Raw genomic sequence first — 114,086 nt, 5'->3', positions numbered from 1 at the left:
CAGAACAACCTGCTGGAGGCACTGGTACAGGTACTCGTTAGGGGATTGGATGTCACGGCGTTCGGGGTGACCGGGTCGCAGATCCTGATTCGTATCTCCGGCGTGGCGGGGGCCTGTGTGGTGGCCATGGTCCCGCTCGCGCTGCTCATCATTGCTGTGACTCGCAGGTCGGGCAATGCGCAGAAGGCCAGACCAGCGATAGTGACGCTGTGTGTTGCAGGCGGCGCGCTCCTCATGGGCACGCTTTTCTTCGCCGACATGCAGGCGATCGCGATCACCGACTGGTGGACGCCGGCTGAACCATCTCGATACTCCGTGCCATTTGCCCTACTCGTGACACCAGCCCTGATCCTTGCCGCCTGGGCGCTGGGAAATCGGTTGGTGACCTACCTCCTCGCTGCGGTACTGCTGATGGGCATCGCAGCAGATTTTCGCGGCGACCCATGGAATACGGCAGGCCCGGTCTGGTCTGACTCGGTCTCGGAGGCGCGTCTGGCGTGTGCTGACGGCGCGAATGGGGATCCCGTGGTGGTACAGATCACGCCGGAAGGTGTCGCAATGTCCTGGACAGCCACAATTCCATGTGCGGCAGTGAGGTGACCAGCGGATAGGCGTTGCTGAGCAGGGACGAGGAACGTCAGAAAAGGACGGTCGCGAGTCGGCGGCGTGCCTTGAGCACGACCTGCTCCGTGCGCCCGACCACCTCGAACAGCTCCAGCAGGCGGACCCTGATGGTGTCCTTCTCGTCGGGGCCGACCTCGGCCGCCAGCCCGAGCAGCCGGTCGAAGGCCTCCTCGTAGCGGCCGTTGATGACCTCGAGGTCGGCGGCGTCGAGCTGCGCGGGCACGTCGCCCGGCCCGGCGGCGGCCTTCTCGACGATGCCCTGCGCGTCGAAGCCAAGGCTGCGGTTCAGGAGCGCCGCCTGCGCCCGGCCCGCGATGACCTCGGCGTCGTGCGGGGTCTGGGCCAGCAGCGTGTCGAACTCCGCCAGCGCCGCCGCAAAGTCGCCGGCCTCGAGGGCCGCATCCGCCTTCGCGAAGCGCGGGTCTGCCACCGGAGCAGCTTCGCCCTCGGGCCCGGCCGGGCCGTCGACCGGCGTCGCCCGCCCTGTCAGGCCGTTCCCGACGGCCACCTGCGCGACCTGGTCCAGCACCTGGGCGATCTCCTCGCGGGTCTTGGTGCCCTGGAACAGCGGCGCCAGCTGGCCCCCGATGACGGCGACGACCGTCGGGACGGCCTGCACCCCGAATCCCTGGGCCAGGCGCGGCTCCGCGTCGACGTCGACGCGGCCGAGCAGGAAGCGGCCGTCGGCCGCGTTGACCAGCTCCGCGAGCGCGGCCGACGTGGCCTGCCCCGCCTGGTCACGCGACGAGTGGAACTCGACGAGCACGGGATGCTGCATCGAGCGCGCCGCGACTGCCTGGAACTCGGCCTCCGTCAGCGGCATCACGTAGTTGGCGCCGGAGTGCTGCCCCGCGGCGGTGGAGAGCGTGGAAAGGTCGACGGCCCCGGGACGTGAGAAGTTGGCTTGCGTCATGGTCCCTATTCTGGCCGCCGCGTCGGCACCCTTCAAGCACGGGCCGTTACCTTCCCGCGCGAGGAAGGGCGCCACTAGGATTGCTGCATGGCACATGAGCGCGCCGGGCTTCCGGCTCAGGAATCCGATCTGATCGACGTCGACGAGGTCATCGCCGCCTACTACGATCGCGTCCCCGATCCCGCCAACCCGGACCAGCAGGTCACCTTCGGCACCTCCGGCCACCGCGGCTCTTCGCTGGACACCGCCTTCAACGAGGCGCACATCGCCGCCACCACCCAGGCGATCGTCGAGTACCGCGCGGCGCAGAACACCACAGGCCCGCTGTTCATCGGCAAGGACACCCACGCGCTGAGCTACCCGGCCTGGAAGACGGCGATCGAGGTGCTGCACGCGCACGGCGTCGAGGTGCTCGCCGAGCGTGACGACGAGTACACGCCCACCCCGGCCGTGTCGCGGGCCATCATCCGACACAACCTCGGCGCCGGTCCCCGCGCCGACGGCATCGTCGTCACCCCGTCCCACAACCCCCCGCGCGACGGCGGCTTCAAGTACAACCCGCCGAACGGCGGACCGGCCGACACCGACGCGACGAAGGTGATCGCCGCCCGCGCCAACGAGCTGCTCGGCGACTACCGCTCCATCCGCCGCACGCCGTACGAGCGGGCCGCCTCCGAGATCACCCGCTACGACTACCGCACGCCGTACTGCAATGAGCTGTCGCAGGTGCTGAACCTCGACGCGATCAAGGCGTCCGGGCTGGTCCACGGCGCGGATCCGCTCGGCGGCGCCTCGGTGCAGTACTGGCAGTTCCTAGCAGAGCAGGGGCTCCCGATCGAGGTCGTCAACCCGACGGTCGACCCCACCTGGCGGTTCATGACGCTCGACACCGACGGCAAGATCCGCATGGACTGCAGCTCCCCCGACGCCATGGCGTCTCTCGTCCAGCAGAGGGACCGCTACACGGTGGCCACCGGCAACGACGCGGACTCCGACCGGCACGGCATCGTGACCCCCGACGCCGGCCTGATGAACCCCAACGCCTACCTGGCGGTGGCGATCAACTACCTGTTCTCGCACCGCCCCGGCTGGTCGCCCGAGGCCGGCGTGGGCAAGACGCTGGTCTCCAGCTCGCTGATCGACAAGGTCGCGGCCAAGCTGGGGCGGCGCCGGGCCGAGGTGCCCGTCGGCTTCAAGTGGTTCGTGCCGGGGCTCAGCGACGGGTCCATCGGCTTCGGCGGCGAGGAGTCGGCGGGCGCCTCGTTCCTGACGCTGGCCGGCTCCACCTGGACGACCGACAAGGACGGCATCCTGCTCGCGCTGCTCGCCAGCGAGATCATCGCCGTCACCGGCCGCACGCCCTCGCAGCACTACGCGGACCTCGAGTCCGAGTTCGGCCGCTCCTACTACGCCCGCGTGGACGCCGACGCCGACCGCGCGCAGAAGGCCCGGCTGGCGCGGCTGAGCTCGGCGGACGTCACCGTCACGGAGCTGGCGGGCGAGCCGATCACCGCGGTCCTGTCGCACGCGCCCGGCAACGACGCGGCCATCGGCGGCATCAAGGTGACCACCGAGAACGCCTGGTTCGCGGCGCGCCCGTCCGGCACCGAGGACAAGTACAAGATCTACGCCGAGTCCCTGAAGGGCGCCGACCACCTGGCCGAGGTGCAGAGCGCCGCCAGGGAACTCGTGGACCGGGCCCTGGCCTGACCCTGTGCCCGGCGGCGCCTCTAGGTGCCGTCGGGCGAGGACGTGTCACGGACCCAGGACTCGACCTTCATGGTCTGCCTGAGGCCCGACAGCTGGATCACCCGCTGGATCGTCAGGTCGCGACGCTCCGGGTCGCCGACGAACCGGATGTCGCGGAGCCCCTGGTCCTGCGCCGCGGACTCGAACACGAAGTGGCCGTAGCCGAGCAGGTGTCCCCACAGCGTGCGCATCATCGAGATGTCGAGGATCCGGGTCATCGGCATGGTGGCCAGGTGCGTGGTGAAGACCCCGTGCACCCGGAAGACCCGCATGTTCGTGATGACGAACCGGTCCATGTGGGCGACGTGCACCTTCCAGGCCCCGACGGAGACTGCGGCGAGCCCGAGCAACATCGGCGCCCAGAACAGTCCGCGGGCGAAGACCATCGACACGAACAGGGGGATGCTCAGCAGCATCAGGGCGTACCACCAGATGGTGGCCGCCCAGTGCTTGCGCACCTCGTCGATGACCACCTCCCCCTCGACATCGAGGAGGTGGGCCTCGATGTTCGGATCGAGGAAGCGCCCGAGGACGCCCACGGGACTTATCCTGCCAGCGTCGTGAAGAAGCGGACGAAGGATTCGAAGGCCCCGAAGAAGGCACGCACCGCCTCGGCGGCGGCCTCCGGCCTGGTGACGAGGTACCAGATGACGAACGCCGCCACGAGCAGGAGCAAGAGCTTCTTGATCCAGTTGAGCACGATTGCCCTCCTCAGGGTGTCGACGCTCAATTCTGCCTGAGAGCACCCCCGGCGGCGAGTGGACGCGCCGGTGTGGGAAGCTTGGATACATGGAGAATTCGGATCTTTTCATCTGCATTGATCACGTCGGCCTTGCCGTCCCGGACCTCGACGAAGCCGTCAAGTTCCACACTGAAGTCCTCGGCTGGCGCGAGCTGCACCGCGAGGTCAACGAGGAGCAGGGCGTGGCCGAGGCCATGATGGGCACGGGCGACCAGCTCGCCGAGAACGCGCGCATCCAGCTGATCGCACCGCTGAACGAGGACTCCACCATCGCGAAGTTCCTCGCGAAGAACGGACAGGGCATCCAGCAGATGGCCTACCGCGTCGCGGACCTCGACCACGTCAGCGCCGTCCTCAGGGAGCGCGGCATGCGCCTGCTGTACCCGGAGGCCCGCCGCGGCACCTCGGGCTCGCGCATCAACTTCGTCCACCCGAAGGACGCCCGCGGCGTCCTGCTCGAGCTGGTCGAGCTGCCCAAGGAGACCGAGGAGCACTGAGTCTGGCGACTCCCGGGAACATGACGGGGCGCCGCGGTGAAAGCCGCGGCGCCCCGCCTGTTATCTCTGGCTTTACTGTTCCCACCGACTACCCTCGGAGGTGGACTCATCCCTGAAGGAGCTGGACTGGTGACTGATTCGCAGCGCGACCTCGAGACCGAGGAGACGGGCCTCAACCTGTTCGACGAGAGCGCCTCGGCGGCGGGTAGCTTCCCGCACGCCATGCTCGGCTACGACAAGCACACCGTCGACAGCTACGTGCGTGAGGTCGAGATGAAGGTCAGCCAGCTTCGTGTGCAGCTGCGCGAGGCCAACCGTGAGCTGCAGTTCACCAGGGCGGAGAAGGGCACCACCGACTTCACCCGGCTGGGCGCCCACGCCACCGGGCTGCTGAAGGCCGCGGAGGCACAGGCTGCGAGCCTCGTCGACCACGCCAAGCGCGAGGCTGAGCGCATCAAGGCTGAGGGCCGACGCTCGGCCGCAGCCCTACGCTCCGCAGCCCAGCAGGAGGCCGACGACGTCAGGCTCACCGGGCTCAACGCCCTGCGCCAGCTCCGCCAGGAGCAGGCGGAGGTCGGCAGGTCGACGCTCGAGACGGCCAGGCGCGACGGCGAGCTCATCGTCGCCGACGCCCGCAGCCGCGCGACCAGCATCGAGGAGGCGGCCGGAGCCCGAGCCGAGGCCCTGCTCGCCAGCGCGCGTGCCGAGGCCGATCGCGTCGTGCAGGACGCCACCTCGCGGGCCACCGCCCTGACGCAGGAGGCCTCGGCCAAGGCCGCCGAGACCGTCCGGGCGGCGGAGCAGGCCGCCACGGAGTCTGCGACGAAGACCGCCACAACAGCCAAGGCCGCTGAGGAGTCCATCGCCGCCCGGCTCGCGCGCGCGGACCAGGATGCCGCCGAGGCCGCCTCGCGGGCTGCCCAGGCACGCGAGGAGGCGGCCGCGATCCGCGCCGAGGCCGTGCATGCCGCGGAGGAGATCCGCGTCTCGGCCACCCGGCTGAGCGAGGACACGCTCACCACCATGCGCGAGCGCGCCCGCGACGCGGAGAACGAGCTCGAGGAGAAGCTGGCCTGGCGCCGCGAGCAGCTCGAGCGCGACATCGCCTCGCTGGAGACCCGTCGCTCGCAGGCGCTCGCCCAGCTCGGGAACCTCCGGGATCTAGCAGAGCAGTCCGGCGCGGAGTTCTCCGACGACGACACCACCGTCATCCGCACGCCCGATTCCCGTCAGTGAGCGATCTCCCCGAGCCGGAGCCCCCCGAGGAGCCCGCGCCGCGCCGAAGGCGCATCGGCCTGCCCCGGCGCAGCCGGCTCGGCCAGCGGGTCAGGGGGCTGCTGGCTCCGCAGCCCATCGAGATCGTCGCCCCGGTTCCCCCGGATCCTCCCTCCCAGGACACGTTCCGGCGCGCCCCCTTCGTGATCGGCTTTCTCGGGGCGCTGGGTGTCCTGGTCGCCATCGGGCTCGCCCAGGCCGTGCTGGCGGTCCAGAGCGTCCTGATCCTCGTCGTGCTGTCGCTGTTCCTGGCCCTGGGACTGAATCCGCTCGTCGAGTTCCTCACGCGCCGCCGGGTGCGCCGTGGGCTGGCGGTCACCATCGTCACCGTGCTGCTGCTCGGCGTCATCGCGCTCGGCTTCACGGCGCTCGTGCCGGTGTTGACGCAACAGACGACGACGCTGACGCGCAACCTCCCCGGCCTCCTGCAGAACCTCGCCGAGCAGCCGCAACTCAAGGCCGTCGAGGAGCGCTACCAGGTCTTCGACAAGATCGAGTCCTTCATCACGTCCGGGGACCTGCTCAACAACCTCTTCGGCGGCATTCTTGGCGCGGGCCGCGCGGTGGCGGGGCTGGTGTTCTCGGTCATCATCACGCTCGTGCTGACCATCTACTTCATGGCCTCGCTGCCGACGATCAAGGAGACGATCTACGCGTTGGCCCCCGCGAGCCGGCGGGCACGGGCACGGTACCTCGCCGATGAGATCTTCCGAGGAGTCAGCGGCTACATCACCGGCATGTTCGTCATCGTCACCGTCGCCTCCGTGTGCGCCTTCGTGTTCATGAACATCGCCGGGCTCGGCGCCTACTCGCTCGCGCTCGGCTTCGTCGTGGCCATGTTCTGCTTCATCCCGCTGGTCGGCTCGTCGCTGGCGATGGTCACGGTCGCGCTCGTCGGCTTCGCCGTCAACCCGCCCATCGGCGTCGCCACGATCATCTACTTCCTGATCTACCAGCAGTTCGACGCCTACCTCCTCTATCCGACGGTGATGAGGCGGACCGTGAAGGTGCCCGGCGCTCTCGTCGTGCTGTGCGCCATCATCGGCGGCATGCTCTTCGGCGTGATCGGGGCCGTGATCGCGATCCCCACCACGGCGGCCGTGCTGCTGCTCTACCGCGAGATCGTGCAGCCCGCGTTGGACGCCTCCTGAGACTCGGGTAGATTGGCACGGTGCGTTTGGTCATTGCCCGCTGCCAGGTTGACTACGTGGGCCGGTTGACCGCCCACCTCCCCATGGCCACCCGTCTGATCCTCGTGAAGGCCGACGGTTCCGTTTCCGTGCACGCGGACGACCGGGCCTACAAGCCCCTGAACTGGATGAGCCCGCCCTGCACCATGCAGGTGAGCGTCCCCGAGCCCGAGGTGGCGGAGCACGGCGTCACGCAGGTGTGGCAGGTCAGGTCCAAGGACGGCGACACGCTGCGCATCCTGCTCGCCGACGTCGTGCACGACTCCGACCACGAGCTGGGCATCGACCCCGGGCTGCAGAAGGATGGCGTCGAGGCACACCTGCAGGCCCTGCTGGCTGAGCATCCCACGACCCTGGGCGACGGGCTGAAGCTGGTCACCCGCGAGCACCTGACGCCCATCGGCCCCGTCGACCTGCTCCTGCGCGACGACGCAGGTCGGCTGGTCGCCGTCGAGGTGAAACGACGCGGCGAGATCGACGGCGTCGAGCAGCTGACCCGCTACCTCGACCTGATGAACCGCGACCCTCTCCTGGCACCCGTGCGGGGGATCTTCGCCGCCCAGCAGATCAAGCCGCAGGCCCGCACGCTGGCCACCGACCGGGGCATCGAATGCCGCCTGGTGGACTACGACGCCCTGCGAGGCCTCGACAACGCCGAGGACCGGCTCTTCTGATGGCCAGGCGACGCCCCTCCAAGCACACGCGGCCGCCGAGGCCGCTGCTCTCGGGCGGGTATCAGCGCCGCGAGGCGCGGCGTGGAGCCACCTTCATCGTCCGCGATGTGCCGGAGCACCGCTCAACCAAGACCTACGTGTGCCCGGGCTGCCGGCACGACATCCCGCCGGGCACGGCCCACATCGTCGCCTGGCCGGAGTCCGCGCCCTACGGCGCCGACCTCGGCCTGGAGGCGCGCCGGCACTGGCACCAGCACTGTTGGGGACTCGCATGAAGCTGAACTCGCTCACCGTCGGCTCGGGCTCCCGCGAGGTCGTGTTCCTGCACGGCCTCTTCGGGCAGGGCAAGAACTTCGGCACCGTCGCGGCTCCGCTCGGCGACCTCGCGACCTGCCACCTGGTCGACCTGCCCAACCACGGCCTCTCCCCCTGGACCCGCACGTTCGACCTCGACGAACAGGCCGAGATCGTGGCCGACTGGATCTCCGACGTGATCGTGATGCCGGTGACCCTCATCGGCCACTCCCTGGGAGGCAAGGTGGCTATGCGGCTCGCGCTGCGCCGCCCCGAGCTCGTCGACCGGCTGATGGTCGTCGACATCTCCCCCGCCCGCAACAATGCGGCCTCGCAGTTCGACTCGCTGGTCGGCGCGCTGCGGTCGCTGAACCTGGACACCCTGACGAGCCGCACGGAGGCCGACCGTCTCCTGACCGAGCAGATCCCCGATACGACGGTGCGCCAGTTCCTCCTGCAGAACCTGCGTCACAAGGGTGACAGCTGGTTCTGGTGCGCGAACCTCGACCTGCTCGGCGACTCGCTGCACCAGATCGGCGGGTGGCCGCCGATCCAGAGCGAGTACGACGGGCCGGTTCTGTGGGTCGCGGGAGGTCAGTCCCCCTACATCCTCCCCGGGCACACGGAACCCATGCGCGAGCTGTTCCCCCGCATGACGCAGGTGACGCTCAAACGGGCCGGCCACTGGGTGCACGCCGACGAGCCCGCGGCCTTCGTGGAACTCTGCCGGGCCTTCCTCGGCCGCGTCTTCTGAGGCCCCGCTCAGCCCAGCGTGATCGACGTGATCTTCGCCTCCGCGATGGGCGAGGTCTGGTCCACGGCGTCGACGCCCTGCGAGGCGATCGACCCGACGACGTCGATCCCGGCCTGGTCCATGGTGCCGAGCACGGTGTAGTCGGCCGGCAGGTCGGTGTCGGCGTAGACGAGGAAGAACTGCGAGCCACCCGTGTTCTTCGCGCCGCGGTTGGCCATCGCGACCGTCCCGGCAGGGTACGTGGTGTCCGCGGTCACCTCGTCGGGAATCGTGTAGCCGGGGCCGCCCGTCCCCGTGGCCGTCGGGTCGCCGCACTGCAGGATGAAGATCCCCGTGTCGACGAGCCGGTGGCAGACCGTGTCGTCGTAGAAGCCCTGCTCCGCCAGCGAGACGAAGGAGTTCACCGTGCACGGGGCCGTCGCGCGGTCCATCGTCACGTCGATGTCACCCGCCGTGAGCCCGATCGTGGCGACCATGGTGCCCGTCGCCGGCACGTTCGTGGTCTCCGGCGGGTCGACAGCCCGCGCCGGCTCGCCGTCGCCCGGATAGCTGCACGTCGTCAGCCCCTCCGAGGCGACCGCGCCGGCCGACTCGTTGGCGTCCGTGCATCCGCCCAGGGCGAAGGCGGCTGCGGCGGTCAGGACTGCGGCGAGGCGTAGCGTGTGCACGCCGCCCACTCTGGCATAGATTGACCCTATGGTCACTTTGTCGAAGATCTACACGAAGACCGGCGACGGCGGCACGACCCGCCTCGTCGACAACTCCGAAGTCCGCAAGACGGATGTGCGCGTCGAGGCGTACGGGCACGTGGACGAGGCCAACTCGGCCATCGGACTCGCCCTGGCCCTCGGCGGTCTGCCGCCCCGCCTCGTCGAGATGCTGCGGCTCATCCAGAACGAGCTGTTCGACGTCGGCTCGGACCTGGCGAACCCCTTGGATCCCGAGCCGAAGTGGCAGCCGCTGCGCATCGAGGAGCACTCGGTCGAGCGGCTCGAGGGATACATCGACGAGCTGCAGGAGGGTCTCGAGGTGCTGCGCAGCTTCATCCTGCCCACCGGCACCCCCGCCGGCGCACAGCTGCACGTGGCCCGCTCCATTGCACGCCGGGCGGAACGCGCCGCCTGGCGGGCCCGCGAGGAGCACGGCGTCGAGGAGGTCGGCGGGATCAACCCGCTGGCGGTCCGCTACCTGAACCGCCTGTCGGACCTGCTGTTCGTGATGAGCCGGGTCGCCAACGGCACCGAGCATGAGGTGCTGTGGGTGCCGGGCACCGACCGGGAGAAGCCCGCCAGCGGCCGCCACTGAGGCGTCAGCGGGGAGAGCTCGCGCTGCCCGGCAGGTAATGGCTGCCGGGTGGTGCGGACTCCAGCCAGCTCATCAGGGCGAGCACCTCGTCGGGCGACATGGACAGCGAGCTGACCTTGTCACTGACCCGGTTGCGCACAGACACGACGACGGAGTCCTCGAACAGCGCGATCGCCTCCAGCCCGGCCGGTTGTCGCTGGTGGACATACGCGGTCACGGCGCGGCCGAAGAGCGCCTTGGGCCGGAGGCTCAGTGAGAACGAGCGGAACCACTCGAGGTTCTCCCCCCGGTAACGGGCCACGCCGAGGACCCAGCCGGCCCCGGCGGGGTCCTCCCGCATCCGGTAGGCGCAGTCAAAAAGGCCGCCCTGGCCTGTGAGCCAGCGGCGGCGGAGATAGAGGAGCACGAACGGGAGGAGCACCACGAGCGCGCAGATCAGCGTGACGATCACGATCTGCCAGCCCATCGGGGCCCTCCCTTCAATGTGCCTCAGGGCAGCCCGTCGAAGCGGGCCGCCCTGAGTGGTGGTGTGAGCCTAGTGCTCCGACGTGTGTGAAGCGTACGCCTCGCCGGCGACGATCTGCGCCTGGAGGATCCTCAGGTGGTGCAGCTCGTCGTCATCGGCACGGCCCTGCAGCGCCTTGGCCTCGAGGGTCGCGGCCTGCTGCTGGGCCTCGTCGAGACCCACCTCGTGTCCGAGGTGCGCCCGCTCGGCGAGGATGGACACGCGGCCATGGGCGACGGAGATGTACCCGCCGTCGACTGCGATGGTCTCGCTTCGCCCGTCGTCGGTCACGATCTCGACCGCGCAGGGCACGAGCAGGGCCATCAACGGCTCATGGCCCGGCAGGATGCCCACGTCACCCTCGACCGTGCGCGCGATGACGTTGACGGAGTCCCCCGACCAGACCAGCCGGTCGGCTGAGACCACCTCGACGTGCAGCGGAGGACGCTCCACGGCTCAGCCTTCCTTCTGGATCTTGGCCCAGTTGGCCATGACGTCATCCATGTTGCCGACATTGAAGAACGCCTGCTCCGCGATGTTGTCGACCTCGCCGTTGCAGATCATCTGGAACGACTCGATGGTCTCGGCCAGCGGCACCGTCGAGCCCGGGATGTTGGTGAACTTCTCCGCCATGTAGGTGTTCTGCGACAGGAACTGCTGGATGCGGCGCGCACGGTTGACGACGATCTTGTCCTCCTCGGACAGCTCGTCGACGCCGAGGATCGCGATGATGTCCTGCAGCTCCTTGTTGCGCTGCAGAATCTGCTTGACGCGCACCGCGGTGTCGTAGTGGTCCTGGCCGATGTACTGCGGGTCGAGGATGCGGCTGGTGGAGCTCAGCGGGTCCACGGCCGGGTACAGACCACGCGAGGCGATCTCACGCGACAGCTCGGTCGTCGCGTCGAGGTGCGCGAACGTCGTGGCCGGGGCCGGGTCGGTGTAGTCGTCGGCGGGCACGTAGATCGCCTGCATCGAGGTGATCGAGTGGCCGCGCGTCGAGGTGATGCGCTCCTGCAGCTGGCCCATCTCGTCGGCCAGGTTCGGCTGGTAGCCCACGGCTGAGGGCATGCGGCCGAGCAGCGTGGAGACCTCGGAGCCGGCCTGCGTGAAGCGGAAGATGTTGTCGATGAAGAGCAGCACGTCCTGGTTCTGCACATCGCGGAAGTACTCCGCCATGGTCAGGGCGGACAGCGCCACGCGGAGACGGGTGCCCGGGGGCTCGTCCATCTGGCCGAACACGAGCGCGGTGTCCTTGAGGACGCCGGCCTCCTCCATCTCGTTGATGAGGTCGTTGCCCTCACGGGTGCGCTCCCCCACGCCGGCGAACACCGAGGTGCCGCCGAAGTTGTGGGCGATGCGGTAGATCATCTCCTGGATCAGGACGGTCTTGCCGACGCCGGCGCCGCCGAACAGGCCGATCTTGCCACCCTTGACGTAGGGCGTCAGCAGGTCGAGCACCTTGATGCCCGTCTCCAGCATCTCGGTGCGGGGCTCGAGCTCGTCGAACTTCGGGGCTGGGCGGTGGATGGGCCAACGCTCCGTGACCTCGATGCTCGACGGGTCGACGTTCAGGACGTCGCCGGTCACGTTCCACACGTGACCCTTGGTGACGTCGCCGACGGGCACGGAGATCGGGGCACCGGTGTCGCGGACCTCGGCGCCACGGCGCATCCCGTCGGTCGGCTTCAGGGCGATGGCGCGAACCAGGGAGTCACCCACGTGCAGGGCGACCTCCATGGTCATGGTGCGCTGCTCGCCCATGACCTCGGTGTCGACGAGCAGCGCGTTGCCGATCTCGGGGATCTGGTCACCCGCGAACTCGACGTCGACGACGGGGCCGATGACGCGGGCGACGCGGCCGATGCCACCGGTGGTGGCCGGCTGCGTCTCGCTCACAGTGGCAGTCATTTCGGTGTTCCTCACTCGTTTCAGGCGGTTTCGGACAGCGCCGAGGCGCCGCCCACGATTTCAGTGATTTCCTGCGTGATCTCGGCCTGGCGCGCCTGGTTGGACTCGCGCGTCAGCTTCTCGATCAGGGTGTCGGCGTTGTCGGTGGCGGACTTCATGGCCCGCTGTCGGCTCGCCAGCTCGGAGGCCGCGGACATCAGCAGCGCCGTGTGGATGCGGTTCGCGATGAACAGTGGCAGCAGCTTGTCGAGCACCTCCTTGGCGTTGGGCTCGAAGTGGTAGAACGGGTGGATATCGTCCACGGTCCCGTCCTGGTCGATGTCCCTCAGCTCGGGCGCGTCGGCCTCCTCCACCACCAGCGGCAGCAGACGCCTTGTCACGACGGTCTGCGTCAGCATCGACACGAAGCGGGTGGTCACGATGTGGATCTGGTCCACCCCGCCCTCCTCGGTCGGGGTGAGGAACTTCTCCAGCAGCACGTCGGCGATCTCGCGGGAGTGCCGGTACTCGGGCCGGTCGGAGAAGCCCGTCCAGCTCTGCTCGATCTTCCGGCGCCGGAAGTCGAAGTACGCCAGCCCCTTGTTGCCGGTGATGTACTGGACGACCTCCTGGCCCTCCCCGATCAGCTTGGCGTGCAGCTGCTCGGCCTCCTTGATGGCATTGGCGGAGTAGGCGCCGGCCAGGCCACGGTCGGAGGTGATGAGCAGCATGGCGGAGCGCTTCGGCTTCTCGACGTCCACCAGCAGCGGGTGGTCGATGTCATGGTGCGCGGAGGCCAGGGCCGAGACGGCCCTGGTCAACTCCTGCGTGTAGGGAACGGCGGCCCTCGCCGTCGCCTGCGCCTTGACGATGCGCGAGGCGGCGATGAGTTCCATGGCGCGCGTGATCTTGCGCGTCGTCTGGACTGACCGACGACGCTCCCTCAGTTCGCGCAGACTGCTCGCCATGGCGTCAGCTCCGCTTCTGACGGACGATCGTCTCCTGGCCGATCTCCTCGTCGGTGAGAGGCTTGTGCTCTTCCTTGCCGGGCAGCAGCTTGCCCTCCGACGTGCGGAAGATCTGGCGGAAGTCGACGATCGCCTTCCTGACGGCGTCCTTGCGGTCGTCGCCGAACAGGAAATCGTCCGCGATTCCGGTCAGAGTGTCGCTGTTGTGGCGCAGGTAGTCCAGGAACTCCTGCTCGAACCGCAGCACGTCGTCGACGGGGACGTCGTCGAACAGGCCCTCGGTGCCGGCCCAGACGCTGATGACCTGGTCTTCGACCGGGTACGGCGCGTACTGGCCCTGGCGGAGCAGCTCGGTGAGACGGGCGCCCCGGTCGAGCTGGCGACGGGTGGCGGCGTCCAGGTCGGAGGCGAACATGGCGAAGGCCTGCATGTCGCGGTACTGCGCCAGCGAGATCTTCAGCGAGCCTGCGACCTGCTTCATCGCCTTGACCTGCGCGGCGCCGCCGACGCGGGACACGGAGACGCCGACGTCCACGGCGGGACGCTGGTTGGCGTTGAACAGGTCGGACTGCAGGAAGATCTGGCCGTCCGTGATGGAGATGACGTTGGTCGGGATGTAGGCCGAGACGTCGTTCGCCTTGGTCTCGATGATCGGCAGGCCCGTCATCGATCCCGCGCCCAGCTCGTCGGAGAGCTTGGCGCAGCGCTCCAGCAGGCGGGAGTGGAGGTAGAACACGTCGCCGGGGTAGGCCTCACGGCCCGGCGGGCGGCGCAGCAGCAGCGACATGGCGCGGTAGGCCTCGGCCTGCTTGGTCAGGTCGTCGAAGACGATGAGGACGTGCTTGCCCTGGTACATCCAGTGCTGACCGATCGCGGAACCGGAGTAGGGGGCGATGTACTTGAAGCCCGCGGGATCGGACGCCGGGGCGTGCACGATCGTCGTGTACTCCAGCGCACCCGCGGCCTCCAGCGTCGAGCGGACCTCGGCGATGGTGGAGCCCTTCTGGCCGATGGCGACGTAGATGCAGCGGACCTGCTTCTTCGGGTCACCGGAGGCCCAGTTGGTCTTCTGGTTGATGATCGTGTCGAGCGCGATGGCCGTCTTGCCGGTCTTGCGGTCGCCGATGATCAGCTGACGCTGACCGCGGCCGATCGGGATCATGGCGTCGATCGCCTTGAGGCCCGTCTGCAGGGGCTCGCGCACCTCCTGGCGGTCCATGACGCCGGCGGCCTGCAGCTCGAGCGCGCGGCGTCCCTCGATGCCGCTGATGTCGCCGAGGCCGTCGATCGGGTTGCCCATCGCGTCGACCACGCGGCCGAGGTAGCCCTCGCCGACGGGGACGGAGAGGACCTCGCCGGTGCCGTGCACGGTCGACCCCTCGTCGATGCCCTCGGACTCGCCGAGCACGACGACGCCGATCTCACGCTCGTCCAGGTTCAGGGCGATGCCCAGCGTGCCGTTGGCGAAGCGCAGCAGCTCGTTGGCCATCGCCGAGGGCAGGCCCTCGACGCGGGCGATGCCGTCGCCGGAGGTGACGACGGTGCCGACCTCGGTCTTCGAGGCGGAAGCCGGCTCATACGACTTGACGAAGTCGTCGAGAGCGCTGCGGATCTCGTCCGGACTGATGGTGAGTTCAGCCATTGCGTTCTACTTTCTTGGGTGTCACAGGTTGACGAGTTGCCGGCGGGCGTCTTCGAGCCGGGCAGCAACAGTGGATTCGATGACGTCGTCGCCGATGACCACGTTCACCCCGCCGATGACGGAGGGGTCGACGTGTACCTGCAGCGACAGGGGCTTGCCGGCGGACTTCTCGAGTGCGGCCTTCAGGCGGGCCGTTCGGGACTCGTCGAGCGGGCGGGCGACGGTGACGCGGGCGATGGTGAGACCGGCGAGTTCGGCCGCCGCGCGGAGGAACCCGCGTACGGTGGGCACGAAGGCCGCCAGGTTCGGCCGGACCGCCCGGTCGAGGATGGCCTGGGCCACGGGGCTGATCCTCCCGCCGTAGAGGCGTTCGAGCAGCTCACGCTTCTCGGCCGCGCCGTACGACGGGTTGCGCAGCGCCACCGCGAGCTCCGGGTGGTCACGCACCACGCTCAGCGCCTGGAACAGGTCGCTGGTCACGGTGTCGAGCGTCCCGTCGCTCCTGGCGGCCTTCAGCTTCAGCCGGACCCCCTCGCGCTCGAGCGCCTCGGCGAACGCCGCGCCGCTCTCGAACTCTGCGGCCGAGAAGGCGCTGAGCACCTCGAGGGTGGCCGGGGCGACCTTCCCGCGGAAGATCCGCGAGGCCAGCTCGACGCGCGAGCTCTCCGCGGCGGACGGGTCCGACAGCGACCGACGCAGCATCACGTTGGCGTCGAGCAGGTCGACGACCGCGAACAGCTCGTCCGAGGTGGCGGCATCGGTGTCGATGCCGTCGACCTGAGCGTCAAGCTGTGCGATGACAGCGTCGCCGGCCCTCATCGGGCCTGACCTGCCGACTCGAGATCAGCGAGGAACCGGTCGATGGTGCGCTGGGCGCGCTCGTCGTCGCTGAGCGACTCGCCGACGATCTTGCCGGCCAGCGTGGTGGCCATGGTGCCCACCTCGCCGCGGAGCTCCCCCACCAGGTGCAGGCGCTCGGCCTCGAGCTGGACCCGGCCCGCCTCGAGGATCCGCTGGGACTCCTTCGTGGCCTTGTCGCGTGCCTCGGCGAGGATCGTGGCGGACTGGTTCTTCGCGTCCTCGCGGATGCGGGCGGCCTCCTCCCGGGCAGCCTTGAGCTGCTCGGTGTAGTCGGCCAGCGCTGCCTCGGCCTTCGCCTCGGCCCGCGCGGCGCGCTGCATCCCGCCCTCGATCTTGTCGGAGCGCTCCTGGTACATCTTCTCGAAGGCAGGAACGACGACCTTCCACATGATGACGAAGATGATCAGCATCAAGACGATGCCGACGATCACCTCCGACATGTGATGGGGCGCAAGAGGACCGAGATTGATGCCGGTCTCCTGCAGCACCCCAAGGTTCGGGGACATCAGGCGACTCAGAGGACGAAGGCGAGCGCGATGGCGATGATGGCCAGGGCCTCAACCACGGCGAAGCCGATGAACGCGGTGCTCATCATCGCGCCCCGGGCCTCGGGCTGACGGGCGGTGCCGTTGATGACGGAGGCGAAGATCCAGGCAACACCCAGCGCCGGGGCGATGGTCGCGATCGCGTAGCCGATCATGTTCAGGTTGCCGGTGATTTCGAGGAGGGACATTGTTTTCCTTTCGGATGGCTCGCCCGGCCACTTCGCTGACCGGGGAAGTCGGGTTGATCAGTGCGCCTCGGCGATCGAGGTCGACACGTACTGGGCGGTGAGAACCGTGAAGATGTAGGCCTGCAGCGCGCCGATGAACAGTTCGAGCAGGAGGATGATGAGGCTGAAGGCGAGGGAGACTCCGCCGGCCACGTTGTAGAACGTGTTGTCGGCGTAGGTCAGCAGGAACCCGCCGCCCACGACGAACACCATGACGACCAGGTGGCCGGCGAACAGGTTGGCGAAGAGACGCAGGGCCAGCGTGACGGGCCGCGTGATGAACGTCGCCAGGAACTCCAGCGGGATCACCATGATCAGCAGCGGGGCGGGCACGCCCTCGGGGATGAGCGCCTTCTTGAGGAAGCCGGGGCCCCACTTCTTGAACCCGGCGCCGACGTAGACCAGCCACGACAGGATCGCGAGCCCGTAGGCGTATCCGACGTTCGAGAACGTCGGATACATGAAGAGGAAGAACTCGCCGAACCAGTTGTTGATCAGCAGGAACGAGAACAGGCCGAGCAGGTAGGGCAGGAACCGGCGGAAGTCCTCGTGGAGGATGTCGCGCGCCACGCCGTTGCGGATGAACTCGTAGATGTACTCGGCCGCGAACTGCGCCTTCGACGGCTGCGTCTTCAGGCGTCGCGAGGCGATCCACCAGAGGATGATGACCAGCGCCGCGCCGATGACGGCCTGGAAGAAGGGCTTGTTCATCCAGTCGGGCAGCACGCCCGGCAGGACTGAGTCCCAGAGGAAGTCCTCGACACCGGGTGGCGTGTAACCGCCGCCGTCGGTCTCCATCGGAAGTAGCCCAAGGCTCACGTACCGCTCCCGTATCGCTTGATGATCAGGTACACGCTGAATCCGAGGCCCACGATGAGGCCGATCGGCAACAGCCAGTTTGTCTTCAGGAAGTAGTCACCCAGCCAGCCGAGCCCACCATAGAAGATGAGTCCGGCGAGGATGTAGCTGAGCGCAACCATGCCGTCTTCCTTGCCGTCCGGACCGCTCGGTCCGGGCTGCGTGTCAGGCGTCTTCGGCGTGGTCCCCATGTCGTGGCTGAGCCTAGCGGAATCGGCGGGCTCTTACACGTCGAATCATCAGTTTGAACGCGGCGGGGTGTACTCGGTGTCGTAGACGGGAACGCGTTGCCTTGACGCGATGACCACCACTCCGCTAACCCAGGCCAGCACTGTGCCGGCGACGCTCAGCAGCAGCCAACCGTCGCGCACGTGAGGCGCGACGGCGTCGAGGTTGAGCACGCCCCACAGGCCGGCCGCGATACCGATTACGCGCACCGCGTAACTGACCATCACGAGCCCGAGCCCCTGGAACGGCTCGAGCTCGGAGGCCACGACCTCGAGGGCCTGACCGATGCTGTAGAAGATGACGACGGCGGCGAATCCGAGGGCGGCGGTCAGGGCGGCGGAGGCACCGTCGAGCGCGAGGGCGAGCCCGATGATGGTCAGCCCGACGACGTGACCGGCGACGAGCCCGCCGATCATCATCTCCCGGGCCCGGCGGGTGGCGGCCGAGACGCGTCGCTCAGCCATCGTGGCCGACATGGGCTGGCTGGTCGATGACGTCGGCCTCCGCCCCGCCGATGGTCGGGGGCGCGGTGCGCACCGGCATGATGGTGAGTCCGACCACGACGACGATGGCGAGCGCCACCACCCAGGCGACCGTGGACTGATGGATCAGCGCGATGGCCACGAGGCCGACCGAGAAGACGGCTGCCCAGGCGTACATCAGGAGCACGGCGCCCCAGTGGGAGTGGCCTCGCGCCAGGAGCCGGTGGTGGAGGTGCAGCTTGTCGGCGGCGAACGGACTCTGGCCGTTCCAGGCGCGCCGCACCCAGGCGAGGACGAGGTCGATCAGCGGCAGCGCCAGCGCCGCCACGGGAAGCAGGATCGGCAGCAGGGCGGGGACGACGTCGCCGACCGGGCTGAGAGCGCTGGGATCCAGCTGGCCCGAGTAGGAGATGGCGCTCATGGCCATGAGCAGCCCGATCAGCATGGACCCGGAGTCGCCCATGAACATCTTCGCCGGGTGCCAGTTGTGGAAGAGGAAGCCGAGGCAGATGCCGCACGTGGCCACGGTGATGAGGCTCGCGGTGGTCGCCCGCACGAGTTCCTGCTCGTAGGCCAGCACATACGTGTAGCTGAAGAACGCCCCGGAACCGATGGCGACGATGCCGGCGGCGAGCCCGTCGAGTCCGTCGACGAAGTTCACGGCGTTGACGCACACCGCGATGATGAGCAGGGTCAGCAGGATGGAGGTGGTGTCGTCGAGCGAGACGATGCGGTCCGGCAGCGGGATCCAGTAGATCCTGACCCCCATCAGCACCGCGACGCCCGCGGACACGCCCTGCCCGCCGAGCTTGACCCACCAGGGCATGTCGTACTTGTCGTCGAGCACGCCGACGAAGCAGATGATGACGCCGGCCAGCAGCACCGCCGTGGCGTCGTGGGCGACCGCGGCGTAGCGGCCGAGGAACGGCAACTGCAGCGCGAGCAGGAAGGCCATCGCCAGGCCGCCGAGCATCGCGAGGCCCCCGTAGTACGGGATCGGTTGCGTGTGGACGTCGCGGCTGCGGACCTTCGCCATCGCCCCGGTGCGCAGCGCGATGCTCCGGCAGAGGCCGGCCAGCAGGTAGGTCGTGCCCGCCGCCACGAGGAGGACGAGGAGGTACTCGCGCACCGGTCAGCCGGCCGGCTCGGCGTCGGCAGGGTCCTGGCCGCCCGCGACCTGGGGAGCGTGGCGGCGCAGCTCGTCCAGCCCGATGGCGCCGGCCCGCAGCACGACCCCGTCGGGGGTGGAGGCGAAGTCGACGATCGTGGAGGCGACTCCCCCGGCCGCCGGGCCGCCGTCGAGGTAGACGGCGACGCGGTCGCCGAGCTGGTCGTGGGCCTCCTGGGCGGTGGTGGCCGCGGGCCGGCCCGAGACATTGGCGGAGCTGACGGCGAGCGGGCCGGTGACCCGCAGCAGGGCACGCGCGCTCTCGTCGTCGGGGACGCGCACGGCGATGGTGCCGCGGGTCTCGCCGAGGTCCATGCCGGTGCGGGGCTGGGCGTTCAGGATCAGCGTCAGGGCCCCGGGCCACAGCGCGGTGGCGAGCGCCCGGGCCGCGTCGGGCACCTCGTCGACGATCGCGCGCAGCATGGAGGGTTCGGCGATCAGCACGGGCGGGGGCATGTCACGGCCGCGTTCCTTGGCGTCCAGGAGCCGCTGCACGGCCTCAGCGTTGAAGGCGTCCGCACCGATGCCGTAGACGGTGTCGGTCGGCAGCACGATGCACTCGCCGGCCGTGACGGCGGCCGCCGCCTCCGAGAGGGCGGATGCGCGGTCGCTCGCGAGGTCGAGTACCCGGGCCTGATCTGTCACGCATCCCATCCTATTACGGCGCTCGTGAACCGGTCGCGCCCGGCGAGGTCCGGATGCGTCGCGGCCTCGGAAAAGCCGGCCGCCGCGAGGACGGCTCGCACCCCGGCGGCGTGGGACTCGTCGTGCTCGGTGACGACCAGTCCGCCGGCCCGCACGAGTCGCCGGGCCACCGCCGCCACCGTGCGGATGGCGTCGAGCCCGTCGGCTCCCGAGAACAGTGCGAGCTCCGGGTCGTGCTCGACGACATCGGTGGGCAGGAAGGCCCGGTGGCCGGTGGGGATGTAGGGCGGGTTCGCGATCACCAGGTCGACGGTGCCGTCCAGGTCGCGGAAGGCGTCGGCCATGTCGCCCAGCCGCACGTCGACACTGCGGCCGGCGAGGTTGTGCTCGAGATAGGGCCACGCGTCGGCGGAGAGCTCGACGGCGTGCAGCTCGCAGCCGCCCAGCTCGGAGGAGATGGCTGCGGTGATCGCCCCGGAGCCGGCGCACAGCTCGACGACGCGGCGCGACCCGGCGGGCCGGGCGGCCAACTGTCCGAGAGCCCAGCCGACCATCTCCTCGGTCTCCGGCCGCGGAATGAACACGCCCGGCCCGACGGCCAGCTCCTCGTAGCGGAAGTACGCGACCCCGGTCAGGTGTTGCAGAGGCTCGCCGGAGGCCCGGCGCGCGACCAGCTCCCCGACGCGGGCGCGCTGCTCGTCGGTGACGTCGTCCACGGTCATGAGGAGCGACGCGTCGACGCCGAGCACGTGGGCAACCAGCTGGCGAGCCTCCGGGCCGGGACTCGGTGACCCGGAGCCGGTCAGGGCGAGGGCGACCTCGTGGGCCAGCTGGCTCACGCGCCCACCTCGGCCAGCCGCTCGGCGAGGTCCTGCTCGGCCAGCGCGTCGAGCAGCGTCCCGATCGACCCGTCGAGGACCTGGTCGAGATTGTGCGCCTTGTAGCCGATGCGGTGGTCGGTGATGCGGTTCTCGGGGAAGTTGTAGGTGCGGATGCGCTCCGAGCGGTCCACGGTGCGGACCTGCGACTTGCGGGCGTCCGAGGCCGCGGCCGCGGCCTCGGCCTCGGCGAGCTGGATCAGACGTGCTCGGAGCATGCGCATGGCCGACTCGCGGTTCTGGAGCTGCGAACGCTCGTTCTGGCAGCTGACCACCGTGCCGGTCGGCAGGTGCGTGATGCGGACGGCGGAGTCGGTGGTGTTGACGCCCTGCCCGCCCGGCCCGGAGGAGCGGTAGACATCGATGCGGAGGTCGTCGTCGTTGATCTCGACCTCATCCGCCTCGACGTCGGGCATGACGAGCACGCCGGCGGCCGACGTGTGAATGCGGCCCTGCGACTCGGTGACTGGCACCCGCTGCACGCGGTGCACGCCGCCCTCGAACTTCAGGCGCCCGTAGGGTGCGAACTCGGCTCCGGAGCCGGCCTTCACTGCGACGGTGACTGACTTGTAACCGCCGAGGTCCGTGTCCTGCGAGTCGAGGACCTCGACCTTCCAGCCGACATGTTCCGCGTAGCGGGTGTACATCTTCAGCAGGTCGCCGGCGAACAGCGCGGACTCCTCTCCACCCTCGCCCGACTTGATCTCCACCAGCGCGTCGGCGTCGTCGTTGGGGTCGCGCGGCGCGAGCAGCCGGGTGAGCTTCTCCGTCGCACGCTCCAGCTGGGTGTCGAGGTCGACCAGCTCGTCGGCGAAGGAGGAGTCGTCGGCGGCCAGTTCGGCGGCGGCCTCGCGGTCGTCGCTCAGCCTGCGGAACTCCTCGATCCCCTCGACGATCGGACGCAGCGCGGCGTATCTCCGCCCCACCCTGCGCGAGCGCGCGAGGTCCGCGTGCAGCTGCGGGTCCGCGAGCTGGGTCTCCAGGTCGCGGAACTCGTCGATCAGAGGCTGGGCGTTGTCGAACATGGGGTTCCTCGGTGCGGGGGCAGAAAACAGACGAACGCCGGGTGGGTCAGTGACCCTGCCCCGGCGTTCGCCTCGACGTGAGTTGTCAGTCCTTCTTCGCGTAACGACGCTGGAAGCGGGCGACGCGGCCTCCGGTGTCGAGAATCTTCTGCTTGCCCGTGTAGAACGGGTGGCACGCGGCGCAGACGTCGGCGTTCATGACGCCCTTCGTCAGGGTGCTGCGGGTGGTGAACGTGTTGCCACAGGTGCAGGTCACCTGGGTCTCCACGTATTCAGGGTGAATGCCCTGCTTCATGATGGTTTCTCCTTCAGTGAGGCGGCCGGGTCGCTACGCCCCCTCGGGGGACGTACATGGGTGCGTGAACCGGCACACCTGACAACTATGCCGGGTGGGGGCTTTATTCCCAAATCCAGCCGGCGGTCAGCCTTCCTGCGCCGGGGTGGTCTTGAGGACGCTGAGCAGGAAGTCGTGGTTGTTGTGCGTCTTGGTCATGCGCGACTTCAGCGTCTCTAGGGCCGCCTGGTCGTCGAGGCCGGACAGGGCGCGCCGCAGCTTCCAGATGATGTTCAGCTCGTCGCGTCCCAGCAGCAGGTCCTCACGGCGGGTGCCGGAGGCGTCGACGTCGATCGCCGGGAAGATGCGCTTGTCGGCGAGCTCGCGGCGGAGCCTCAGCTCCATGTTGCCCGTGCCCTTGAACTCCTCGAAGATCACCTCGTCCATCTTCGATCCGGTCTCGATGAGCGCGGTGGCCAGGATGGTCAGCGAGCCACCGTTCTCGATGTTGCGCGCGGCGCCGAAGAACTTCTTCGGCGGGTACAGGGCCGCGGAGTCGACGCCACCCGAGAGGATGCGACCGGACGCGGGCGCCGCGAGGTTGTAGGCGCGGCCCAGCCGCGTGATGCCGTCGAGGAGGACGACGACGTCGTGACCGAGCTCGACCAGCCGCTTCGCCCGCTCGATGGCCAGCTCGGAGACCGTCGTGTGGTCCTCGGCCGGGCGGTCGAACGTGGACGCGATGACCTCGCCGGAGACCGTGCGCTGGAAGTCGGTGACCTCCTCGGGTCGCTCGTCGACCAGGACGACCATCAGGTGGACCTCGGGGTTGTTGGCCGCGATCGCGTTGGCGATCGCCTGCATGATCATGGTCTTTCCGGCCTTGGGCGGGGAGACGATCAGTCCGCGCTGGCCCTTGCCGATGGGCGAGACCAGGTCGATGATCCGGCCCGTAAGGTTCGTCTGGACCGTCTCGAGGCGGAGCCGCTCCTGCGGGTACAGCGGCGTCAGCTTGGCGAACTCCGGGCGGCCCTTGGCCTTCTCGGGGGCGTCACCGTTGACGGTGTCGAGGCGCACCATCGGGCTGAACTTCTCCTTGCGCTCCCCCTCCTTGGGTGTGCGGATGGCGCCGGTGACCACGTCGCCGCGGCGCAGGCCGTAGCGGCGCACCGTCGACATGGAGAGGTAGGCGTCCGCCGGGCCGGGCAGGTAGCCGGTGGTGCGGACGAAGGCGTAGTTGTCGAGGATGTCGACGATGCCGGAGATGGCTGCGAGCACGTCGTCCTCGGCGATCGTCGGCTCGGCCTCCATCCGGTCGAAGCCCTGGCCGGAGCGCGAGCGGCGGTTGTTGTTACCGCCGCGGTCGTTGCGGTCCCGGTTGCGGCGTCGCCGGCTGCGGCGCGAACCACCCTGGTCGTCGTCGTAGGCGATGGGCTCGGGCGCCGACTGGCGCTGCTCGGGGGCCGGCTGCGCAGCCGCCTTCGGCTGGGACCCGCCGAGCGCCGCGTCGAGCAGCTCGCCGACCTCCTCGTTCGTCTCGGCCTGAGCCTGGCGGTCACGGTTGCGGCGACGACGGTTGTTGTTGCGGCTGCCGCCGCCGTCGGTCTGCTGCTGGTCGCCCTGGGGGCGCTTCTCCTGCGGGCGGTCACCCTGCTGCTGGCGCCTGTCCTGCTGCTCGCGGGGCTCGCGCTCCTGGCGCTTCTCCTGCTGCTCGGCCTGCTGGCGCTTCTGGGGCGCCTCCGCCTGCGGAGCGCGTTCGCTCACCAGCTCGGCCTGCTGGGGCTCCGGCCGGGACGCGCGGCGCTGATGCTCCGCCCCGCCCTTGCCCGCGGCCTGGATCGCGCCGACGAGGTCGCCCTTGCGCATACCCGAGACGCCCTTGATGCCCATCGAGGAGGCGACGGACTTCAGCTCGACCAGCTTCATGCTGGTGAGTTCGACAGATTCGCTCAAGACGAATCTCCTTCCATGGAGCCGGCTCGCTGTGGACTGTCCATGCATGGACAGGGCGCGCCACCGGCATCAGAAAAACGGATGATCTCCGACCTGCGGCCAACTATTCGGGCGTCTCGCCACCAGCGGCGCATCGGGGGAACACGGAAAGACTACCGTGCCGGGCGCCGCGCGCAAAGCGCCACGCCCGAAGTCCGGCCTCAGGCCAGCAGCTGGACCCCGCCGCCGGGGGCCAGCCTGTGCACCGCGAACCCGTCCGCGGCAACGCCCTCGGCCGCCGCGAGCTGGTCGGGCAGGCCGACGGCGATCACCGTCGGCCCGGCCCCCGAGATGGCGGCGGGCACGCCCACGGCACGCAGGCCGGTCATGAGGTCGAACGACTGAGGCATCAGCGGCGCGCGGTACTGCTGGTGCAGCCGGTCGAACGTCGCATCGAAGAGCAGGTCGGGCCGCACGGTCAGCGCAAGGGGCAGCGCGGCAGCGGTGATGGCCTGGGCGACGGCGTCGCCACGCGACACCGTTGCGGGCAGGACGGCGCGCGCCTCGCTGGTGCCGCACTCGAAGTCCGGCACGTACACGATCGCACGGAAGCCCTCTGGGAGGGGAAGCTGCACGAGCGAGACCCTGTCGTCGCGTGCCCAGGCGAGGATCGCCCCTCCCCAGGCCGCGGCCCCGACGTTGTCGGGGTGTCCCTCGACCTCGGTGCCCAGGCGGGTGATGGCGGCCCGGTCAAGGTCGGCGCCGGGGCGGGCGATGCCCCAGGCCGCCGCCAGCCCAGCGACGATCGCGGAGGCAGACGAGCCGAGTCCGCGGGAGTGCGGGATCGTGTTGTGGCAGGTCAGCCGGAGGCCAGGCCGCGCGGCGCCGAACGCCTCGAGCCCGCGGAGGATCGACGAGACCACCAGGTGCCGCTCGTCGAGCGGCACGTCCCCCGCGCCCTCCCCCGTGACGACCACCTCGAGGCGGCCGTCGTCGAAGGTCTCGAGCGTGAGCTCGTCGCACCAGTCGAAGGCCATCCCGACGCAGTCGAAGCCGGAGCCGAGGTTTGCGGTTGTGGCGGGGACCCGGACGCGCAGCCGCACGTCAGAAGCCCTCGACCCGCATCATCCGCACCTGGGACCCGACGAAGTCGGCCTCGCGCAGCTCGGACAGCACCTGGCTCAGACGCGCCTCCTGCGTGGCGTGCGTCATGATGCCGAGCCGGGCGGGGTGCTCCTCGGCCGACGACTCGTCGTCGAGGTAGCTCTGCTGGACGACGCGCAGCGACACGCCGTGCGAGCCGAACACCGCGGCGCAGCGGGCGAGCACGCCGGGCCGGTCGACGACCTCGAAGGAGACGTAGAACTGCGCGGTCGACTCGCCGATGGGCGCGACGGGGCGGTGCGTGTACGCGGCGCCGACGTGCCCTGCGGTGCCGCGTCGGCGGTTGCGCGCCACGGTCACCACGTCGCCCATCACGGCGCTGGCCGTCGGAGCCCCGCCCGCGCCGGCGCCGACGAACATCAGCTCCCCGGCCTCCCGGGAGTTGACGAAGATGGCGTTGCGGGCACCGGAGACGGCTGCGAGCGGGTGCTTGCGGGAGACCATCGCGGGGTGCACCTTGACGATCACGCTGCCGGCGTCGGACGTCAGCTTCGCGGTCGCCAGCAGCTTGACCGTGCAGCCCAGCTGGTCAGCCGCGGCGATCTCCGCCTCGGTGATGCCGGTGATGCCTTCGCAGAACACCTCGTCCCGGGTCACCTCGGTGTGGAACGCCAGCCCGGCGAGGATCGCGGCCTTGGCCGCCGCGTCGTGACCCTCGACGTCGGCGGTCGGGTCGGCCTCGGCGTACCCGAGCGCCTGGGCCTCGGCAAGGGCCGCGTCGAAGCTGAGGTGGTCCGTGACCATCTTGTCGAGGATGTAGTTCGTCGTGCCGTTGACGATGCCCATCACCTCGGTGATCTCGTCGCCGACCAGCGACTCGCGCAGCGGCCGGATGATGGGGATGGCTCCGGCCACGGCGGCCTCGTAGTAGAGGTCGACGCCCTTCTCCTGCGCGGCGCGCGACAGCGGGCCGAGTTCGTCGGCCAGCAGGGCCTTGTTGGCGGTGACGACGGATGCACCGTGCTCGATGGCTGTCTGGACGAGCGCGTGCGCAGGCTCGATGCCGCCGATCAGTTCGACGACGACGTCGAGGTCGCCGCGGCTCACAAGGCCGTCCAGGTCGGTGGTCAGTAGAGCGGGGTCGATGCCCTCGCGGGGCACATCGAGGTTGCGCACCCCGATGCCGACGAGCTCCAGCCTGCGACCGATGCGCTGCTCCAGCGTGTCCGGCTCGTTGAGGATGATGCGGGCCACCTGCGACCCGACGACGCCGGCTCCGAGGAGGGCGACCTTGAGGGGCTTGCTCACTGACCCACGTCCAATCTCATCAGGTCGTCCAGGGTCTCGCGGCGCAGCATCGTGGTCACGACACCGTCCTTCGCGCTGACGACCGGGGGCTTCGTGACCTGATTGTAGTTACTTGCCATGGAGCGCGAGTACGCTCCGGAGCCCGGAACGGCGATGAGGTCGCCGATCGCGACGTCCCCGGGCAGGAAGACGTCGCGGATGAGGATGTCGCCGCCCTCGCAGTGCTTGCCGACGACACGGCTGAGCACCGGCTCGGCCGACGACCTGCGGTTGGCAATCGCCCCCGAGTACTCGGCGGCGTAGAGCGACGGGCGGATGTTGTCGCTCATGCCCCCGTCGACGCTCACGTAGACGCGCGATCTGCCGCCCTCCAGCTCGACGGTCTTCACCGTCCCGACGCGGTACAGCGCGACGCCCGAGGGGCCGCAGATGGCGCGGCCGGGCTCGATGCTCAGCGTGGGGCGCGCCATGTCGAAGGCGCGGCACTCGTGCTCGACCATCTCCTCGAAGGCCGCGGCAAGCTCAGTCGTCGGGCGCGGCTGGTCGGCGCTCGTGTAGGCGATGCCGAAGCCGCCGCCGAGGTCCAGCTCGGGCAACTCCACGCCGGTGGCGGTCCGGAACTGCGACGCCAGTTTGCACGTGCGGCGGATGGCCACCTCGAAGCCGAGCGTCTCGAAGATCTGGGATCCGATGTGCGAGTGGATGCCGCGCAGGTCCAGGTACTGCGACGAGTGGCAGCGCACCAGTGCCGTGAGCGCCTGGCCCCCCATAATGCTCAGCCCGAACTTCTGGTCCTCGTGCGCCGTGGCGATGTACTCGTGCGTGTGGGCCTCGACCCCGGTGGTGACACGAACCAGGACCGTGGCCTTCACCCCGAGGTCGGCGCAGGCCCGCTCGAGCCGCTCGATCTCGTCGAACGAGTCCACGACGATGCGGCCGACGCCCTCCGCCAGCGCGAAGCGGATCTCCTCGTCGGACTTGTTGTTGCCATGCAACGCGAGCCGGGCCGCGGGCATGCCGCCGGCCAGCGCGATGCGCATCTCCCCCATGGTCGTGACGTCGAGCTTGAGCCCCTCCTCGGCTGCCCAGCGCGCGACGGTCCTCGTGAGGAGGGCCTTGCCCGCGTAGTAGATCTGCCACCCGGAGAAGGCCTCGCGGAAGTCGCGGGCACGGGAGCGGAAGTCGGCCTCGTCGATGAGGTACGTCGGGGTGCCCTGCTGCTCGGCGAGCTCGGTCAGCGGCACGCCCGCGACGACGACGCGCCCGGCCTCGTCCCGGAAGGTGCCGCGCGGCCACAGTCGCAGATCCAGCGCGTTGAGGTCCTCGGGCAGCTGGAGCCACGTCGGCCCGCCCTGGACCGCGTCGGCGTGGATCGAGCCGGCGATGTGCATGTGCGTCATAAGGAGCAAGATTGCCAGAAGGCCCCGCGTAACGCCCCATCGGCGCCGGGTCCGTCCACCGCCCGTGCGACAGCCCCTGCGACTTGGTGCTAACCTTTCCTGCGTCGCCCGCAGCGGTGACGGCAGGCCCCCGTAGCTCAGGGGATAGAGCACCGCCCTCCGGAGGCGGGAGCCGAGGTTCGAATCCTCGCGGGGGCGCCAGCCGACGGCCGGCCATGAGGAGGAAGAACTCGTGACCCATGCGCCACGGCGCCCAGCCTCGTCCGATCTGCCGATGATCGTGGCTCTGGTCAGCACATTCCTCGCCACCAGGATCCTGATCGTCGCGTCGCTGCGTCTCGAACAGGTGGCCTTCGTAGCCAACGACGTCTCGTACTACGGCTACTACCTCTGGAAGCTCCTCGAACAGGGCGACACGTCCGTCATGGTCGAGTATCCGGTGCCGGCCGTGTGGATCCTGCAGGGGCTTTACACGCTCGGTGGTGGCTGGCAGACCTGGACGCCCGTCTACGCCGTGTTCTTCCTCCTTCTCGACGCCGTCGTCGCCGTCACGTTCTACCGGCGCGGCAACGCAGGCGGGGCCTGGTTCTGGATCCTGTTCACGGGGGCCCAGGGCGGCATCCTGTGGTACCGCTTCGACCTCATCCCGGCCGCCCTTGTCGCGTGGGCCTGCCTGCTGGTCGCGAAGCGACCGGCGGTGGCGGGCGGGCTCGTCGGGCTCGGAGCCGCGATCAAGCTGTGGCCTGCGCTCCTGATCGGCCCCATGCTCGCCCCCGACCCGCGGCGCGGCTCCGCGCGGCGACGGCTGGTCGGCTTCCTGGTCGTCGGCGGGGCGCTGGCGGCAGCGTCGCTCATCACCAGCGGCTGGGCCAGGTCGGCATCGCCGATCACGTGGCAGTCCGAGCGTGGCCTGCAGATCGAGTCGGTCCCCGCGATGCCGCTGATGATCCTGCGGACATTCACCGACAACCCGTCGTGGAACGTGTTCCTCTCCGACTACAACGCTCTGGAACTCGAGGGTCCGGGGGTCGGCCTGATGCTGAAGGTGGCCACTGCGCTGACCGCGGCCACGATCCTGGCAACGGTGCTGCTGACCGTTCGCCTGGTCCGCAACCTGCGGCGGGCTCCGCAGGCGGTGGTCGTCGAGGCGGTCCTGCTGGCGGTGCTGACGGTCGTGCTGGCCACGGTCATCTCGAACAAGACCCTCTCGCCGCAGTACATCTGCTGGCTCGGCGGGCCCGTCGCCGCGCTCCTGGTGCTGCGCACCAGCGGCTGGCTGCGCCGCCACGTCCTGGTGCTGGCCGTGTCGTTCGTGCTGGTGGGGGCCCTGACGCAGTTCACGTATCCGTGGGGCGCCTACGGGATCATGGCCATCCCGCTGGGCTCCGGCCCGGAGACCTCGGTGCTGGTCCTGCGGAATCTCGCCCTGATTTCTCTTACCGCGTACACCGCGGGCTTGACGTGGCGGGCAAGCCGTTCACACGCTCCCGACCCGTCGGATTGTGGGTAAGCTGCCCGGGAAGCAGTCGCAGGAGCCTGCGTCTGAGAATACGTAGAGGGGTTTGTGGCGTTTCCCATGTCAGCACCTGAGTCCAATGACGAGTTCGGGGCCAACTCCTGGCTGATCGACGAGATGCGTGAGGCGTACCAGAGCGATCCGCAGTCCGTGGACGCCTCCTGGCGTGACTTCTTCGCCGCGGAGGCGGGCCAGGGTTCCGAGTCGACGCAGAAGGCCGCAACATCCCCTCCGACGACCGCTCCGAAGCCGACGCCCGCTCCGAAGCCGACGGCTGCCGTGAAGGCGGCCGAGCCGGCCACCTCAGCGGCCCCGACCGCCACCCCGGAGACGAAGCCCGAGCCGACCCGACCGTCAGTCGAGCCGGTACTCAAGGGCGGCGAAGGCACCCCGACGAACCCCGGCAGCGGCGCCAACCTCTCCGCCAATGCTCCGAATCCGGCGCTGCGCCCCGAACCCGGCGACGCCACACCGCGCCACACCGTCATGCGCGGCGCCCCGATGCGCACCGCGAAGAACATGGACGCCTCCCTGAGCGTCCCGACCGCGACCTCGGTGCGCGCCGTCCCGATGAAACTCGTCATCGACCAGCGCACCCTCATCAACAACTTCCTGCGCACATCCAAGGGCGGCAAGGTCTCCTTCACCCACCTCATCGGCTACGCGATGGTCCAGGCGCTGAAGGCAATGCCCGACATGAACAACGCGTACGACGTGATCGACGGCAAGCCCAACCTCATCGAGAACCCGGCCATCAACCTCGGCATCGCCATCGATCTGAAGAAGGGCGACAGCCGCCAGCTGCTCGTCCCGAACATCAAGGGCTGCGAGCACCTGACCTTCTCGCAGTTCTGGGCCGCCTACGAGCAGGTTGTCGCGAAGACGCGCGAGGGCAGGCTGGAGGTCAGCGACTTCGCCGGCACCACCGCCTCCCTGACGAACCCGGGAGGCATCGGCACCAACCACTCGGTCCCCCGCCTCATGAACGGCCAGGGCATGATCCTGGGCGTCGGCAACATCGACTACCCGGCCGAGTTCCAAGGCATGAGCCCCTCGAAGATGACCGACCTTGCCGTCAGCAAGATCACGACGCTGACCAGCACCTACGACCACCGCGTCATCCAGGGGGCCACGTCCGGCGAGTTCCTGAAGAAGATGCACGGCCTCCTCCTCGGCGAGGACGGCTTCTACGACGCGATCTACGAGTCGCTGCGCATCCCCTACGAGCCGCTGCGCTGGGGCCCGGACATCTCCGCGCACCGGGACTCCCAGGTCTCCAAGACGGCCCGCGTGCTCGAACTGGTCAACGCCTACCGGACCTTCGGGCACCTCGTCTCCGACGTCGACCCGCTGGAGTACCGGCAGCGCTCGCACGAGGACCTGCGGCTGGAGACGCACGGGCTCAGCCTGTGGGACCTCGACCGGGAGTTCGCCGTCGGCACCTTCGGCGCCCAGGAGCGGGTGTACCTCCCGCTGCGCGACATCATCGCGATCCTGCAGGACTCCTACTGCCGCACCATCGCGGTGGAGTACATGCACATCTCGGACCCGCGACAGCGCGCCTGGTTCCAGGAGCGCATGGAGGTCGCGCACGTCCCGCTGACGCACGAGGAGCACATGCACGCCCTCGACAAGCTCAACGAGGCCGAGGTCTTCGAGACCTTCCTGCAGACCAAGTTCGTCGGCCAGAAGCGCTTCTCGCTCGAGGGCGGCGAGTCCCTCATCGTGCTGCTCGACGAGATCGCGCAGAAGGCCGCCGACGACTCCATCGACGAGGTCTGCATCGGCATGCCGCACCGCGGGCGCCTCAACGTGCTCGCGAACATCGTCGGCAAGAAGTACTCGCAGATCTTCCAGGAGTTCGACGGCGTCATCGACGTCAGCGGCACCGGGGACGTGAAGTACCACCTCGGCGCCGAGGGCACGTTCGTCGCCAACTCCGGCGCGACGATCAAGGCCTCCGTGGCGGCGAACCCCTCGCACCTCGAGGCCGTCAACCCGGTGCTGCAGGGCATCACACGCGCCAAGCAGGACGCGCTCGGCTCCGACGAGCACCCCGTGCTGGCGATCACCCTGCACGGCGACGCATCCTTCGCCGGCCAGGGCGTCGTCTACGAGACGATGCAGATGAGCCAGCTGCGGGGCTACAAGACCGGTGGCACGATCCACGTCGTCGTCAACAACCAGGTCGGCTTCACCACCGCGCCGACCGAGTCGAGGTCGTCGACCTACTGCACCGACGTCGCCAAGGCCATCGGCGCCCCGGTGCTGCACGTCAACGGCGACGACCCCGACTCATGCGTCCGGGCCGCCCGCCTGGCATTCGAGTACCGCCAGCGCTTCGGTCGCGACGTCGTCGTCGACCTCGTCTGCTACCGCCGCCGCGGTCACAACGAGGGCGACGACCCGAGCTTCACGCAGCCGAACATGTACGACCTGATCGAGCAGAAGCGCTCGACCAGGCGCCTGTACACCGAGTCGCTCATCGGTCGTGGCGACATCTCCATGACGGACGCCGAAGACGTGATGAACCGCTTCCGCGACCGCCTGGAGCACGTGTTCCGGGAGGTCCGGCAGGCCGAGGTGAACGGGGAGGACGACGACTACCGTCGCGTTCCCTACTACCCCACCAAACCGGCCGAGCGACTGACCGAGATCACCGACGAGATGCTGCAGGCCATCGCCTCGGTGCACACGCAGTTCCCGGACGGGTTCACGGTGCATCCCAAGGTCAAGCCTCAGCTGGAGCGCCGCGCCAAGGCGATCCTGAACGGGCCGATCGACTGGGCAACGGCCGAGATGATCGCGCTCGGGTCGCTGCTGATGGAGGGTCGCCCGGTCCGCATGGCCGGGCAGGACACGCGACGTGGCACGTTCTCACAGCGCTTCGGCGCGATCGTCGACAGGGTCACCAACGAGTCGTGGGTCCCGCTCAAGCACCTCACGCAGGACCAGGCGAGCTTCGAGATCTGGGACTCCCTGCTCAGCGAGTACGCGGGGCTCGGGTTCGAGTACGGCTACTCCGTCGCCCGACCCGAGGCGCTGGTGCTGTGGGAGGCGCAGTTCGGCGACTTCGTCAACGGCGCGCAGACCATCTCGGACGAGTTCGTCGCGGCCGGCAACGCGAAGTGGACACAGAAGTCCGGCGTCGTGCTCCTCCTGCCACACGGCTACGAGGGCCAGGGGCCCGACCACAGCTCCGCGCGGATCGAGCGCTGGCTGCAGCTCTGCGCCGAGGACGCCCTGGCGGTGTGCCAGCCCTCGACCCCGGCCAGCTACTTCCACCTGCTGCGGCAGCACGCCTACGTCAACTACCACCGGCCGGTCATCATCGCCACACCGAAGTCGATGCTGCGTAACAAGCACGCCGTGTCGATGCCGCAGGACTTCACCTCCGGCTCCTGGCAGCCCGCCCTCGACGACCCGACCATCACGGACCCGTCGAAGGTCGAGCGGCTGGTGCTCTGCTCCGGCAAGGTCCGCTGGGACCTGGCCGCGGCGCGCGAGGCGAAGGGGCTCGACGGCACGGTGGCGATCGTGTCGTTGGAGAGGCTGTACCCGCTCCCGACGGACGCGCTGGCCCGGATCCTGGAGCGCTACCGTCACGTCACGGACGTGCGGTACGTGCAGGACGAGCCCGCGAACCAGGGCGCCTGGTCCTTCCTGTCCCAACACCTCGCCGCGGACCTGAAGCATGTGCTGCCCGACTACCAGCTGACCATGCAGCCGGTGACGCGCCCCGCGTCGTCCGCGCCGTCCGTGGGCTCGCTGAAGGTTCACAAGGTCCAGGAGGAGGCGCTGCTGACCGCGGCGCTAGGCTGACCCCCATGTACTTCACTGATCGCGGGCTCGAAGAGCTCATCGACCGGCGGGGCCAGGAGGAGATCACCTTCGAGTGGCTGGCCGACCAGCTCCGCACCTTCGTCGACCTCAATCCCGAATTCGAGACCCCCGTCGAGAGGCTTGCCTCCTGGCTTGCCCGACTCGACGACGAGGAGGACTGATGAGCGGCTACGACGCGATCGTCGAGAGGTACCGCGGCGTCACGGGAGAGGCCCCCGAGGGGCTCTGGTACGCGCCGGGCAGGGTCAACCTGATCGGGGAGCACACCGACTACAACGACGGCTTCGTGCTGCCGTTCGCCCTCGAGCGGAAGGCCGTCGTGGCGGCCGGTCGCCGCGTCGACGGCAGGCTGCGGCTGCTCTCGCTCGAGCTCGATGAGGACGTGGACCTGGCGTTGTCAGACCTGGCGCCCGGCCAGGAGGGCTGGTCCGCATACCTTGCGGGCGTCGTGTGGGCGCTGCGTGAGGCCGGGCACGACGTCGGCGGCGCAACCCTGGTGCTCACGTCCGATGTCCCGCTGGGCGCCGGCCTGTCGAGCTCCGCGGCCATCGAGTGCGCCGTGGTGGCCGCCTACTGCGATCTCTACGGGCTGGACATCGCCCCCATCGACCGGGCGAAGCTGGCCCGGGTCGCCGAGAACGCCTACGTCGGCGCGCCGACCGGGCTCCTCGACCAGGCCGCCAGCACCCTGTGCCAGGCGGAGGCCGGGCTGTTCCTCGACTGCCGCTCCCTCGAGACCGAACTCGTGCCGCTGCCGATGGCGGAGCAGGGCTACGAGATGCTCGTGCTGGACACGAAGACGCCGCACAGCCACGTCGACGGCGAGTACGGCACCCGCCGCGCGACCTGCGAGGAGGCCGCCCGCCTGCTGGGGGTCCCCGCGCTGCGCGACGTGACGGACCTCGACGCGGCGCTGGCCAAGCTGGACGACGAGACGATGCGCCGCCGCGTGCGCCACGTGGTCACGGAGGATGAGCGGGTTCTCAGGGCCCTCGAGGTGGGACGCTCCGGCGATCTCGCCGGCCTCGCGCCGCTGCTGACGGCTTCACACGCCTCCATGCGCGACGACTACGAGATCACCGTCCCCACCGTCGACCTGGCAGTGGAGACCGCTCTGTCGGCCGGGGCGCTCGGCGCCCGGATGACCGGCGGCGGTTTCGGGGGCTGCATCATCGCGCTCACGCACGCCGGTGAGGCCGACGGGATCGGCCGGGCCATCGCGAGGTCGTTCGCCGAGGCCGGCTACGCCACCCCCGAGTGGTTCACCGCGGTTCCCGCCCAGGGCGCCGGCCGCCTGGCGTGATCGGCCTCAGGCGTCCTGCCTGACTGCCTTGTCGAGCTCGCCCCTGGTCACCGACAGCACCGAGGTGACCAGGGTTGCGAGCGCGAAGGGCGCGAGCAGCAGCGAACCGATCAGCTGCCCACTGTCCCCCGCAGTCATGAAGCTGCCGAGGACGCACACATGCAGCAGCGAACTCGCGACCACCAGGCCCAGAGCGAAGGTCCCTCCCCTGGATACCCGCCACGCGAGGAGCAGCTGGACGAGGCCGTAGCCGGTCAACCAGAGCCCGAATCCGAGTCCAAGCCAGTTCCGGCCGGCCGCCCACGAAGCGACCCCGATCCCGATCATCACGAGTCCCGCGAGGACGGTGAGCGCCACGGCGGTGGCGGGAAGGGGACGGCGCAGCACGGGGGTCACCCCGCCAGAGTGCCAAACGCATCCGAGTCCTTCAAGCCCCTTGGGGTGCGCTGGTACCGTTGGGCTCATTGACAAGAAAGCGCGCCAGGACCATTGCGCACCAGCCCCGCGAGGGGGTAGCCTGCTTTGGTTTGCGGCCGCTGGTCGTTTCATCCCCCGTACAGCTATCGAAGGAGAACACCTATGGATTGGCGCCACAAGGCCGCCTGCCTCACTGAGGATCCGGAGTTGTTCTTCCCTGTCGGCAACACTGGCCCCGCGCTCGCCCAGATCGAGGAGGCCAAGAAGATCTGCAGGCGCTGTGTCGTGCGCGAGCAGTGCCTCGCGTGGGCACTGGAGGCCGGCCAGGACCATGGAGTATGGGGCGGCCTGAGCGAGGACGAGCGACGCGCCATCAAGCGCCGCGCCGCCCGCTCCCGCCTGCGCAACTCCTGACCCCGGCTACTTCTCCGGCACCCTCAGCTCGATCCGGGCGACGGTACCCGGCCCGTCCGTCCGGTTGGTGAGAGTCAGCTTCCCGTCCAGGTCCTTGATGAGCGTCGAGATGATCGACAGCCCGAGCGAGCTCTGTCTGCCGAGCTTGAACCCCTCGGGGAGGCCGACCCCCTGATCGCGGATCTCGATCGTCAGCCTGCTGCCGATCCGCTCGGGCACCACCTCGACGCGGCCCGAGGCGCTGGCGTGGCCGTGCTCGATAGCGTTCTGACACAGCTCGGTGATCACCATCGACAGGGACGTCGCCATCGCGGCCGGCACCACTCCGAAGGTGCCGATCCGCTCGGCCCGGACCGTCCCGGTCGAGGCCGCCAGGTCGCCGACCATCCGCAGGATCTTGTCGCACACCTCGTCGAAGGCAACCTCCTCGACCAGCGAGTAGCTCAGCGTCTCGTGCACCATCGCGATGGACCGCACCCGTCGCATCGCGTCGCGCAGGGCCTCCTTGCCCTCCTCGGACTCGAGCCTGCGCGACTGCATGCGCAGCAGCGCCGCGACCGTCTGCAGGTTGTTCTTCACCCGGTGGTGGATCTCACGGATGGTCGCGTCCTTGGTGACGAGCATCCGGTCGCGTCGACGCAGATCCGTCGTGTCGCGGCACAGCACGAGCATGCCCTCGCTGGTCCGGTCACCCCACAGCGGCAGCAGCATGAACCGCATCGACGTGCCGCGCAGCCCGACGACGTCGAACTCGAGGCTCAGCCTGCCGTCGATCTCGGCCCCCACGGTCTGCCCGACCTGCTCGACACCCTGTCGGAGCACCCGGATCAGGTCGCGGAACTTCTCACCCTCGATGTCCCCGACCGCGCCGAGGCGGCGGAACCCGGTGACGGCGTTCGGGCTCGCGTACGAGACGGTCCCGTTCGGCTGGACCCGCACGACACCGTCGGCCGCGCGCGGGGCGAGCGCCTTGTCGGAGGGTGGCACCAGCGGGAACTCGCCGCGCATGAGCATCCGGGTGAGGATGTCCGCGATCTGCAGCGAGTTCTCCTCGAACGCGCCGTTGGCGCGCATGCCCATCTGGTTCGTGTGCCGCTCGACCACCGCGATGGGTCGCCCGTGCCGAAGTACCGGCACCGCCCACACGTCGACCGGGATACCCGCGCTGAGCTGGTTGTCGCCGGTCTCGGCGATCTCGCCGGTCATGAACGCGACCGTCACCTGGTGCTCGACGTCGAACTCGATCCGCTCGCCGACGATGTCCTCCTCGAGCGCCGTCGGGCCGGTCACCGGGCGCACCTGGGCCACGCACTCGAACACCTCGCCGGCCTCGTCGAGTGCCTTCCACAGCACCAGATCGGAGAAGCTCAGGTCGGCCAGCAGACTCCACTGCGAGACGAAGCCGTCCAGCCACTCGTCGTCGGTCATCTGGTCCACGTCACGCGCCATGGGGCCACTCTGCCAGATGGCGCGAGATGCTCACGCTTTCTCCCCCACGCGTGGATCTGGCACAATGTGGTGTCGCATAGTCATCCAGACGAGGAGTCACCATGGGTAAGACCGGTCGTAAGCGCCGCGCCCGTCGCAGGAACAAGGCGAACCACGGCAAGCGTCCCAACGCCTGAGCCGCGCGCCGTCCCCGACGGACTGTCAAGCCCCCGCTGGTAGCGGGGGCTTTGTCATGCCTCGACAACTTGGCGAGGTGAGACCCAGGTCCGTGACCGCGGGTCCCACGTTGCGTTCGTGGCGGACCCGCTGAGCACCGGATCGCAGAAGCGCACACACTCCAGCAGCAGGTCCGCGAACGACTCCGGCGTCGACTCGCCCAGGCGCTGCTTGCGCCGCCAGACGGCCCACTTGGCCTGGGCGGCGATCGACATGCGTTCCGCCACGGGGCCGAGGGACTCCAACTTCGCCTGGCGATAGTCAGCGCACACCCCCATGGCGTGCCTGAGCATGTCGGCCTCGATCGTGCGCGTCGACGTGATTGACGCGATGTCCACGAAATCACGCCAGCGCGTGTTCTCGGAACCCCTCTCAATCGCTGTCACAATCTTCTCTGCCAGGACCATGTGATCCGGGTAGCCCTGCACCGTCAGCGTTCCACCCAGGAGCCGCGGCAGGATCGTCTGCGTCGCCCCGGGCCAGATCGGATCTCCGAAGTTGACGTCGACGTGCAAAGGGATTCGCGCGGAGGCAAGGATCGCAACCATATGCACCCGTACGCCGGCGTAGGCGGCATCCTGCCGGATCTCCTCGGCCCTCACCGAGTGGTCGTCGAATTCGAGTCCGTCCTCGAGTCGCTCCGCGACGACCTCCCTCACCCGGGCCATCACGTCGCTCACGTCACCTGAGATGCCCGACGCGGCGACATCGATGTCCCGTGTCGGACGTCGCGCGGCAAATGCAGCCATGAGGACCCCACCCTTCAGGACGAAGTGGTCTGCCTGGGTGGAAGCGGTCATTCTGGCGAGGAAACCCTCCAGCGCGTAGAGGGTGTAGTACTCGAAGGGGTCTCGGCGCTGCCGCTTCGCCAGGTTGCGCAGATCGTTGAAGGCGCGGCCGGCAGGTGAGTCACGCGGAGGAGCCGGCGGCGTCACAGCAGGGCCTCCAATGCCAGCCTGAGCCGAGGGAGCGCCCGTGGGAACGCCTCGGCGGTTCTGATCAGGCGCGACGGCGACGAGCCGCGACGCCGGAGCCAGCGGCGCAACGCCTCGTGGGCGACGTCGGCGCCCTCAAGATGCATCAGGCGGAACGAATCCACGATGGTGCGCTCGGCGGAGTAGACCGCCACCTTCGTGTCTCCACCCGCGTCCAGGAACTCGCGACCGACGTCGAAGGTCGACGCCTCGAAGCTGTGCCAGGACACCTGCTCGAAGCCGGCCGGGTGACGCGTTCCCCGTGGCAACGCCACGTCCACCGCGAAGGGGATGGCATCGCTCAATCCGTGGTGAACCAGCGCGCTGGTCAGACACATCGTCGATGCGGGCCGCGCCGACGTCGCAGCGGCCAGCGCTGCATGGGCGGGATCGACCAGGTCGACCCGGACGAACACACCCCGTCCCAGGCGGTCCAGCTCCCCCCGCGCCACCAGCTCATAGACCTGGTCCTTGCGCACACCGATGGCGCGTGCATCACGAAGGGTGAACGCCGCGCCCAGCTCAGTCACCGTCACACTCACTCCTATCTGTTTACAGATACAGTCTACCTGTACACAGTTAGCAGTTTTCGCGAAGCGGTGGCGACACAACTGAGCCCCCGCATGTCTGCGGGGGCCTGGGCGAGGTGGGTTCAGAAACGACGGGTGATGCGCATCGTCGAGACCCGGGCCAGCAGCGTGTCGGGAGCCTTCTCCTCGGGCTGGCTGCGCTGGATCATCTCGGTGATGGTGGACTCGATCTCGTAGTTCTCCATACATCGCTCACAGGCGTGCAGGTGGACGCGGATCACGTCCGCGTCGGCCTCCACGAGCTCGTTGTGCAGGAACGCGTGGACGCGGGCGAGCGCGGCGACGCACTCGTCCATCTCGTCGTGGTCGTGGGACGGCGCGGACATCAGCGGCCTCCCTTCCGGGTGCCGATGCCCTGCTCGCGGGCGTAGTCGGCCAGCATGTCGCGCAGCTGGGAGCGGCCGCGGTTCAGGCGGCTCATGACGGTGCCGATGGGGGTTCCCATGATCTCGGCGATCTCCTTGTACGAAAAACCCTCGACGTCGCTCAGCAGCACGGCCATCCGGAAGTTCTCGGGAAGCCGCGCGATGGCCTCGGCGACGGCCGCGTCGGGCGTCTGGTCGAGGGCCTCCATCTCGGCGCTGCGCAGGCCCGTCGCGTCGTGGGACGCGGCGCGCGCGAGCTGCCAGTCGGTGACCTCCTCGTCGCCGCTCGACTGCGGGGCCCGCTGGGCCTTGCGGTAGGCGTTGATGTAGGTGTTGGTGAGGATGCGGTACAGCCACGCCTTGAGGTTCGTCCCCATGGTGAAGGTGTGCCGCGACGTGAAGGCCTTCGCGTAGGTGTCCTGCACCAGGTCCTCCGCGTCGGCGGGGTTACGCGTCATGCGCAGCGCGGCGGCGTACAGCTTGTCGAGATAGCTCAGCGCCTCCTCCTCGAACGCCGCGGCCTGCGCGTCGTCGAGTTGCGCGTCCAGCGACGCCGAAGTCTCCTGCTCGTCCATCGAGATGAACTCTAGCGCTTCGGACACAATTGCCCCCGCGTCGACCAGGACGCCGGGTGTCAATTGGGTGGCTCGCATGTCAGGTGCAACAGGGGCGCCTCACGGGTTATTCCCGCGTCACGCCACCTCTGCGATGAGCTCCGGCCCGTCGGTTCCCACGCGGTTGACGGCCCTCGACACCTTGCGGTGCGACAGGTCGACCGGCGGGGTCAACAGCGCCACGGCGGCCGCCGCGTCCGTCAGGCCAGGATCGAGCCAGTCGTCCCAGCTGTCCGCGGGCACGGTCATCGGCATGCGGTCGTGCACCCAGCCGACGGCGTCGGTCGCCTCGGTCGTGATGACGGTCGCCGACGCGAGCCACCCGTCGGGGCCCTTCCAGAACTCGTAGAGGCCCGCCATGACGAGAGGACCCGTTGGCCGGGTGAAGAACCAGGGCTGCTTGACCGGTCTCCCTCCGCCGGCTGGCTGTTCCTCTCGCCACTCGTAGTAGCCCAGCGCGGGCAGCAGGCAGCGTCGCGCGCTCGCCGCCTTGCGGAACGACGGCTTCGACGTGACGGTCTCCACGCGGGCGTTGATCATCGTCGCGGTGGGCGCCTTGGCCCAGCTCGGGACGAGCCCCCAGCGGACGGGGACGAGTTTGCGGGTGACCTCGCCGTCGCGGGCCCGCTCGACGACCGCGGGGATCTGGTCGGTCGGCGCGATGTTGTACCTGGGCCCGCAGACCGCGGGCACGCCGTCGTCGATGAAGTCGATGTCGAACTCCTCGACGATCTCCTCCACCGAGGCCGACGCTGCGTACCGCCCACACATGTTTCCACCCTAGTGCGGCGCCCTTCACTAGTAGTGTGGCCACATGAGCCTCTTGCGATTCGTTGCCCGGAGCCTGTTCGCAGGCCAGTTCATCGCCGACGGCGTCAGGGCCGTCGCTCACCCCGCGGAGATCGCGCCCGACGCGGAGCGACTCACCAGCACGATCGCGCCGCTGGTGCAGCGCGTCGTGCCTGCCCACCTGGCCTCCAGCGTGCCCGAGAACACCGAGACCTGGGTGCGCATGATCGGCGCGGCACAGATCGTCGGAGGCGCCATGTTCGCCACCGGGCTGGGTCGTCGGCTCGGCGCCGGGCTCCTGACTGCGACGAGCGCGGCCCACCTCGTCGCCGCGTGGCCGGAGCGGAACGCCCCCGCGGCCGCGAAGGAGTCCGCACGCGGCGATGTGCTCCGCGGGGCGGCCCTGTTGGGTGCGACCGCTCTCGCGGCCATGGACACCCAGGGCAGGCCGAGCCTGTCCTACCGGGCGGACCAGGCCGCGAAGGCGACCGGGCGGAAGGCGTCCGACGTGAGCGACGACGTCGCCAAGGCCGCGAAGTCCGTCTCGGCCAAGGCCGAGAAGAAGACCAAGAAGGTGGCCAGGCAGGCCAGGCGTGAGGCGAAGAAGCTCGGGAAGAAGCTCGATGCGGTGACCTCCCGATGACCACGGCGCTGCCGTTCGCGGTGGCACCCGTGACCGGGGGCCTCGTCGTCCCCGGGTCGAAGTCCGAGACCAACCGTGCCCTGCTGCTGGCGGCGCTGGGCGACGGCCCGTCGAGAGTGACGGGCGCCCTCGACTCGAGGGACTCCCGCCTGATGATCGACGCGCTGCGCGCACTCGGCGTCTCGGTGGTCCCCGACGGGCCGGCGCTGGTGGTCACTCCCCCGCCGCGGTTCACCGGCGCTGACCGGATCGACTGCGGCCTGGCCGGCACGGTGATGCGCTTCGTGCCACCGCTCGCCGCCCTGGCGGACGGCGCTTCGACCTTCGTCGGCGATCCGCACGCGAGCGAGCGACCGATGGGTCCCCTCCTCGACGGTCTGCGGCAGCTGGGCGCTGATGTGGACGGGGACTCGCTCCCGTTCCGCGTGGACCCGCCCGAGACGCTGGGCGACCGGGCGGAGATCGACGCGTCGGGTTCCAGCCAGTTCGTCTCCGGGCTGCTGCTGATCGCGCCGCGCCTGCCGCACGGCCTCACGCTCCGGCACAGCGGCGAGCTGCTTCCGTCGCTGCCGCACATCGCGATGACGGTGGCGATGCTGCGGGCCCGCGGCGCCATCGTCGAGACGCCTGACGAGCGGACCTGGGTCGTCGCGCCGGGCGGGCTCAGGGCCCTGGACAGCACCGTCGAACCCGACCTCACCAATGCGTCGGTGTTCCTCGCCGCGGCGGCGGTGACGGGTGGCCGGGTTGCGGTGCCCGGCTGGCCGGCGCAGAGCCTGCAGCCCGGCGCGCTGTTCCTCGACGTCATCTCCGCCATGGGCGCCACGGTGGAGCGCCACGAAGGCGAGGTGGCGGTCGTCGGCTCCACGCCGCTGCGCGGCATCGACGTCGATCTCACCGCTGCCTCCGAGCTGACCCCGGTCGTCGCGGCCCTCGGTGCGCTCGCGACGGGCCGCACGACCATCCGGGGCGTCGCACACATCCGCGGTCACGAGACGGACCGGCTCGCCGCGCTGACCCGTGAGCTCCGCCGCGCCGGCATCGACGCAGAGGAGACCCCCGACGGGCTCACGATCCTGGGCGGGACGCCGCAGGCGGCCGCCTTCGAGGCGTCCGCGGACCACCGCATGGTGCACTTCGCCGCGCTGCTCGCGCTCGTCGCCGACGGCTCGACCATCGACGACATGGCGTGCGTCGGCAAGACGATGCCCGACTTTCCCGTCGTCTGGGCAGGGCTGGTCACGTGAGCATCCGCACCGACGACCACGAGGGTTTCGACCGGCCGAAGCGTCGGAGCCGGCCACGCACGAAGGACCGCCCGGACTACTCGAAGCTGCCCGTCGCACGGGTGGTCTCCATCGACCGCGGCCGCTACCGCTGCCTGATCGCCGACCGCCATGTCACAGCGGTGCGCGGGCGCCTGATCGACCGCAAGGGGATCATCGTCGGCGACATGGTCCGTCTCGACGGCGACGTCAGCGGAGCCGAGGGCACGCTGTCCCGGGCCGTCGAGGTCCTGACCCGCTCCACCATGCTGCGGCGCAGCGCGGACGACGCGGACACGTTCGAGCGGCCGATCGTCGCCAACGCGGACCAGCTGTTCATCGTCACGGCGCTGGCCGACCCGCAGCCCCGCGTCGGCATGATCGACCGCATCCTCGTCGCCGCCTACGACGCCCGCATCGACCCCGTCCTGTGCCTCACCAAGGCGGACCTGGCCAGCCCCGACGAGCTGCAGGAGGCCTACGGCCCGCTCGGCGTGCCGATCCTCGTGACCGAGCCCGGCTCGGACCTGACCGCCGTCGACGAGGCCCTGGCCGACCGCGTCACCGTGTTCGTCGGCCACTCCGGGGTCGGCAAGTCGACGCTGGTGAACCGGCTGGTCCCCGACGCGCACCGCGCCACCGCGGCCGTCAGCGAACTGACGGGCAAGGGCCGCCACACGTCGACCTCCGCGCTTGCCATGGAGCTGCCGGGCGGCGGGTGGATCATCGACACGCCCGGGGTGCGGTCCTTCGGGATCAGCCACGTCAGCCCGGACTCCGTCGTCGGCGCCTTCCCCGACCTTGCCGAGCTGGCCGATGACTGCCCGCGCGGCTGTCGCCACGATTCGACGGCCATCGACTGCGCCTTCGACGACGCCGTCGCCGAGGGCCGCCTCTCCCCCGAGCGGCTGGCGTCGTTCCGTCGCATGGAGCGCGCGTTCGCCTGACCCCGTCGCGATGAGCACATCCTCCTGCCCGTCGCCCGGAACCGTCGATGTGAACGCTCACCTGACGACGACAAGTGTGTCGTGCTCATCGCGGCCCGGCTGACGCGGCGCTGCGGGGGCCGGTAGATTTGTCACATGGCTCAATCAAAGGACCTCACCGACGACGTGCGGCTGGCGCACCTCATGGCCGACGACGCCGACTCGCTCTCGATGAGTCGGTTCAAGGCCCTCGATCTGAGGGTGAAGTCCAAGCCCGACAACACGCCGGTGACCGAGGCCGACACCGCCGTCGAGGAGGCCGTCCGACGGACCCTGGCGCGTACCCGCCCGCGGGACGCGGTGCACGGCGAGGAGTACAGCGACACCGGCGATTCGGTGAGGCGGTGGATCGTCGACCCGATCGACGGCACCAAGAACTACGTCCGGGGCGTGCCGGTCTGGGCGACGCTGATCGCGCTGGAGGTCGAGGGCAGGGTGGTGGCGTCCGTCGTCTCCGCCCCGGCGCTCGGGCGCCGTTGGTGGGCATCGGAGGGCGGCGGCGCCTACACGGGCCGCTCGATCCTCAACGCCACGGAGATCCGCGTCAGCCAGGTCTCCGAGGTCGCCGACGCGTCGCTGTCGTACTCCGAGATCCCCGAGTGGGTCACGTCGGGCCGCGGCCAGGGCTTCATCAACCTGATGCACGACGCGTGGCGCTCCCGGGCCTACGGCGACTTCTGGAGCTACATGCTCGTCGCGGAGGGCAGCGTCGACATCGCCAGCGAGCCCGACCTCGAACTGCACGACATGGCAGCGCTCGACATCATCGTGCGGGAGGCAGGCGGCCGCTTCACCAATCTCGACGGCGTCGACGGCGTCGGCGGCCCAGGGGCGCTGGCCACGAACGGCCTGCTGCACGATCGCGTGCTGGAGTACCTCGCCCGCGCCTGAGCGACCGCGGCGAAACGGCCGGCCGCCCCTTCCTGGGCGGCCGGCCGTTTTGCGCGGTGTGACGTCAGAGGACGCGGACGCGGATGGTCTCCGGCAGCTGCTCCAGTCGGTGCAGCAGGCCGTCGATGTTGTCCCCGTGGACGTCGGTGACCGCGTAGCCGACCTGGCCCTTGGTCGACAGCGTCTGCGAGCCGATGTTCATGTTGTACTCGGCCAGCACCGAGTTGAGGCGGGCCAGCACTCCGGGCACGTTGTGGTGCAGGTGCACGACGCGGGCGGCGGGCTTGAGGCCGGCTGTGACGTCGGGCAGGTTGACGGCCATCGAGGTCGAACCGAGGTCCTCGTAGTCGGCCAGCTTGCCGGCAACGTAACGGCCGATGTCGACCTGGGCCTCCTGCGTCGAACCGCCGATGTGGGGCGTCAGGATAACGTTGGGCAGGTTCTGCAGGCGCGAGATGAAGGGTTCGTCCTTCGTCTTGGGTTCCGACGGGTACACGTCCAGGGCGGCGCCCGCCACCTTGCCGCTGACGAGGTTGTCGTGGAGCGCGTCGAGGTCGACCACGGGTCCGCGGCACAGGTTGAGGAACAGCGCACGGGGGCGCATCTGCGCGAACTGCTCCGCGCCGAACATGCCCTTGTTCTCGGCCCGGCCGTCGACGTGCAGCGAGATGGTCTCGGCGACGCCGAGCAGCTCCTCGAGCGAGTCGACGCGTTGCGCGTTGCCGAGCGCGAGGCGGTCGGCAACGTCGTAGAAGTAGACGCGCATGCCGAGCGACTCTGCCACCACCGACAGCTGGGAGCCGATGTTGCCGTATCCGACGATGCCCAGCGTGCGGCCGCGGACCTCGTGCGAGCCGGCCGCCGACTTGTTCCAGACGCCGGCGTGCATGTCACGGTTCCGGTCGGTCAGGTGGCGGGCCATGGCGATGATCTCGCAGATCGCGAGCTCGACGACCGAGCGGGTGTTGGAGTAGGGGGCGTTGAAGACCGCGACGCCCTTCTCGGTGGCGGCGTCGAGGTCGATCTGGTTCGTCCCGATGCAGAAGGCACCCACCCCTTTGAGGCCGGGCGCATTGTCGAGCACCCGACGCGTCACGAAGCTGCGCGATCGGATGCCGAGGTAGTCCACGTCCTGCAACGCGGAGATCAGCTCGTCCTCGTTCATCGCCCCGGTGTGGGTGACCACCTCGAAACCGCGGGCGGTGAGGGTCTTGACGGCGTCGGAGTGGATGTTCTCGAGTAGCAGTGCCTTCACAGCGTGGCAGTCTACTCGGCGGAGGTGGGAACCCTCACCGCTGCCCACCGCGCGCGCAGCCGACGACGTCGGGTTGTCACAGGGACAGGGACGCGTCGATCAGATCGCGCGTGTAGGGATGACGAGGGTCGTCGAGCACGGCCTGCACGCCCCCCTGCTCCACGACGACGCCGTCCTGTACGACGATCAGCCGCTGGCACTGGTGCCGCACGACGGCCAGGTCGTGGCTGACCAGGATCAGCGCGAGCGATCGTTCACGCACCTGGGTGGTGAGCAGGTTCAGCACCTGCGCCCGGACCGAGACATCCAGGGCGGAGACGGGCTCGTCGGCAACCAGCATCAGCGGGTCGGAGATCAGCGCCCGCGCGATGGCGGCGCGCTGCCGTTGCCCGCCGGACAGCTGATGCGGGAATCGCTCCAGCATGGCGACGTCGAGCCCCACCCCGCGCACGGCCGCCTCGAGGTTCTCCCTCGTCGGCTCGGGGACGTCCCCGCGGCCGCGCAGCACGGGCGAGCGCAGCGGCTCGCCGATGATGTCGGCAAGCCTCATGCGCGGGTTCAGCGACGAGTTAGGGTCCTGGAACACCATGGAGGCCGAGGCCCTCAACCACCCACGGTCGCGCTCCCTCAGGCCGACGATGGAGCGGCCCTGGAACAGCACGTCTCCCCCAGCCGGGTGCTGGAGGCCGAGGATCAGCCGGGCCAGAGTGGTCTTCCCCGACCCCGACCCGCCCACGATCCCCAACCGCTCCCCGGGTTCCACCACGAGGTCGGTGGGTCGCAGCGCGACGAACGGCCGCCCGCCGCGGTGGAAGGTCACGCTCGCCCCGCGGAGCTCGACAAGGCTCATGCCTGCTCCTCGGGCCGGTAGTAGTCGGCGACGCTCGGTAGCCGGTCGCCCGGGGCGACCCGGTCGATGCGGGCCGACGCGATCAGGCCCCGCGTGTACGGGTGCTGCGGGTCCTCGATGAGCGCCTCGATGTCGCCGGTCTCCACGATCCGGCCACCGAGCATGACGGCGACGCGGGGACACACCTCGCGCACGACCGCGAGGTCGTGGGACACGAAGATCGACGCCCGGTCCGCCAGCTCGTCGCGCAGCAGCGCCAGGATCTGCCTCTGCACCAGCACGTCCAGCGCGGTGGTGGGCTCGTCGCAGATCACGAGGCCCGGCCGGTTGGCCAGCGCCATCGCGATGAGCGCCCGCTGTCGTTGGCCGCCGGACAGCTCGTGCGGGTAGGAGTCGGCGATGCGCTCGGGCTGCCGGATGCCGACGCGGCCCAGCCACTCGATCACCTCGCCGCGGATCGAGCCGTGGTGCTCCCCGTGGTGCAGCGCGACGACCTCGCCGATCTGCCGGCCGACCCGCATGGTGGGGTCCAGTGCGGTCATCGGCTCCTGGAAGACCATGGACAGCTCGTTGCCGCGCAGGTGTCTGAGCTCGCGTTCGGGCATGCCGATGAGCTCGGTTCCTTCGAGCCGGATGGACCCGGAGACGTGCGCGTGCTCGGGCAGCAGCCCCATGATCGCGAGCGCGGTCACCGACTTGCCGGAGCCGGACTGGCCGATGATGCCGAGGCGCTCGGTGCGCTGCAGGGAGAAGGACACGCCGTCGACGGCGACGATGTTGCGGCGGCCGAACGAGATGGTGAGGTCGTCGACCTCGAGGTAGCTCACGCGACCTCCCGGAGCTTGGGGTCGAGCAGGTCGCGCAGCCCGTCGCCGAGCAGGTTGAAGCCGAGCGTGGCCACCGCGATCGCCAGGCCGGGCCAGAGCGCCAACTCGGGGGCGTTGAAGAGATAGTCCTGGGCCTCACGCAGCATGCGGCCCCAGGTGGGCTGGTCGGCGCCGGAGCCCAGGCCCAGGTAGCTCAGCCCGGCCTCCGCGAGGATCGCGATGCCGAAGCTCACCGACGCCTGCACCCCGAGCACCGGGGCGATGTTGGGCAGCACGTGGCGCCACGCAATGCTGAGCGTCGGCGTGCCGGACAGCCTGGCGGCCTCGATGTAGGCCTGGCTCATCACCTGGAGGGTCGCGGCGCGGGCGATCCGCACGAAGGCCGGGATGGTGGCGACGCTGATGGCGAGCATCGCCGTCCACGTCGATCCACCCACCGCGGCCGCGAACAGGATCGCGAGCAGCAGCGCAGGGAAGCCGTAGAGGATGTCCGCCAGCCGCGAGGGGATCTCGCTGACCCAGCCCCTTGTCATGCCGGCGAAAACCCCGAGAGGCACACCGATGATCGCTGCCCCGGTGACCGACAGCATGCCGACGAGCAGGCAGATCCGGGCGCCGCTCATGATCCTCGAGAGCACATCGGACCCGAAGCCGTCGGTGCCGAGCACGTGCGGCCAGCCCGGGGGAAGCAGGCGCTCGGTGCTCACGGCCGTCGGGTCGTACGGGGTCCAGATCAGGCCGGCAACGGCGAGCAGGATGACCAGCGAGATGCAGGTGATCCCGATGTAGAGCGAGGCGCGTCTCATGCCGACGCCTCCGCGGTGCGCCGGAGCCGGGGATCGACGACCTGGTAGGCGACGTCGACCAGGAAGTTGATCAACAGCACGGCCCAGACGAGCAGCAGCACGACCGCCTGCACGACCGCGAGGTCCCGTTGGCCGACCGCCTGCAGAAGCAGGGACCCGAGCCCTGGCAGCACGAAGACCTGCTCGATGATGATCGCGCCCACCAGCAATGTGGCCAGCTGGAGGCCGATCACGGTCAGCAGCGAGATGGCGATGTTGCGCAGCCCATGGCGCCACAGCGCGCCGGAGCGGGACCAGCCGACGGCGCGTGCGGTGCGGAAGTAGTCCTCGCCGGTGACCTCGATGACCGAGCTTCGGACGTACCGGGAGATGACGGAGGCCTGGACGATCGCCAGCGACAGCACGGGCAGCACGAGGTGCACGGCCCACTGGCCGAGGGAGTCCCAGTAGGACACGTAGCCGCCGGACGGGAGCCACTGCAGCTTGACCGCAAAGATGATCACCAGCCAGATGCCGGCCCAGAACGCCGGGACCGCGAGGCCGACCTGGCTGAGCGCCGAGACGGCCGCCCCGTCGGCGTGCCGCCGTCGGACGGCCGCGTAGGCGCCCACGGGCACGGCCATGACGATCGCGAGGAGCATGCCGAAGGCAATCAGCCAGAACGACACCTCGAAGCGCGAGGCGATCAGCGGGGCCACGGCGCGGCCGGAGATGTACGACGTGCCGAAGTCGAAGTGCAGGGCGCCGAGCAGCCATTCGCCGTAGCGGGCCAGGAAGGGGCGGTTGAGCCCGAGCTGCTCGCGCAGCGCGTCGGCCTCCCCCGCCGACGCGTTGGTGCCCAGCACGATCTGGGCGATGTCGCCGGGCAGCGCATTGGTGGCCGCGAAGATGAGCAGCGAGGCGAGCAGCAGCGACGCCACGAGCCACGCGAGGCGGACCGCCACGCGACGAAGCGTGGTCACGATCGGCTCAGTTCCTCGCAGCCAATGTGGTCAGGTCGAACGACATGGACACCTGGTTCGCCTGGATCCCGGAGATGTCGGTGGTGGCGATCACGATGTTGGGCAGCAGGAACAGCCAGTCGGCGGCGGCGTCGTCGGCGAGCACCCGGGCCGCCTCCTTCAGCTTGGTCGTCTGGTCCTCGACGGTGCCCTCGTCGGCCTGCCTCAGGAGTTCGTTGAACTGCTCGTTGTCGTAGTTCCAGTAGTTGCCCTCGGTGGCAAACGCGCGCATGTCGCGTGGCTCGACGTGGGCCACGATCGTCATGTCGTAGTCGTGCTTGGTGTAGACGAGGTCGAGCCAGCGGGCCCACTCGAGCTCCTCCAGCTTGACCGTGATGCCGACCTCGGCCAGCTGCGCGACGATGAACCGACCCGACGTCGGGCCGTAGGGCAGCGTCGGGACGCTGAGCGTGATGCTGAGGCCGTCCTCGTAGCCCGCCTCCTTCAGCAGCGCCCTGGCAGCCTCCGGGTCGTAGGCGTAGGTATCGGACAGGTCCTCGAACCACGGGTCGGTCGGGGGCACCATCGAGCCGATCAGCTGGCCCTTGCCGCCCCACACGGAGTCCATCAGTGCCTGGCGGTCGATGGCGTGGTTGATGGCCTGGCGCACCTTGAGATCGCTCAGCGCCTTGTTCTCCTGGTTGAAGCCGAGCACGACCTCGCCCTGGCTGCTGCCCTCGTAGACCGTGAACCTCGACGTGTCGGCGAACTGGTCGACGGCGGTGGGCACCGGCAGGTTGGAGATGATGTCCAGCTGCGAGCTGAGCATGGCGGTGGTCATGGCGTTGGAGTCGCTGTAGAAGCGGAAGAACACGTCGTCGAAGCGCGCGGCGGTGCCCCAGTAGGCGTCGTTGGCGGTCAGCTCGACGTGCGAGCCCTGCTCCCAGGACGCGAACTGGTAGGGGCCGGAGCCCGCCGGCGTCGTCGCGAGGTCGGTCGCCGTCGGGTCGGAGATGATGCCTGCCGAGCCCGTCAGGTCGTAGAGCCAGCGGTTCGACGGCGTCCTCAGCGTAACCGTGACGGTGTGGGCGTCTGTGGCCTCGATCGTGTCGACGACGTCCCACTGGCTGCGGATCTGCTCGGTGGCCGCGTCGCTGCGCGCCCGTTCGAAGCTGGCGACCACGGCGTCGGCGTCGACGGGTGCGCCAGAGGCGAACTTCGCGTCGGGCTGAAGCGTGAAGGTGTACACGGTGCCGTCGGCTGAGTCCGTCCATTCGGAGGCCAGCAGCGGCCTGATGTTGCCGTCGGCGTCGAGCTTCACCAGCGTCTCATAGACGTTGTAGAGCAGCACGAAGGGGATCGCCGCGCCGGACGTGGTGATCATGTCCATCCCGACCGGCTCGGCGGTGGCGCCGATGTTCAGGACGCGCCCGGCCTCCTCCTGCGAGTCCGGCCTCGAGCAGGCTGCTGCGGTGATGGTCAGCATGAGCGCGACCACCAGGCCGACCAGTCGTCGGGTATGGCGCATGGTCTTCGGTTCCTTCCGCGGTGACTACGGCGAGCACAGTCTAGCCCTCGGCATCGTTGAGCTTCGACCATCGGGGGCACGGCCGTCCGCGGGCGTGCGGACGAACTCGATGAAGGGGCACGATGGGACCGTGAGCACACCCGAGCGCAATCCCCTCTGGCAGTCGACGGGCCGCAGCATCGTCCGAGCCTCCCTGCGGGCCTTCGACGCGTCGGAGCGCACGGCAAAGGCCGGCTGGGCCTCGCAGGTGCGCCGGGTCGGGCGATGGCGCGCGTGGCTGTTCATGATCGTCCAGATCTCCGTGGCCGCAGGCATCTCCTGGGGGTTCTCCAGATATGTGCTGGGCCACGAGGCCCCGTTCCTGGCCACTGTCGCGGCGATCATCTGCCTCGGCTTCTCCTTCGGCCAGCGTCTCGGGCGCGTGGTCGAGGTCGCGATCGGCGTCACGGTCGGTGTGTTCTGCGGGGATCTCTTCGTGCATTTCTTCGGCACCGGCGTGTGGCAGATCATGCTCGTGATCTTCGTCGCGATGTCCATCGCGACGTGGCTCGGGGCCCGGACGATCATGGTCACGCAGGCGGCGGTGCAGGCCGCGACGGTGCTCACCGTGTACCCCGGCATCAACGCCGGTCTGGCCCGTTGGCAGGACGCGCTTGTCGGCTGCACCGTCGCGCTGCTGTTCGCGACCGTCGCGCCGACGACCCCCATCGACCGGCCGCGCATGCTCGCGGCGAAGGTGCTGCACGGGGCCGCGGGCACGCTCCGTTCGATCGTCGCGGCCCTGCGGGACACCGATGCCACCGCCGCCGACGGGGCCCTCGAGCAGGCCCGCGCCTCGGAGGCCGAGCTGTCGGCCCTGCTGACCGCGTCGAACGAGGGGGTCTCGGTGGTGCGCACCTCGCCCTTCCTGCGCCGCCATCGCACGGCAGTCCTGCAGGTGGCCGACCTGGTGGTGCCGCTGGACCGCTTCATCCGGAATCTGCGCGTCATGGCCCGCCGGGCCGCCGTGGCGGTGTACCGCGACGAGGCGATCCCCGCCGCCTACCTCGAGCTCATCGAGGAGCTGGCCCAGGTGACCGACGAGTGCGCGGCGGAGCTGTTCGCGCGCCGGACGCCGGAGTCGCAGCGCCCGGCACTGGGCGACCTCGGAGAGAAGACGTCGCACCTCGATCTCGGCGCCGGCCTGTCGACGACGGTCCTGCTCGCCCAGCTGCGCTCCATGATCGTCGACCTGCTGGAGCTGACGGGAGTCCCCTACACCGACGCGCGCACGAGCGTGCCCGACATGGAGTGATCCTCCCCGCCGGGCCACCCTCACGGGCCGTCAGGGGTGTCGCGGGTTGACCAGCTTGCGGAGGATGCGCATGCCGGCCGACGTGAGCTCCTCCTCGATCGCGGCGGTGTTGGGCGTGTTGAGGCCAACCACGACAATGCTGTGGTCGAGTTGGCCGCGGTGCACTGCGAGGTGCGAGATGTTGGCCTGGTGCTTGGCCGTGATGCCGGTCAGGAGCGACAGGACCCCGGGCTCGTCCTTCGCCTCGATCGTGAGCCGGGTCCCGGGGTCCCGGAAACCGAGGATGTCGATGTAGGCGTCGAGCAGGTCGGACTCCGTGATGACGCCGACCAGCGCGCCGTCCGCCACGACGGGCAGGATCTCGATCTTCTCGTCGCGCATCAGCACCGCTGCCTCCTCCAGGAGGGTGTCGGGGCCGATGGTGATCGCCGGTCTGCTCATGACCTTGCCGACGGTGAGCTTCGCGATGAGGTAGGTGGCCTCCTGCGCGCTGAGCGTGGTCGCCTTCGACGGTGAGGCCGCCGCGATGTCGTTCTTCGAGATGACGCCGGTGACACGTCCCTCATCCACCACCGGCAGGTGGCGCACGCCGTTGGACGTCATCACCTCCAGCGCCTCCGGGATCTTCGTCGCCGACGTCACCGTGAAGGGAGTGGCGGTCATCCGCGTCTTGACGAGCATGTTCTTCTCAGCCTCCGAGATACGCGCGCTTGACCTCGTCGGTCTGCGCGAGGGCCTTCGCCTCTCCGGACAACACTATCGAGCCGGTCTCCATGACGTAGGCATGGTGGGCGATCTGCAGCGCGATGTTGGCGTTCTGCTCGACGAGCAGGACGGTGGTACCCGCCTGGTTGATGGAGATGATGATGTCGAAGATCTCCTGCACCAGCAGCGGCGCGAGTCCCATCGACGGCTCGTCGAGGAGCAGCATCTTCGGCTTGGCCATCAGCGCCCTGCCCATGGCGAGCATCTGCTGCTCGCCACCCGAGAGGGTGCCGGCCAGCTGACGGCGTCGCTCCGCGAGGATCGGGAAGCGGGTGAAGATCTCGTCGAGGTCGGACTGCACGACGTCCCTGCGGAGGAACGCGCCGAGCTCGAGGTTCTCCATCACCGTCATGTCGGGGAAGATCCGGCGTCCCTCGGGCACGTGCGACATCCCGCGGCGGACCCTGTCCTGGGCGGACAGGCCCGTGATGTCCAGCCCGTCGAGCGTGATGGTGCCTGCGGTGGGCTTCTTGATACCCGACAACGTCCGCAGCGTCGTCGTCTTGCCCGCGCCGTTGGCACCGATCAGCGTCACGATCTCACCCGCGGGGACGTCGAAGGAGATGCCCTTGATGGCGTTGATGACGCCGAAGTGGACCTGCAGGTCACGCACCTCAAGCATTGCCGACTTCCTCTCCACCGAGGTAGGCCTCGATGACCTTCGGGTTGTTGCGGACCTCGTCGGGGGTGCCGGACGCGATGACGATGCCGTGGTCGAGGACGTAGATGCGCTCGCAGATCTTCATCACCAGGCTCATGTCGTGCTCGATGAGCAGGACGGTCAGCCCGAAGTCGGCGCGCAGCTTCGCGATCAGCGCCGTCAGTTCTGCGGTCTCGAACGGGTTCATGCCGGCGGCGGGCTCGTCCAGCAGCAGCAGCGACGGGTGGGTGGCCAGCGCGCGGGCGATCTCCAGGTGGCGCTGCTCGCCGTAGGAGAGGTTGCGGGCCAACTCGTCGGCCTTGCCGGCCAGCCCCATCACCTCGAGCAGTTCGAGGGACTCGGACCGGATGCGCCGTTCGGTGGCGCCGAAGGGCGGGATGTGGAACAGCGCGGAGACCAGCGGGTACGGCCGGTTCTGCTGCAACGCGGTGGCCACGTTGTCGAGGACGGTCAGGTCCTTGAACAGGCGGATGTTCTGGAAGGTGCGGCCGATGCCGGCCGCGCAGATCCGGTAGGGCTTGCGCCCGCCGATGTCCTCGGTCTTCCCGTCGATCGTCAGGGTGATGGTGCCCGACGACGGCGGGTAGACGCCGGTGAGGAGGTTGAACAGCGTCGTCTTGCCCGCGCCGTTCGGCCCGATCAGTCCGATCAGTTCGCCGCTGTCGATGTGCAGGTCGGCCTCGTAGACGGCCGTCAGGCCGCCGAAGTTGCGGGTGAGCTTGGTCGCCTCGAGCAGGCTCATGCCTTCGCCTCCTTACGCCGGAACACCTTGCCGAGCACGGTGTCGGTGATCTCCTTCGAGCCCATCAGGCCGCCGGGCCTGAAGATCATGATCAGCACGAGGATCAGGGAGTAGATGATCATGCGGATGTCGGAGAAGTCCGCCAGCACCGTCGAGACCAGCGCCAGGACGATCGCCGCCACGACGGTGCCGGACAGCGAACCGAGGCCGCCGAGGACCACGATGACGAGGATGTCGATCGACTTCAGGAACCCGAACTGGTCGGGCTTGATGACGTAGAAGTAGGTGGCGTACAGCCCGCCGCCGATCCCGGCGAAGAACGCCCCGATGGTGAAGGCCTGCACCTTGACCGCGGTGGTGTTGATGCCGATGGCCTCCGCCGCGATCTCGTCCTCCCGCACGGCGATCGCGCGTCGACCGTGCGAGCTGCGGATGTAGTTCCACAGCACGATCAGCGTCACTGCGGTCAGCCCGAACACCCAGTTCCAGTCGGCGTACTGCGGAATGCCGGACAGGCCCGCCGCGCCGTTGGTGATACCGAGGTTCAGCAGGATGACGCGGATGATCTCCGCCATGCCGAGGGTCGCGATGGCCAGGTAGTCGCCGCGGAGCCTGAGTGTCGGAAGCCCGACCAGCGCCCCCACGAGGGCCGAGACGACGGCGCCGCCGAGGATGCCGAGCGCGAAGCCGAACACGGAGTCGAAGTGCATCGTGATCAGCGCGCAGGTGTAGGCGCCGAGCGCCATGAACCCCGCGTGGCCCAGCGAGAACTGACCGGTGAAGCCGGTCACCAGGTTCAGGCTGGAGGCGAGGATGATGTTGATGCAGATCGTGACGATGATCGCGAAGATGTAGTCGTTGATCACGCCGGCCGAGATGAGCGCCAGCACCACCACGTAGGCGACGATGAACGGCAGCGCCCGCCAGAACATGGGCTTGAGGGTTTTCATCAGACCTTCTCCTTGACGTTCTTGCCCAGCAGACCGGTCGGCTTGACGATCAGGATGAGGATGAGGATGGCGAAGACCACCCCGTCCTTGAACAGCGAGTAGCCGATGCTGCTGACCAGCGTCTCGGCGCCGCCGATGACATAGCCGCCGATCAGTGCGCCCGGGATGATGCCGATGCCGCCGAAGACCGCGGCGACGAACGCCTTGAGTCCGGGGATGATGCCCATCAGGGGGTTGATCGAGTTGTAGTACACGCCGACGAGCACGCCTGCCGCGCCGGCCAGGGCGGAGCCGATCGCGAACGTGAAGGAGATCGTCCTGTCGACGCTGATGCCCATCAGCCTCGCTGCGTCGGGGTCCTGCGACACCGCCCGCATCGCCTTGCCCATCTTCGTCTTCTTGACGATGAACTGCAGGGCGATCATCAGCACGACGGCCACCCCGATGATGATGACCTGCTGGTTGCGGATGATGACGCCGCCCACCTCGAAGGAGCCCGTCAGGTAGGCAGGCATCTCCGGGTAGGCGCGCGGGTCGGCGCCCACGAAGTACATCATCGTGTACTCGATCAGCAACGAGACGCCGATGGCGGTGATGAGCGCCGCGATGCGGGTGGAGTTGCGCAGCGGCCGGTAGGCGACGCGCTCGATGAGTACGCCGAGGATCGTGCAGATGATCATGGCCGCGATCAGCGACTCGAAGAAGCCGAGGTGCAGATGTGTCATGCAGGCGTAGCCGACGTAGGCGCCGACCATGTACACGTCGCCGTGGGCGAAGTTGATCAGCTTGATGATGCCGTAGACCATCGTGTAGCCGAGCGCGATGAGCGCGTAGATGCTGCCGAGCGACAGGCTGTTGATGAGCTGCTGCAGGAACTCTGTCACGGGCCACCTCCTTCTGGTGACCCGACGCGGCCGGGGCGCTGCCCCGGCCGCGTCGGGCGTGGAATCGGACGAAGAGGAACGGTCAGCCGACCTTCTCGCTGGAGTCCTGCACGCCGTCCTTCAGACCGATCACGAGGATGGTCTTGACGGGGTTGTGGTGCCCGTCCATGTCGAACGTGCCGGTGACGCCGACGAAGCCCTTGGTCTCTGCCATGGCCTTCTGGACCGCGTCACCCGTCAGCTCGGAGGCGCGGGAGATGGCGTCCGCGACGAACTTGCCGACGTCGTAGCCCAGCGCGTTGAACGCGCTCGGCTCGGCCCCCTTGGCCTCCTTGAACGCCTTGATGAAGTCCTGCACCGTCGGGTCCTCGTCGATCGACGAGTAGTGGTTGGTGAAGTACACGTCGTTCAGCGCCGAGGCGCCGGCCAGCTCCAGCAGCGTCGGGGAGTCGAAGCCATCGCCGCCGAGGAAGGGGGCGGTGATGCCGAGGTCACGGGCCTGCTTGATGATCAGGCCGGCCTCCGAGTAGTAGCCCGGCAGGTAGATGACGTCGAAGCTCTGTCCCTTGATGCGGGTGAGGATCGTGTTGAAGTCGGTGTCACCGGCGACGTACGCCTCGGAGGTGACGATCGTGCCGCCCTGATTCTCGAACTCGGTGGTGAAGGCGTCCGCGAGGCCCTTCGAGTAGTCGTTCGAGTTGTCCTTGATGATCACCGCGCTGCTGGCGCCGAGGTTCTCGGCCGCGAACTTCGCCATGATCGTGCCCTGGAACGAGTCGTTGAAGCAGATGCGGAAGGCGAACTCCTGGACGGTCGACCCGTCCCAGGTGACGTCGTCGGCGGTGGCCGAACCCGAGACCACGGGAACCCTGTTCTTGTTCGCGACCGGGATGATGGCCTTGAAGTTGCCGGAGGTGGCGGGGCCCATGCCGACGAGGACGTTGTCCTGCGTGAACAGCTTGTTCGCCAGGGTGGTGGCCTCGGCCGCGTCGGACTTGTTGTCGTACGAGATGATCTCGAGCTTCTTGCCGTTCACACCGCCGGCGGCGTTGATCTCGTCGATGGCCATCGTGATGCCGTCGACGGAGGCCTGTCCGTAGGTGGCGACTGCGCCGGAGAGCTCGTAGTTGGCGCCCACCTTGATGGTGTCCCCGGTCACGGCGGAGCCGCCGGAGCCGCCGGGCTTGGCGGAACAGGCGGTCGTGGCGCCGACGGCTGCCACCGCGGCGGTGGCACCCAGCAGGGTTCGACGACGAAGGTTCATGGTTCTACTCCCGTTTCATGGCTCCAGGCGGCCCTGGGCCGCCGGGAGCTGCAACATGATGGGGTCATTCAAGCACCTTCGGTGAGTGGCTTCGGCCCCTTCACACATTGCGGCCCGTCTCCCACGCTGTTTGCAACCGTCAACGATTCGCGGTAGTAGACGGACCCGCGGGCGTGGCGACAGGGACGGCGTAGAGTCTCGCGCCGTGGCTGTGAAGTTCGGAGCATCATCGGATCCCTTCGCGTCCAGGCGTCAGCTGGTCGTGTTCACCGCGGCAGCCATCTGCGCCGCCATCGGCATCGGGCTGGTGGGCGGCGCCTTCCTGTGGGCGCTCGAGTGGGCTCAGCGGCGACTGGGCACCGGGCTGGCGTTGGCCCGCGACATGGGTCCGTTGGGGCTGGGCGCGCTGTGCGCGGCGGTGGCGCTGCTGGCGATGGCCGGGCGGGCTCTGGCGATGGCCACGCCACGCGCGTCCGGTTCAGGGATCCAGGACGTCAAGGCGGTCTGGCTCGAGGAGGAGGAACTCCCAGGCCGCGCCGTGCTGCCGGCCCGCTTCGTGGGCGGCATCGCCGCCATCGGGTCCGGGCTGGTGCTGGGCCGGGAGGGGCCGAGCGTGCACATCGGCGCCACGATCGGCGCGGAGGTGGGTCGCTGGTTCCGGCTGGGCGACTACGAACGCAAACTCCTCTATACGACGGTCGGAGGCGCGGGCCTCGCCGTGGCGTTCAACGCACCGATCGGCGGCGCCTTGTTCACCATCGAGGAGATCACCCGCTCGTTCCGGGCCCGGGTCGTGCTGATCACGCTGGTCAGCACCTGCATCGCGGTGGCGACGTCGCACTACCTGATCGCCGATGAGGCTGTCTTCCAGGTCGCCAGGCAGGTCACGCCGGATCCTGTGCAGCTGTGGGTGTTCATCCTGTTCGGCGGGCTGACCGCGCTGCTGGGCATGGGCTACAACTGGCTGAACATGGCGCTGCTGCGGTTCGCGGACCGGACGCGGATCCCCTCGCTGGCATGGGCGGCGATTGTCGGCGCGATCGTCGGCGCGCTGCTGTACACCGATCCCCTGTACGGCGGCGGAGGTGAGGCCGCGGCGCAGTGGGTCATCGACGTGCCGGCCCCCGCCCTGGGCGGGCTGCTCCTGCTGCTGGCCGTCCGCTTCGTGGCGGGACCTCTGTCGTACTCGACCAGGGCACCCGGCGGGCTCTTTGCTCCGACGCTCGCGGTCGGCGCCGTCTGGGGCGTCGTGTTCCATGCCGTGGCCGCGCCGCTGGTCGGAGGCATCTCCCCTGCCACGTTCGCGGTGGTCGGCATGGCGGCGCTGTTCACGGCGACCGTCGGGTCGCCGCTCACGGGCATCGTCCTGATCCTGGAGATGACGGCGGCCACCTCGTTGACCACGCCCATGTTCCTGGCAGCGGCCGCCGCGATGTTCGCGGCGACCCTGCTGCCCGGACGCCCTATCTACGAGTCCCTGCGCCGGCGGATGCTGCAGAAGACTCCCCCGAAGGCCGCGGCATGGCCCGGGCGAAGGCGAACGCGACGCACCACATGATGACGACGGCGACAGCGGAGTAGAGGACGGCGATGGTCGCCTGGATGCCGTTGGTCTGGCCCGCGGTGACGCCGGCGTTCAGGATGACCATCCCGAGCCCGAGCTCGACCAGCAGCGACACGACCAGTGCGAGGGCCAGGCCGCCCGCATCGGCGCGCCTCGCCCGATCGGCCAACGCGATGATCAGGCCGGCGGCGACGACGGCCATCGCCATCCGCAGCCCCTGCAGCACCGGGGACCCGTCGATCTCGACGATGGTCCACAGCGGCCAGCTCAGGCAGCGCGTGAACGACCCTGTCCCCGTGGAGGTGGTGCCGGCCACGACGCTCCCCAGCAGGTGCATGACCACCAGCAGCGCGAATGTGCCGCCCGCGAGGCGGCGGGTGGGCACGGCGTCGGCGAGCATCTCGCCCCGGCGTAACGCCAGGTAGGTGGTGGTGGTCAGCAGGAGCGCGACGAGCGCGAGGCCGAGGTCGAGCAGCCCGAGCAGCAGCGGCAGGGTGAACAGGATGATCATCATCCCGAAGACGGCGGAGCCGACGGCGCAACCGAGCGCGACCCACGGCAGGACGCGGACCCGGCCGTCGGGGTGTCTGCGGCCGAACCAGCCGGTCAGCCCGGTCAGGACGAGACCGGCGAAGGCGATCGCGCGGTGCACGAACTCGATGACCGGGTTCTCGAGCCAGCCGACCTGCAGCTGCGGGGCGATCTGATCGGGATAGCACGCCGGCCACGCGGGGCAGGTGGAACTCGAGTCGGTGGCGCACACCATCGAGCCGAGCAGGATCGTGACGAAGACCAGGCCCATGGCCCAGGCACTGAGCTTGGTCAGTCGGGAGTCGTTCACTGAATACCTCCTTGGTCGAGAGCATCCAATCAGCCGCGCATCGCCCGTTTCCCCGAGGGTGGGATAACGCACAGACCACCCTGCCTGGCCTCACAAGCGACTCACAGCTTCGGCGGATGTAGTAGTCACATCGACCTGACCCGAACCGGAAGCAGAAGACCGTGACCACCACCTCCCTCACCCTCATCGCGATCGACCTCGTGGCCGCCGCGATCCTCGTCTTCGGACTGTTCTTCCCCCGGCACCACCGACGTGACCTCGTCGTCGCGTTCCTCGGCGTCAACGTCGGCGTGCTCGCCGTCACGACCGTCCTCGGCTCCGCCGAGGTGGCGATGGGAGTCGGGCTCGGCCTGTTCGGTGTCCTGTCGATCATCCGGCTGCGGTCCTCCGAGATCAGCCAGCGGGAGGTGGCCTACTACTTCTCGGCCCTGGCGATCGGCCTGATCTCGGGTCTGCCCCACACCGACATCACGGTGCCGATCGTGCTGGTCGCCCTCATCCTGCTCGTGATGTTCGTCGCCGACCACCCCGGTCTGCTCGCGTCCGCCGGTTCCCAGACCATCCGCCTCGATCGCGCCATCACGGACCAGGCGGAGCTGAGGTCCGAGCTGGAGCAGCGCCTCGGCCTTGCCGTCACCGGCGTCACCGTGATCGAGGTCAACTTCGTCAACGAGACCACGCTGGTGGAGGCCCGGTACACCACGCGCCGCCGCGCCGCCAGCGGCTCGGCCCAGCTCCGGAAGGTCGCCTGATGTTCTCCCTCCCCCTCGCAGCCTTCCCTGACGTGACGCTCGACGAGCTCAACGAGAACGCCGAGATGCTGACCCGCATCGACCGCAAGTACGTGCTCGACCGCGACGGCGCGGACGCCTTCGTCCGGGCGTTGGATCCCCGGATGCGCGTCCTCGAGATCGACGGGCGTCGACAGAGCGCCTACGAGACCGTGTACTTCGACACACCTGACCTGCTCAGCTACCGGATGAGCGCCCAGTCGAGGCGAGTGAGGATCAAGGTCCGCACCCGAACCTACGTCGAGTCGCGCACCAGCTTCCTGGAGGTCAAGACCCGCGGCGGCAACGACGTGACGGTCAAGGACCGGATCGGCTACCAGTGGATCCGTCGCGGAGCGCTGTCGGAGGAGGGCCGCGCGTTCGCGTCGGACGCCTTCGACATGCTCGGCCAGCGCGCTGAGAGCGCCGACGACCTGCACGTCGCCATCACCACCCGCTACCGCCGCGCGACGCTGCTCGCCCCGGACGACGGCCGCATCACGATCGACACCGATCTCAGCTGGATGCTGCCCGACGGGCGCAGCCTGGATCTGCCGGATCTCGTGATCGTCGAGACCAAGTCGCGGTCCGCCGCCACCGACGTCGACCGCCTCCTGTGGCGCGCGAGGTGCCGACCGCAGCCGATCAGCAAGTTCGCCACCGGGCTCGCCGCGCTGCGGCCCGAACTCCCCCACAACCGTTGGGCGCGCCTCCTGCGCGGCCCGTTCACCCCCGACACCTCCAAGGAGCAGCTGTGCGCCGCCGTCTGATCGCCTCCATCGCCGTCCTCGCCCTCGCCGGATCGATCTCCGGCTGCACCGCGGCCTCCGACGCCTCGTCGTCGTCGGCCTCGGGTGGCGGCACCTCCTCCACCACGAACGCCGCGAACGTCGACACGACACTGACGGCGGATGCGGTCGTCGCGGCCAACTCGGACCCGACGACCGTGAACGACGACGAGTGGTCCGCCGACGATGCCGCCGACATCACGCTGTCCGGCGCCTCGGCCACCACGGATGCCGAGGGCGTCACCGTCGAGGATGGGACGGTCACGATCACCGCAGCGGGGGTCTACCGGCTGACCGGATCGCTGACCGGCGGCGTCGTCGTGGCCGCCGGGGAGGACGACCGGGTCGTCCTGATCCTCGACGGCGCGACGATCACCAACGACGCCGGCCCGGCGATCTTAGTCACCTCGGCCGACGACGCCGCGATCTACCTCGCCGAGGGCAGCACCAACTCCGTCTCGGACGCCTCCAGCTACGCTGACGACGCCGACGCGAACGCCGCGGTCTGGTCCGACGCCGACCTGACCATCAGCGGCACCGGTTCACTCACGGTCTCCGGCAAGGGCAACGACGGCATCACGAGCAAGGACGACCTCGTCGTGCTCAGCGGCACGATCACCGTCGACGCCGCGGACGACGCCCTCGTCGGGAAGGACGCCCTCGTCATCAAGGGGGGCACGCTGAAGCTGACGGCCGGCGGCGACGCTCTGAAGAGCGACAAGGACGACGACGAGACCAAGGGCTGGGTCTGGGTCAGGGGCGGCACGATCGACGCGACCGCCGGCGACGACGGCATCTCAGCGGCAACCGACGTCGTCGTCGAGGACGGCACCATCACCATCACCGCGGGCGGCGGGGCCGACCAGGCCTCCGACGAGAACACCGCCAAGGGCCTCAACTCGGGCATCGTCACGATCGTCGCGGGCGGGACCATCGCCGTCGACGCGGCCGACGACGCCATCGGCTCCGACGGGTCCATCGGCATCACGGGCGGCGAGCTCAGCCTCGCGGCCGGCGACGACGGCGTGCACGCGGACCTCACCGCGCAGATCAGCGACGGCACCGTCACCGTGACCCGGTCGGTCGAGGGGCTGGAGGGCAACGACATCCTCGTCAGCGGCGGGACCGTCGACATCACCTCCAGCGACGACGGCATCAACGGGTCCGGCGACGTCGGCACCACCGACACCGCCACGGACACCACCCAGCAGGGCATGGGCGGCGGCATGGACCAGGACACGGGCGAGACCGTCGAGATCGCCGGCGGCACCGTGACGGTCAACGCCGACGGCGACGGCATCGACTCCAACGGGTCGCTGACGTTCAGCGGCGGGACCATCACGGTCTACGGCCCGACCAACAGCGGAAACGGCACCTTCGACGCGAACGGCACCTTCCTGGTGACAGGAGGCACGATCATCGGCGTCGGCAGCACCGGCATGGCACAGACCCCCGACGACTCGTCGACCCAGAACTGGGTCGCGACCACCGCCGACATCGCGGCCGGCCAGCAGGTCGACGTCGTGGACTCAGACGGCACCACCGTCGCCAGCGTCACGTCGCCCAAGCAGGCGGGCATGGTGTTCTACTCGTCGGCCGACGTCGCAGACGGCGGCACCTACACCGTCAAGGTCGCGGGCACGGAGTCCGGGACGGTCACCGAGGGCGAGTCGAACGTCGGCGGCGGCATGGGCATGGGCGGAGGCAATGGCGGCGGCCAGCCGGGCGGAGACGGCGGCGGCCAGCGCGGTGGCGGCCAGGGTGGCCAGCAGCCCGGCGCCGCCCCCTCGACCGACAGCTGACGCTCCTCTCTCCGACGCGATGAGCACGACACACTTGTCGTCGGGCGAAACTGGCCATGTGACCGTTCGTACCGTCGATGAACAGGAGGATCTGCTCGTCGACCCACCCCGCATGGAAACTGCGTCCAGATTCTGCCAAGCCGAAACAGCGTCGGGGCGTCCAGCTACCGTCGTTCCATGGCCACAGTCCAGCTCATCACGTCGAAGCAGTCCGCCTCCCAACTCGCCGACCTGCTGAACGGGGCGACGCGCCGAAAGCCGGTCGTGGTGGTGACCACCTCGTCGGGGCAGGAGCGGCCCTGGATCGACCCCCAGCGCATCGCGCAGGAGGCCGGCTCGCTCGCCGACGTCTACCTCATGCCGACGGGCGACATCAGCTGGGCCTTCGCCCACCAGATGGCCGACGAGACCCAGGTCTACGGCGGCGCCGGGCGCGTCTACCCCGTCGGGCACGAATGGACCTCCAACCCGCGGAGGTCGCCGCTGCGCTTCGCCTTCAACACCGACGACGGCACATGGGCCACTGACAAGCTCATCTCCGACGCGCTGCGGATGGCCGCCGAGGCCGGTCTCCTGCAGACCACCGCCCAGGCACGGCCCGTCACCGGCACCGTGAAGGGTGTCGTCTCCGGCCGCGGCATGCTCGACATCGGTCAGATCATGCCCGCCGCGATCGCGGAGGAGCTGACCGTCCCAGGCGTGCGCATCGAGCGGCTCCTCACGGTGGGTCAGCAGGTTTCGGGGCTGTACGACCCCGAGGCGGGCCGCGTCGACGTCCGGGGTGGGCTGCGCCCGGCCGAGGAGGCCCTGGCCGGCTACGGGGTCGGCGACGTCGTGCTCGCTCGGGTCGCGATGGTCCGCAACGGCAAGGCCGAGCTGGTCCTGTACCCGAAGACCGCCCAGCCCGAGGTGAGGGTCGCCGTCCTGCGCGCGGCGGTGACAACCAACGAGGCCGACGACCTGCGCACCCTCATGTCGCTGGACGAGGTGGTGCGGGCCCGAGTGACGGCCACCGGGCCGTCGTGGTGCCTGACGATGGCGGACGTGGACGACGACGAGCCCGTCGCCCCGGCCCCTGCGCTGCTCACGGGCGGCCCTCCCTGGCTCGTCGAGGAACTGCCGTCGCTCGACGTCGAGACGCCACCCACGGTCGCGATGCCGGCGCAGGCACCGCCCGCGGCCCAGGAGCCGATCGAACCGGAACCCGCGGTCGCCGAACCGGAGCCCGAGCCCCCCGCCGCGCCAGCCCGGCCGACGCCCGCCATCTTCGGCCGCCGCCCCACCGGGACACCCGCCGCGAGGCCCGCCACGCCCTGCCCGGTGCCCCGTCCACCGTCGACGCCCCCTGTCGTCGCGACGCCCCCGGAGGCACCCAGCGACACCCGCCAGCAGCAACTGCTGCAGATCACCGCCTTGAAGACGAAGACCGCCACGCTGGAGGCCGAGGCAGAGCAGGCGCGGGCGCTTGCCCAGGCGAACTCCGACGAGATCCGTCAACTCCGCTACGAGATCAAGAGGGTCGAGGGCGAGCGGGACCGGGCCGAGAACGCGCTGGCCAGGTCGCGGACCGAACTGCGGAAGGCCAGAGGCAAGAAGTCCCGACCGGCCGCGGAGGAGCCGCAGTTCGCAGACCAGGAGCTGGGGTTCCGCCACCTCGTGGTGGCCCGTTGGGCCACGAGGACCCCCGTCGCCGAGCAGGCCGCCAGGCCGTTGCCGGAGTACGGGATCGGTGCGGGGTTCATCCAGTCACTGGCCGACCTCGAGGGGGTCAGCCGGGAGAAGGTCGCCGACGTGGTCGTCGAGGTCGTCACCGGCGTCGCGCCGAAGGTGGCCGGGCGCGAGGTGCACCGGCTCCGTTCCGGGACGGGAGGGGCCGACCCGGTGCGGACACGCGCCGACGGTGCCGTGGGGTACCGGGCCAGCCTGCAGACCAACACCCCCTCGGCGAGGCGCATCCACTACTGGATGCTGCCGGGCGGACGGATCGAGCTCGCGCGGGTCGGCGCACACGACGACTTCACCATCTAGTCCCCGGATCTATCGCGGACCGGACACACCGCCCGGCCCGCGTGCCCTACGGTGCAGACAGGCACGGGCGAAGGGGCAACGGATGGCACAGGTCATCGTCATCGGAGCGGGCATCGTCGGGCTCGCCACGGCCCACGAGCTCACGCGACGCGGACACGAGGTCACGGTCCTGGAGAAGGAGCCCGATGTCGCCCGGCACCAGACGGGCCGCAACTCGGGTGTCATCCACTCCGGCCTCTACTACGCCCCCGGCAGCCTCAAGGCCAGGATGGGCGCCGCCGGCGCGGTGTCGATGCGCGACTTCGCCGTCGAGCACGGCATCGGCGTCGAGATCTGCGGCAAGCTCGTCGTCGCCACGAGGGAGAGCCAGGTCCCTGCGCTGGAGAAGCTGCTCGCCCGCGGGCTGGCCAACGGGGCGCCCGTCCGTCGCGTCGACCAGGCCGAGGCCCGCGAGTACGAGCCCCACGTCGCGTGCGTGGCGGCCCTGCGCGTGGACACCACGGGCATCGTCGACTACGTCGGCGTGTGCCGGACCCTGGCACGACTGATCGCCGACGGTGGCGGCCGGCTGGCGACAGGCGCCGAGATCGTCGCGATCGATGCCCGCGCCGACGGCGTCACCGTCACCACGCCCGCCGGGGAGTTCCGCGCCGACCGGCTGGTCAACTGTGCCGGCCTGCAGGCCGACCGCGTCGCCCGCCTCGCCGGCCTCGAGCCCGACGTCAGGATCGTCCCGTTCCGTGGCGAGTACTTCGTGCTGGCGCCCTCCGCCCAGCACCTCGTCAACGGCCTGATCTACCCCGTCCCCGACCCGACGCTGCCCTTCCTCGGCGTGCACCTCACGAAGATGATCGGCGGCGGGGTACACGCGGGACCGAACGCGGTCCTGGCACTGGCCCGCGACGGCTACGCCTGGCGCACGATCAGCCCCCGCGACATCGGCGACTACCTCGCCTGGCCCGGGCTGTGGCGCCTCGGCCGCCGGTTCTGGAAGACCGGTGCGGCTGAGGTCGTGCGGTCGATGTCGCAGCGCCGCTTCCTGGCCAGCCTCCGTGAACTGGTTCCCGACCTGCCCGACGGCTGCCTCACCCCTGCCCCGGCCGGGGTCCGGGCCCAGGCGCTCCGACGCGACGGGGCCATGGTCGACGACTTCGACTTCCTGCGGGCCGACCGCCAGATCCACGTCCTGAACGCACCCTCCCCCGCGGCGACCGCGTCCCTGGAGATCGGACGTTCCATCGCCGACGAGGTCGACCTCCTGCGCGGCGACTGAGCGCCCCCCCATCGAACCTCAGGCCGGCAGGAAACGCTCGGTCACGAGGTCACGGACCCCGGCGACGTCGACCCCGCCGACTCGTTCGGCCATCACTTTCACGAGACGCCTGGGCCAGAGGACGTGCACACCCCTGGTCATGAACGATCCTCCGATGAGCGGCCAGTCGGCCTCGACGAAACAGAGCACCCCGGTCACCGGGACGTCTCCGACCACGTCCCGGACGAGCCCGACCTGCTTGAGCATTCCGTCGACAAGCTTGGTGCAGTCCCGTCTCCCGACGGTGAGCTTCTCGACCCGCGGTCGGATGATGCCACCCTCGATCTTCAGATCGGGACGCCCCTTGTAGCGCTTGGCATCGATGACCCAGACGCCGCCCGTGGTCACGACGATGTGATCGATGTTCGCCCTGGTCCGAGGAATCCTCCGGTCGTGGAGCACCGCGCACGAGTGGGACGCCAGCTTGTCGAGCCGAGCACCGAGCAGTTCCTCGCCGACGGCGCCGGTCGCCCACGCCCGAGTGCTCTGCTTCTCGCTGGAGAGGGCGACGGCGATGCCCCCGAATCGGCCCCACTCCTCCCGCAGCTTCGCCTCGTCCCTGGCCTTGCGCCGCTCGTACTCGCGCCGGGCCGACGACCCTGCCACGCCAACGTCGATGGTCGCCGCATCGGCGGGAACCACAGCCTCAGGCGCCGCATGCACCTCGGGAGCCACCTCCACCGGGTCGACCGCCCGTCGCGGGACTGGAGCAGACGCGGCTCCCTGGCCCGGCTCCTCCGCAGGAGCCGGGCCGCGCACCACGTGTGCGGGCGTCGGAGAGCACCGCTCGGCCGGAGCAGAGAGAACGGCACCTGGCGCAGGACATGCCACACACCGGACAGTCTTCGTGGAGCGCTCGTAGATGGCCTCCGCCCTCGCCGGGATCGCCAGGCCGCAGATCCGACAGGAGCCTTCATACCGCAGCTTCATCTTCTTCTCATCGAGCGCCTGCTCCGACATCGACCACACTCCACCGTGCACTGACCGGCCGTGATGCCGAGTACCTAGTCAGGAGCATATCGATGGGGTCCCCTGCTCACCAGCCCCAACCTCGTCGCTGCGGGACACGGCCACTCCCTCAAGTCGACGAGCCCCTTCGCGACCATGCTCTCAGCCGCGGCGAGGATCGCCTCCCGCGGATCACGGGGTGTCCAGCCGAGCAGGCCGACGGCCTTGGCATTCGACGTCGCCTTGGCGTGGCCCAGATCGGGAACGAGCGCCCTGAGCGACGGGCTGAAGAGTCCACCCAGCCGGACGACGACGTTCGGCAGGGTCCTGGTGGGGACCCGGGAGGCCCGCTCCCCCAACTGCTGCCTGACCACGTCGCCGATCTCCCTCAGTTCGAGCGCCGGCCCGTTGGACAGGAGGAACCGCTGCCCGGCCGCGCCCGGAACGCCGAGCGCCAGCACGTGCGCCGCGGCGACGTCGCGCACGTCGACGACTGGGATGAACAGGTGGGGGAAGGCGGGAATCTGCCCCGTGAGCATGTGCAGAACCACCTCGTTGGCCCCCGAGACGTCCCTGCCGATCACCGGCCCCATCACCCCGACGGGCAGCATGGTGACCAGCTCGAGCGACGGCGCCTCGTCGCGTACGAACTGCCAGGCGGCCCGCTCGGCGATCGTCTTGCTGCGGGCGTAGGCATCGGCCCCTGGGCCGTCGAGGACGGTCCAGTCCTCCTCGGTGAAGACGTGATCCGAGTTCGGATGACCCCAGCTGTCCGCATGGAAGGCCGACGTGAGCACCACCCGCCGCACACCTGCATCCCTGGCCGCCCGCAGTACACGCAACGTCCCCTCGCGTGCAGGAACGATGACCTTGCTCTCGTCCTCCACATGGCCCGGCATCACGGGCGAGGCCACATGCAGGACGTCGTCGACGCCCGCGGTCGCCTCGGCCCACCCGTCGTCGCCCATCAGATCCGCCTGGGCGAACTCCAGGATCGCGTCCTCCGGAAGACCTGCCGACTCCAGCGAGGCGCGGACAGCCTCCTCCTTGGCCAGCGAGCGAAGCGTCGCCCGGATACGGAATCCCGACGCCGCGAGACGGAGGATGCAGTGCCCGGCGATGAATCCCGACCCGCCGGTGACGAGCACCGTCGCTCGTGTCGCGCCCTCATGTTCGCTCATGCTTACCCCTCCGCCTCGTCTCGTCGGGCACGACCCTAGACCGCACCGGTTCAAAACATGTCCTACGCGTTGTAGGTTTTGTTCTAATAGGCGTAGCTTTGGAGCATGCCCCGAGCCAACCTCACCCCCGACCTCGTCGTGGCCGCCGCAGCCGACCTCGCCGACCGCGACGGGTACGACCAGGTCACCATCTCCGCCGTCGCGCGGGATCTCGGCGTGCGACCGGCCAGCCTGTACGGGCACGTCCGGGACCTCGCCGCGCTCCTGTCGGGGATTCACCGTCTGGCGTTGACCGAGATGGGCGATGCCGTCGCGGCCGAGGTTGCGGGCAGGTCCGGGCGCGAGGCCCTGGCGGGTCTCGCCGCCGCCCACCGCGACTACGCGGCCCGGCGACCCGGCGCCTGGGCTGCCCTCCAACGCCCGGCGGACGACGCGACGGCGGCATCGCCCGAGGCGGCCCGCGTCGCCTCCCTCATCGCCGCGGTCATCCGCGGTTACCGGCTGCCGGAGTCCGACACCGTGCACGCGGTCCGGCTCGTCGGCGCCACCATCAGCGGTTTCGTCGCGCTCACCGACGCCCGCTCCTTCGCCCACCGCAGCGAGTCGGTGGACGCGTCGTGGCTGCACGCCGTCGACGCCCTCGACCGCTCCCTCACCTCATGGCCCCAGGAAGGACCCCTCGCATGATCAGCGTCCCACTGACCCCCGACCTCATCCGCGGCATCGCCGAGCTCGAACCCACCAACCGGGGGCTCGTCCTGCACCGGCTGCCGGCCTGGGTCAGGCGCCAACTCCCCGACCCGCAGCTCATGAGCATGGAGGTCCAGCCCTCGGGCGCGCGCGTCGCGTTCCGGACGACGGCCACCCGCGTCGAGCTGGAGTTCCGCACGAGCCGGGTCGCCTACATCGGCGCCGACCGCCCCAGGGGCCGGGTGGACGCCTTCATCGACGGCGTGCTCGTCACGAGCGACGAGATAACGGGCGGCGACGCGGTCGAGGTCGACCTGGTGGCCGGCACGACGGTGCCCGTCCAGGGTGACCCGCATACCACGGTGCTCGCAGGCCTGGCGCCGGCGGACAAGCTCGTCGAGCTGTGGCTCCCCAACAACGAGGCCGTGACACTCGTCGCGCTCCAGACCGACGCGCCCGTCAGCCCCGACGAGCGACCGCGTCGCCGCTGGGTGCACCACGGCAGCTCGATCAGCCAGGGCTCCGCGGCGACCAACCCCAGCCTCATCTGGCCGGCGCTCGCCGCCCGGGCGGCGGACCTGGAGCTCCGGAACCTCGGCTTCGGCGGCAGCGCCATGGCCGACCAGTGCGTCGCCCGCGTCATCCGCGACACCCCGGCGGACGTCATCAGCATCAAGCTGGGCATCAACATCGTCAACGCCGACGCCATGCGCATGAGGGCGCTCGTCCCGGCGGTGCACGGCTTCCTCGACACGGTGCGCGACGGGCACCCCGAGACCCCGCTCTTCCTCGTCACGCCGATCTACTGCCCCATCCACGAGGACACCCCCGGGCCCGGCGCGTTCGACACGTCCACCATCGGATCGCCCCAGGTGCGGTTCATCGCCACCGGCGACCCCGCCGAGGTCGCCTCGGGCCGGCTGACCCTCCGATCCATCCGCGACGCCCTCACCCGGATCGCGGTGACGCGCAACGACCCGAACCTGTACCTCATCGACGGGCTGAGCCTCTTCGGGCCTGCCGACGAGGCGGAGCGCCCGCTGGCCGACGCCCTCCACCCGGACACCGCATCGCACGAACTGATCGGCACCCGCTTCGCGGACCAGGCCCTGGCAAGCCTGGGCTGACCCCTCAGCCGCCGAGCAGGGGCATGTCCAGGTCGTAGGCGAGGACGATCGCCCTGGCCAGGAGCACTTCCTGCTCGGAGGTCAGGTAGCCGATAGTGCGGCCCAGCAGGGACGCCGGAATCGTGACCACGTTGTCCAGCGAGATCACGCTGTCCTGATCCAGCCCGTTCGCCGGCCCGACCGCAACCTCGCTGCTCAACCCCTTGGCCGTCGAGCTGTGGGCGCGACAGTGACCTTCGTCATGGCCGCGCGGGTGGCTCAGCCCGTAGCGTCGTCGCGCCGTGCGAACATGACACCCGACAAGGAGGCTTGGCATGAACTCAGACGAGGCGCTCGAGAAGCCGATCACGCGCGACAAGGTGGAGGCGCTGGCCCGACGACGGGCCACGGACCCCACGACCGTCGCCGAGGTCCTCCACCCCGGCTTCAACGCCGACCCCGTATCGGGCGGATTCGCCTTCGCCTCGGACCGCGAACTGCTCGTCTACAACGTCGACGGAAGCCGCATGTACGCCCTGACCGGCACCAACCCGGACGAACTCTCCTCTCGCGTCGATCAGTGGTGGCAGGAAACCCGCCACCACAACCGGACCCTGAGCCTCGACGACGTCAGCGCCTGGCACCGCGCGGCGATCGCCGCGATCGTCGGAGGCCTCGACAGCGTCGCGTCCCTGCCCGCCGACCAGCGGGAGGGGATCTCCAACATCGACGTCGCGGACCACCTGCTCGTGACGCTGAGGCGGCATGCCAGGGAACCGACCGAACGCGCGCTCCTACGCGCGATCGCCTCCGACGACTGGCTCCTGGCCGCGCCGCGGGACAGCAACCGGGCCCACCCGTGCCCGGTGTGCGGGCGGACGGCCATCGGAACCGCCTGGCAGTACCGCAGCGTCTGCGACACCTGCTACTCCCGCGCAACCTGCAGCCACGGACGGCTCGTCGTCGGATACAACACCTCGATGGGCGGCGGATTCGAGGCACGCCACACCGACGACGACACGGTCTGCGGACAGGTCACGTGCGACCGGGTGGTGTGGGTCGACGGCCACCGGTGCCGGACGGGAGAGGCGAAGTTCGGCGGGGTCTTCGTCGGCGTGGCAGCCCCTGGCTCGCCGCTGTAGCCCCGGCCCGGCTCTACTTGTACGCCTGTGAGGCTTGTGAGGCTTGTGGACACCACTCCCAGGACGTACGCTTTCCTGTACAGGAGGTTCCTTCATGAAGACGATGAGCTACACCGAGTCCCGGGCCCGATACGCCGAGGTTCTCGATTCCGTGGTCGACGACCGGGAAGAGGTCGTCATCACCCGAGCCGGCCACGACCCGGTAGTCATCGTCTCCCTGGAGGAGTACGAGGCCCTCAAAGAGACCGCCTATCTCCTGCGCTCCCCCGCGAACGCACGGCGCCTTCTCGACGCGATGGAGCGGCTGGAGGGCGGCCGCGGCGAACCCCACGACCTGATCGCCGCCGACTGACCATGCTGTTGGTGTGGGACCAGAACGCCTGGGAGGACTACCTCTGGTGGCAGGCACAGGACCGCCGGGTCCTCAAACGAATCAATGCCCTCATCCAGGACGTCTCCCGCAACGGCAACGAGGGAATCGGAAAGCCGGAGGCCCTCAGGCACGACTTCGCCGGCTACTGGTCACGCCGCATCACCGAGGAGCATCGCCTCGTCTACAAGATCGTCGGCGATGAAATCCGGATCGCCGCCTGCCGCTACCACTACGGGCAGTGAGCGACACAAGGACAGGGCCACCGGTGGTGGTCAGCGTGGCGTGTCGAAGGCTCGTCTGGTCATCACCGCTGTCACGCTCGGGCATCGCCGGTTGCCGAGGTCGCCCGCGCCTACGGCGTGGTTCGTTCCCGGCGCTACGTCCTCCTGACCCGGTACCGCGCCGAGTGCGAGCCCGCTCCCGAGCACCCATCGCCCGCCCACACGCGACGCCCGGCGAAGTGGTCGACCTCGTGCTGGAGCTTCGCCGAAAGCTCTCCTCACTCTGGCCTGGACACCGGCGCGGAGGGACTACTGCCCATGACGTGCGTCAGCTACTCGTGTGCAGCCGCTACCCTTCTCGACCGATGATCGTCATGGGCGAGTACAGCCATCATCAGGGGTTCGCCCGAAAGGCCCCCTCCTTGAGGTAGCTCGGGAATATCCCGACAGGAGTCATCCATAATGCGAAAAACAGCGTTCCAAACACCAGCGACCAGAGCAGTCCACCCCAAGAAGGTTGGTACAGAAGTTCAATCCTGAACGCCACAGCCAAGTAAGTGCACCCCGCCTGAGCGAGTGCGAGACTCAGGCTGGGGGGCCTCATGGCATAGATCACACCCCAGACCACGCAGAGAGCGATGACCGGCCAAGCGTACCAACCAACCGTCGGCACAGCAGAGACAAGCCCCCATGCACCGATTGCTACACCTCTCAAGATACGCATTCAGGAGACACTCCTCAGAATCTGGGAATTGCCGCAGTTAGCACTCAGGCAGAAGAAGGCTCTTTGCGGTGGTCTTCTGAATCGTCCGAACTGAGGCATTTGCTTTCATCAGCTTGAGCAGCCGTGGGGGCAGTGATACTCCTAGCACTACTGCAAACGCGATTCCATGTCTCAGGTACTTCACAGCCGCTCTCCATTGACGCGATTGCCAATCGTTACCCTTCAACCGCCAATCTAGCGAACCCATAATGCTTTTGTGGCTCTTCGTACCTGAGCGTGGGGTGAGCGTGGATCCGGCGGCGGGCGTGTCGGGGGGCGGGAGGGGGTCGAGGCCCTCAAGAATCGGGGTTACCACACCACCTGATCTTCAAGGACCTCGACGATGCCCGATCCTACGTCCTGCTGCCGTGCCGGCGGCGGCTACTGCCAGCGCTGTGACCTTCTGCTGGGGTTGCCCGGGCTCCACGTGACCGGTGTCCATCGCGACGACGCGGGGCTTCGGGTTGAGGTCGAGTCCCGGCTGCCGGGGGTGATGGGTTGCCCGACATGTGGGGTCGTGGCGCATGCGCATGGCCGGCAGCGGGTGGAGTTGATCGACGCTGCCTGTTTCACGGCGCCGGTGCGGTTGTGGTGGCGGAAACGACGATGGCTGTGTCCGGAGCCGTCGTGTCCGGTGACCTCGTTCATGGAACAAGACCCCGACGTGGCGCGGCCCAGAGCGTTGCTCACCGCTCGGGCGACATCGTGGGCGGTCGGGCAGATGCGCCGCGAGAACGCTTCGGTTCAGGGTCTTGCCCGTCAGCTGGGTTGTGCTTGGAAGACGCTGTGGCGAGCCGTCAAACCGATCCTTGAAGCAGCCGCCGACGATGAGTCGCGCTTCGCCGGTGTCACCACGCTGGGTGTTGACGAACACATTTGGCATCACGTCTCGACCAGGCCTGTCGAGCAGGGTGGACGCGGCCCGAAGGAGTTCACCGGCATGGTTGATCTCACCCGCGACCAGCACGGACACGTCCGGGCGCGGCTCCTTGATCTGGTCCCGGGTCGTTCCGGCGAGGCCTACACGTCGTGGCTGAAGGCCCGCGGCGACACGTTCCGCGAAGGCGTCGACATCGCCACCCTGGACCCATTCCACGGCTACAAGAACGCCATCGACGACCAGTTGGAGGACGCCATCGCGGTGATCGACGCCTTCCACGTGGTCAAGCTCGGCACGACCGCGGTCGACGAGGTCCGCCGCCGGGTCCAGCAAGACATCCACGGCCACCGCGGCCGCAGACACGATCCGCTGTATCGGATCCGCAACCTACTGCGCGCCGGCCGGGAACACCTCACCGACCGGCAGAAGACACGCCTCGAGACCGCGTTCACCGCCGACGACCGACACGTCGAAGTCGAGGTCGCCTGGCACTGCGCCCAACAGCTCCGCTCGGTCTACCACCAGCCCAGCCACGCCGACGGCCGCAGGGTCGCAGAGCAGATCCTGGCCACGTTCCCGTCGTGTCCGATCCCGGAGATCGCCCGCCTCGGCCGGACCCTGAACCAGTGGCGAGACGCGTTCCTGGGCTACTTCACCACCGGCGGCGCCAACAACGGCGGAACCGAAGCCATCAACGGGTTGATCGAACTCGCCCGCCGCGTCGCCCGAGGATTCCGCGACCCCGATAACTACCGCCTCAGAATGCTCCTCATCGGCGGCGGTCTACGACTATGACCCCACGCTCAGGTCCGAAGAGCCGCTTTTGTCCAGGGCCGGTTTCGTAAGCCTGTCCGTGCGGCGCACTCGCCGCGATGTGGGCGGGGTCAGTGGTCGGAGCGGCGGGGTCGGGCGAGCAGCATGACCGTTGCGTCGCCGACGAAACACCAGCCCTGCGCCCAGCACTCAGCCCGCACAGACATCACAGATCACTCCCCTGATGGGTAGAGCGATCCCGGCGGGAGCCACTGATGATGAACACCGCGTCGCCCAACCGGCACGTCGCAGGCCAGCGTTTTACTGGAGGGGAGGCAGGACCCAACGCGGTGCCTGCCGCCCCACCGAGCTGGGGGTGACCGGCCCACCGCAGGGCAGCGGACGAACCCCTGCAAGGGCGCGCCCGCAACAAAGCCGGCAGAAGGCCTGCCCAGTGGCGAGCCACTGGGAGGGACCTCCATGGTCCACCTGCCCAACTGATCCCGATGCCCCACGACCGGATCGCTGCCTCCCCCTACCACTACAGACAATGAGCGACGCGAACGCTCTCAGGGGCGAAAAGCAGAAGTCCCGATCAGCCTGTTGGCTGATCGGGACTTCGATTTGTAGCGGGGACAGGATTTGAACCTGTGACCTCTGGGTTATGAGCCCAGCGAGCTACCGAGCTGCTCCACCCCGCGTCGGCTCAATGAACTATACAGACTCCCTGACGGGGGCACAAATCGGCGGTGCCGTCTGGTCTGGCTCCCGGTTCGTTGAGCACTTCGACAAGCTCAGCACAGGCACTGTCGGGGCTCCTGAGCCTGGCGGAGGGGCCTACCCGCAAGACGCCTCGCTGCGCTCGGCGCCCTTCGACAAGCTCAGGGAACCGGAGGGGGCTCAGGAACCGGAGGGGGCTCAGGAACCGGAGGGGGCTCAGGGAACCGGAGGGGGTGCCAGTGACCCGTCTCGCTCCGCTCGACGCCCTTCGACGAGCTCAGGGAACCGGAGGCGGCTCAGGGAACCGGGACAAGCTCAGGGACCTGATCAGGCGAAGAGCGACTCCCCCACCCAGTGGCCCTCGCTCGTCGCGCCGGGCGGGACGAGGAAGACCGCCGACCCGGTGGTCTTGAGGTATTCGACGAACATGTCGTCGCGGGCCATGTTGCGGTGCACCGTCGCGAACCGGTCGGGAGACCTCACGAACCCGATGAAGAACAGGCCCGCGTCGAGCCGGCCCTGCGCGTCGTTGCCGTCGACGAAGTTGTACCCGCGCCGGAGCATGGCGATGCCGCCGTTGTTGTCCGGGTGCGTGCGGGCCACATGGGACCGGGGGTCGATCAGGGGCTGACCGTCGGCTCCGGCCTTGGCGAAGTCGGGGGCCGTGAACTCCGTGCCGCCCGACAGCGGGGCCCCCTCGCGCTTGTCGCGGCCCGTGACGCGCTCCTGCTCCTGGAGTTGCAGCGAGTCCCAGACCTCGACCGTCATGGCGATCCGGCGGGCGACGAGGTAGGTCCCACCGACGGCCCACCCTTGCGACGCGCCCTCCGGGATCCACACGTGCTCGTCGATGCGGTCGGGCTCCTCGGCCTTCAGGTTGTTCGTGCCGTCCTTCTGCCCGAACAGGTTGCGGGGCGTCGTCTGCGTCGTGGAGGTCGACGACGTGCGGCCGAACCCCAGCTGGGACCACCGCAGGACGGCCCGGCCGAAGGCGAGCCGCGTGAGGTTCCGGATCGCATGCACCGCCACCTGCGGGTCGTTGGCGCAGGCCTGGATACACAGGTCACCGCCGGAGCGCTCGACGGCGAGGAAGTCGTTGACCATCTTCGGCAGGGTCGTGAACTCGTCGGGAAGGCGGTCGGCCAGGCCGAAGCGGTCGGCCCCGTCGGCGTCGAGGAACAGGCTGCGGCCGAACCCGAAGGTGACCGTCAGCCCCGAGGCGCCGAGGCCGGCCGCCTCGCCCGTGTCGTCGGGCGGCAGGTAGGCACCCCCGTCGAACGCCCCGGTCGCCGACACGTCGATGCCCAGCATCAGGCGGCTCGCCGCGTAGCTCCAGTCCTGCAGCAGCTCGATGAGGTCGTCGCGGGTCATGTCGTCGGCCACGTCGAAGGCAGCGAAGTGCAGCCGGTCCTGGGCCGGGGTCACGATCCCGGACTGGTGGGCACCGTGGAAGTCGTAGACGAGGTCGCCGCCACCCTCCGAGGTGGAACCGGACGAGGAGCCCAACGACCACCCGGTGGCCAGGCCCGCCGCGAGGCCCGCCCCGCCGGTCCCGGTCAGGGCGAGCATCCCCCGCCTGGAGAGCGCCATCGTCAGGAGATCCCGAGGACCGCGTTGGTGAGCCGGCTCAGCGGCTCCCGGACGGCGTCCAGCTTGGCCGTGAGCTCCTTGCGGCCCGCGTCGTCGACCGTGTCGTAACTGACGAAGCCCTCGTCGAGGCTGCCGTACGTGGCCAGCTCCGTCTCGAGTGCCGCGTAGGCGTCCGAGATCTCCGACACGAGCTCCTTGCCCTCGTCGCCCTTGCGCTCGGCGATGGGCGCGACGAGGTCGAAGGCGATCCTCGAGCCCTCGAGGTTGGCCTGGAAGTCCCACAGGTCCTTGTGGCTCCACCAGTTCTCCTCGCCCGTGACCTTGCCGACGGCGATCTCCTCCAGCAGACCCATCGCGCCGTTCGACACGGTGGCGATGGTGATCTGCTGGTCGGCGATGAAGTCCGGGTCGTGCACGGCGTCGTACAGCTTGTCGACGTCCGCGACCAGGGTGTCGCCGAGCTCCTTGCGGGTCGCGTCGTCCGACGGCTCCCAGCCCTCCAGCGCCGAGCTGCCGTCGGGCTGCAGGTCGCCGTCCGCCGGCGGCCACAGGTCCTTCTCGATGCGGTGGAACCCGAGCCACTGCGTGAACGTCGGGTCGTCCTGCTCGAGAAGGTCGGCCTCGGCCAGGTAGTCGATCTCGCGGTAGTCGATGCGCGGATCCAGCACGCCGAGCGTCTCGGCGACCGGCTCGATGCGCTCGTAGGGCACGCGGACCTGCGCGTACAGCTCGCGCGCGGTGTCGTCGTCGCCCCCGACATACGCGTCGACGAACTTCTCCGCCTGCGGCTGCAGCTCGGCCACCTGGTCCTTGACGAAGTTGATGTAGTCGGCGACCGCCTGATCGAACAGCTCCTGGTCCTCGCCACTCAGCTCGACCTCGTCGCCCGTGACCGTGAACTCGGCCTCGCCGACGTTGGCGCCCCGCATGCCGGGCTTGCACGCCGTGTAGTAGGTGCCGGGCTGCAGCGTGACGGTGAGGCTGGCCTCCTGCCCCGGCGCGATGTTCTCCCGCTCCGAGACGATGCGCAGGTGGTCGTCGGCCAGCACGTAGAACTCGGTGATCTGGTCACCGGAGTTGGTGATGGAGAAGCTCGTGGCGCCGCTGGCGTGCGTCGCCTGCGAGACCTCGCACGCGTCGTCGGTGGACGTCACCGCGATCACCTCGGCGGCAGTCGTCCCGTCGGCGGCCGGTTGATTCTCGACGCAGCCGGTGAGCGCGACGGCGGCCCCGGCCAGCAGGGTGGTGGACAGTACGGTCCATGACGTGGCCATGGTTCCTCCTCAGGGATCAGTGGACGGCGCGGGTCCGTCGGACGAAGGCGGGGACGACGAGGGCGAGGTACAGCGCCCAGGCGGTGACCTCGAGCCAGGACATCAGCGGCGTGAAGCCGACGGTGCCCTTGAGGACGCCGGCCAGGAGGCCGGCGGGGTCGATGACGTCCTCCAGGTCGAACGCCCAGCCGAAGGGGTAGGCGGCGGCCCAGAAGGGCGAGGTGGTGAATCCGACGAGCACGTCGCCGGTCGTCGCGTCGGTCGGGGTGATCGGCGCGCCCGAGAAGGGGCCGGGCAGGAACCGGGCCTCCTGGAGATCGTGGACGGCGTAGGCGAGGATGCCGGCCGCCAGCACCACGAGGAGGGCGCCGGTCACGGTGAAGAAGCGCCCGAGGTTTATGCGCAGCATCCCCCGGCTCAGCGCGACGCCGAGGCCCACCGCGACGAGGATGCCGACGACCGCCCCGAGCAGCGCGACGGGCGTGACAGCCCAGCCCCACAGCATCAGCGTGGTCTCGAGCCCCTCGCGGCCGACAGTGACCAGCGCGAGCCAGAAGATCGCGGCGCCGGACCCTGTGATCATCGCCCGCCCGGCGTCGGCCTCGAGGTCCTTCTTCATGGTCCGGCCGGCCTTCATCATCCAGAAGACCATGCCGGTGACCATCGCGACGGCCAGCATCGACAGTGAGCCTCCGAGCAACTCCTGTCCCTCGAAGCTCAACCCGTAGCGGCCGAAGGTCAGCACGGCGCCGAGCACGAGTGCCACCGCGACGGCGATCCCCACGCCCCACCAGATGCGGCCACGCAGATCCGGGCGACCGGCCCTTGTCACGTAGGCCAGCAGGATGCCGATGATCAGCGAAGCCTCGAGGCCCTCGCGCAGGCCGATCAGGAACGTGGCGACGAACACCGGCACCCCTCCCTCAATTAGCCAAGGCTTACCTTCCTAAAAAGGGAACCTACTCGTCACCCTCTCCCTGCGCAAATGAGTCTCACGGCGACCGGGCCCAGGCAGCGAAGCGGCGCCGCCCCGGTGAGGGGCGGCGCCGTGTGAGGTGGGAGGGCCTGAGTGTCAGGCCGGGCGGGTCTCCAGCGCGCGGGTGAGCGACGGGTCGCGCTCGACGACGTCGCCGAGGGCCTCGTCGATGCGGGCCATCAGCTCGGCGGGGATGACGACGCCGCTGGCCTTCACGTTCTCGGCGATCTGCTCCGGGCGCGAGGCGCCGATGATCGCGGCGGCCAGGTTGTCGTTCTGGAGGACCCAGGCGACGGCCAGCTGGGCCATGGTCAGGTCCAGCTCGTCGGCGACGGGCTTCAGCTTCTGCACGCGGGTGAGCACGTCGTCGTTCATGAAGCGGGAGATCATGCCGGCGCCGCCCTTGGTGTCGGTGGCGCGCGAGCCGGCGGGGGCGGCCTGCCCGGGCAGGTACTTGCCGGTCAGCACGCCCTGCGCGACGGGCGACCAGACGATCTGCGACATGCCCTCCTCGCGGGAGGCGGGCACGACCTTGTCCTCGATCACGCGCCAGAGCATGGAGTACTGCGGCTGGTTCGAGACGAACGGGATCTTCAGCTCGCGCGCCAGCGCGGCGCCCGCATGGATCTGCTCGGCGGTCCACTCGCTGACGCCGATGTACAGGGCCTTGCCCTGGCGGACGATGTCGGCGAACGCCGTCATCGTCTCCTCGAGCGGCGTCTCGACGTCGTAACGGTGCGCCTGGTAGAGGTCCACATAGTCGGTGCCGAGCCGCTTCAACGAGCCGTTGATCGACTCCATGATGTGCTTGCGCGACAGGCCGGTGTCGTTGGGGCCCTTGGGGCCGACGGGCCAGTAGACCTTGGTGAAGATCTCCAGCGATTCGCGTCGCTCGCCCGCCAGCGCCTCGCCCAGCACCGACTCCGCGGCGGTGTTGGCGTACACGTCGGCCGTGTCGAAGCTGGTGATGCCGGCGTCGAGGGCCGCTCGGACGCACTTCTTCGCCGTCTCGTTCTCCACCTGGGAGCCGTGGGTGAGCCAGTTGCCGTAGGTGATCTCGGTGATCTTGAGTCCGGAATTGCCGAGGTAGCGATACTTCATGGGCACCACGCTACCCCGGCCCGGGAGACGGGCGCACGCCGACTAAACCCGATAGTCTCGCGCCCATGACCCAGCCCCTGCCAGGCTACGAGCTGGCCACCACGACCCTCGACAACGGCCTCCAGGTGACGGTCGCCCCGGATGCGGACGCGCCGGGCGTCGCGGTCAACCTGTGGGTCGAGGTGGGATCGGCCGATGAGGCGGCGGGTCGCACCGGCTTCGCCCACCTGTTCGAGCATCTGATGTTCCAGGGGTCGTCGGAGGTCGGCTCCGGCGAGCACATGGCGACGATCGAGGCCATGGGTGGAACCGTGAACGCCACCACCTCCAGCGACCGGACCAACTACTTCGAGACCGTCCCCCGCGGTGGCCTCGACCTCGCGCTGTGGCTGGAGGCCGACCGCTTCGCGAGCCTCGCCATCACGCCCGAGAACTTCGAGGCGCAACGCCAGGTCGTGAAGGAGGAGAAGCGCCAGCGCTACGACAACCAGCCCTACGGCGACCTGCTCGAGCTCCTCGTCGCGCAGCACTTCACCGACGACCACCCCTACGGTCACCTGACGATCGGCTCCATGCAGGACCTCGACGACGCCTCGCTCGGCGACGTGTCCGGATTCTTCGACTCCTGGTACGGGGCGTCGAACGTGCGGCTGGTGCTGTGCGGCCCCGTCAGCCCCGACGAGGGGTTCACGCTGGCCGACCGCTTCCTCGGCGGCCTCCCCGCCGTCGAGAAGCGGCACCGGGCCCAGCAGCCGCACTCGGGTCTCGTCGACCCGCAGAGCACCACGGTGCTGCGCCGGGTGCCCCACACCCTCACCTACCTGTCGTGGGCGCTGCCGCCCGCGACACACCGGGAGCTGCCCGCCCTCGATCTCGCGCTGGCGATCCTCGCCGACGGTTCCACGTCGCGGCTGCACCGCTCGCTGGTCCGCTCCGGCGACCTCGCCCACGAGGTGCACGGCGCCATCCTCGGCCACCGCAGCGCGCCGTCCATCGGCACCGTGCTGGGTCGGCCCACCTACGACACCAGCTCCCCCGCGCTCGCGGAGTCCATCCTGCAGCAGGTCGCCCGCTTCGCGGAGGACGGCCCGACGGGCGCTGAACTCGAGCGCGCGCAGGCCCAGTACGAGCGCGACTGGCTCTGGGAGCTGGCCACCACCAGCGGCCGCGCCGACGCCATCAACGAGTCCTGGCAGCTGCGCGGCACACCGGAGGCGCTGAACTCCCACCTCGGGGACGTGCTCTCGCTCACCCCCGACGATGTCCGCATCGCCGCCGCGCGCTGGCTGCGGGCCGATGACGCACACCAGCTCCACTACCTCGCCGAGGACGCCCGATGAACCGCCCCGCCGTCACGCACTCCCGGACCTGGGAGTTCCCGGTCCCCCACGTCACCCGGCTCGGCAACGGACTGGACGTGTGGTACTTCCCCATGCCCGGCCAGCACATCTCGTCCTTCGACCTCGTGCTGCCCGCGTCGCTCGCCGACGAGCCGACCACCGCCGAGGGCGTCGGCGCCGTCGCCCTCAACTCCAGTGACGAGGGCACCCTCGCCCACCCCGACGGCGCCGTCGGGGAACTGCTGGAGGCCCGCGGGGCGACGCTGCACGGGGCAGCCCACTACCACTACACGACGTTCGGCGGGGTCGCGCCCTCGACGCGGCTGGGCGGCGTGCTGCCTCTGTTCCTCGAGGTGCTGCGCGAGCCGGAGTACGCCGAAGCCGACGTGGCCCACCACGTGGAGGGCCTGACCGCGGCGTTCGACTCGAAGGTCGCCACGCCCGAGGCCGCCAACCGGATGGCGCTACGCGCCGCGCTGTTCGGCGGCGACCACCGCGAGGGAAGGCCCGCCACCGGCACACCCTCGACGCTGCTCACGATCACGCCCGCCGACGTCCGCGCCTGGCACCGCGCGCACTACGGGCCGGCCGGCGCGACGCTGCTGATCGCCGGAGCCACGGCCCCCGACGCGTGGTTCCCGCTGCTGGAGGCCTGGTCGGGCCAGGCAGGTCCGGCTCCCCGCCCGACGCCGGCGCCGACCCTGCCGCCGTCGGTGGTGGTCGTCGACCAGCCGGGCGCCGTGCAGGCGACCATCTCGCTCGCCACGCGCACCCCCACCCGGGACGACCCCCGCTGGCCGCAGCTGCGCGTCGCCGGGCACGCGGTGGCCGGAGCCTTCGCGTCGCGGCTGAACCTGGAGCTGCGCGAACGCCTCGGCTACAGCTACGGCATCGGCGGCGGCTTCTCCCCCGGCGTCGCCGAGGGCATGCTGCTGGTCGGCGGCAGCGTCCGCACCGAGGTCGCCGGCGACTCGGTCGCCCGGCTCCTCGACGGCCTGGCGCTGGTCGCGGCCCTGACCGACGAGGAGGTCGCGGATGCCCGCAACTACCTGATCTCGGTGGCCCCGCTCGCCAACGAGACGTCGTCGGACATCGTCGCCCAGGCGTCAGCGCTCGCCGCGGCGGGGCTCGCACCCGGCTACCTGCACGCACACTTCGCGCAGCTGGCCCGTGTCACGCCCGGCGAGGCGACCGCCGCGTGGCGCGACGTCGTCACGCCTGACCAGGTCACGATCGCCGTCAACGGCGACGCGGACTCCCTGCTGCCGGCCCTGGCCAGGCTCGGGCTTGCTCCGCAGGTCGTGGACCTGCGGAGCTGGAGCTGACGAGGCGGCTCAGTTGTCGAGGGCCTTTGCGGCCTCGGCAACCTTCTCCTCGGCGTTCGTCATGGCCTCCTGGTATGCCGCGAGATCGCTCGCCTTGAGCGCCTCGTCGGCCTTCACGAAGTAGGCCTCGGCCTCGTCGAGGAGCTGTCGGGCCCTGGACTTGTCGCCGGACTCGTCGTCCGAGGTGCCGGTGTCGGTGTCATCGCCCGTGCCGGTCGAACCGGCCATGTCCTCGCCGGTGTCGGCCCCCGCGTCGCCCTCGAAGACCTGGTCGAGAGCCTCCTGGAGGGTCTCGCCGATGCCGAGCTCCTCGCCGAAGCGCACGACGATGAACCGTAGCGCCGGGTAGGCACCGGTGGTGGCCGTCGTCTGCGTGTAGATCGGCTGCACGTACATCAGGCCGCCGCCCACCGGCAGCGTGAGCAGGTTGCCGTAGATGGCGGTCGCGCTCGACCCGGAGCGGTTGAACGGGAGCAGCTTCTCCGCCACCGTCGGGTTGGTCGAGATGAAGTTGTACGTCTGCCCCGGACCGGCGATCTGCTCGGAGTCGGAGAGCTTCAGCACCCGCATCCGGCCGTAGTCCTTGCTCGTCGCGTCGGCATTGACCGCCATGTAGACGCTCAGATTCTCCCGGTCCTTCGGCACGAACACCGTCGTGTTCGCGAAGTGCGGATCCTCGTCATTCGGCCATCGGATGGTCAGGAAGTACGGGGGCTCCTTGGTGCCGGACTCCGACCCGTTGACCGGATCGTTGGGCACCTGCCAGATGTCCGACTGCGAGTACCAGGTCTGGGCGCTGGTGGTGTGGTAGCGGCCGAGCATCTCGCGCTGGGACTTGAACAGGTCCTGCGGGTAACGCAGGTGCGACAGCAGCGACGCGGGGATCTCGTCCTTCGGGGTCACGACGCCGGGGTAGGCCTTCTCCCACGTCTTGAGGATCGGGTCCTCGCTGTCCCACTCGTACAGCGTCACGGTGCCGTCGTAGGCGTCGACGACCGCCTTGACGGAGTTGCGCACGTAGTTGACCTGCTGGCCGATCAGGAGGCTGTCGGCCGACGTCCGCGAGTCCGAGATCGCCGTGGTCCAGTCCTGGCGCGTGGAGTTCGGATAGTTCTGCGTCGTGGTGTACGCGTCGATGATCCACACGATCTTCCCGTCGACGACGCTCGGGAAGGGGTCGGAGTCGATCGTCAGCCACGGCGCGGCGGCCTTCACCCGGTCGACCGGCACCCGGTTGTCGAGGATGCGCGACTCGGCGTTCACACGGTCGCTCAACATCATGTTGATGTCCCCGTAGCGGATGGCGTACGCGGCACGCGTGAGGTAGTTGCCGATCGGCACCCCGCCGGATCCGGTGTAGGTGTAGAGCGACTCCGTGCGTCCCTCGCCGCCTGAGGGGGTGTCGAGCTCGACGGGATCCTGTCCCTGGGGGGCTCCGACGATGACGTAGTAGTCGGTGCGCTCGCCGAAGTAGATGCGGGGTTCGTGCTCGGGCAGCAGCCCGGTCGTCGGGATGCCCCCGGAGAAGAACACCGGCTCGCCGTTGGCCTGGCGCTGGTTGCCGTAGGCCGCGACCATGCCGTAGCCGTGCGTGTACACGGTGCGGCGGTTGTTCCAGGTGTCGCCCGACTCGACGGAGCCCAGATCGAGCTCGCGGACGGCCACCACCGAGTCGGTCGATCTTCCGTCGATGACGTAGCGGTCGACGTCGAGCGTGGAGGGGAACGTGTAGTAGCCGCGGACCTGCTGCAGCTGCTCGAATGTGCGGGGCACGATCGTCGGGTCGATCAGGCGGATGGCCGGCAGCGCCTCCGCGTCGGCGCGGAGCTGGCCGGCGCTGACGGTGGTCGTCGCCTCGTAGTCCTCGATCTCGACCTTGTCGATGCCGAACGCGAAGCGCGTCGCCTCGATGTTGCTCGAGATGTAGTCACGCTCCTTGTCCGGCTCATCGGGGGCGACCACGAAGCTCTGGATCAGGAAGGGGTACAGCATGCTGAGCAGCAGTGTGGAGACGATCAGCAGCGCGATGGAGGCGCCGGGCACGCTCCAGCGGACCCGCCACACGTTGAAGAAGCACGCCGCGGCGCAGATGAAGCAGATCGCGGCCAGGATCAGCCCGATGGGCATGCGTGCTGTCGCGTCGGCGTAGTTGACACCGGTGAACAGGGTGTTGTCGCTGACGGACAACGCGACCCTGTCCAGCAGGGTGTTGGCGCCGATCAGCAGCATGACGATCCCCAGCATCAGCGACAGCTGGCGCTGCGCACCGACGCTCACGGGCGAGTTGCCCACCCGACGCAGCGCGACGGAGTTGAGCGAGCCCGTCATGAAGTGGACGCCCAGAGCGAAGATGCCGCCGGCGATGAAGGCGAACATCAGGTATCCGACGACGAACTGCAGCCACGGCAGCGTGAAGACGTAGAAGCCGGCGTCGAGCCCGAAGTACGGGTCGCTCCTGCCGAACGGAGTGCGGTTCCACCAGGCAAGGAAGATCTCGGTCATACCGAGGGCCGACAGGCCCCCGAGGACGCCGAGCAGGGCCGCCGGCACGGCCATCAGCAGGCCGGAGCGCTCGTCGAGGACGTCGCGCAGCTGGACGAGGAACTCCGAGTCGAGGTTGGCCCGACGCACCTTCGGACGCAGCCGGTACGCGATCCGTGCGCTGAAGAAGACCACGGCGAACAGCAGGGCGCCGAACCCGACGAGCAGCCCGATCTGGGCAGCCAGCCGCGTTGTGAAGACCGTGGCGAAGTCGATGCTCCTGAACCACAGGTAGTCGGTGGCGACCCTGGACGCGATCACCGCCAGCAGCACCAGGAGGCCGACGATCACCACCGTCCACAGCAGCGGGCCCCTGCGGGGGGCGTCCTGGATGGCCTCGTCGCTCATTCGACCACGCTCCTGAAGGTGTTGAGCAGCGCCTCGCCCAGGCCCGGCACCAGGTTCTCGGCACCCAGCAGTTCGTCGGGCTCCGAGACGACGCGAGCGAGCCCGTGTCTGGTGCCGTCCCGCAGCACGCCGACCACGACGCGCACGTCGGAGCGCTCGGGGTGCTTCGCGACGAACTCCGCGGCCTCGGCCGGGTCCTCGGGCACGTCAGCCTCGTACTTGGCGGGCAGGAACGCACGCTCCAGAGCGAGTGCGCATCCCTCGACGGTGTCCGGCCAGAAGATCGCCTCGAGGCGCTCCTCGAGATCGTCTCCGACGTGGAACTCGTCCTGTTCGATGGCGGTCAGCGCGTCGAGCGACGCCTCCGGGACGCGGCCGACGAGCTGGGGCTCCACCTCCAGCAGCGTCGCGGTGGTCACGAGCGCGAACAGGCGCGCCGGCTGGTCCCAGCCGGCGGTCGAGACGTGCCGCTCGATGTCCATCAGGCAGGCGATGAGGGGGTTCTGGTCAGCCACAGACGGGCACCTCCGCGGTGTTGGATTCGTTGATGAGTTGCAGCGCAGAGATGGCGTCCTTGAGGGTGGCCACGGACACCAGCGTCAGCGGTGTGTCGAGATCTCCGACGTCGTCGCAGTTCCCCTCGGGCACGAGGAAGACGGTGGCACCGTCACGTTCGGCGCCCTTGATCTTCTCCCTGATCCCGCCGATGTTGCCGACCCGGCCGTTGGGGTCCATGGTCCCCGTTCCCGCCACGACGCGGTCGGAGATCAGCTGGCCATCGGTGATGCGGTCGTAGATGCCGAGCGCGAAGACCAGGCCCGCGCTCGGGCCGGTCACCGAGCTGTCCACGTTGAACGTCACGACGGGGTCGTACTGGTAGCCGGTGTCGATGCTGATGCCCACGATCGGCAGCTTCGCGTCGGTGGGGCTGGCGTCGCTCGTCACCGAGACGGTCAGCTCGCTCCCCTCGCGCAGCACGTCAAAGACGATGGCGTCGCCCACCTCATGCGTGCTGATCTGGGCGGCCACCTCGTCGCGGCTGGTCACGGGAATGGTGTCGACGGCCGTGATGAGGTCCCCGGGCTGCAGCTTCTCCGCGCTGGGGCCGGACATCGTGACCGACGCCACCCGGGGAAGCTCGGTGACCTTGATCCCGTCGGCCCGCAGCGCCGCGACGGTCGCGTTGCTCCTGGACGTGTCCATGCTGGCCACGGCCTCGCTCTGCACCTGCTCCGTGGTCTTGCCGGGGGGGTAGATGACCTCGCGCGGCATGGCGTCGGAGCTCGGGTCGAGGAAGACGTAGATCGCCTCCGGCAGGCTGAGCGACGAGTCGACGCGCGTGGCCGACACCGTCGTCATCAGCAGTGAGCCCGACGCCTCGAAGCTCTGCAGTCCGGTCACGTCGATGACGGGACCCGAGTCCGTGGCGGCCAGTACATCCAGCGTCTGTCCCGGACGCCACGCGACATAGGGCGCGGGGATCAGTACCAGTGCGGCGGCGAGCGCGGCGAACAGCAGCGACGACACGATCGCCAGCGCGTTACGTGACACGGTCCCGCTCCTCACCGCTGTGTATTGACTGTGCAAGGGGCGTCGACGATGGCCCCATGACTGTCCATGACCCTATCAACCCCGCCAAGGCCCACTCCCACCCGCTTGCACCGTGGGGAACAATGGAGCCGGTAGGAGGGATCCATGTCCAGCAACAACCCGTTCGGGCCGTTCGACTTCGAGCAGCTCCGCAAGATGCTCGAGCAGCTCGGCCTCGGTGACGCCGACCAGCTCAACCTCGAGGACCTGATGGCCCAGGTCAGCAGGATGAGCCAGAGTGGCCTCATGTTCGGCATGACCAATGCCGACAAGGATCCGGAGGCGGCGTGGCGCACGACGCTGACCGCGGCCAAGGCGATCGTCGCCGAGGGCGGCGACCCCGCGTTGAGGGCCGACGAACTCAGCGCGGTGGTCGACGCCGAGCGGCTCGCCCAGTCCTGGCTGACCCCCGTCACGTCCTTCGCGGAGACCGGCCGCCCGGCGCGCGCGACCACCCGCTCCGGCTGGCTGGACGAGACCGGCGAGGGCTGGCGGGCCACCATCGAGCCGATCATCGACGGGCTGGCCGACGCGCTCGAGCGCGGCACCGCGCTGGAGGGCGACGACGAGCTCGCGCCCATGGCGCACATGATGGCGCCGATGCTGCGGACCTCCGCCTCGTTGATCTACCGCGACCGCCTCAAGCGCGAGCTGGCCGCCGTCGCCGGCGACATCCTCACCGGCACCGAGCTGGGGTTCAACCTCCTCGGCACGAGCGATGTGCTCCTGGTGCCCGCCAACGTGGCGGAGCTGACGCGCGACCTCGACGCCCCCGCGACGGACGTCGTGCTCTACCTGCTGCTGCGCGAGGCCGCCCGCCAGCGCCTGTTCCACGCGGTCGGGTGGCTCTCCCCTCAGCTCAGCGCGCTCCTCGCGCACTTCTCGCGCGAGATCACCATCGACTTCGACGCGATCGCGAGCCAGTTCCGCCCCGAGGAGATGACCGGCCTCTCCCTGGAGGACGTCGTGAAGGTCGGCGAATCCGTCAAGGGCTCCTTCTTCCGGCCGACGCGCACCCCGGCCCAGGTCGAGATCCTCGAGCGCCTCGAGGTGCTGCTGGCCCTCGTCGAGGGCTGGGTCGACCACGTCGTCGCGCAGGCCGCCGGCCCGTGGATGCCGCACGCGGCGCAGCTCGAGGAGGTCATGGGTCGCCGCCGGGCCTCCGCCAGCCCCGTGAACACCGTGTTCGCCGAGCTGCTGGGGCTCGATCTGCGGCCGCGGCTCGTCCGGGACGCGAAGAACCTCTGGGCCGCGGTCCAGCACTCCAGGGGGCAGGAAGAGCGCGACGCGGTCTGGGGCCACCCGGACCTCCTGCCGACTTCCTCGGACCTGGGCGACCCGCTCGCGTTCGCCGCCGGTGGGCTGCAGGACGGACCCGTGGAGGATGACCTGGACGCCGAGCTGCGCAGGCTGCTGGGCGAGTAGCGAATCGACGCTTGACGTGGGCGGTTGCGACGCGCCACACTTCCTGTGAGAGTCCCGGTCAGTGTGGTTCGCAGGGGAAGGCGGGCCGCACGCCGGGACTCCGCTCGTTAGGCGTCGGTCCCCCGCTCAGCGCGTGTCGCGTTGAGCGCATGGGCCTCGCGGCTACAGTGAATGCGGTAAGCCCGATCCCCGGGCACCCCAACCAAGGAGGAAATATGGCTACGGAGACCTGGGAAGGCTCTTTCTACTGCGTCAAGTGCAAGGAGAAGCGCGACGCCAAGGGCGAGGTGGTCGTCAACGCCAAGGGCACCAAGATGGCCAAGGGCAAGTGCCCGGTCTGCGGCACGAACCTCAACCGGATCCTCGGCAAGGCCTGAGCGGACCCACTTCTCGTGCGCTGATGGGCGGCGGTCGGTTACCCGACCTGCCGCCCATCACTGCGTCCGGGGGCCTGTGGTGTCCGGCGGCGCCGCGGTGTTGTCCGAGCGTCCGGTCCTCTACCCTCCCGGCCTGCGGCATCGCGAGGGTGGCCCCATGAACCGCACCCTGACCCTGGTGGGCGAGCCCACCCACACCGAGATCCTCGCCGCCGGGCTGGCCCGGCTGGACGCGGGGCTGCGCCCCCGCCTGCACGAATCCCTGACCGGCGAGCAGGCACACCGCTCCCCCGGCAGCCTGTCCGGCCGCGGCCTGGTGGTGTTCTGCTGGCCCCCTGGGCGTGAACTGCCCCTCGAGGCGGAGGCCTACGCCGACGGCGTCGTCGCCCTGCACGCCTGGTGGGACGCGGAGGCAGGCTCCGTCGGCCCGCTGGTGGGTCGCCGGCTGGGGATGTGTCCCGCCTGCAACGCCGCAGCCTTCGACCACGCACACTCCGGGCAGGGAGAGGCCGCCGACCTGGGCGCGTGGGTGGCCGCGACGGCGGCGCTGGAGATCCCGCTCGTCGGAACGCGGTCGACGCTGCGGGACCGCAGCCTGACCTGGTGCCGTCCCTGCGGCTCGGTGGGCATCATGAGGTGGGCACGCCAGGCGGGGTGCCGCACCCCCGGTTGCGCCTCTCAGGCCTGATGCCCCCGGACCACATCCAGCGCCGCCTTCCCGTAGCGCTCCAGCTTCGAGCGGCCGATGCCGGGCAGCCGCAGCAGGCCAGCCTCGTCGGTGGGCGCCGCCTCGGCGATGGCCTGCAGCGTGGCGTCGGTGAAGACCACGAAGGCCGGCACCTTCGCCTCCTCCGCCGTCTCCTTGCGCCAGGCCCGCAGCGCCTCGAACAGCGCCTCGTCGTAGGCCACCTCGCAGTCGTGGTGTCTCCCGAGCTTCCGCTCCGCCGCGTCGGTCAGCCGCTGACCGCAGACGCGGCAGGTCCGCGACCGCGAGGAACTGGCCGACCGCGGCTCCCGGCCGACGGTCACGGGCCCCGTCACCTGGTCCGCGATGAACCGTGACCGGGTGGCCGTTCCCCGCGACGCGGCCCAGCTGACCCGCAGTGCCCTGCGGGCACGCGTGAACCCGACGTAGAGCAGTCGCCGCTCCTCGGACAGCGCCGGCTCCTCCTGGCTGAGCACGAACGGGATCATGCCCTCGCGGACTCCGATGATCGCGACCGCGTCCCACTCGAGCCCCTTCGCGGCGTGCAGCGTCGACAGCGTGACCGCGCGGGCCACCGGGCTCGACTGCCAGGAGGCCCTCTCCCGGACCCAGCCAGCGGCATCGGCGACCGACCAGTCGTCGTCGCGGCGGTCGTCCTCGTCGACGAACATCGTACGCAGCGCCGACAGGGACTCCCAGCGCTCGCGCTGGCGGCCCTGCCCGGCGGGGGCCTCCGGCTTCCAGCCGAGGCCCTGCAGGACGGACTCCAGGGTCTCGACCGCCTCGGCGTCCGGCTGCCGCTCGGCGGCACGGCCCACCTCGACGATCGCCTGGCGGACCTCCGCCCGGTCGTAGAACCGCTCGGTGCCGCGCACCGTGTACGGCACGCCTGCCTGGGTGAGCGCTGCCTCCAGCGCCGGGGACTGCGCGTTGATGCGGTAGAGGACGGCCTGCTCCTGCCACGGCACCCCCACCGCGTGCTGCTCCTTCAGCCAGGCGGCGACGTCGCCCGCCTCGGTGGCCTCGTCCGCCGCGCCCTGGAACACCGGAGCCGGCCCGGAGCCGCGCGTCGGGCGCAGCGCCCCCGGGGAGCCGGGCCGGACCCGCAGGACCCTGTTGGCCGCCGTGAGGATCTCCGGGGTGGAGCGGTAGTTGCGCACCAGTCGGACCGTCCGGGACCCGTCGTGCTCCGCGCCGAACCCCCTGAGGTAGCCCGCGTCGGCGCCGGCGAAGGAGTGGATGGCCTGGTTGGGGTCGCCGACGACACACACGTCGTCGCGGCCGTCGACCCACAGCGAGATCAGTCGGTGCTGCAGGGCGGAGACGTCCTGGTACTCGTCGACGACGAAGTGCCGGTACGTGGCGCGGATCTGCGCCGCGATGTCCGGGTGCTCCGCGAGCAGGGCGGCGTTGCAGAGCAGGATGTCGTGGAAGTCGACCGTCCCCTCGGTCAGCTTGAGCTTCTCGTAGTGCGTCATGACGCTGGCGACCTGCGCCGGCGTCGCCCCGTTCACGTCTCGGCCGGCCGCGACGTCCGCGTAGCGGGCCGCCGTGACATTGCTGGTCTTGGCCCACGAGATCTCGGAGTCGAGGTCACGCACCAGCGCGACCTCCGAGGAGCCCAGCACCTGGTGCGCCGCCCGGGCGACGAGCGAGAAGGTGTTCTCCGCGACCCGGGGGAACTCGACGTTGAAGGCCTGCGGCCAGAAATACTGGCACTGGCGCAGCGCCGCGGCGTGGATGGTGCGGGCCTGCGCCCCGCGCACCCCGAGTTGGGCGAGCCTCCGGCGCATCTCGCCGGCCGCACGGGTGGTGAACGTGACCGCCAGCGTCGCGGATGCCTGGTAGCGGCCCTGCGCCACGGCGTGCGCGACGCGGTGCGTGATGGCCCGCGTCTTGCCGGTCCCCGCACCCGCGAGCACCACCACCGGATGGTCCAGCAGGGTCGCCACCTCGCGCTGCTCGGGGTCGAGGGGGTCCAGGATCTGGTCGGTCACCCAGCCATTGTGGACGCAGCCTCCGGCAGGTGGCCAACCCGGCCCCGTGACAACGGTCGGACCCTGCCGAGGTGCGTCCCCACCCCTTCACGTAGCATTCGCCCTGAGTTCAGTGTGATAAGGCCGGGGGGCGTCTTGGGAAGGTAAGGACACATGCGGGCGCTCCACCTCCGCGCAGCCTCGGCCGGGGTCGTTCTCGGCCTGGTCGCCACCGGTCTGGCCATCGCGATGCCGGCGGACGCGGCCGACACCGCGTCCATCGCCGGATCGGTCACCTATCCCACCGGTGTCACGGCCATCGAGGCCATGACCCGCGCCTACGCGTACCCCGCCTCCGGCGCCACCTACAACGACGACGCCGACTCCTGGACCGCCGTCGCGACGGTCGCCGAGGACGGCTCGTTCGTGATCACGGGCCTGGCGGCCGGCAGCTACAAGGTGCTCTTCGACGGATTCGGCGCGGACGCCGCGGCCCGGTGGTGGCCGGCCGCCGACGACTTCGAGTCGGCCGCCTCGGTCACCGTCGGGGAGGGCGAGCAGGTCGGCATCGACGCCGAACTCGACGCCGGCTCCACCATCTCCGGCACCGTGGTCGGCGGCACCGTCTCCGAGGGCCTCGGCTGGGCTCTGGCCTACCGGAGGGAGACCGGCGGCTGGCGCACCGAGGGCTCCGCCGAGATCGCCGACGACGGCAGCTACCGGATCGAGGGGATGCGGGCCGGCACGTACCGGCTGATGTACAGCGCCGTCGGCGGGTTCGAGGGAGACCTCGACGGCGAGGCGTTCACCGGCTGGCAGGAATGGTCCGGCGACGCCATGTCCAGCGCGAAGGCGTCCCCGGTCACCCTGACCGCGGAGCAGGATCTCACCGGGGTCGACGCCGACCTCGACACCGTCGCCGGGGTGCGCACCTGGCCGACGGTCTCCGGCACGGCCAGGGTCGGATCGACGCTGAAGGCCACGGCCGGGGCGTGGCCGGCGGGCACGAAGCTCACCTACCGCTGGTACGCCGACGGCCAGCTGATCCCGGGCGCGAAGTCCTCGACGTGGAAGCTGACCGCCGCCCAGCGCGGCGCGCGCGTCACGGTCGGTGTCTTCGGCCGCAAGACCACCGACGTCGGCTGGGAGGCCACGTTCTCCGCCGCGAGCGCCACGGTGGCGGCCGGCACCCTGTCCACGGCCACCCCCACCGTCTCCGGCACGGCGGTCGTCGGCACGAAGCTGAAGGCGAAGCCGGGCACCTGGACCGGCGGCACGAAGCTGACCTACCGCTGGTACGCGAACGGCAGGGCCATCTCCAAGGCCACGGGCTCCACGTACACCCTCACGTCGGCCCAGAAGGGGAAGAAGATCACCGTCAAGGTGACCGGCACGCTCAACGGCTACACGACGGCGGGCAGGACCTCCAAGGCCTCCACGAAGGTAGCCACCGCCGCGACCCCGAAGATCAGCGGCACCGCGAAGGTCGGGAAGAAGCTGAAGGCGAAGGCCGGCACCTGGACCGGCGGCATGAAGCTGGCCTACCGGTGGTACGCGAACGGCACGGCCATCTCGAAGGCGACCGCCTCCACCTTCACGGTGAAGAAGGCGCAGAAGGGCAAGATGATCACCGTCAAGGTCACCGGCAGGAAGAGCGGCTACCCGACGGTGTCGAGGACCTCGAAGGCGACCTCGAAGGTCCGCTGAGGCCTCCTCGGTCGGCCACGGACACGTCTGTCGGTGGCCCCGGCTAGGGTTGTGGGCGACAGGGCGGAAGGGCGGTTCAGCGTGGCGCTGCAGGTCGTGAGGGGCAACCGGTTCGGCACCCTCATGGATGGACTGGCCGATGCGCTGCGCCGTCTGCAGAACGACCCGTTCGCGAGGGTGCGGGTCCTCGTGGGTTACCCCACCACCGGACGCGTCGTCGGGCAGGAGGTGGCCCGGAGGCTCGGGATCTCCGCCGGCGTGGACTACCTGACGCCCGCCCAGCTCCTCGGCCGGCTGGCGGAGCCCGCTGGCCTCGCCCGCGACAGGTCGCGCTGGCTCGGCAGCCCTCTCGACCTTGCCGTCTGGGAGGCCGTGACCTCCATGACGGACGAGTTCCCCGTCCTGGCCCGCGCGGCGCACCCCGAACGCCCAGGCGGCCGGCGGGCGCTGGCCACCCGGCTGGCGAGGCTCCTGCGCTGGTACCTCGACCACGATCCCGATCTGCTCGCCGGCTGGCTGGAGGACGCCGACGAGGGCCCCGGCGGCGCTGAACTGCCGGAGCGGCTCGCCTGGCAGCCGGAACTGCTCAGGCGCAGCGTCGAGGCGCTCGAGGTCGATCCCTGTGAGCTGCTCGACGCGCTCCTGGCGGCCGCCCGCGCCGACGCGGTGCCGACGCTGGCGTTCGGGCTCGACGAGCTGACGATCCCCCGCACCAGGCTGCTCGCGGCGCTGGCCGAGTCCAGGGAGGTGACGGCCTTCCAGCCGTCGGCCGCCGGAGACGCGGAGTGGATCCGCGCCCTGGGCGCCGAGGTCCACCCCGCGCGAGACGAACCCGCCGCGCCGCCCCACCTCACGCTGCACGGCTCGCACGGACCCGCCCGGCAGGTGGAGGTCCTGCGCGACGAGCTCGCGCGCGCGTTCGCGGAGGACCCGACGCTCGAGCCGCGCGACGTCGCCATCGTGTGCCCGCGGCCGGGGCGGTACGCCACGCTGCTCGACTCCGCGTTCGCGGCCGTCCCCGGCCGGGCGCACCCGGGCCGGAGCCTGCGGGTGGCGCCCGTCGGGGGGCGGGAGTCGAACCCCGTGCTCGAGTGCGTCGTGCAGCTCCTGCGCCTCGGCGAGTCCCGCGCCTCCGCGACGGCCATCACCGAGCTCGTCACGTCGTCCCCGATCGCGCACCGATGGCGTCTGGAGGACCGCGAGTCCGTCACGGAGATCGTCGAGGCCGCGGGGATCCACTGGGGCATGGACGCCGGCCACCGCGCCTCCTTCGACCTCACGGTGACGCAGAACACCTGGATGCGGGGGCTCGACCGGGTGCTCGTCGGCCTCGCGGTGTCCCCCCGCCACGACTCCGGGCTGTCGCTGACCGGCACCGACGCCGTGGGGTCCTCGGACCTGCCGATCGTCGGCGCCCTCTGCGAGCTGGTCTCTCGGATGCGGCGGCTCATCGCCCAGACCGCGGCCCCCGTCACGGTGCCGGAGTGGGTGGCGACGACCCGCCAGCTCCTCGCCGACTTCGTTGGCGTCCCCTTCGCCGACGAGTGGCTCGTGCTGCAGGTTCATGCGGCGCTGGCCCGGCTCGCCGCCGATCATGCGGGCTCGCCCACCGAGTTGACGCGCCACGAGTTCGCGCATCTCCTCGAGGCGACCGAGCGTTCCACCCGCCGGGTCTCGGCCGGGAACGGGTCGTTGCAGGTCATCGACCTCGGCGAGCTGGCGCACGTGTCGTTCCGGCTGGTCGCCATGATCGGCATCACCGACGACGTCGTGCCCGGCCGCGGCGCAGCCCAGCCGGACGCCCTCGAGGTGGCCGCCGTCGACCGACGCGAGGTCCGCCTCCGCCAGCTCCGCGCGCACGCGCTGGCCGCCGAGCGGCTGATCGTCGTGCGCCAGACGCGGTCGGAGCGCACCGGCGATGAGGTCGCCGACGGCGCAGCCGTCGACTGGCTGGTCGACGCCCTCGGCTCGCCGGTCACCCGGATCGAGCACCCGGCCACGGCGATGTCGGAGGCCAACTTCGACACGCGGCCAAGCTTCGACGAGGCCGCGCGCGCCGGCGCGTTGGCCCGACGCGGCGCGGCCACCCTCCCCCCGGCGCACACCCGCCGCAGACACGACGCCCGCAGGCTGCCGGTCGGCGACCCGCCGGCGCAGGTGGACCTCGGCCAGCTGGAGCGCTTCCTCGTCGACCCGGCGAAGGCGTTCCTCCGCTCGGCCGCCGGGATCTCCGCGTTCCCCGGGGCGAGCCTCAGCGACGAGCTCCCGCTGGCCCTCGACGGCCTCGAGCAGTGGAAGATCAGCGACGAGCTCCTCAACGCCCGCATCGAGGGCCGCGACCCGGCGGATGTCGCGGCCCGGCTGCGGGAAACCGAGTCGCTGCCGCCGGGCGAGCTGGCCGCGCGCGCGTTCCGGAGGGCCGACGCGAAGGCCACCGAGCTGTGGGGCGAGGCCGCCCCGCTGTTCGAGAGACCCGCCACCGACCACCGCATTGACCTCAGGGTCCCCGTGCCGGGCATCGGCGAGGTCCGCGTCGTCGACACCGTCTCGTGCCGCGGCGGGGAGCCGGTGTCCGCGACGCTGTCGAAGGGCGCAGAGAAGTTCATCCGCCCGTGGCTCGAGTCCCTTGCGCTCGGCGCGTCGGGCGATCCGACGCCCGCCAACCTCGTGCGCTACGAGGCCGGCGCGGACCCCTTCCTCCAGCAGCCTACCACGCGCCGCGTCGGCGGGCCGGACGCGGCCGTGGCGACCGACAGGCTCACCGCGGTGCTCCTGGCCTTCGCGCTCGGCCAGCACCGGCTGATCCCCGTTCCCGCGGACGCGGCGCTGGCCTACGCGAGCCAGCACGCGCGCGGAACGCTGACCCCCCGCGACTGGCGCGGCTCACCCGGTTGGCGCCATCCGAAGTGGTCGAAGCCGGGCGACGCGTGGCCCCTGTTCTTCTCGGACGTCGGCGAGCTGTTCGACGACGCGCCGCTGCCGGAGGACCCGGCTCTCGGGCAGACCAGCGCCTTCCAGAGCTGGGCCCTGGCCCTCTACTCCGGATTCGGAGGCCTCTGACGTGGCGGCGCCCTTCGACCTGCTCGGCCCGCTGCCGCAGCGCACCACGCTCCTGGAGGCGAGCGCCGGCACCGGCAAGACCTACGCCATCGCAGCCCTTGCCGCCCGCTACCTCGCCGAGGAGGGCCACGCGCCCCGTGACCTCCTCATGATCACGTTCGGCAGCCAGGCCGCCGGCGAGTTACGCGACCGCGTCCGCGGCCGGATCTCCGAGTCCCTTGCCTACCTCGACCGCCTCGCGGACGGGGCCGTCGCGGACCCGTCCGACGACCCGGTCTCCCGACACCTCGCCGCCCAGCCGGGCGCGCGGGACGCTCTGGCCGCCGCACTGCAGCAGTTCGGCGAGATCACCATCTCCACCACCCACGGGTTCTGCCAGGACATGCTGCAGGAGCTGGGGGTGCTCGGCGACTGGGACCCGAGCGAGACCGTCGGTCCTGACGACGACGTCCTCGCCCACCAGTGCGCCTCCGACACCTACCTCGCGCTGTGGGCCGGGGAGCAGAACCCTCCCATCGAGCCCGCCGACGCGCTGACCCGCGGCGTCGCGGCCGCCACCTCGACCCTCCCGCTCCTGCCCGACCAGGGTCCGTTCCACGAGTACGCGACCCGGACCCGCGAGCTCTACGCCCAGCGCAGGCTGAACGAGTCGCTGTGCACCTTCAACGACATCGTCACCAGGCTCCGGTCCGCGCTGGCCGACCCGGAGCTCGGCGGCCAGGTGCGCGCCCGCCTGCGGGAGCGGTTCCCCGTCGTGCTGGTCGACGAGTTCCAGGACACCGACCCCGACCAGTGGGACATCCTGCGGGAGGCCTTCGTCGGGCCTGACCGAAGAACTGTCCTGATCGGCGACCCGAAGCAGTCCATCTACGGCTTCCGCGGAGCCGACCTCGGCAGCTACCTGCAGGCACGCTCCCACGCCCAGGTCCGCTCCCTGGACGTGAACTACCGCTCGGATGCCGCCGTCGTCGACGGGGTCGTCGACCTGTTCCGCGGCTCGCACCTCGGCGACGAGACCATCACTGTCGATCCCGTGCACACCCACCGCACGGGATCGGGGGTGCAGGTGCCCGGCGCGGCCCGGCTGTGGCTGCGGCGCTGCTCCGTCGGAGAGTTGACCTCCGTGAGCGCGCCCGAGGCCGTCGAGCACGACGTCGTGCACCAGGTCCGCCTGCTGCTGAGCCGGGCGACCCGGGTCGACGGATCCGCTGTCAGGCCCTCCGACATCGCCGTCCTCGTCCGCCGCGGGGCGCGCGCCGAACAGCTCCGCGACGCGCTCACCGCCGCCGGGCTGCCCGCGGTCCTGACCGGCAGCCAGTCCGTGTGGACGCGGCCGGCCGCCGACAGCTGGCGCGTCCTCCTCGAGGCGATGGCCGAGCCGTCGCAGGCCAACATCCGGCTCGCGGCGCTCTCCCCCCTGATCGGTTCGGAGTTCGGCCAGCTGGTCACGCCGGGCAGCAGCGAGCCGGCCAGAGTCAGCACGCTCGTGCGGGAACTTGCGCACGCGCTCGAGGCCGGCGGCATCGGGCACGCCTTCACCGAGCTCCAGACGCAGACGCGCCTCGCGGAGCGGACGTTGGCCGAGCCGGACGGCGAGCGGCTGCTCGCCGACCTCCAGCAGGTCGCCGAGCTCCTCGGCGCCTCCGGCGCGACCACGGCCGCCCAGCTCCTCGAGGTCGTCTCCCGCGGTCGCGGTGAGGACGACCTGAGCGACGCCATCCGGCTGGCCTCCGACGGTGACGCCATCCGCGTCATGACGCTGCACGCCGCCAAGGGCCTCGAGTTCCCCGTCGTGCTGCTCCCGGAGACCGACGGGGTCAGGCCCATCACCCGGCGGCCGTTCACCATCCTGGAGGACGCGACCCGCAGCCTGTGGATCGGCCCCCGGCCCGCCACCAACGACCGCATCACCACCCGGCTCCGGGCCCAGAACCTCGCCGAGGAGCTCCGCCTGCTCTACGTCGGGTTCACCCGCGCCAGGCACCTGGTGATCGCCTGGCACGTCGACTCGGGACGGAGGCCGGACGGCGACCCGATGGCGCACCTGCTCACGCAGCACGGCTGGCGCCCCGACAAGCAGCAGCGCCGCCCCATCAGCTCGCTGACCGGCGTCATCGTCGACTCGCCGCTGGACCCGACGCCCCCTGCCGCGGCCCCCGGACCCGCGGCGGGGGGGACGACGACCCCGCTGGCGCTCGGCATGTGGGATCGTCTGATCGACGCCACGTGGCGCCGCACGTCCTACTCGGGGCTGACCGCGGGCCTGCACGAGGCGCCGGCCGGCATCGTCACCGACGAGGCGGAGACCCTCGACCTGTCCGCGTCCGCGGACGCCCGCGGCGACCTCGCGGCCGCCTCGCCCATGAACGGGCTGCCCGCCGGCACCGGGTTCGGGACGCTGGTCCACGCGGTGCTCGAGCGCACCGACTGGTCCCCCTTCGCGCTCGAGGCGAGCACCGCGACGCAGCTCGCGGAGCTGGGACCGGCCGCCGGCCTGACGGTCGACGAGTGCGGCCGGCTCGCCGAGGCCCTGGTTGCGGTCTGCCGGACCCCCCTGACCCCGGTCGCGGACGTCTCACTGTCCGACGTGCCCGTGGCGCGCAGGCTGCCAGAGCTGGACTTCGACCTCCCGCTCGCGGACGGCGGCGCCCCCGCGACGCTGCGCGACCTCGCCACGCTGATGGCCGCGCATCTGCCCGACGACGACCCGCTGGCCGCCTACCCGCCACGGCTGGCCTCCTCCGAGGCCGCCGACGCCGTCCTCAACGGCTTCCTCACCGGGTCGATCGACGCGGTGCTCCGCTTCGACGACGGGCGCTTCGGCGTGTTCGACTACAAGACCAACCGCCTCTCGCCGCCGGGGGTCGACACCACGCTGGGTCACTACACCCCCTCGGCGATGGCCGAGGCCATGATGCAGGCCCACTACCCGCTCCAGGCGATGCTCTACTGCGTCGCCCTGCACCGGTTCCTCAGCGCCACGCTGCCCGGCTACGACCCCGCCACGCACCTCGGGGGCGTCGGCTACCTGTTCGTCCGCGGCATGGCAGGGCCGACGACCCCTGTCGTCGACGGATCCGTCTGCGGCGTGTTCGGCTGGTTCCCGCCCGCCGCCCTCACCGTCGCCGCGTCGAACCTGCTGGGAGGACACCATGCGTGAGCGACCCATCTCCGCCACCGGGCTGCTCGCCGAGTTCATCGATGCGGGCATGCTGCAGCTGATCGACTTCCACCTGGCCCGGCGCGTCGGTCAGCTCGCCGACGAGGCCGACCCGCGGGTGCTGCTCGCCCTGGCGCTGGCCGTGCGCGAGCTGCGCCTGGGGTCGGTGTGCCTCGACCTCACGCGCGCGCACGAGCTCGCCCCCGAGGGCGACCTGGACGACGGAACCGCTGCGGACCCCACGACGCTCGACTGGCCGGAGCCGACCTCCTGGGTCGACGACGTGGCCGCGTCCCGCACGGTCGCGCCCCCCGGCGGCCCGGCCGCCCCCTTCCGGCTGGACGGCACGCTGCTGTATCTCGACCGGTACCACCGCCTGGAGACAAGGCTCGCGGCGGCGCTTCGCGCCCGCAGCCGCCTCACCGACTTCGTCGCCGAGGCGGCCCCGGAGCCGCCCGCGCATCTCGACGAGCACCAGCGCGCCGCGATCGCGGCGGCGCTCACCCACGGGACCACCGTCATCACCGGCGGACCGGGCACCGGGAAGACCACCATCGTCGCCGAGCTGCTCCGGGCGCTCGCCCCCCACGCACCGCGCGTCGCACTGGCCGCGCCGACCGGCAAGGCGGCCACCCGGCTGCTCAGCACCGTCGGCGGCAGCGGCGGCGCCGTGTGGGGAGGCACGCTCCACAAGCTGCTGAAGATGCGACCCCGGTCCGCCGTCTCGCCCTACTCGCCCGTCGACCCGCTCCCCTACGACGTGGTCGTGGTCGACGAGACCTCCATGGTCTCCCTCGAGCTCATGACCGTCCTGGTGGAGGCCCTGGGCCCCGGCACCCGGCTGGTCCTGCTCGGCGACCCGCACCAGCTGAGGTCGGTCGAGGCCGGGGCGGTGCTGGCCGACATCGAGTCCGCCGACGACCTCGTCTCCGCGCCCGGCGGGGCCGTGGCCCGGCTGGTCACGAACTACCGGTCCAACACACAGATCAACGCGCTCGCCGAGGCCATCGAGTCCGGGGACGCGCGGCGCGCGGCGGCCCTCATCGAGGCCTCCGAGGCACTCGAGCTGATCGACTTCGACCCGACGACGGACCCCACCTCGCTACCGCAGGTGCGCCGGGACGCGCTGGCCACCGCAGAGGCGGTCCGCGGACCGGCGCTGGTGGGCGACGGGGAGGGCGCGAACCGGGCGCTGGGCGGGCACCGCTTCCTGTGCGGGCACCGCGAGGGACCGTTCGGGGTCACCCACTGGGCCCGATCCCTGCGGGCGTGGCTCGGGGCGCAACTGCCGGACTACGGCTTCGACACCCGGCACTACGTCGGCGAGCCGCTGCTCATCCAGCGCAACTCCGACCTGTTCAGCAACGGCGACACGGCGGTCGTGACCCTGCTCGGCGATCAGCTGCAGGCCGTCGTCGACCGCCCGGAGGGTGCGCTGAGCCTGCCGCCGTCGCTGTTGGACGACGCTGTCGATCTGCACGCCATGACGGTGCACAAGTCCCAGGGCAGCCAGTTCGACACCGTCTCGGTCGTGCTGCCCCCCGTCGGATCACCGCTGCTGACCCGCGAGCTGCTGTACACCGCGGTCACCCGGGCGCATGAACGCGTCCGGATCTACGGGAGCGCCGAGGCGCTGGCCAAGGCCATCGCCACCCCCGTCCGCCGGGCCAGCGGGCTGGCTCAGGCGCCGGCCGGGGACGCCGCCCGCACGGACGCGATCGCGTCCGCCACGTAACCGAGGTTGCGGTCGTTCAGCGCCGCGACGCAGATACGGCCCGAGTCGAGACCGTAGATGCCGAACTCGGAGCGCAGCGCGACCATCTGTTCCCGGGGCAGGCCCGAGTAGCTGAACATCCCACGCTGCTGGGCGATGAACTCCATGTCGTCGATGCCGCGCTCCGTGAGAGCCGCGACCAGGGAGGTGCGCAGCGTCTGGATGCGGGTGCGCATGTGCGAGAGCTCGTCGGCCCACATCGAGCGCAGCTCCTCGTCCAGCAGCACGGTCGACACGATCGCCGCCCCCTCGGTGGGCGGGTTCGAGTAGTCGGTCCGGATGAGCGTCTTGAGCTGGCTGAGCACGCGTGCAGCGACCGTGGAGTCCTCCACGACGACCGACAGCGAGCCGACGCGCTCGCCGTAGAGGCTGAACGACTTCGAGTACGACGTCGACAGCAGGAACATCAGGCCCGACGAGGTGAACCGGTCGACGACCGCTCCGTCCTCCGCGATGCCGGAGCCGAAGCCCTGGTAGGCCATGTCGAGGAAGGGAACGAGCGAGCGGCTGATCAGGACCTCGATCACGCGGTCCCACTGCGCCGCGTCCAGGTCGTAACCTGTGGGGTTGTGGCAGCAGGCGTGCAACACGACCACCGTGCCAGCCTCGGCGGCGTCGAGATCGGCGATCATGCCCTCGAAGTCGATGCCCTTGAGCTCGGCGTCGTAGTAGCGGTAGGTGTCCACCTCGAAGCCGGCGCGGCTGAAGATGGCGCGATGGTTCTCCCAGCTCGGGTTCGAGACGAGCAGCTTCGGGCCCGCAGACAGCACCCGCAGGAGGTCGCCGCCGATGCGCAGGGCGCCGGTGCCGCCGAGGCTCTGGACCGTGACCACGCGACCGTCGCTGATGGCATCGGACTCGCCGAAGACCATGGCACGGACGGCGCTCCGGTAGGCGGGCATCCCGTCGATGGGTTGATAGGCGTGCGGGCGGGCCGCCTGCGTGATGCGCTCGCTGGCCTCCTGCACAGCCCTCATCAGGGGGAGCCTGCCGTCCTCGTCGAGGTAGACGCCCACGCCGAGATTCACCTTCTGTGCGCGCTTATCGACGGTGAAGGCCTCGGTGAGTCCGAGGATCGGGTCGGCAGGGGCGAGTTCGGCGCGTTCGAAAAGCGACATCAGGGGTGAACCTCTCTTTCGGCCGTCACTGTATCGCCGGGAGGGGCTGCCCGCACCCATCTCCGCCGGTGCTGGACTAGTCTTCACGCAGAAAGCTTGGGAGGCGGGATGAAGATTCCTTTCGGCCAGTCGCGTCAGTCCACGATCGGCATCGAGTGGGAACTGGCGGTGGTCGACGCGACCACGCTGGAGCAGGTCCCCGCCGCCGAGCTGGTCCTCAGCCACGTCGACGACCCCGTGGACGGGCCGATCCGGCGCGAGTACCTGACCTCCATGATCGAGATCGTCTCCGGGGTGCACAGCCACGTCGACCGGGCCGTCGCGGAGATGCGCTCTCATCTCGACTTCGTCCTGGAGAAGCTCGACGCACACGGGCTCACGCTGATGGGCGCGGGAGCCCATCCGTTCGGGGACCCCACGAGGCAGAGCCCGGGCGACAAGGCGCAGTACCGCCGGGTCACGGAGCGCAACGGCTGGTGGGGCCGCCACATGGCGATCAACGGCCTGCACATCCACACCGGGATCGACTCCCGCGACAAGGCGCTGCCCATCGTCTTCGGGCTGGCCCGCTTCACCCCGTACTTCATCGCGCTGTCGGCCTCGTCCCCGTACTGGGAGGGCGAGGACACGAACTTCGCGTCGCAGCGAACCATGATGTTCCAGCAGCTTCCGACCAACGGGCTGCCGTACCACATGAACGACTGGGCCCAGCTTGAGCGGTTCGCCTCGCAACTGGAGGGGGTGGGGCTGATCCAGAACCCGTCCGAGATCCGCTGGGACGTGCGTCCGTCGTCGTGGGGCACCGTCGAGAACCGCACGATGGACTCGGTGCCGACCTCGTTCGAGGTGGGCGCGCTGGCGGCTTTCAGCCAGTGCATCGTCGAGTGGATGTCGCGGGTGCTCGCCCGCGGCGACGAGATCGACGCGCTCCCGCACTGGTTCCTCAGGGAGAACAAGTGGCGCGCCGCCCGCTACGGGCTTGCCGCCGACGTCATCACCCCGCGCAAGGAGGAGTACCTCATCCACGTCGACGACGGGATCCGGATGTGGGCCGACATCGTCGCGCCGATCGCCGATGAGCTGGGCTGCGCCGAGGAACTCGGCCACGTCCTGGAGCTTGTCGATCGGGGCCCGAGCTACCGTCGGCAGCGCCGCATCGTCTCGGCGGGCGGCAGTACCCACGACGTCGCCCGTGCGTTGGTCGACGAACTGCGTTCCGGCCAGCCGCGGTTCCAGGAGGCAAGGAAGTGAAGCCGTTCCTGCTGCTCAGCACCCGCCCCGAGGACGAGGCGGTCATGGGAGAGCGCGAGGCCATCCTGCGGTTCTCCGGGCTGGCGGAGCAGGACCTGGTGCAGTACCGGGTCGAGAGGGAGTCGCTGCCGCCGATCGATCTGGGGGACTTCAGCGGGATTCTGCTGGGAGGCGGCCCGTTCAACTCCAGCGACCGGGTCAAGTCCGGCCTGCAGCTGCGCGTCGAGGCCGACCTCGCCCCGGTGGTCGCCGCCGTCGTGGCGCGCGATTTCCCGTTCCTCGGGCTCTGCTACGGCATCGGCGCGCTGACCGCCAACCTCGGCGGCCAGGTCGACCGCACCTTCGGCGAGGCCGTCGGCGTCGTGGACGTGACGCTGACCGACGAGGGGCGCGCCGACGCGCTGTTCGACGGTGTGCCGGGTGTCGTGCGCGCCTTCGTCGGGCACAAGGAGGCATGCACCGTGCTGCCGCCGGGCGCGGTGCTGCTCGCCACGGGGGCCGACTGTCCGGTGCAGGCCTTCAGGGTCGGGCGCAACATCTACGCGACGCAGTTCCACCCCGACCTCGACGGACCGGGGTTGGCCCGTCGCATCGACATCTACCAGGAGGCCGGCTACTTCCCGCCCGCGGAGACCGACGAGCTGATGCGGATGGCCCTGGCGGCCCCGCTCAGCCCCGAGGTCCACCTCCTGGTGCGCAACTTCGTCGAGCGCGCCGCGAGCTGACGGGTCAGCCGACCGTCTCCGGCAGCCACTGCTGCTCCGGCGTCTGGTTGGCCACCGGGGCGATGCCGCGCTCGGCCGCCACGACGGCGCTGCCCAGCTGCCCGCCGTCGGACTCGATCTGCAGCGCAAGGTCGGTGGTCGTCGAGGTGAAGCGGCGGAAGCCGTGGCCGGTGTCCTCGACGACCCAGGTCTGCAGCGGATCCTCCGAGCAGGCTGCCGCGACCACCGCCGTGCCCGGGGTGCCGGAGTCGTCGGCGACGGCCAGGCAACGGCCCTCGGCGTCGGCCAGCCGCCAGGTGCCGCCGTCGGCCGCGTGCAGGGTCCAGCGCTGGTCGGCGGCCCCATCCTGGCAGGCGGCCTGCGTCGGCTGGTCGCCGGCGGTCAGGCACTGCGTGCCGGGGGTCGGATTCTGCAGGCCGTCCCCGGCCACGGCCAGGACGACGGCCGTCGCGTCGTTGCCCGAACCCGACGAGTCCGCGACCGGCAGCCCGCCGGCCTCGTCGAAGCGGTACCAGGCGACGTCGCCGCCGCCCAGCGACCCGCCGCCCGGCTCGCGCGTGAGCTGCGCGATCTCGTCGGCCGACAGCGCGCGGCTGAAGATGTTGACGTCGTCGAGGGTGCCGATCAGGTACGGGTCCGCGTCGAACTGCGAGCGGCCCAGCCAGTTACGCGTCGTCTCCCCGAGGTCCGCGGGGTGGAGCTCGACGCCGGTCGCGGTGCGCGCGGGGTTCCCGTTGAGCCACAACGTGATGGTGTCCCCCGAGCCGACCACCGCGATGTGGGACCAGTTCCCGGAGACGTTGACGCTGTTGCCCGTGTCGGGCACCTGCTGCGTGAACCGCCCGGCGGACATGTCGAACCGCAGGCCGAGCGGCGGCGTGTCGACGGCCGCAGGAGTCAGGAACATGAAGTCGTCGGTGCCGGTACCGAAGTCGAACAGCCGCGCCCAGTCGTTGCCGAGCGTCACGTCGCGCCGCACCCACATCGAGACGGTCCAGTCCGCGTCGAGGCCGCCGACGATGCCGTCCGGCAGCTCGACGTAGCCGACGGCGCTGCGTCCGCCGAGCTGCATGGCCGACCCGAACCCCTCGGGTCCGTCGACGCGGTCGACCTCGCCGACCTCTGGCAGGTGCGCCTCGCTGACGAGCCGGACCGTGTCGCCGTCGCCGAGGCCCCACGGTCCCTCCTCGTCAGCGAAGGACGGCCAGCCGTCGGTCCAGGTGATGGGCCTGACTCCCAGGGTGTTGGTCGGCAGGTAGGCGTGGTACACGAGGTAGTCGACGCCGTCCTCGCTGTAGACGTCGCCGCCGCCAGGCGCCCGGTAGAGCCCCTCGGGAGTGACGTCGCCCACCGACTCGCGGCTGTCGAGGATCACGGTTCCGCCGCCTTCGGTCAGCGCGCGACCGGACTGGTCGAGGTACGGCCCCGTGATGCTCTGCGAGCGGCCGACGGCCACCTTGTAGGTCGAGTCGGAGTCGGAGCAGCAGGAGTCCCAGCTGAGGAACAGGTAGTACCAGCCGTCCTTCTCGAGGATGGCCGGGCCCTCGACGGGGTTGGAGTCTGCCTGGCGCGACGCGATGAGGGTCGGGCTGCCGACGACCCCGGTCAGGTCGTCGGTGAGCTGCTGCGCGACGATGCCGTCCCAGAAGGAGCCCCAGATGAGCCACCAGGCTCCGTCTGCGTCCTGGATCGTGACGGGGTCGATGGCGTTGAAGTCGACCGCGGTGACGGTCTCCGCCAGGGTGCCGGACCCGACGACGGGGCGCCCCAGGTCGACGTAGCTGGCCGGGTCCGCAGGGGTCCTCGTCGTCTTCAGCCCGATGGCCGAGTTGTTCGACCCGAAGCTCGACTGCGAGTAGAAGTAGTAGAAGACGTCGCCGATCCGGCGGAAGTGCGGCGCCCACAGCGTCGTGGAGTTCGGCACGTCGTAGGTCCAGTCGGCACGCGCCACCTCGCCGACCTCGGTCCATGGCCCGTCCATCGTGGGCGCGGTGCGGATGCCGTTGTGGCTGTCGGCCAGCACGTACAGCCCGGCCGCCGCGTCGTAGGCCATCGTAGGGTCGTGCACGTCGACGTCGCCTGCCTGCGGGAGCTGTGCCTGCGCCTCGGCACCCGTCACGGTCCCCTGGCCGGAGACCCACATGCCGACGACCAGGGCGAGCGCGAGCAGCGCCCCGAACAGCATGGAGATGTGTGTCGTGCCTCGTCGCATCGGTGCGTCCTTCTCGTCGGAAAAAACCCTGCCGACGAACCTACCGAACGACTAGGGCGCACGTAGGCGAACGGTCACATTTCCCTCGGAAACAGCCGCGGCCACGCTCAGTCGAGGTAGTCCCTGAGGACCTGCGAGCGCGACGGGTGGCGCAGCTTCGACATCGTCTTGGACTCGATCTGGCGGATGCGCTCGCGCGTCACGCCGTAGACCTTGCCGATCTCGTCGAGCGTCTTCGGCTGGCCGTCGGTCAGGCCGAAGCGCATCGAGACGACGCCGGCCTCGCGCTCGCTGAGCGTGTCGAGCACGTCGTTGAGCTGCTCCTGCAGGAGCGTGAAGTTGACGGCGTCCGCCGGCACGACGGCCTCGGAGTCCTCGATCAGGTCGCCGAACTCGGAGTCGCCGTCCTCGCCGAGCGGGGTGTGCAGCGAGATGGGCTCGCGGCCGTACTTCTGGACCTCGACGACCTTCTCGGGCGTCATGTCCAGCTCGACGGCCAGCTCCTCGGGCGTGGGTTCCCGGCCGAGGTCCTGCAGCATCTGGCGCTGGACGCGGGCGAGCTTGTTGATGACCTCGACCATGTGGACGGGGATGCGGATGGTGCGCGCCTGGTCGGCCATGGCGCGGGTGATGGCCTGCTTGATCCACCAGGTGGCATAGGTGGAGAACTTGTAGCCCTTGGTGTAGTCGAACTTCTCGACGGCGCGGATGAGGCCGAGGTTGCCCTCCTGGATCAGGTCGAGGAAGAGCATGCCGCGGCCGGTGTAGCGCTTGGCGAGCGAGACGACGAGTCGCAGGTTCGCCTCGAGGAGGTGGTTCTTGGCGCGGCGGCCGTCCTCCGAGATCCACTCGAGGTCGTCCAGGTCCTCGGCCGCGACGGGCTTGTCGGTGTCCGTCAGCCGCTCCTCGGCGAACAGGCCGGCCTCGATGCGCTTGGCGAGCTCGACCTCCTCGACGGCGTTCAGCAGCGCTACCTTGCCGATCTGCTTCAGGTAGTCCTTGACGGGGTCGGCGGTGGCGCCGGCCGAGACGACCTGCTGCTCGGGCTCGTCGGCGTCGTCGGAGTCGGACAGCGCGAAGCCCTCCTCCTCGCTGGTCAGCTCCTTGGCGAGCGGGGTCTCGGCGGCCTCGTTGAACTGCGACTCGTCGACCTCGTCGAGGGAACGCTTCTTCTCCTCGACGGACTTCTTCTTGCCGCCCACCGTGAGGACGACGTCGTCGCCCTCGCGCTTGAACTCCACCTCGACCTCGCCCGTGGCGGCGTTCGCGATGGTCGGCTCGGCCTTCGGCTTGCGGGCCCGCGTCGTCCGCGGCGCGGCCTTGCTCGCGGTGCTCCTGCCTCGGGTGGCGGGCTTCTTCGGCTGCTCGTCGGTGGAGGTCGCGCTGGCGGTCCGGCGGGTGCGGGGGGCCTTTCCGGTTCCTTCGGCGTTCTCAGTCACTGTCGTCCTCTCGAGGCCTACTGATTTTTGCGCGCGCAATGACCCGTGGTAGTCAAGAGCGACGCGCCGTCCATTCTGGCACGGGGTGTGCGAGGACTCAAACGCCGACCTCAGGGAGAACCCTGACTCCGGGTCGATGTGCGCGCCACCGCGTACAACCCAGGGATGATTTCGCCGAAAGAGTGCGCCTCGTCGGAACCTCTTGGCCTGCCCGTGCGTTGTGCTTGGTGACGACTGCGAAAGGTTCTGCATCATGAACAGTACTGCGCGTGCTCGGAGCACCGAAGGAATCAACGGCAAGGACGCGGTGGGGCTCTACCTCGACGCGATCGCCAAGACGCCACTGCTCACCGCCGTCGAGGAAGTGGAACTCGCCCGCCGCATCGAGGCCGGCCTGTACGCATCGAGGATCATCTCCGGCGAGGAGACCACTGCGCTGGACGCCACCGACGAGGAACTGACCGAGGTCGCGGCGGACGGGGAGCGGGCCATGCAGCGCTTCATCCAGTCGAACCTGCGGCTGGTCGTCTCCGTGGCCCGCAAGTACGGCCGCGCGCAGATGCCGCTGCTCGACCTGGTCCAGGAGGGCAACACCGGTCTGATCCGCGCCGTCGAGAAGTTCGACTACGCGAAGGGCTTCAAGTTCTCGACCTACGCCACCTGGTGGGTGCGTCAGGCCATCTCGCGTGGCATCGCGCAGCAGGGTCGGATCGTGCGCCTCCCGGTGCACGTCGCCGAGCAGGTCAACCAGGTCTCGGCGGTGCGCCGCAACCTGGAGCGCCAGCTGGGCCGCGAGCCGGAGCTGATCGAGATCGCGGACGAGCTGGGCCTCGAGGAGAGCAGGGTCGTCGATCTGCTCCGCTACGCGCGCGAGCACGTCTCCCTCGACGCCCCCGTCGAGGCGGACGGCGACACCGCGCTGGGCGATCTGATCGCCCGCGAGACGGCTCCCGGCCCCGACGAGATGGTCCTGGACGCCGAGGAGCGCGGCCGCCTCGAGGAGATGCTCTCCGACCTGGACGAGCGGTCCCAGGACGTCGTGCGCCGCCGATACGGCCTGCTCGACGGTCGCCAGGCGAAGCTCGCAGACATCGGAACGCACTGGGGCATCACCGCCGAGCGCGTCCGCCAGATCGAGCGGCAGGCGCTCGCGACGATGCGCGCAGCGCAGGGGGTCGCCGCCTGAGCCAAGGCGATTCCACCAGGGACTCCGGGTCCCGCCCCAGGTGCGAGGGGGCGGGGCCCGGTTCTGGTTCTAGGCGGGCGTGGTCGGGAGCACGCGGATCAGGCCCTCCTGCGCACAGGAGGCGACGGCGTGGCCGCCCTGGAACAGCCGGCCCATGGCGAACCCGCGGGCGCTGGAGGCCGACGGCGAGATCATGTCGTAGAGCAGCCACTCGTCGACGCGGACCGGGCGGTGGAACCACATCGCGTGGTCGATGGAGGCCATCTGCATCGACGGCGACAGGAACTCCACCTCGTGCGGGATCGTCGTGACGCTCAGCAGCGTCATGTCGCTCAGGTAGGCCAGCACGGCAGCGTGCCGCACCGGGTCGTCCGGCATCGGCTCGCGCGTGCGCACCCAGGCGCGCATGTTGCCGCCGTTGCGTCCCGCATCTGGAGGCGAGGCCAACCGGACGTCGAGCGACTCCCACTCCTGCAGCAGCGTGAGCCGGGCACCGAAGCGCCCCTCGAGGATCTCCCGCAGCGACGGGCATTCCTCGGGCGGGGAGACCCCGTCGGTCGGCGGCACCGCCGAGTGGTCGAGGCCGGGTTCGGGCGCCTGGAACGAGGCGGTCATGTGGAAGATCTCGCGCCCGCCCTGGCAGGTGACCACGCGGCGCGCGCTGAACGTGTTGCCGTCGCGCAGCTCCTCGACCTCGAAGTCGAGGGGAAGGTCGTTGTGGCCGGGCCGCAGGAAGTAGGCGTTCAGCGAATGGATGTGTCTGGCCCTCGGGACGGTGTGGGCCGCCGCGACCAGCGTCTGGCCGAGCACCTGCCCGCCGAAGAGCCGCTGCAGCAGCGTGCGGGGCTGCGGGCCGCGGAAGCTCAGGTCCCCCGTCTGCGTGAGATCGAACAGAGCGAGCAGTTCAACGACGTCCTTGGGCACCCGGCCATCCTGCCACGGCCCCGCCGCACGGGCCATCAGGATGCGGCGCGGACCGCCTGCCTGATCCGCTTGGCCGAGACGGGCACCGAGGTGCGGAGCTGCTGCGCGAACAGCGAGACGCGGAACTCCTCGATCAGGAATGCGATCTCCTCGACCGCCGGGGAGAGAGGGCCGGGGGGCTGGGCGTCGGTCAGCGCCGCGTACAGGTCCTCCATCTCGTCGACCTGGGCCTGCAGCTGCGCGTCGCGGGCGGGGTTCGACGCGGCCGCCTCCAGGCGGGCGACCGCCGCGGCCGCGTAGCGTGGCAGGTGCTCGAACCACGGGTCGGGTGTGGCGGTGATGAAGCGGGCGAAGAACAGGTTGTCCAGCTGGGCCGCGACGTCCCTGGACGCGGCGGCCTGCGGCCGGTCGGCGATGAGCAGCCGGGCGCGGGTGACGTCGGCCAGCGCGTGCGCGGCCGTGTTCACGACGTCCAGCGTCCGGCCGGGGCACTCCTGGCGGACGGCGAGCGCCACCTTCGCGTAGGCCGCCTCGCCGCGGATCGTGACGGGGTCCCCCTCCGCGGCGGCGAGCTGCTCGCCCGACTTGAGCCAGGCATCGGCGAGGAGGTCCGGCACCGACGGGTAGGCCGAATCGGCCAGCGAGAGCTTCTCCATGCGGCCGAGGTGGGACACGACCCACCTCGTCGGATCGGGGTTGGTGCAGGTCAGGAGCCGGCGCAGGCCGGCGACGTGCGAGCGGTCGGCCTTGTCCCGGGTGTCGAAGACGCGCACGCCCACCGTCGTCCCCTCGTCGACCAGCGCCGGGTAGCCGACGACTCCCCTGCCCAGCCTGGTCTCGGTCGGGACGTCGCCGAAGGTCCACGACGTGGCGCCGGTCGCGGTGATGTTGGACGCGGACCTGGTCAGCTTCGCCGCGACCTTGGGCGCCAACCGCTGCTGCAGCTCGGCGAGGTCGGCTCCGCGCGCGACCTCACGGCCGCGGTCGACCACGACGAAGGTTGGCCGCAGATGCGGGTCGAGGGCCGCGGCGTTGAACTGTCCCGGCTCGACGATCGTGCCGGTCAGGGCCGTGAGCGCCCGGCCGAGGGCCTCCGGGAAGCTCCCCTCGCCGGTCTCCCCGCGCTCGTCGAGCCAGTCGAGCGCGCGGGAGGCGAAGTCAGGAGCGGGCACGAAGCTGGTGCGCACGGCCTTGGGCAGGGAACGGATGAGCTCGGTGGCCAGCTCGCGGCGCAGCCCCGGCACCTGCCAGGTGAAGGGGTCCCCGTGGAGCTGGGCAAGGGCCTCGAGCCGGACGGTGAGGGTCACGCCGTCGCCGCCGGCGCCGGGGTCGAAGACGTAGCTGACGGGCAGCCGCTGACCCGAGACGTCCCAGCGGTCGGGGAAGTCGGAGGCGCGCAGCTGCCGGGGATCGGTGACGGCGTCGTCGAGCGTGAGGGTGGGCCACTGCTCCTTCGGCAGGCCGCGCAGCCACTTCTCGAACGTCGAGCCCGACACGACGGCGGCCGGGACCCGCCCGTCGTAGAACGCGAAGAGCTCGTCGTCGGAGATGAGCAGGTCGGGACGGCGCATCCGGTCGGTGAGCTTCTCCGCCTCCTCGAGCACGGCACGGTTGGCGGAGACGAGCTTCCCGCGCGTCTCCCACTGGCCCTCCACCAGGCCGCTGCGCAGGAAGATCCCGCGCGCCTCCGCGGGGTGGTCGGCCGCGTAGTTGGTGCGCCTGCCCGCGACGATCGGCACGCCGAACAGCGTGAGTCGTTCGCTGGCGCTGACGGTGGCCGTGCGCGGCGAGAATGACGGCTCGGACAGGGTCCGGGTGAGTACGTGGCCGGCCACCTGCTCGACCCATTCGGGGCGCACCTGCGCGACGGTGCGGGCCCACAACCGGGACGTCTCCACCAGCTCGAAGGCCATCACCAGGGAGGGCGTGGACTTCGCGAGCGAGGAGCCGGGCTGGATGGCGAACCGGGTGCCGCGGGCGCCCAGGTACTCGGTCAGGGGCCGCCGCTTCCCGGCCTCGCGCCGACCGGGCTCCTGCACCAGGCCGACGTTCGACAGCAGGCCGGTGAGGATGCTGGTCAGCGCGTCGGGCATGGTGCCCTTCGGGCGGGTGTCGAGGTGGAGCTCCTTCGCGACCTCGCGGAGCTGGCTGACGAGGTCCTCCCACTCCCGGAAACGGACGAAGTGCAGGTATTCCTCGCGGCACATGCGGCGGAAGGCGTTGCCGCTGAGCTCGCGACGCCGCCTCCTCAGGTAGTGCCAGATGTTCAGCAGCACCTCGAAGTCGCCGCCCTCGAGCGACTGCTTGGGTGCGTCCTGGTTGCGGGTGCCGGTGTGGGCCGTGTGCCGCTTCGGCTCGCCGGACTCCTTCGGCTCCGCCGGCGCCGGCCGCGACGGGTCCCCGCCCCAGAAGCGGCGGTGCAGCTCCTCCGCGCGGGCCTGGGCCTCGCTCGGGCGCTCCCGCAGGTCGGGGACGGTGAGCCCGGCGACCAGCACGAGCACGGTGCCGAGGCAGTCGCGCTTCGACGCCTCGATCATCATGCGCCCGAGCCGTGGGTCCACCGGCATCCGGGCGAGCGTGCGGCCCGTGGCGGTCAGCCGCAGCTCCTCATGCCGGCCGCGCGGGTGGATGGCGCCGAGCTCCTGCAGCACGCGGACGCCGTCGTTGATCTGCGAGATGACGGGCGCCTCGACGAACGGGAAGCGCTCGACGTCGCCGAGCCCCGCCTGCGCCATCAGGAGGATGACGGTGGCGAGGTTCGTGCGCAGGATCTCGGGATCGGAGAACTCGGGTCGGGACCCGAAGTCCTCCTCGGAGTAGAGCCGGATCGCGACGCCGGGCCCGACGCGGCCGCAGCGACCGGCGCGCTGGTTGGCGGAGGCCTGCGAGACGGGCTCGATGGGCAGCCGCTGCACCTTGGTGCGCGCGGAGTAGCGGGAGATGCGGGCCGTGCCGGTGTCGACGACGTAACGGATCCGCGGGACGGTGATGGAGGTCTCCGCGACGTTGGTGGCCAGCACCACGCGGCGCCTCACCCCGGGGTGGAACACCCTCTGCTGGTCGGCCGCGGACAGGCGCGCGAACAGGGGAAGGACCTCCAGCCCGGTGCCGAGCGCCTCGACGGCCTCCGCAGCGTCGCGGATCTCCCGCTCGCCGCTCAGGAAGACGAGGATGTCGCCGGAGCCGGACTCGGTGACGATCTCCTCGACGGCAGCTGCGACGCCATCGATCTCGTCCTGCCCCTCCTCGAGCGGCTGGTAGCGCGTCTCGACGGGGAACGTGCGGCCCGAGACCTCGACGACGGGGGCGTCGCCGAAGTGCGCGGAGAAACGTGCGGTGTCGATCGTGGCCGAGGTGACGATGACGCGCAGCTCGGGGCGCTGCGGGAGCAGCTGCTTGAGATAGCCGAGCAGGAAGTCGATGTTGAGGCTGCGCTCGTGCGCCTCGTCGATGATGATCGTGTCGTACTGCCGCAGCATCTCGTCGTGCGTCAGCTCGGCCAGCAGGATGCCGTCGGTCATGACCTTGATGCGCGTGGCGGCGCTGGTCTGGCGCGTGAAGCGCACCTGATAGCCGACGAAGTCGCCCAGCTCGACGCCACACTCCACGGCGATGCGCTGCGCGACGGTGCGGGCGGCGATGCGGCGGGGCTGCGTGTGGGCGATGCGCTGCCTGCCTGCGAGCAGGCAGATCTTGGGCAGCTGCGTGGTCTTGCCGGAGCCGGTCTCGCCGGCGACGACCACAACCTGGTTGTCGCGCACCAGTTGCGCGATGCGCCCGGCCTCCGCCGCGATGGGGAGGCCGGGCTCTACGGTGATGTCGGGTGGTGAGTCGCCTGGGGTCATCCGCGGCTGATGTACAGCGGGCACAGCGCGTGGGCCATCAGGCCGCGCATGAGCCCGCCGAGGCTGATGCCGGGGATCGACGACTCGCCGACGCCCAGCACGAGCATGTCGTAGTTGGCGCTGCGGCTGACGAGGTAGTTGATCGGGCTGTCGATCGCGACGTGGACGCTGTACTCGACGCCGGGGTGGCGCTCGGCGACGCCGGCCGCGAGGGCCTCGATGCCGCCCTGGGCGAAGC

The 114,086-nt window shown here is 70.0% G+C and carries 104 protein-coding genes, 2 tRNA genes and 1 pseudogene (2 of these 107 cut by a window edge); 45 read left to right on the top strand and 62 right to left on the bottom strand.

Translation table 11 applies throughout. From position 1 onward, the window contains the following. On the top strand, positions 1-600 hold the 3' portion of the coding sequence (locus KDB89_RS06450; protein ID WP_219084010.1) for a hypothetical protein. It extends 714 nt beyond the left edge of the window; 600 of the gene's 1,314 nt are visible here — the last part of the coding sequence; its start codon lies beyond the left edge, outside the window; the stop codon is at positions 598-600. Between the two features lie 37 nt (positions 601-637). Here KDB89_RS06450 and KDB89_RS06445 read toward each other — a convergent pair whose 3' ends face one another. Further along, positions 638-1,537 carry a tetratricopeptide repeat protein gene (locus tag KDB89_RS06445; RefSeq protein WP_219084009.1) on the bottom strand — a complete coding sequence of 300 codons (900 nt, stop codon included), beginning with the start codon at positions 1,535-1,537 and terminating at the stop codon, positions 638-640. Positions 1,538-1,624: 87 nt separating this feature from the next. Here KDB89_RS06445 and pgm point away from each other — a divergent pair, with 87 nt between their 5' ends. Beyond that, positions 1,625-3,247, top strand: coding sequence for a phosphoglucomutase (alpha-D-glucose-1,6-bisphosphate-dependent) (gene pgm, locus KDB89_RS06440; protein ID WP_219084008.1), 1,623 nt, complete (start codon positions 1,625-1,627; stop codon positions 3,245-3,247). A 20-nt stretch (positions 3,248-3,267) separates the two neighbouring features. On the opposite strand, the gene KDB89_RS06435 is transcribed toward pgm, so the two are convergent. Continuing rightward, entirely contained in the window at positions 3,268-3,825 is a 558-nt protein-coding gene (locus tag KDB89_RS06435; RefSeq protein WP_219084007.1) for a PH domain-containing protein, read from the bottom strand. 5 nt (positions 3,826-3,830) lie between these two features. Then, complete coding sequence (locus tag KDB89_RS06430) at positions 3,831-3,986, bottom strand: hypothetical protein (RefSeq protein WP_219084006.1); 156 nt, start codon at positions 3,984-3,986, stop codon at positions 3,831-3,833. A gap of 89 nt (positions 3,987-4,075) precedes the next feature. Between KDB89_RS06430 and mce the strand changes: the two genes are divergently transcribed. From mce to KDB89_RS06400, 6 genes are all read left to right on the top strand, one after another. Continuing rightward, positions 4,076-4,525, top strand: a complete 450-nt coding sequence (gene mce / locus KDB89_RS06425) for a methylmalonyl-CoA epimerase (RefSeq protein WP_219084005.1) — start codon at positions 4,076-4,078, stop codon at positions 4,523-4,525. Positions 4,526-4,654: 129 nt separating this feature from the next. Beyond that, positions 4,655-5,761, top strand: a complete 1,107-nt coding sequence (locus tag KDB89_RS06420) for a coiled-coil domain-containing protein (RefSeq protein WP_219084004.1) — start codon at positions 4,655-4,657, stop codon at positions 5,759-5,761. Then, positions 5,758-6,951 (top strand): AI-2E family transporter, encoded by a 1,194-nt coding sequence (locus tag KDB89_RS06415; protein WP_219084003.1) that lies wholly within the window; start codon positions 5,758-5,760, stop codon positions 6,949-6,951. Before KDB89_RS06420 ends, KDB89_RS06415 begins: the two co-directional genes overlap by 4 nt. Before the next feature lie 11 nt (positions 6,952-6,962). Continuing rightward, a complete protein-coding gene (gene nucS / locus KDB89_RS06410; RefSeq protein WP_439654882.1) occupies positions 6,963-7,664 on the top strand; it encodes an endonuclease NucS in 702 nt (233 codons plus the stop codon). Then, positions 7,664-7,939, top strand: coding sequence for an Rv1322 family protein (locus tag KDB89_RS06405; RefSeq protein ID WP_219084001.1), 276 nt, complete (start codon positions 7,664-7,666; stop codon positions 7,937-7,939). Before nucS ends, KDB89_RS06405 begins: the two co-directional genes overlap by 1 nt. Beyond that, positions 7,936-8,712 carry an alpha/beta fold hydrolase gene (locus tag KDB89_RS06400; RefSeq protein ID WP_219084000.1) on the top strand — a complete coding sequence of 259 codons (777 nt, stop codon included), beginning with the start codon at positions 7,936-7,938 and terminating at the stop codon, positions 8,710-8,712. The genes KDB89_RS06405 and KDB89_RS06400 overlap by 4 nt, the downstream gene beginning before the upstream one ends. An 8-nt stretch (positions 8,713-8,720) precedes the next feature. Here KDB89_RS06400 and KDB89_RS06395 read toward each other — a convergent pair whose 3' ends face one another. Then, positions 8,721-9,380 (bottom strand): peptidylprolyl isomerase, encoded by a 660-nt coding sequence (locus KDB89_RS06395; RefSeq protein WP_255556306.1) that lies wholly within the window; start codon positions 9,378-9,380, stop codon positions 8,721-8,723. A gap of 28 nt (positions 9,381-9,408) precedes the next feature. Here KDB89_RS06395 and KDB89_RS06390 point away from each other — a divergent pair, with 28 nt between their 5' ends. Next, positions 9,409-10,017, top strand: a complete 609-nt coding sequence (locus tag KDB89_RS06390) for a cob(I)yrinic acid a,c-diamide adenosyltransferase (RefSeq protein ID WP_219083999.1) — start codon at positions 9,409-9,411, stop codon at positions 10,015-10,017. A gap of 4 nt (positions 10,018-10,021) precedes the next feature. Here KDB89_RS06390 and KDB89_RS06385 read toward each other — a convergent pair whose 3' ends face one another. The 20 genes and pseudogenes from KDB89_RS06385 to lysA all read right to left on the bottom strand — a co-directional run bounded on the left by KDB89_RS06385 (position 10,022) and on the right by lysA (position 27,954). Beyond that, a complete protein-coding gene (locus KDB89_RS06385) occupies positions 10,022-10,483 on the bottom strand; it encodes a DUF2550 domain-containing protein (protein ID WP_219083998.1) in 462 nt (153 codons plus the stop codon). 69 nt (positions 10,484-10,552) lie between these two features. After that, a complete protein-coding gene (locus KDB89_RS06380; RefSeq protein ID WP_219083997.1) occupies positions 10,553-10,975 on the bottom strand; it encodes a F0F1 ATP synthase subunit epsilon in 423 nt (140 codons plus the stop codon). A 3-nt stretch (positions 10,976-10,978) separates the two neighbouring features. Continuing rightward, positions 10,979-12,430 carry a F0F1 ATP synthase subunit beta gene (gene atpD / locus KDB89_RS06375; protein ID WP_219083996.1) on the bottom strand — a complete coding sequence of 484 codons (1,452 nt, stop codon included), beginning with the start codon at positions 12,428-12,430 and terminating at the stop codon, positions 10,979-10,981. 20 nt (positions 12,431-12,450) lie between these two features. After that, positions 12,451-13,377 (bottom strand): F0F1 ATP synthase subunit gamma, encoded by a 927-nt coding sequence (locus tag KDB89_RS06370; protein ID WP_219083995.1) that lies wholly within the window; start codon positions 13,375-13,377, stop codon positions 12,451-12,453. 4 nt (positions 13,378-13,381) lie between these two features. Then, positions 13,382-15,019, bottom strand: coding sequence for a F0F1 ATP synthase subunit alpha (gene atpA / locus KDB89_RS06365; RefSeq protein ID WP_219083994.1), 1,638 nt, complete (start codon positions 15,017-15,019; stop codon positions 13,382-13,384). A 21-nt stretch (positions 15,020-15,040) separates the two neighbouring features. Further along, a complete protein-coding gene (locus KDB89_RS06360; RefSeq protein ID WP_219083993.1) occupies positions 15,041-15,838 on the bottom strand; it encodes a F0F1 ATP synthase subunit delta in 798 nt (265 codons plus the stop codon). Continuing rightward, positions 15,835-16,386: a F0F1 ATP synthase subunit B gene (locus KDB89_RS06355; RefSeq protein ID WP_219083992.1), complete on the bottom strand. Its 552-nt coding sequence runs from the start codon at positions 16,384-16,386 to the stop codon at positions 15,835-15,837. The genes KDB89_RS06360 and KDB89_RS06355 overlap by 4 nt, the downstream gene beginning before the upstream one ends. 8 nt (positions 16,387-16,394) lie before the next feature. Next, positions 16,395-16,613: an ATP synthase F0 subunit C gene (atpE, locus tag KDB89_RS06350; protein ID WP_076058514.1), complete on the bottom strand. Its 219-nt coding sequence runs from the start codon at positions 16,611-16,613 to the stop codon at positions 16,395-16,397. A 57-nt stretch (positions 16,614-16,670) separates the two neighbouring features. Beyond that, positions 16,671-17,450 (bottom strand): F0F1 ATP synthase subunit A, encoded by a 780-nt coding sequence (atpB, locus tag KDB89_RS06345; protein WP_219083991.1) that lies wholly within the window; start codon positions 17,448-17,450, stop codon positions 16,671-16,673. 17 nt (positions 17,451-17,467) lie between these two features. Continuing rightward, positions 17,468-17,701, bottom strand: a complete 234-nt coding sequence (locus KDB89_RS06340; protein WP_219084350.1) for a hypothetical protein — start codon at positions 17,699-17,701, stop codon at positions 17,468-17,470. A 48-nt stretch (positions 17,702-17,749) separates the two neighbouring features. Next, complete coding sequence (locus KDB89_RS06335; protein ID WP_219083990.1) at positions 17,750-18,202, bottom strand: hypothetical protein; 453 nt, start codon at positions 18,200-18,202, stop codon at positions 17,750-17,752. After that, complete coding sequence (locus tag KDB89_RS06330) at positions 18,195-19,349, bottom strand: MraY family glycosyltransferase (RefSeq protein WP_219083989.1); 1,155 nt, start codon at positions 19,347-19,349, stop codon at positions 18,195-18,197. Before KDB89_RS06330 ends, KDB89_RS06335 begins: the two co-directional genes overlap by 8 nt. A 24-nt stretch (positions 19,350-19,373) precedes the next feature. After that, positions 19,374-20,015, bottom strand: a pseudogene (locus tag KDB89_RS06325) (L-threonylcarbamoyladenylate synthase); the annotation flags it as partial. A 14-nt stretch (positions 20,016-20,029) separates the two neighbouring features. Next, positions 20,030-20,872, bottom strand: a complete 843-nt coding sequence (gene prmC / locus KDB89_RS06320; RefSeq protein WP_219083987.1) for a peptide chain release factor N(5)-glutamine methyltransferase — start codon at positions 20,870-20,872, stop codon at positions 20,030-20,032. Continuing rightward, complete coding sequence (gene prfA, locus KDB89_RS06315; RefSeq protein ID WP_219083986.1) at positions 20,869-21,936, bottom strand: peptide chain release factor 1; 1,068 nt, start codon at positions 21,934-21,936, stop codon at positions 20,869-20,871. Before prfA ends, prmC begins: the two co-directional genes overlap by 4 nt. Before the next feature lie 85 nt (positions 21,937-22,021). Beyond that, positions 22,022-22,231 (bottom strand): 50S ribosomal protein L31, encoded by a 210-nt coding sequence (gene rpmE / locus KDB89_RS06310; RefSeq protein ID WP_219083985.1) that lies wholly within the window; start codon positions 22,229-22,231, stop codon positions 22,022-22,024. Between the two features lie 126 nt (positions 22,232-22,357). Further along, a complete protein-coding gene (gene rho, locus KDB89_RS06305; protein ID WP_439654881.1) occupies positions 22,358-24,136 on the bottom strand; it encodes a transcription termination factor Rho in 1,779 nt (592 codons plus the stop codon). Positions 24,137-24,363: 227 nt separating this feature from the next. Continuing rightward, on the bottom strand, positions 24,364-25,245 hold the full coding sequence (gene thrB, locus KDB89_RS06300) for a homoserine kinase (protein WP_219083983.1): 882 nt from the start codon (positions 25,243-25,245) through the stop codon (positions 24,364-24,366). Position 25,246: 1 nt separating this feature from the next. Next, on the bottom strand, positions 25,247-26,554 hold the full coding sequence (locus KDB89_RS06295; RefSeq protein ID WP_439654874.1) for a homoserine dehydrogenase: 1,308 nt from the start codon (positions 26,552-26,554) through the stop codon (positions 25,247-25,249). Then, a complete protein-coding gene (gene lysA, locus KDB89_RS06290; RefSeq protein ID WP_219083982.1) occupies positions 26,551-27,954 on the bottom strand; it encodes a diaminopimelate decarboxylase in 1,404 nt (467 codons plus the stop codon). The genes KDB89_RS06295 and lysA overlap by 4 nt, the downstream gene beginning before the upstream one ends. 126 nt (positions 27,955-28,080) lie before the next feature. On the opposite strand from lysA, the gene KDB89_RS06285 reads away from it, so the two are divergent. The 5 genes from KDB89_RS06285 to galK all read left to right on the top strand — a co-directional run bounded on the left by KDB89_RS06285 (position 28,081) and on the right by galK (position 34,616). Next, positions 28,081-28,155: transfer RNA gene (locus tag KDB89_RS06285), tRNA-Arg, on the top strand. A gap of 73 nt (positions 28,156-28,228) precedes the next feature. Beyond that, entirely contained in the window at positions 28,229-29,464 is a 1,236-nt protein-coding gene (locus KDB89_RS06280; protein WP_219083981.1) for a glycosyltransferase 87 family protein, read from the top strand. A 54-nt stretch (positions 29,465-29,518) separates the two neighbouring features. Beyond that, a complete protein-coding gene (locus KDB89_RS06275; protein ID WP_439654873.1) occupies positions 29,519-33,292 on the top strand; it encodes a multifunctional oxoglutarate decarboxylase/oxoglutarate dehydrogenase thiamine pyrophosphate-binding subunit/dihydrolipoyllysine-residue succinyltransferase subunit in 3,774 nt (1,257 codons plus the stop codon). A 5-nt stretch (positions 33,293-33,297) separates the two neighbouring features. Beyond that, positions 33,298-33,474 (top strand): DUF6104 family protein, encoded by a 177-nt coding sequence (locus tag KDB89_RS06270; protein WP_219083979.1) that lies wholly within the window; start codon positions 33,298-33,300, stop codon positions 33,472-33,474. After that, on the top strand, positions 33,474-34,616 hold the full coding sequence (gene galK, locus KDB89_RS06265) for a galactokinase (RefSeq protein ID WP_219083978.1): 1,143 nt from the start codon (positions 33,474-33,476) through the stop codon (positions 34,614-34,616). Before KDB89_RS06270 ends, galK begins: the two co-directional genes overlap by 1 nt. 6 nt (positions 34,617-34,622) lie before the next feature. On the opposite strand, the gene KDB89_RS06260 is transcribed toward galK, so the two are convergent. Further along, positions 34,623-35,012, bottom strand: a complete 390-nt coding sequence (locus tag KDB89_RS06260) for a hypothetical protein (protein WP_219083977.1) — start codon at positions 35,010-35,012, stop codon at positions 34,623-34,625. Between the two features lie 183 nt (positions 35,013-35,195). Here KDB89_RS06260 and KDB89_RS06255 point away from each other — a divergent pair, with 183 nt between their 5' ends. Further along, on the top strand, positions 35,196-35,447 hold the full coding sequence (locus KDB89_RS06255; RefSeq protein ID WP_219083976.1) for a WhiB family transcriptional regulator: 252 nt from the start codon (positions 35,196-35,198) through the stop codon (positions 35,445-35,447). 6 nt (positions 35,448-35,453) lie between these two features. Here the strand turns inward: KDB89_RS06255 and KDB89_RS06250 are convergent, their stop codons facing one another. After that, entirely contained in the window at positions 35,454-36,896 is a 1,443-nt protein-coding gene (locus KDB89_RS06250; protein ID WP_219083975.1) for a sensor histidine kinase, read from the bottom strand. 101 nt (positions 36,897-36,997) lie between these two features. On the opposite strand from KDB89_RS06250, the gene KDB89_RS14810 reads away from it, so the two are divergent. Beyond that, positions 36,998-37,072, top strand: a complete 75-nt coding sequence (locus KDB89_RS14810) for a 50S ribosomal protein bL37 (protein WP_425443342.1) — start codon at positions 36,998-37,000, stop codon at positions 37,070-37,072. A 54-nt stretch (positions 37,073-37,126) separates the two neighbouring features. On the opposite strand, the gene KDB89_RS06245 is transcribed toward KDB89_RS14810, so the two are convergent. The 5 genes from KDB89_RS06245 to KDB89_RS06225 all read right to left on the bottom strand — a co-directional run bounded on the left by KDB89_RS06245 (position 37,127) and on the right by KDB89_RS06225 (position 40,426). Beyond that, on the bottom strand, positions 37,127-38,047 hold the full coding sequence (locus KDB89_RS06245; protein WP_219083974.1) for a nucleotidyl transferase AbiEii/AbiGii toxin family protein: 921 nt from the start codon (positions 38,045-38,047) through the stop codon (positions 37,127-37,129). Continuing rightward, the gene (locus tag KDB89_RS06240; protein ID WP_219083973.1) at positions 38,044-38,622 is read right to left on the bottom strand and encodes a type IV toxin-antitoxin system AbiEi family antitoxin domain-containing protein; all 579 of its coding nucleotides are present in this window, start codon (positions 38,620-38,622) and stop codon (positions 38,044-38,046) included. Before KDB89_RS06240 ends, KDB89_RS06245 begins: the two co-directional genes overlap by 4 nt. 116 nt (positions 38,623-38,738) lie before the next feature. Continuing rightward, complete coding sequence (locus tag KDB89_RS06235; protein ID WP_219083972.1) at positions 38,739-39,002, bottom strand: zf-HC2 domain-containing protein; 264 nt, start codon at positions 39,000-39,002, stop codon at positions 38,739-38,741. Continuing rightward, a complete protein-coding gene (locus tag KDB89_RS06230; protein WP_219083971.1) occupies positions 39,002-39,616 on the bottom strand; it encodes a sigma-70 family RNA polymerase sigma factor in 615 nt (204 codons plus the stop codon). The genes KDB89_RS06235 and KDB89_RS06230 overlap by 1 nt, the downstream gene beginning before the upstream one ends. A gap of 117 nt (positions 39,617-39,733) precedes the next feature. Then, entirely contained in the window at positions 39,734-40,426 is a 693-nt protein-coding gene (locus KDB89_RS06225) for an SOS response-associated peptidase (RefSeq protein WP_219083970.1), read from the bottom strand. Between the two features lie 43 nt (positions 40,427-40,469). On the opposite strand from KDB89_RS06225, the gene KDB89_RS06220 reads away from it, so the two are divergent. The 4 genes from KDB89_RS06220 (at position 40,470) to KDB89_RS06205 (ending at position 44,229) form a co-directional block, all read left to right on the top strand. Then, positions 40,470-41,087 carry a DoxX family membrane protein gene (locus KDB89_RS06220; RefSeq protein WP_219083969.1) on the top strand — a complete coding sequence of 206 codons (618 nt, stop codon included), beginning with the start codon at positions 40,470-40,472 and terminating at the stop codon, positions 41,085-41,087. Beyond that, positions 41,084-42,334, top strand: coding sequence for a 3-phosphoshikimate 1-carboxyvinyltransferase (aroA, locus tag KDB89_RS06215; RefSeq protein WP_219083968.1), 1,251 nt, complete (start codon positions 41,084-41,086; stop codon positions 42,332-42,334). The genes KDB89_RS06220 and aroA overlap by 4 nt, the downstream gene beginning before the upstream one ends. Further along, positions 42,331-43,299, top strand: coding sequence for a ribosome small subunit-dependent GTPase A (gene rsgA, locus KDB89_RS06210; RefSeq protein WP_219083967.1), 969 nt, complete (start codon positions 42,331-42,333; stop codon positions 43,297-43,299). Before aroA ends, rsgA begins: the two co-directional genes overlap by 4 nt. A gap of 135 nt (positions 43,300-43,434) precedes the next feature. Next, positions 43,435-44,229: an inositol monophosphatase family protein gene (locus tag KDB89_RS06205; RefSeq protein ID WP_219083966.1), complete on the top strand. Its 795-nt coding sequence runs from the start codon at positions 43,435-43,437 to the stop codon at positions 44,227-44,229. A gap of 64 nt (positions 44,230-44,293) precedes the next feature. Here KDB89_RS06205 and serA read toward each other — a convergent pair whose 3' ends face one another. The 6 genes from serA to KDB89_RS06175 form a co-directional block, all read right to left on the bottom strand. After that, positions 44,294-45,484, bottom strand: coding sequence for a phosphoglycerate dehydrogenase (gene serA / locus KDB89_RS06200; RefSeq protein ID WP_219083965.1), 1,191 nt, complete (start codon positions 45,482-45,484; stop codon positions 44,294-44,296). 76 nt (positions 45,485-45,560) lie between these two features. Next, the gene (locus tag KDB89_RS06195; protein WP_219083964.1) at positions 45,561-46,334 is read right to left on the bottom strand and encodes an ABC transporter ATP-binding protein; all 774 of its coding nucleotides are present in this window, start codon (positions 46,332-46,334) and stop codon (positions 45,561-45,563) included. Continuing rightward, the gene (locus KDB89_RS06190; RefSeq protein WP_219083963.1) at positions 46,331-47,161 is read right to left on the bottom strand and encodes an ABC transporter ATP-binding protein; all 831 of its coding nucleotides are present in this window, start codon (positions 47,159-47,161) and stop codon (positions 46,331-46,333) included. Before KDB89_RS06190 ends, KDB89_RS06195 begins: the two co-directional genes overlap by 4 nt. Next, entirely contained in the window at positions 47,158-47,967 is an 810-nt protein-coding gene (locus KDB89_RS06185; protein WP_219083962.1) for an ABC transporter permease, read from the bottom strand. The genes KDB89_RS06190 and KDB89_RS06185 overlap by 4 nt, the downstream gene beginning before the upstream one ends. Next, positions 47,964-48,929 (bottom strand): ABC transporter permease, encoded by a 966-nt coding sequence (locus tag KDB89_RS06180; protein ID WP_219083961.1) that lies wholly within the window; start codon positions 48,927-48,929, stop codon positions 47,964-47,966. Before KDB89_RS06180 ends, KDB89_RS06185 begins: the two co-directional genes overlap by 4 nt. Before the next feature lie 7 nt (positions 48,930-48,936). Further along, positions 48,937-50,436 (bottom strand): ABC transporter substrate-binding protein, encoded by a 1,500-nt coding sequence (locus KDB89_RS06175; protein WP_219083960.1) that lies wholly within the window; start codon positions 50,434-50,436, stop codon positions 48,937-48,939. A 130-nt stretch (positions 50,437-50,566) separates the two neighbouring features. On the opposite strand from KDB89_RS06175, the gene KDB89_RS06170 reads away from it, so the two are divergent. Next, the gene (locus tag KDB89_RS06170) at positions 50,567-51,730 is read left to right on the top strand and encodes an FUSC family protein (RefSeq protein WP_219083959.1); all 1,164 of its coding nucleotides are present in this window, start codon (positions 50,567-50,569) and stop codon (positions 51,728-51,730) included. A gap of 30 nt (positions 51,731-51,760) precedes the next feature. Here the strand turns inward: KDB89_RS06170 and KDB89_RS06165 are convergent, their stop codons facing one another. From KDB89_RS06165 to KDB89_RS06140, 6 genes are all read right to left on the bottom strand, one after another. After that, entirely contained in the window at positions 51,761-52,411 is a 651-nt protein-coding gene (locus tag KDB89_RS06165) for a CBS and ACT domain-containing protein (protein ID WP_219083958.1), read from the bottom strand. A gap of 7 nt (positions 52,412-52,418) precedes the next feature. After that, entirely contained in the window at positions 52,419-53,117 is a 699-nt protein-coding gene (locus KDB89_RS06160) for an ABC transporter ATP-binding protein (RefSeq protein WP_219083957.1), read from the bottom strand. Then, a complete protein-coding gene (locus tag KDB89_RS06155) occupies positions 53,110-53,898 on the bottom strand; it encodes an ABC transporter ATP-binding protein (RefSeq protein ID WP_219083956.1) in 789 nt (262 codons plus the stop codon). The genes KDB89_RS06160 and KDB89_RS06155 overlap by 8 nt, the downstream gene beginning before the upstream one ends. Next, a complete protein-coding gene (locus KDB89_RS06150) occupies positions 53,895-54,848 on the bottom strand; it encodes a branched-chain amino acid ABC transporter permease (protein ID WP_219083955.1) in 954 nt (317 codons plus the stop codon). Before KDB89_RS06150 ends, KDB89_RS06155 begins: the two co-directional genes overlap by 4 nt. Continuing rightward, the gene (locus tag KDB89_RS06145) at positions 54,848-55,732 is read right to left on the bottom strand and encodes a branched-chain amino acid ABC transporter permease (RefSeq protein ID WP_219083954.1); all 885 of its coding nucleotides are present in this window, start codon (positions 55,730-55,732) and stop codon (positions 54,848-54,850) included. Before KDB89_RS06145 ends, KDB89_RS06150 begins: the two co-directional genes overlap by 1 nt. Before the next feature lie 82 nt (positions 55,733-55,814). Further along, entirely contained in the window at positions 55,815-56,996 is a 1,182-nt protein-coding gene (locus tag KDB89_RS06140; protein ID WP_219083953.1) for an ABC transporter substrate-binding protein, read from the bottom strand. A 205-nt stretch (positions 56,997-57,201) separates the two neighbouring features. On the opposite strand from KDB89_RS06140, the gene KDB89_RS06135 reads away from it, so the two are divergent. Next, positions 57,202-58,554, top strand: coding sequence for a chloride channel protein (locus KDB89_RS06135; protein ID WP_219083952.1), 1,353 nt, complete (start codon positions 57,202-57,204; stop codon positions 58,552-58,554). On the opposite strand, the gene KDB89_RS06130 is transcribed toward KDB89_RS06135, so the two are convergent. After that, positions 58,460-59,401 (bottom strand): COX15/CtaA family protein, encoded by a 942-nt coding sequence (locus KDB89_RS06130; RefSeq protein WP_219083951.1) that lies wholly within the window; start codon positions 59,399-59,401, stop codon positions 58,460-58,462. The two genes, KDB89_RS06135 and KDB89_RS06130, sit on opposite strands and share 95 nt — an antisense overlap. Positions 59,402-59,562: 161 nt before the next feature. Between KDB89_RS06130 and KDB89_RS06125 the strand changes: the two genes are divergently transcribed. The 5 genes from KDB89_RS06125 to lhgD all read left to right on the top strand — a co-directional run bounded on the left by KDB89_RS06125 (position 59,563) and on the right by lhgD (position 66,062). Beyond that, a complete protein-coding gene (locus KDB89_RS06125) occupies positions 59,563-60,153 on the top strand; it encodes a DUF4956 domain-containing protein (protein WP_219083950.1) in 591 nt (196 codons plus the stop codon). Next, complete coding sequence (locus tag KDB89_RS06120; RefSeq protein ID WP_219083949.1) at positions 60,153-60,941, top strand: polyphosphate polymerase domain-containing protein; 789 nt, start codon at positions 60,153-60,155, stop codon at positions 60,939-60,941. Before KDB89_RS06125 ends, KDB89_RS06120 begins: the two co-directional genes overlap by 1 nt. Further along, positions 60,926-62,761 (top strand): carbohydrate-binding domain-containing protein, encoded by a 1,836-nt coding sequence (locus KDB89_RS06115; RefSeq protein WP_219083948.1) that lies wholly within the window; start codon positions 60,926-60,928, stop codon positions 62,759-62,761. Before KDB89_RS06120 ends, KDB89_RS06115 begins: the two co-directional genes overlap by 16 nt. A gap of 177 nt (positions 62,762-62,938) precedes the next feature. Then, a complete protein-coding gene (locus tag KDB89_RS06110) occupies positions 62,939-64,789 on the top strand; it encodes a hypothetical protein (RefSeq protein ID WP_219083947.1) in 1,851 nt (616 codons plus the stop codon). Positions 64,790-64,871: 82 nt separating this feature from the next. Continuing rightward, a complete protein-coding gene (lhgD, locus tag KDB89_RS06105; protein ID WP_219083946.1) occupies positions 64,872-66,062 on the top strand; it encodes an L-2-hydroxyglutarate dehydrogenase in 1,191 nt (396 codons plus the stop codon). Between the two features lie 18 nt (positions 66,063-66,080). Here the strand turns inward: lhgD and KDB89_RS06100 are convergent, their stop codons facing one another. Then, complete coding sequence (locus KDB89_RS06100; RefSeq protein ID WP_255556293.1) at positions 66,081-66,764, bottom strand: nuclease-related domain-containing protein; 684 nt, start codon at positions 66,762-66,764, stop codon at positions 66,081-66,083. 341 nt (positions 66,765-67,105) lie between these two features. After that, positions 67,106-68,230, bottom strand: coding sequence for an NAD-dependent epimerase/dehydratase family protein (locus KDB89_RS06095; RefSeq protein WP_219083945.1), 1,125 nt, complete (start codon positions 68,228-68,230; stop codon positions 67,106-67,108). Positions 68,231-68,335: 105 nt separating this feature from the next. On the opposite strand from KDB89_RS06095, the gene KDB89_RS06090 reads away from it, so the two are divergent. Both KDB89_RS06090 and KDB89_RS06085 read left to right on the top strand, forming a co-directional pair. Beyond that, on the top strand, positions 68,336-68,917 hold the full coding sequence (locus KDB89_RS06090; protein ID WP_219083944.1) for a TetR/AcrR family transcriptional regulator: 582 nt from the start codon (positions 68,336-68,338) through the stop codon (positions 68,915-68,917). Further along, positions 68,914-70,047 carry an SGNH/GDSL hydrolase family protein gene (locus KDB89_RS06085; RefSeq protein ID WP_219083943.1) on the top strand — a complete coding sequence of 378 codons (1,134 nt, stop codon included), beginning with the start codon at positions 68,914-68,916 and terminating at the stop codon, positions 70,045-70,047. The genes KDB89_RS06090 and KDB89_RS06085 overlap by 4 nt, the downstream gene beginning before the upstream one ends. Positions 70,048-70,051: 4 nt before the next feature. On the opposite strand, the gene KDB89_RS06080 is transcribed toward KDB89_RS06085, so the two are convergent. After that, positions 70,052-70,363, bottom strand: a complete 312-nt coding sequence (locus tag KDB89_RS06080) for a hypothetical protein (RefSeq protein ID WP_219083942.1) — start codon at positions 70,361-70,363, stop codon at positions 70,052-70,054. Here KDB89_RS06080 and KDB89_RS06075 point away from each other — a divergent pair. From KDB89_RS06075 to KDB89_RS06060, 4 genes are all read left to right on the top strand, one after another. Then, on the top strand, positions 70,362-71,168 hold the full coding sequence (locus tag KDB89_RS06075; RefSeq protein WP_219083941.1) for a hypothetical protein: 807 nt from the start codon (positions 70,362-70,364) through the stop codon (positions 71,166-71,168). The two genes, KDB89_RS06080 and KDB89_RS06075, sit on opposite strands and share 2 nt — an antisense overlap. Positions 71,169-71,262: 94 nt before the next feature. Further along, positions 71,263-71,520: a type II toxin-antitoxin system Phd/YefM family antitoxin gene (locus KDB89_RS06070; protein WP_219083940.1), complete on the top strand. Its 258-nt coding sequence runs from the start codon at positions 71,263-71,265 to the stop codon at positions 71,518-71,520. Positions 71,521-71,522: 2 nt separating this feature from the next. Next, positions 71,523-71,783 (top strand): Txe/YoeB family addiction module toxin, encoded by a 261-nt coding sequence (locus tag KDB89_RS06065; protein WP_219083939.1) that lies wholly within the window; start codon positions 71,523-71,525, stop codon positions 71,781-71,783. Between the two features lie 1,085 nt (positions 71,784-72,868). Next, complete coding sequence (locus KDB89_RS06060; RefSeq protein WP_219082186.1) at positions 72,869-74,200, top strand: ISL3 family transposase; 1,332 nt, start codon at positions 72,869-72,871, stop codon at positions 74,198-74,200. Between the two features lie 585 nt (positions 74,201-74,785). On the opposite strand, the gene KDB89_RS06055 is transcribed toward KDB89_RS06060, so the two are convergent. The 5 genes from KDB89_RS06055 to KDB89_RS06035 all read right to left on the bottom strand — a co-directional run bounded on the left by KDB89_RS06055 (position 74,786) and on the right by KDB89_RS06035 (position 79,819). Further along, a tRNA-Met gene (locus KDB89_RS06055) sits at positions 74,786-74,859 on the bottom strand. 346 nt (positions 74,860-75,205) lie between these two features. Beyond that, positions 75,206-76,468, bottom strand: a complete 1,263-nt coding sequence (gene efeB, locus KDB89_RS06050) for an iron uptake transporter deferrochelatase/peroxidase subunit (RefSeq protein ID WP_219083938.1) — start codon at positions 76,466-76,468, stop codon at positions 75,206-75,208. 2 nt (positions 76,469-76,470) lie between these two features. After that, complete coding sequence (gene efeO / locus KDB89_RS06045) at positions 76,471-77,742, bottom strand: iron uptake system protein EfeO (RefSeq protein ID WP_219083937.1); 1,272 nt, start codon at positions 77,740-77,742, stop codon at positions 76,471-76,473. A gap of 16 nt (positions 77,743-77,758) precedes the next feature. Beyond that, complete coding sequence (gene efeU / locus KDB89_RS06040) at positions 77,759-78,652, bottom strand: iron uptake transporter permease EfeU (RefSeq protein ID WP_219083936.1); 894 nt, start codon at positions 78,650-78,652, stop codon at positions 77,759-77,761. Between the two features lie 162 nt (positions 78,653-78,814). Next, a complete protein-coding gene (locus KDB89_RS06035; RefSeq protein ID WP_219083935.1) occupies positions 78,815-79,819 on the bottom strand; it encodes an aldo/keto reductase family protein in 1,005 nt (334 codons plus the stop codon). A 65-nt stretch (positions 79,820-79,884) separates the two neighbouring features. Here KDB89_RS06035 and KDB89_RS06030 point away from each other — a divergent pair, with 65 nt between their 5' ends. Both KDB89_RS06030 and KDB89_RS06025 read left to right on the top strand, forming a co-directional pair. Beyond that, complete coding sequence (locus tag KDB89_RS06030; RefSeq protein WP_219083934.1) at positions 79,885-81,159, top strand: M16 family metallopeptidase; 1,275 nt, start codon at positions 79,885-79,887, stop codon at positions 81,157-81,159. Then, positions 81,156-82,484 carry a M16 family metallopeptidase gene (locus KDB89_RS06025; protein WP_219083933.1) on the top strand — a complete coding sequence of 443 codons (1,329 nt, stop codon included), beginning with the start codon at positions 81,156-81,158 and terminating at the stop codon, positions 82,482-82,484. Before KDB89_RS06030 ends, KDB89_RS06025 begins: the two co-directional genes overlap by 4 nt. A 9-nt stretch (positions 82,485-82,493) precedes the next feature. On the opposite strand, the gene KDB89_RS06020 is transcribed toward KDB89_RS06025, so the two are convergent. From KDB89_RS06020 to KDB89_RS06010, 3 genes are read right to left on the bottom strand one after another with little or no spacing between them, the layout of a single operon-like run. Then, on the bottom strand, positions 82,494-85,373 hold the full coding sequence (locus KDB89_RS06020) for a UPF0182 family membrane protein (protein WP_219083932.1): 2,880 nt from the start codon (positions 85,371-85,373) through the stop codon (positions 82,494-82,496). Further along, positions 85,370-85,888, bottom strand: a complete 519-nt coding sequence (locus KDB89_RS06015) for a PPA1309 family protein (RefSeq protein WP_219083931.1) — start codon at positions 85,886-85,888, stop codon at positions 85,370-85,372. The genes KDB89_RS06020 and KDB89_RS06015 overlap by 4 nt, the downstream gene beginning before the upstream one ends. Beyond that, positions 85,881-86,924 (bottom strand): YlbL family protein, encoded by a 1,044-nt coding sequence (locus tag KDB89_RS06010; protein ID WP_219083930.1) that lies wholly within the window; start codon positions 86,922-86,924, stop codon positions 85,881-85,883. The genes KDB89_RS06015 and KDB89_RS06010 overlap by 8 nt, the downstream gene beginning before the upstream one ends. Positions 86,925-87,068: 144 nt before the next feature. Between KDB89_RS06010 and KDB89_RS06005 the strand changes: the two genes are divergently transcribed. The 3 genes from KDB89_RS06005 (at position 87,069) to KDB89_RS05995 (ending at position 89,453) form a co-directional block, all read left to right on the top strand. Next, positions 87,069-88,388, top strand: coding sequence for a zinc-dependent metalloprotease (locus KDB89_RS06005; RefSeq protein ID WP_219083929.1), 1,320 nt, complete (start codon positions 87,069-87,071; stop codon positions 88,386-88,388). A gap of 215 nt (positions 88,389-88,603) precedes the next feature. Next, positions 88,604-88,765, top strand: a complete 162-nt coding sequence (locus KDB89_RS06000; protein ID WP_193432368.1) for a DUF5679 domain-containing protein — start codon at positions 88,604-88,606, stop codon at positions 88,763-88,765. Positions 88,766-88,922: 157 nt separating this feature from the next. Continuing rightward, a complete protein-coding gene (locus KDB89_RS05995) occupies positions 88,923-89,453 on the top strand; it encodes a hypothetical protein (RefSeq protein ID WP_219083928.1) in 531 nt (176 codons plus the stop codon). Here KDB89_RS05995 and KDB89_RS05990 read toward each other — a convergent pair. After that, positions 89,444-91,468, bottom strand: a complete 2,025-nt coding sequence (locus tag KDB89_RS05990; RefSeq protein WP_219083927.1) for an ATP-dependent DNA helicase UvrD2 — start codon at positions 91,466-91,468, stop codon at positions 89,444-89,446. The genes KDB89_RS05995 and KDB89_RS05990 overlap by 10 nt on opposite strands. Positions 91,469-91,621: 153 nt before the next feature. On the opposite strand from KDB89_RS05990, the gene KDB89_RS05985 reads away from it, so the two are divergent. The 4 genes from KDB89_RS05985 to recD all read left to right on the top strand — a co-directional run bounded on the left by KDB89_RS05985 (position 91,622) and on the right by recD (position 101,109). Further along, on the top strand, positions 91,622-93,154 hold the full coding sequence (locus KDB89_RS05985; protein ID WP_219083926.1) for a hypothetical protein: 1,533 nt from the start codon (positions 91,622-91,624) through the stop codon (positions 93,152-93,154). Between the two features lie 81 nt (positions 93,155-93,235). After that, positions 93,236-96,214, top strand: a complete 2,979-nt coding sequence (locus KDB89_RS05980; protein WP_219083925.1) for an exodeoxyribonuclease V subunit gamma — start codon at positions 93,236-93,238, stop codon at positions 96,212-96,214. Between the two features lies 1 nt (position 96,215). Beyond that, positions 96,216-99,374, top strand: coding sequence for a UvrD-helicase domain-containing protein (locus KDB89_RS05975; RefSeq protein WP_219083924.1), 3,159 nt, complete (start codon positions 96,216-96,218; stop codon positions 99,372-99,374). Next, positions 99,367-101,109 (top strand): exodeoxyribonuclease V subunit alpha, encoded by a 1,743-nt coding sequence (recD, locus tag KDB89_RS05970; protein ID WP_219083923.1) that lies wholly within the window; start codon positions 99,367-99,369, stop codon positions 101,107-101,109. Before KDB89_RS05975 ends, recD begins: the two co-directional genes overlap by 8 nt. Here the strand turns inward: recD and KDB89_RS05965 are convergent. Further along, on the bottom strand, positions 101,055-102,266 hold the full coding sequence (locus KDB89_RS05965) for an amino acid aminotransferase (RefSeq protein WP_219083922.1): 1,212 nt from the start codon (positions 102,264-102,266) through the stop codon (positions 101,055-101,057). The two genes, recD and KDB89_RS05965, sit on opposite strands and share 55 nt — an antisense overlap. Before the next feature lie 108 nt (positions 102,267-102,374). On the opposite strand from KDB89_RS05965, the gene KDB89_RS05960 reads away from it, so the two are divergent. Both KDB89_RS05960 and KDB89_RS05955 read left to right on the top strand, forming a co-directional pair. Continuing rightward, positions 102,375-103,517: a carboxylate-amine ligase gene (locus KDB89_RS05960; RefSeq protein WP_219083921.1), complete on the top strand. Its 1,143-nt coding sequence runs from the start codon at positions 102,375-102,377 to the stop codon at positions 103,515-103,517. Beyond that, positions 103,514-104,242 carry a glutamine amidotransferase gene (locus KDB89_RS05955; RefSeq protein ID WP_219083920.1) on the top strand — a complete coding sequence of 243 codons (729 nt, stop codon included), beginning with the start codon at positions 103,514-103,516 and terminating at the stop codon, positions 104,240-104,242. The genes KDB89_RS05960 and KDB89_RS05955 overlap by 4 nt, the downstream gene beginning before the upstream one ends. 4 nt (positions 104,243-104,246) lie before the next feature. Here KDB89_RS05955 and KDB89_RS05950 read toward each other — a convergent pair whose 3' ends face one another. Together KDB89_RS05950 and KDB89_RS05945 are read right to left on the bottom strand one after the other, a co-directional pair. Beyond that, the gene (locus KDB89_RS05950) at positions 104,247-106,454 is read right to left on the bottom strand and encodes a family 43 glycosylhydrolase (RefSeq protein ID WP_219083919.1); all 2,208 of its coding nucleotides are present in this window, start codon (positions 106,452-106,454) and stop codon (positions 104,247-104,249) included. 107 nt (positions 106,455-106,561) lie between these two features. After that, positions 106,562-107,893, bottom strand: coding sequence for an RNA polymerase sigma factor (locus tag KDB89_RS05945; protein ID WP_255556273.1), 1,332 nt, complete (start codon positions 107,891-107,893; stop codon positions 106,562-106,564). 253 nt (positions 107,894-108,146) lie between these two features. On the opposite strand from KDB89_RS05945, the gene KDB89_RS05940 reads away from it, so the two are divergent. Beyond that, entirely contained in the window at positions 108,147-109,079 is a 933-nt protein-coding gene (locus KDB89_RS05940; RefSeq protein ID WP_219083917.1) for a sigma-70 family RNA polymerase sigma factor, read from the top strand. 69 nt (positions 109,080-109,148) lie between these two features. Here the strand turns inward: KDB89_RS05940 and KDB89_RS05935 are convergent, their stop codons facing one another. The 3 genes in view from KDB89_RS05935 to KDB89_RS05925 are tightly spaced (at most 35 nt apart) and all read right to left on the bottom strand, a layout consistent with a single transcriptional unit that may run on beyond the window. Further along, on the bottom strand, positions 109,149-110,003 hold the full coding sequence (locus KDB89_RS05935) for an acyl-CoA thioesterase (RefSeq protein WP_219083916.1): 855 nt from the start codon (positions 110,001-110,003) through the stop codon (positions 109,149-109,151). A gap of 35 nt (positions 110,004-110,038) precedes the next feature. Next, positions 110,039-113,848 carry an ATP-dependent RNA helicase HrpA gene (gene hrpA, locus KDB89_RS05930; protein ID WP_219083915.1) on the bottom strand — a complete coding sequence of 1,270 codons (3,810 nt, stop codon included), beginning with the start codon at positions 113,846-113,848 and terminating at the stop codon, positions 110,039-110,041. Then, on the bottom strand, positions 113,845-114,086 hold the 3' end of the coding sequence (locus KDB89_RS05925) for a universal stress protein (protein ID WP_219083914.1). The gene runs 634 nt beyond the window's last position; 242 of the gene's 876 nt are visible here — the last part of the coding sequence; the start codon falls outside the window, past its right edge; it ends in the stop codon at positions 113,845-113,847. The genes hrpA and KDB89_RS05925 overlap by 4 nt, the downstream gene beginning before the upstream one ends.

This window comes from Tessaracoccus palaemonis, from assembly GCF_019316905.1.
Taxonomy (GTDB): Bacteria; Actinomycetota; Actinomycetes; order Propionibacteriales; family Propionibacteriaceae; genus Arachnia; species Arachnia palaemonis.
This window is presented reverse-complemented; position numbering and strand designations above follow the sequence as displayed.

Bases quoted from the DNA above. Each gene is read 5' to 3' on its own strand.
- KDB89_RS06445 (WP_219084009.1), bottom strand. From the start codon at position 1,537: ATGACGCAAGCCAACTTCTCACGTCCCGGGGCCGTCGACCTTTCCACG.
- pgm (WP_219084008.1), top strand. From the start codon at position 1,625: ATGGCACATGAGCGCGCCGGGCTTCCGGCTCAGGAATCCGATCTGATC.
- mce (WP_219084005.1), top strand. From the start codon at position 4,076: ATGGAGAATTCGGATCTTTTCATCTGCATTGATCACGTCGGCCTTGCC.
- KDB89_RS06405 (WP_219084001.1), top strand. From the start codon at position 7,664: ATGGCCAGGCGACGCCCCTCCAAGCACACGCGGCCGCCGAGGCCGCTG.
- KDB89_RS06400 (WP_219084000.1), top strand. From the start codon at position 7,936: ATGAAGCTGAACTCGCTCACCGTCGGCTCGGGCTCCCGCGAGGTCGTG.
- KDB89_RS06390 (WP_219083999.1), top strand. From the start codon at position 9,409: ATGGTCACTTTGTCGAAGATCTACACGAAGACCGGCGACGGCGGCACG.
- KDB89_RS06385 (WP_219083998.1), bottom strand. From the start codon at position 10,483: ATGGGCTGGCAGATCGTGATCGTCACGCTGATCTGCGCGCTCGTGGTG.
- atpD (WP_219083996.1), bottom strand. From the start codon at position 12,430: ATGACTGCCACTGTGAGCGAGACGCAGCCGGCCACCACCGGTGGCATC.
- KDB89_RS06370 (WP_219083995.1), bottom strand. From the start codon at position 13,377: ATGGCGAGCAGTCTGCGCGAACTGAGGGAGCGTCGTCGGTCAGTCCAG.
- atpA (WP_219083994.1), bottom strand. From the start codon at position 15,019: ATGGCTGAACTCACCATCAGTCCGGACGAGATCCGCAGCGCTCTCGAC.
- KDB89_RS06360 (WP_219083993.1), bottom strand. From the start codon at position 15,838: ATGAGGGCCGGCGACGCTGTCATCGCACAGCTTGACGCTCAGGTCGAC.
- KDB89_RS06355 (WP_219083992.1), bottom strand. From the start codon at position 16,386: ATGTCCCCGAACCTTGGGGTGCTGCAGGAGACCGGCATCAATCTCGGT.
- atpE (WP_076058514.1), bottom strand. From the start codon at position 16,613: ATGTCCCTCCTCGAAATCACCGGCAACCTGAACATGATCGGCTACGCG.
- atpB (WP_219083991.1), bottom strand. From the start codon at position 17,450: ATGGAGACCGACGGCGGCGGTTACACGCCACCCGGTGTCGAGGACTTC.
- KDB89_RS06340 (WP_219084350.1), bottom strand. From the start codon at position 17,701: ATGGGGACCACGCCGAAGACGCCTGACACGCAGCCCGGACCGAGCGGT.
- KDB89_RS06335 (WP_219083990.1), bottom strand. From the start codon at position 18,202: ATGGCTGAGCGACGCGTCTCGGCCGCCACCCGCCGGGCCCGGGAGATG.
- prfA (WP_219083986.1), bottom strand. From the start codon at position 21,936: ATGTTCGACAACGCCCAGCCTCTGATCGACGAGTTCCGCGACCTGGAG.
- rpmE (WP_219083985.1), bottom strand. From the start codon at position 22,231: ATGAAGCAGGGCATTCACCCTGAATACGTGGAGACCCAGGTGACCTGC.
- rho (WP_439654881.1), bottom strand. From the start codon at position 24,136: ATGAAGCTGGTCGAGCTGAAGTCCGTCGCCTCCTCGATGGGCATCAAG.
- lysA (WP_219083982.1), bottom strand. From the start codon at position 27,954: ATGACGCACATGCACATCGCCGGCTCGATCCACGCCGACGCGGTCCAG.
- KDB89_RS06280 (WP_219083981.1), top strand. From the start codon at position 28,229: ATGATCGTGGCTCTGGTCAGCACATTCCTCGCCACCAGGATCCTGATC.
- KDB89_RS06270 (WP_219083979.1), top strand. From the start codon at position 33,298: ATGTACTTCACTGATCGCGGGCTCGAAGAGCTCATCGACCGGCGGGGC.
- galK (WP_219083978.1), top strand. From the start codon at position 33,474: ATGAGCGGCTACGACGCGATCGTCGAGAGGTACCGCGGCGTCACGGGA.
- KDB89_RS06255 (WP_219083976.1), top strand. From the start codon at position 35,196: ATGGATTGGCGCCACAAGGCCGCCTGCCTCACTGAGGATCCGGAGTTG.
- KDB89_RS06250 (WP_219083975.1), bottom strand. From the start codon at position 36,896: ATGGCGCGTGACGTGGACCAGATGACCGACGACGAGTGGCTGGACGGC.
- KDB89_RS06235 (WP_219083972.1), bottom strand. From the start codon at position 39,002: ATGTCCGCGCCGTCCCACGACCACGACGAGATGGACGAGTGCGTCGCC.
- KDB89_RS06230 (WP_219083971.1), bottom strand. From the start codon at position 39,616: ATGGACGAGCAGGAGACTTCGGCGTCGCTGGACGCGCAACTCGACGAC.
- KDB89_RS06225 (WP_219083970.1), bottom strand. From the start codon at position 40,426: ATGTGTGGGCGGTACGCAGCGTCGGCCTCGGTGGAGGAGATCGTCGAG.
- KDB89_RS06220 (WP_219083969.1), top strand. From the start codon at position 40,470: ATGAGCCTCTTGCGATTCGTTGCCCGGAGCCTGTTCGCAGGCCAGTTC.
- aroA (WP_219083968.1), top strand. From the start codon at position 41,084: ATGACCACGGCGCTGCCGTTCGCGGTGGCACCCGTGACCGGGGGCCTC.
- KDB89_RS06205 (WP_219083966.1), top strand. From the start codon at position 43,435: ATGGCTCAATCAAAGGACCTCACCGACGACGTGCGGCTGGCGCACCTC.
- KDB89_RS06195 (WP_219083964.1), bottom strand. From the start codon at position 46,334: ATGAGCCTTGTCGAGCTCCGCGGGGCGAGCGTGACCTTCCACCGCGGC.
- KDB89_RS06185 (WP_219083962.1), bottom strand. From the start codon at position 47,967: ATGAGACGCGCCTCGCTCTACATCGGGATCACCTGCATCTCGCTGGTC.
- KDB89_RS06175 (WP_219083960.1), bottom strand. From the start codon at position 50,436: ATGCGCCATACCCGACGACTGGTCGGCCTGGTGGTCGCGCTCATGCTG.
- KDB89_RS06165 (WP_219083958.1), bottom strand. From the start codon at position 52,411: ATGCTCGTCAAGACGCGGATGACCGCCACTCCCTTCACGGTGACGTCG.
- KDB89_RS06160 (WP_219083957.1), bottom strand. From the start codon at position 53,117: ATGCTTGAGGTGCGTGACCTGCAGGTCCACTTCGGCGTCATCAACGCC.
- KDB89_RS06155 (WP_219083956.1), bottom strand. From the start codon at position 53,898: ATGAGCCTGCTCGAGGCGACCAAGCTCACCCGCAACTTCGGCGGCCTG.
- KDB89_RS06150 (WP_219083955.1), bottom strand. From the start codon at position 54,848: ATGAAAACCCTCAAGCCCATGTTCTGGCGGGCGCTGCCGTTCATCGTC.
- KDB89_RS06140 (WP_219083953.1), bottom strand. From the start codon at position 56,996: ATGAACCTTCGTCGTCGAACCCTGCTGGGTGCCACCGCCGCGGTGGCA.
- KDB89_RS06120 (WP_219083949.1), top strand. From the start codon at position 60,153: ATGTTCTCCCTCCCCCTCGCAGCCTTCCCTGACGTGACGCTCGACGAG.
- KDB89_RS06110 (WP_219083947.1), top strand. From the start codon at position 62,939: ATGGCCACAGTCCAGCTCATCACGTCGAAGCAGTCCGCCTCCCAACTC.
- lhgD (WP_219083946.1), top strand. From the start codon at position 64,872: ATGGCACAGGTCATCGTCATCGGAGCGGGCATCGTCGGGCTCGCCACG.
- KDB89_RS06095 (WP_219083945.1), bottom strand. From the start codon at position 68,230: ATGAGCGAACATGAGGGCGCGACACGAGCGACGGTGCTCGTCACCGGC.
- KDB89_RS06090 (WP_219083944.1), top strand. From the start codon at position 68,336: ATGCCCCGAGCCAACCTCACCCCCGACCTCGTCGTGGCCGCCGCAGCC.
- KDB89_RS06085 (WP_219083943.1), top strand. From the start codon at position 68,914: ATGATCAGCGTCCCACTGACCCCCGACCTCATCCGCGGCATCGCCGAG.
- KDB89_RS06075 (WP_219083941.1), top strand. From the start codon at position 70,362: ATGAACTCAGACGAGGCGCTCGAGAAGCCGATCACGCGCGACAAGGTG.
- KDB89_RS06080 (WP_219083942.1), bottom strand. From the start codon at position 70,363: ATGCCAAGCCTCCTTGTCGGGTGTCATGTTCGCACGGCGCGACGACGC.
- KDB89_RS06070 (WP_219083940.1), top strand. From the start codon at position 71,263: ATGAAGACGATGAGCTACACCGAGTCCCGGGCCCGATACGCCGAGGTT.
- KDB89_RS06065 (WP_219083939.1), top strand. From the start codon at position 71,523: ATGCTGTTGGTGTGGGACCAGAACGCCTGGGAGGACTACCTCTGGTGG.
- KDB89_RS06060 (WP_219082186.1), top strand. From the start codon at position 72,869: ATGCCCGATCCTACGTCCTGCTGCCGTGCCGGCGGCGGCTACTGCCAG.
- efeB (WP_219083938.1), bottom strand. From the start codon at position 76,468: ATGGCGCTCTCCAGGCGGGGGATGCTCGCCCTGACCGGGACCGGCGGG.
- efeO (WP_219083937.1), bottom strand. From the start codon at position 77,742: ATGGCCACGTCATGGACCGTACTGTCCACCACCCTGCTGGCCGGGGCC.
- KDB89_RS06035 (WP_219083935.1), bottom strand. From the start codon at position 79,819: ATGAAGTATCGCTACCTCGGCAATTCCGGACTCAAGATCACCGAGATC.
- KDB89_RS06030 (WP_219083934.1), top strand. From the start codon at position 79,885: ATGACCCAGCCCCTGCCAGGCTACGAGCTGGCCACCACGACCCTCGAC.
- KDB89_RS06025 (WP_219083933.1), top strand. From the start codon at position 81,156: ATGAACCGCCCCGCCGTCACGCACTCCCGGACCTGGGAGTTCCCGGTC.
- KDB89_RS06020 (WP_219083932.1), bottom strand. From the start codon at position 85,373: ATGAGCGACGAGGCCATCCAGGACGCCCCCCGCAGGGGCCCGCTGCTG.
- KDB89_RS06005 (WP_219083929.1), top strand. From the start codon at position 87,069: ATGTCCAGCAACAACCCGTTCGGGCCGTTCGACTTCGAGCAGCTCCGC.
- KDB89_RS06000 (WP_193432368.1), top strand. From the start codon at position 88,604: ATGGCTACGGAGACCTGGGAAGGCTCTTTCTACTGCGTCAAGTGCAAG.
- KDB89_RS05995 (WP_219083928.1), top strand. From the start codon at position 88,923: ATGAACCGCACCCTGACCCTGGTGGGCGAGCCCACCCACACCGAGATC.
- KDB89_RS05985 (WP_219083926.1), top strand. From the start codon at position 91,622: ATGCGGGCGCTCCACCTCCGCGCAGCCTCGGCCGGGGTCGTTCTCGGC.
- recD (WP_219083923.1), top strand. From the start codon at position 99,367: ATGCGTGAGCGACCCATCTCCGCCACCGGGCTGCTCGCCGAGTTCATC.
- KDB89_RS05965 (WP_219083922.1), bottom strand. From the start codon at position 102,266: ATGTCGCTTTTCGAACGCGCCGAACTCGCCCCTGCCGACCCGATCCTC.
- KDB89_RS05960 (WP_219083921.1), top strand. From the start codon at position 102,375: ATGAAGATTCCTTTCGGCCAGTCGCGTCAGTCCACGATCGGCATCGAG.
- KDB89_RS05950 (WP_219083919.1), bottom strand. From the start codon at position 106,454: ATGCGACGAGGCACGACACACATCTCCATGCTGTTCGGGGCGCTGCTC.
- KDB89_RS05940 (WP_219083917.1), top strand. From the start codon at position 108,147: ATGAACAGTACTGCGCGTGCTCGGAGCACCGAAGGAATCAACGGCAAG.
- hrpA (WP_219083915.1), bottom strand. From the start codon at position 113,848: ATGACCCCAGGCGACTCACCACCCGACATCACCGTAGAGCCCGGCCTC.